Source organism: Intestinirhabdus alba (genome assembly GCF_009711095.1).
GTDB lineage: Bacteria > Pseudomonadota > Gammaproteobacteria > Enterobacterales > Enterobacteriaceae > Intestinirhabdus > Intestinirhabdus alba.
Genome location: NZ_WMJZ01000014.1, coordinates 1 through 114,398 on the forward strand (window position 1 = coordinate 1; position 114,398 = coordinate 114,398).

The 114,398-nt window shown below is 57.9% G+C and carries 106 protein-coding genes, 1 other RNA gene, 5 pseudogenes and 1 other annotated feature (1 of these 113 running past the window's edge); of the genes and pseudogenes, 58 read left to right on the forward strand and 54 right to left on the reverse strand.

Annotated elements, in window-relative coordinates; genetic code table 11:
* Window positions 1–178: 178 nt before the first annotated feature.
* A complete protein-coding gene (locus tag GJV78_RS11250) occupies window positions 179–610 on the reverse strand; it encodes a type II toxin-antitoxin system HicB family antitoxin (protein ID WP_155108442.1) in 432 nt (143 codons plus the stop codon).
* Window positions 611–633: 23 nt separating this feature from the next.
* Window positions 634–816 carry a type II toxin-antitoxin system HicA family toxin gene (locus tag GJV78_RS11255; RefSeq protein WP_155108443.1) on the reverse strand — a complete coding sequence of 61 codons (183 nt, stop codon included), beginning with the start codon at window positions 814–816 and terminating at the stop codon, window positions 634–636.
* A gap of 216 nt (window positions 817–1,032) precedes the next feature.
* Here GJV78_RS11255 and GJV78_RS11260 point away from each other — a divergent pair, with 216 nt between their 5' ends.
* Window positions 1,033–1,776: a hypothetical protein gene (locus tag GJV78_RS11260; protein WP_155108444.1), complete on the forward strand. Its 744-nt coding sequence runs from the start codon at window positions 1,033–1,035 to the stop codon at window positions 1,774–1,776.
* On the opposite strand, the pseudogene GJV78_RS24135 reads toward GJV78_RS11260, so the two are convergent.
* Window positions 1,762–2,812: pseudogene (locus GJV78_RS24135) on the reverse strand (acyltransferase). The gene GJV78_RS11260 and the pseudogene GJV78_RS24135 overlap by 15 nt on opposite strands.
* Before the next feature lie 1,140 nt (window positions 2,813–3,952).
* Between GJV78_RS24135 and GJV78_RS11275 the strand changes: the two are divergent.
* Window positions 3,953–4,207 carry a putative hemolysin gene (locus GJV78_RS11275; protein WP_155108446.1) on the forward strand — a complete coding sequence of 85 codons (255 nt, stop codon included), beginning with the start codon at window positions 3,953–3,955 and terminating at the stop codon, window positions 4,205–4,207.
* Window positions 4,208–4,326: 119 nt separating this feature from the next.
* Here GJV78_RS11275 and GJV78_RS11280 read toward each other — a convergent pair whose 3' ends face one another.
* The 7 genes from GJV78_RS11280 to GJV78_RS11310 form a co-directional block, all read right to left on the reverse strand.
* Window positions 4,327–4,674, reverse strand: coding sequence for a DUF488 domain-containing protein (locus GJV78_RS11280; protein WP_155108447.1), 348 nt, complete (start codon window positions 4,672–4,674; stop codon window positions 4,327–4,329).
* Window positions 4,658–5,197: a DUF523 domain-containing protein gene (locus GJV78_RS11285; RefSeq protein ID WP_155108448.1), complete on the reverse strand. Its 540-nt coding sequence runs from the start codon at window positions 5,195–5,197 to the stop codon at window positions 4,658–4,660. Before GJV78_RS11285 ends, GJV78_RS11280 begins: the two co-directional genes overlap by 17 nt.
* Window positions 5,198–5,211: 14 nt before the next feature.
* Complete coding sequence (locus GJV78_RS11290) at window positions 5,212–5,658, reverse strand: DUF441 domain-containing protein (RefSeq protein WP_155108542.1); 447 nt, start codon at window positions 5,656–5,658, stop codon at window positions 5,212–5,214.
* Between the two features lie 186 nt (window positions 5,659–5,844).
* Entirely contained in the window at window positions 5,845–6,348 is a 504-nt protein-coding gene (locus GJV78_RS11295; RefSeq protein ID WP_155108449.1) for a YbaK/prolyl-tRNA synthetase associated domain-containing protein, read from the reverse strand.
* 141 nt (window positions 6,349–6,489) lie between these two features.
* Window positions 6,490–7,776: a YeaH/YhbH family protein gene (locus tag GJV78_RS11300; RefSeq protein WP_155108450.1), complete on the reverse strand. Its 1,287-nt coding sequence runs from the start codon at window positions 7,774–7,776 to the stop codon at window positions 6,490–6,492.
* A 97-nt stretch (window positions 7,777–7,873) separates the two neighbouring features.
* Window positions 7,874–9,808 carry a protein kinase YeaG gene (gene yeaG / locus GJV78_RS11305; protein ID WP_155108451.1) on the reverse strand — a complete coding sequence of 645 codons (1,935 nt, stop codon included), beginning with the start codon at window positions 9,806–9,808 and terminating at the stop codon, window positions 7,874–7,876.
* Between the two features lie 377 nt (window positions 9,809–10,185).
* Window positions 10,186–11,109, reverse strand: a complete 924-nt coding sequence (locus tag GJV78_RS11310) for a LysR family transcriptional regulator (RefSeq protein WP_155108452.1) — start codon at window positions 11,107–11,109, stop codon at window positions 10,186–10,188.
* A gap of 289 nt (window positions 11,110–11,398) precedes the next feature.
* Between GJV78_RS11310 and GJV78_RS11315 the strand changes: the two genes are divergently transcribed.
* From GJV78_RS11315 to GJV78_RS11325, 3 genes are all read left to right on the forward strand, one after another.
* A complete protein-coding gene (locus GJV78_RS11315) occupies window positions 11,399–12,850 on the forward strand; it encodes a radical SAM protein (protein ID WP_155108453.1) in 1,452 nt (483 codons plus the stop codon).
* 267 nt (window positions 12,851–13,117) lie between these two features.
* A complete protein-coding gene (locus GJV78_RS11320) occupies window positions 13,118–13,864 on the forward strand; it encodes a MipA/OmpV family protein (RefSeq protein WP_167519519.1) in 747 nt (248 codons plus the stop codon).
* Between the two features lie 363 nt (window positions 13,865–14,227).
* A complete protein-coding gene (locus GJV78_RS11325; protein WP_155108454.1) occupies window positions 14,228–15,082 on the forward strand; it encodes an aldo/keto reductase in 855 nt (284 codons plus the stop codon).
* 41 nt (window positions 15,083–15,123) lie between these two features.
* On the opposite strand, the gene GJV78_RS11330 is transcribed toward GJV78_RS11325, so the two are convergent.
* Window positions 15,124–16,008: a D-hexose-6-phosphate mutarotase gene (locus tag GJV78_RS11330; RefSeq protein ID WP_155108455.1), complete on the reverse strand. Its 885-nt coding sequence runs from the start codon at window positions 16,006–16,008 to the stop codon at window positions 15,124–15,126.
* 73 nt (window positions 16,009–16,081) lie between these two features.
* A complete protein-coding gene (gene gapA, locus GJV78_RS11335; RefSeq protein ID WP_155108456.1) occupies window positions 16,082–17,077 on the reverse strand; it encodes a glyceraldehyde-3-phosphate dehydrogenase in 996 nt (331 codons plus the stop codon).
* 340 nt (window positions 17,078–17,417) lie between these two features.
* Here gapA and msrB point away from each other — a divergent pair, with 340 nt between their 5' ends.
* The 10 genes from msrB (at window position 17,418) to GJV78_RS11385 (ending at window position 27,644) form a co-directional block, all read left to right on the forward strand.
* Complete coding sequence (gene msrB, locus GJV78_RS11340) at window positions 17,418–17,831, forward strand: peptide-methionine (R)-S-oxide reductase MsrB (protein WP_155108457.1); 414 nt, start codon at window positions 17,418–17,420, stop codon at window positions 17,829–17,831.
* A gap of 41 nt (window positions 17,832–17,872) precedes the next feature.
* Window positions 17,873–18,151 (forward strand): YeaC family protein, encoded by a 279-nt coding sequence (locus GJV78_RS11345; RefSeq protein WP_155108458.1) that lies wholly within the window; start codon window positions 17,873–17,875, stop codon window positions 18,149–18,151.
* Window positions 18,152–18,604: 453 nt separating this feature from the next.
* Window positions 18,605–19,681 (forward strand): zinc-binding dehydrogenase, encoded by a 1,077-nt coding sequence (locus GJV78_RS11350; protein ID WP_155108459.1) that lies wholly within the window; start codon window positions 18,605–18,607, stop codon window positions 19,679–19,681.
* Window positions 19,682–19,708: 27 nt separating this feature from the next.
* Window positions 19,709–21,088, forward strand: a complete 1,380-nt coding sequence (locus GJV78_RS11355; protein ID WP_155108460.1) for an MFS transporter — start codon at window positions 19,709–19,711, stop codon at window positions 21,086–21,088.
* A gap of 17 nt (window positions 21,089–21,105) precedes the next feature.
* Complete coding sequence (locus GJV78_RS11360; protein WP_155108461.1) at window positions 21,106–22,149, forward strand: NAD(P)-dependent alcohol dehydrogenase; 1,044 nt, start codon at window positions 21,106–21,108, stop codon at window positions 22,147–22,149.
* A gap of 11 nt (window positions 22,150–22,160) precedes the next feature.
* Window positions 22,161–22,997: a ketose-bisphosphate aldolase gene (locus tag GJV78_RS11365; RefSeq protein ID WP_155108462.1), complete on the forward strand. Its 837-nt coding sequence runs from the start codon at window positions 22,161–22,163 to the stop codon at window positions 22,995–22,997.
* A gap of 4 nt (window positions 22,998–23,001) precedes the next feature.
* The gene (locus tag GJV78_RS11370; protein ID WP_155108463.1) at window positions 23,002–23,949 is read left to right on the forward strand and encodes a carbohydrate kinase family protein; all 948 of its coding nucleotides are present in this window, start codon (window positions 23,002–23,004) and stop codon (window positions 23,947–23,949) included.
* A gap of 8 nt (window positions 23,950–23,957) precedes the next feature.
* Window positions 23,958–24,941, forward strand: a complete 984-nt coding sequence (gene ydjG, locus GJV78_RS11375) for an NADH-dependent methylglyoxal reductase (protein ID WP_155108464.1) — start codon at window positions 23,958–23,960, stop codon at window positions 24,939–24,941.
* A 131-nt stretch (window positions 24,942–25,072) separates the two neighbouring features.
* Window positions 25,073–25,831, forward strand: a complete 759-nt coding sequence (locus GJV78_RS11380) for a DeoR/GlpR family DNA-binding transcription regulator (protein WP_167519520.1) — start codon at window positions 25,073–25,075, stop codon at window positions 25,829–25,831.
* 457 nt (window positions 25,832–26,288) lie between these two features.
* A complete protein-coding gene (locus GJV78_RS11385; RefSeq protein WP_155108465.1) occupies window positions 26,289–27,644 on the forward strand; it encodes an MFS transporter in 1,356 nt (451 codons plus the stop codon).
* A gap of 10 nt (window positions 27,645–27,654) precedes the next feature.
* On the opposite strand, the pseudogene GJV78_RS23595 reads toward GJV78_RS11385, so the two are convergent.
* From GJV78_RS23595 to sppA, 6 genes and pseudogenes are all read right to left on the reverse strand, one after another.
* Window positions 27,655–27,886 (reverse strand): annotated as a pseudogene (locus GJV78_RS23595) (bifunctional nicotinamidase/pyrazinamidase); the annotation flags it as partial.
* A 63-nt stretch (window positions 27,887–27,949) separates the two neighbouring features.
* Window positions 27,950–28,342 carry a DUF943 family protein gene (locus tag GJV78_RS11390; RefSeq protein WP_167519521.1) on the reverse strand — a complete coding sequence of 131 codons (393 nt, stop codon included), beginning with the start codon at window positions 28,340–28,342 and terminating at the stop codon, window positions 27,950–27,952.
* A complete protein-coding gene (locus tag GJV78_RS23600; protein WP_330998802.1) occupies window positions 28,335–28,640 on the reverse strand; it encodes a DUF3289 family protein in 306 nt (101 codons plus the stop codon). The genes GJV78_RS11390 and GJV78_RS23600 overlap by 8 nt, the downstream gene beginning before the upstream one ends.
* On the reverse strand, window positions 28,595–29,587 hold the full coding sequence (locus GJV78_RS11395) for a PAAR domain-containing protein (protein WP_230979120.1): 993 nt from the start codon (window positions 29,585–29,587) through the stop codon (window positions 28,595–28,597). The genes GJV78_RS23600 and GJV78_RS11395 overlap by 46 nt, the downstream gene beginning before the upstream one ends.
* Before the next feature lie 102 nt (window positions 29,588–29,689).
* The gene (gene ansA, locus GJV78_RS11400) at window positions 29,690–30,706 is read right to left on the reverse strand and encodes an asparaginase (RefSeq protein WP_155108466.1); all 1,017 of its coding nucleotides are present in this window, start codon (window positions 30,704–30,706) and stop codon (window positions 29,690–29,692) included.
* Between the two features lie 300 nt (window positions 30,707–31,006).
* The gene (sppA, locus tag GJV78_RS11405) at window positions 31,007–32,863 is read right to left on the reverse strand and encodes a signal peptide peptidase SppA (protein WP_155108467.1); all 1,857 of its coding nucleotides are present in this window, start codon (window positions 32,861–32,863) and stop codon (window positions 31,007–31,009) included.
* A gap of 954 nt (window positions 32,864–33,817) precedes the next feature.
* Between sppA and GJV78_RS11410 the strand changes: the two genes are divergently transcribed.
* From GJV78_RS11410 to GJV78_RS11420, 3 genes are all read left to right on the forward strand, one after another.
* Window positions 33,818–34,369: an NAD(P)H nitroreductase gene (locus tag GJV78_RS11410; RefSeq protein ID WP_155108468.1), complete on the forward strand. Its 552-nt coding sequence runs from the start codon at window positions 33,818–33,820 to the stop codon at window positions 34,367–34,369.
* Window positions 34,370–34,534: 165 nt separating this feature from the next.
* On the forward strand, window positions 34,535–35,578 hold the full coding sequence (gene selD / locus GJV78_RS11415; protein ID WP_155108469.1) for a selenide, water dikinase SelD: 1,044 nt from the start codon (window positions 34,535–34,537) through the stop codon (window positions 35,576–35,578).
* A 4-nt stretch (window positions 35,579–35,582) separates the two neighbouring features.
* Window positions 35,583–37,544, forward strand: coding sequence for a DNA topoisomerase III (locus tag GJV78_RS11420; RefSeq protein WP_155108470.1), 1,962 nt, complete (start codon window positions 35,583–35,585; stop codon window positions 37,542–37,544).
* Window positions 37,545–37,555: 11 nt separating this feature from the next.
* On the opposite strand, the gene gdhA is transcribed toward GJV78_RS11420, so the two are convergent.
* Window positions 37,556–38,899, reverse strand: a complete 1,344-nt coding sequence (gene gdhA / locus GJV78_RS11425; protein WP_155108471.1) for an NADP-specific glutamate dehydrogenase — start codon at window positions 38,897–38,899, stop codon at window positions 37,556–37,558.
* A 477-nt stretch (window positions 38,900–39,376) separates the two neighbouring features.
* Between gdhA and GJV78_RS11430 the strand changes: the two genes are divergently transcribed.
* Window positions 39,377–39,649, forward strand: a complete 273-nt coding sequence (locus GJV78_RS11430; RefSeq protein ID WP_155108472.1) for a YnjH family protein — start codon at window positions 39,377–39,379, stop codon at window positions 39,647–39,649.
* Here the strand turns inward: GJV78_RS11430 and GJV78_RS11435 are convergent.
* Window positions 39,609–40,022, reverse strand: a complete 414-nt coding sequence (locus GJV78_RS11435; protein WP_155108473.1) for a pyrimidine (deoxy)nucleoside triphosphate diphosphatase — start codon at window positions 40,020–40,022, stop codon at window positions 39,609–39,611. The two genes, GJV78_RS11430 and GJV78_RS11435, sit on opposite strands and share 41 nt — an antisense overlap.
* A 77-nt stretch (window positions 40,023–40,099) precedes the next feature.
* Between GJV78_RS11435 and GJV78_RS11440 the strand changes: the two genes are divergently transcribed.
* Both GJV78_RS11440 and GJV78_RS11445 read left to right on the forward strand, forming a co-directional pair.
* Window positions 40,100–40,669: a carboxymuconolactone decarboxylase family protein gene (locus tag GJV78_RS11440; protein WP_155108474.1), complete on the forward strand. Its 570-nt coding sequence runs from the start codon at window positions 40,100–40,102 to the stop codon at window positions 40,667–40,669.
* A complete protein-coding gene (locus GJV78_RS11445) occupies window positions 40,662–41,285 on the forward strand; it encodes a CDP-alcohol phosphatidyltransferase family protein (protein ID WP_167519522.1) in 624 nt (207 codons plus the stop codon). The genes GJV78_RS11440 and GJV78_RS11445 overlap by 8 nt, the downstream gene beginning before the upstream one ends.
* Window positions 41,286–41,374: 89 nt before the next feature.
* On the opposite strand, the gene GJV78_RS11450 is transcribed toward GJV78_RS11445, so the two are convergent.
* The 6 genes from GJV78_RS11450 to xthA all read right to left on the reverse strand — a co-directional run bounded on the left by GJV78_RS11450 (window position 41,375) and on the right by xthA (window position 47,556).
* On the reverse strand, window positions 41,375–42,682 hold the full coding sequence (locus GJV78_RS11450; protein ID WP_155108475.1) for a sulfurtransferase: 1,308 nt from the start codon (window positions 42,680–42,682) through the stop codon (window positions 41,375–41,377).
* 65 nt (window positions 42,683–42,747) lie between these two features.
* Window positions 42,748–43,392, reverse strand: coding sequence for an ATP-binding cassette domain-containing protein (locus tag GJV78_RS11455; RefSeq protein WP_155108476.1), 645 nt, complete (start codon window positions 43,390–43,392; stop codon window positions 42,748–42,750).
* Complete coding sequence (locus GJV78_RS11460; RefSeq protein ID WP_155108477.1) at window positions 43,392–44,927, reverse strand: ABC transporter permease family protein; 1,536 nt, start codon at window positions 44,925–44,927, stop codon at window positions 43,392–43,394. The genes GJV78_RS11455 and GJV78_RS11460 overlap by 1 nt, the downstream gene beginning before the upstream one ends.
* Entirely contained in the window at window positions 44,900–46,063 is a 1,164-nt protein-coding gene (locus tag GJV78_RS11465) for an ABC transporter substrate-binding protein (RefSeq protein WP_155108478.1), read from the reverse strand. The genes GJV78_RS11460 and GJV78_RS11465 overlap by 28 nt, the downstream gene beginning before the upstream one ends.
* Complete coding sequence (locus tag GJV78_RS11470) at window positions 46,063–46,686, reverse strand: TVP38/TMEM64 family protein (RefSeq protein WP_155108547.1); 624 nt, start codon at window positions 46,684–46,686, stop codon at window positions 46,063–46,065. The genes GJV78_RS11465 and GJV78_RS11470 overlap by 1 nt, the downstream gene beginning before the upstream one ends.
* A 63-nt stretch (window positions 46,687–46,749) precedes the next feature.
* A complete protein-coding gene (xthA, locus tag GJV78_RS11475; RefSeq protein WP_155108479.1) occupies window positions 46,750–47,556 on the reverse strand; it encodes an exodeoxyribonuclease III in 807 nt (268 codons plus the stop codon).
* Between the two features lie 147 nt (window positions 47,557–47,703).
* On the opposite strand from xthA, the pseudogene GJV78_RS22980 reads away from it, so the two are divergent.
* Both GJV78_RS22980 and spy read left to right on the forward strand, forming a co-directional pair.
* A pseudogene (locus GJV78_RS22980) lies at window positions 47,704–47,866 on the forward strand (aminotransferase class III-fold pyridoxal phosphate-dependent enzyme); the annotation flags it as partial.
* Window positions 47,867–48,278: 412 nt separating this feature from the next.
* The gene (gene spy, locus GJV78_RS11485) at window positions 48,279–48,764 is read left to right on the forward strand and encodes an ATP-independent periplasmic protein-refolding chaperone Spy (protein ID WP_155108480.1); all 486 of its coding nucleotides are present in this window, start codon (window positions 48,279–48,281) and stop codon (window positions 48,762–48,764) included.
* A 146-nt stretch (window positions 48,765–48,910) separates the two neighbouring features.
* On the opposite strand, the gene cho is transcribed toward spy, so the two are convergent.
* Both cho and nadE read right to left on the reverse strand, forming a co-directional pair.
* On the reverse strand, window positions 48,911–49,783 hold the full coding sequence (cho, locus tag GJV78_RS11490; protein ID WP_167519524.1) for an excinuclease Cho: 873 nt from the start codon (window positions 49,781–49,783) through the stop codon (window positions 48,911–48,913).
* A gap of 100 nt (window positions 49,784–49,883) precedes the next feature.
* Window positions 49,884–50,711 (reverse strand): ammonia-dependent NAD(+) synthetase, encoded by an 828-nt coding sequence (gene nadE / locus GJV78_RS11495; protein WP_155108482.1) that lies wholly within the window; start codon window positions 50,709–50,711, stop codon window positions 49,884–49,886.
* Window positions 50,712–50,740: 29 nt separating this feature from the next.
* Between nadE and GJV78_RS11500 the strand changes: the two genes are divergently transcribed.
* The 5 genes from GJV78_RS11500 to GJV78_RS11520 all read left to right on the forward strand — a co-directional run bounded on the left by GJV78_RS11500 (window position 50,741) and on the right by GJV78_RS11520 (window position 55,181).
* Window positions 50,741–50,905, forward strand: coding sequence for a hypothetical protein (locus GJV78_RS11500; protein WP_155108483.1), 165 nt, complete (start codon window positions 50,741–50,743; stop codon window positions 50,903–50,905).
* A gap of 26 nt (window positions 50,906–50,931) precedes the next feature.
* Window positions 50,932–51,273 carry an osmotically-inducible lipoprotein OsmE gene (osmE, locus tag GJV78_RS11505; RefSeq protein ID WP_155108484.1) on the forward strand — a complete coding sequence of 114 codons (342 nt, stop codon included), beginning with the start codon at window positions 50,932–50,934 and terminating at the stop codon, window positions 51,271–51,273.
* Window positions 51,274–52,051: 778 nt separating this feature from the next.
* The gene (locus GJV78_RS11510) at window positions 52,052–53,407 is read left to right on the forward strand and encodes an MFS transporter (protein WP_155108485.1); all 1,356 of its coding nucleotides are present in this window, start codon (window positions 52,052–52,054) and stop codon (window positions 53,405–53,407) included.
* A 93-nt stretch (window positions 53,408–53,500) separates the two neighbouring features.
* Entirely contained in the window at window positions 53,501–54,340 is an 840-nt protein-coding gene (locus tag GJV78_RS11515; protein ID WP_155108486.1) for a sugar phosphate isomerase/epimerase family protein, read from the forward strand.
* Entirely contained in the window at window positions 54,330–55,181 is an 852-nt protein-coding gene (locus tag GJV78_RS11520; protein WP_155108487.1) for a phosphogluconate dehydrogenase C-terminal domain-containing protein, read from the forward strand. The genes GJV78_RS11515 and GJV78_RS11520 overlap by 11 nt, the downstream gene beginning before the upstream one ends.
* Window positions 55,182–55,228: 47 nt before the next feature.
* On the opposite strand, the gene katE is transcribed toward GJV78_RS11520, so the two are convergent.
* The gene (gene katE, locus GJV78_RS11525) at window positions 55,229–57,481 is read right to left on the reverse strand and encodes a catalase HPII (protein ID WP_155108488.1); all 2,253 of its coding nucleotides are present in this window, start codon (window positions 57,479–57,481) and stop codon (window positions 55,229–55,231) included.
* 203 nt (window positions 57,482–57,684) lie between these two features.
* Here katE and cedA point away from each other — a divergent pair, with 203 nt between their 5' ends.
* A complete protein-coding gene (gene cedA, locus GJV78_RS11530; RefSeq protein WP_269140474.1) occupies window positions 57,685–57,939 on the forward strand; it encodes a cell division activator CedA in 255 nt (84 codons plus the stop codon).
* A gap of 240 nt (window positions 57,940–58,179) precedes the next feature.
* On the opposite strand, the gene tcyP is transcribed toward cedA, so the two are convergent.
* The 4 genes and pseudogenes from tcyP to hxpB all read right to left on the reverse strand — a co-directional run bounded on the left by tcyP (window position 58,180) and on the right by hxpB (window position 61,704).
* On the reverse strand, window positions 58,180–59,571 hold the full coding sequence (gene tcyP, locus GJV78_RS11535; protein ID WP_155108490.1) for a cystine/sulfocysteine:cation symporter: 1,392 nt from the start codon (window positions 59,569–59,571) through the stop codon (window positions 58,180–58,182).
* Window positions 59,572–59,728: 157 nt separating this feature from the next.
* The gene (locus GJV78_RS11540) at window positions 59,729–60,316 is read right to left on the reverse strand and encodes a metal-dependent hydrolase (RefSeq protein WP_155108491.1); all 588 of its coding nucleotides are present in this window, start codon (window positions 60,314–60,316) and stop codon (window positions 59,729–59,731) included.
* A gap of 94 nt (window positions 60,317–60,410) precedes the next feature.
* Window positions 60,411–60,778 (reverse strand): annotated as a pseudogene (locus tag GJV78_RS23605) (SDR family oxidoreductase); the annotation flags it as partial.
* Between the two features lie 257 nt (window positions 60,779–61,035).
* Window positions 61,036–61,704 (reverse strand): hexitol phosphatase HxpB, encoded by a 669-nt coding sequence (gene hxpB, locus GJV78_RS11550; RefSeq protein ID WP_155108492.1) that lies wholly within the window; start codon window positions 61,702–61,704, stop codon window positions 61,036–61,038.
* Between the two features lie 448 nt (window positions 61,705–62,152).
* Here hxpB and GJV78_RS11555 point away from each other — a divergent pair, with 448 nt between their 5' ends.
* Complete coding sequence (locus GJV78_RS11555; protein ID WP_155108493.1) at window positions 62,153–62,689, forward strand: YniB family protein; 537 nt, start codon at window positions 62,153–62,155, stop codon at window positions 62,687–62,689.
* A 40-nt stretch (window positions 62,690–62,729) separates the two neighbouring features.
* Here GJV78_RS11555 and GJV78_RS11560 read toward each other — a convergent pair whose 3' ends face one another.
* The gene (locus GJV78_RS11560; protein WP_155108494.1) at window positions 62,730–63,590 is read right to left on the reverse strand and encodes a fructosamine kinase family protein; all 861 of its coding nucleotides are present in this window, start codon (window positions 63,588–63,590) and stop codon (window positions 62,730–62,732) included.
* Between the two features lie 197 nt (window positions 63,591–63,787).
* Window positions 63,788–64,738, reverse strand: a complete 951-nt coding sequence (gene pfkB, locus GJV78_RS11565; protein ID WP_155108495.1) for a 6-phosphofructokinase II — start codon at window positions 64,736–64,738, stop codon at window positions 63,788–63,790.
* A gap of 286 nt (window positions 64,739–65,024) precedes the next feature.
* Here pfkB and GJV78_RS11570 point away from each other — a divergent pair, with 286 nt between their 5' ends.
* Together GJV78_RS11570 and GJV78_RS11575 are read left to right on the forward strand one after the other, a co-directional pair.
* Window positions 65,025–65,783: a DUF481 domain-containing protein gene (locus GJV78_RS11570; RefSeq protein WP_155108496.1), complete on the forward strand. Its 759-nt coding sequence runs from the start codon at window positions 65,025–65,027 to the stop codon at window positions 65,781–65,783.
* A 264-nt stretch (window positions 65,784–66,047) separates the two neighbouring features.
* The gene (locus GJV78_RS11575) at window positions 66,048–66,281 is read left to right on the forward strand and encodes a hypothetical protein (RefSeq protein WP_155108497.1); all 234 of its coding nucleotides are present in this window, start codon (window positions 66,048–66,050) and stop codon (window positions 66,279–66,281) included.
* A 416-nt stretch (window positions 66,282–66,697) separates the two neighbouring features.
* On the opposite strand, the gene GJV78_RS11580 is transcribed toward GJV78_RS11575, so the two are convergent.
* Together GJV78_RS11580 and GJV78_RS11585 are read right to left on the reverse strand one after the other, a co-directional pair.
* A complete protein-coding gene (locus tag GJV78_RS11580) occupies window positions 66,698–67,618 on the reverse strand; it encodes a glycosyltransferase family 2 protein (RefSeq protein ID WP_155108498.1) in 921 nt (306 codons plus the stop codon).
* Window positions 67,615–67,977: a GtrA family protein gene (locus tag GJV78_RS11585; protein WP_155108499.1), complete on the reverse strand. Its 363-nt coding sequence runs from the start codon at window positions 67,975–67,977 to the stop codon at window positions 67,615–67,617. Before GJV78_RS11585 ends, GJV78_RS11580 begins: the two co-directional genes overlap by 4 nt.
* Window positions 67,978–68,348: 371 nt before the next feature.
* On the opposite strand from GJV78_RS11585, the gene thrS reads away from it, so the two are divergent.
* The 14 genes from thrS to selO all read left to right on the forward strand — a co-directional run bounded on the left by thrS (window position 68,349) and on the right by selO (window position 81,782).
* Window positions 68,349–70,277, forward strand: coding sequence for a threonine--tRNA ligase (gene thrS / locus GJV78_RS11590; protein WP_155108500.1), 1,929 nt, complete (start codon window positions 68,349–68,351; stop codon window positions 70,275–70,277).
* 3 nt (window positions 70,278–70,280) lie between these two features.
* Window positions 70,281–70,823: a translation initiation factor IF-3 gene (gene infC / locus GJV78_RS11595; protein WP_167519525.1), complete on the forward strand. Its 543-nt coding sequence runs from the start codon at window positions 70,281–70,283 to the stop codon at window positions 70,821–70,823.
* Between the two features lie 91 nt (window positions 70,824–70,914).
* Entirely contained in the window at window positions 70,915–71,112 is a 198-nt protein-coding gene (rpmI, locus tag GJV78_RS11600; RefSeq protein WP_001124225.1) for a 50S ribosomal protein L35, read from the forward strand.
* A gap of 114 nt (window positions 71,113–71,226) precedes the next feature.
* Entirely contained in the window at window positions 71,227–71,583 is a 357-nt protein-coding gene (rplT, locus tag GJV78_RS11605) for a 50S ribosomal protein L20 (protein WP_000124850.1), read from the forward strand.
* Between the two features lie 118 nt (window positions 71,584–71,701).
* Window positions 71,702–71,826, forward strand: a sequence feature (Phe leader region).
* Window positions 71,707–71,751 carry a pheST operon leader peptide PheM gene (gene pheM, locus GJV78_RS11610; protein WP_001386830.1) on the forward strand — a complete coding sequence of 15 codons (45 nt, stop codon included), beginning with the start codon at window positions 71,707–71,709 and terminating at the stop codon, window positions 71,749–71,751. It overlaps the preceding feature by 45 nt.
* 345 nt (window positions 71,827–72,171) lie before the next feature.
* Window positions 72,172–73,155 carry a phenylalanine--tRNA ligase subunit alpha gene (pheS, locus tag GJV78_RS11615; RefSeq protein WP_155108501.1) on the forward strand — a complete coding sequence of 328 codons (984 nt, stop codon included), beginning with the start codon at window positions 72,172–72,174 and terminating at the stop codon, window positions 73,153–73,155.
* 15 nt (window positions 73,156–73,170) lie between these two features.
* Entirely contained in the window at window positions 73,171–75,558 is a 2,388-nt protein-coding gene (gene pheT, locus GJV78_RS11620) for a phenylalanine--tRNA ligase subunit beta (protein ID WP_155108502.1), read from the forward strand.
* Window positions 75,559–75,562: 4 nt separating this feature from the next.
* The gene (gene ihfA, locus GJV78_RS11625; RefSeq protein ID WP_001229266.1) at window positions 75,563–75,862 is read left to right on the forward strand and encodes an integration host factor subunit alpha; all 300 of its coding nucleotides are present in this window, start codon (window positions 75,563–75,565) and stop codon (window positions 75,860–75,862) included.
* A 374-nt stretch (window positions 75,863–76,236) separates the two neighbouring features.
* Window positions 76,237–77,217, forward strand: coding sequence for a vitamin B12 ABC transporter permease BtuC (gene btuC / locus GJV78_RS11630; RefSeq protein ID WP_155108503.1), 981 nt, complete (start codon window positions 76,237–76,239; stop codon window positions 77,215–77,217).
* 99 nt (window positions 77,218–77,316) lie between these two features.
* Entirely contained in the window at window positions 77,317–77,871 is a 555-nt protein-coding gene (locus GJV78_RS11635; RefSeq protein WP_155108504.1) for a glutathione peroxidase, read from the forward strand.
* A complete protein-coding gene (gene btuD / locus GJV78_RS11640) occupies window positions 77,868–78,617 on the forward strand; it encodes a vitamin B12 ABC transporter ATP-binding protein BtuD (protein WP_155108505.1) in 750 nt (249 codons plus the stop codon). Before GJV78_RS11635 ends, btuD begins: the two co-directional genes overlap by 4 nt.
* Window positions 78,618–78,689: 72 nt before the next feature.
* Window positions 78,690–79,154, forward strand: coding sequence for an NlpC/P60 family protein (locus GJV78_RS11645; RefSeq protein ID WP_155108506.1), 465 nt, complete (start codon window positions 78,690–78,692; stop codon window positions 79,152–79,154).
* 303 nt (window positions 79,155–79,457) lie between these two features.
* Entirely contained in the window at window positions 79,458–80,171 is a 714-nt protein-coding gene (locus GJV78_RS11650; RefSeq protein ID WP_155108507.1) for an EAL domain-containing protein, read from the forward strand.
* Window positions 80,172–80,336: 165 nt separating this feature from the next.
* A complete protein-coding gene (gene selO, locus GJV78_RS11655) occupies window positions 80,337–81,782 on the forward strand; it encodes a protein adenylyltransferase SelO (RefSeq protein ID WP_155108508.1) in 1,446 nt (481 codons plus the stop codon).
* Window positions 81,783–81,815: 33 nt separating this feature from the next.
* Here the strand turns inward: selO and hemP are convergent.
* From hemP to ppsR, 3 genes and pseudogenes are all read right to left on the reverse strand, one after another.
* A pseudogene (gene hemP, locus GJV78_RS11660) lies at window positions 81,816–81,944 on the reverse strand (hemin uptake protein HemP); the annotation flags it as partial.
* Window positions 81,945–82,004: 60 nt separating this feature from the next.
* Window positions 82,005–83,051: a 3-deoxy-7-phosphoheptulonate synthase gene (locus GJV78_RS11665; protein ID WP_155108509.1), complete on the reverse strand. Its 1,047-nt coding sequence runs from the start codon at window positions 83,049–83,051 to the stop codon at window positions 82,005–82,007.
* A gap of 228 nt (window positions 83,052–83,279) precedes the next feature.
* Window positions 83,280–84,116: a posphoenolpyruvate synthetase regulatory kinase/phosphorylase PpsR gene (gene ppsR / locus GJV78_RS11670; RefSeq protein ID WP_155108510.1), complete on the reverse strand. Its 837-nt coding sequence runs from the start codon at window positions 84,114–84,116 to the stop codon at window positions 83,280–83,282.
* A 575-nt stretch (window positions 84,117–84,691) separates the two neighbouring features.
* On the opposite strand from ppsR, the gene ppsA reads away from it, so the two are divergent.
* The gene (gene ppsA / locus GJV78_RS11675; protein ID WP_155108511.1) at window positions 84,692–87,070 is read left to right on the forward strand and encodes a phosphoenolpyruvate synthase; all 2,379 of its coding nucleotides are present in this window, start codon (window positions 84,692–84,694) and stop codon (window positions 87,068–87,070) included.
* A gap of 90 nt (window positions 87,071–87,160) precedes the next feature.
* Here ppsA and fadK read toward each other — a convergent pair whose 3' ends face one another.
* The 5 genes from fadK to GJV78_RS11700 all read right to left on the reverse strand — a co-directional run bounded on the left by fadK (window position 87,161) and on the right by GJV78_RS11700 (window position 92,269).
* Window positions 87,161–88,798 carry a medium-chain fatty-acid--CoA ligase gene (gene fadK, locus GJV78_RS11680; RefSeq protein ID WP_155108512.1) on the reverse strand — a complete coding sequence of 546 codons (1,638 nt, stop codon included), beginning with the start codon at window positions 88,796–88,798 and terminating at the stop codon, window positions 87,161–87,163.
* A gap of 112 nt (window positions 88,799–88,910) precedes the next feature.
* Complete coding sequence (locus GJV78_RS11685; protein ID WP_155108513.1) at window positions 88,911–89,204, reverse strand: ferredoxin family protein; 294 nt, start codon at window positions 89,202–89,204, stop codon at window positions 88,911–88,913.
* Entirely contained in the window at window positions 89,201–90,490 is a 1,290-nt protein-coding gene (locus GJV78_RS11690; protein ID WP_155108514.1) for an FAD-dependent oxidoreductase, read from the reverse strand. Before GJV78_RS11690 ends, GJV78_RS11685 begins: the two co-directional genes overlap by 4 nt.
* Before the next feature lie 47 nt (window positions 90,491–90,537).
* Window positions 90,538–91,485 (reverse strand): electron transfer flavoprotein subunit alpha, encoded by a 948-nt coding sequence (locus GJV78_RS11695; RefSeq protein ID WP_155108515.1) that lies wholly within the window; start codon window positions 91,483–91,485, stop codon window positions 90,538–90,540.
* Between the two features lie 19 nt (window positions 91,486–91,504).
* The gene (locus GJV78_RS11700) at window positions 91,505–92,269 is read right to left on the reverse strand and encodes an electron transfer flavoprotein (RefSeq protein WP_155108516.1); all 765 of its coding nucleotides are present in this window, start codon (window positions 92,267–92,269) and stop codon (window positions 91,505–91,507) included.
* 336 nt (window positions 92,270–92,605) lie between these two features.
* Here GJV78_RS11700 and GJV78_RS11705 point away from each other — a divergent pair, with 336 nt between their 5' ends.
* The gene (locus tag GJV78_RS11705; protein ID WP_155108517.1) at window positions 92,606–93,496 is read left to right on the forward strand and encodes an AraC family transcriptional regulator; all 891 of its coding nucleotides are present in this window, start codon (window positions 92,606–92,608) and stop codon (window positions 93,494–93,496) included.
* Between the two features lie 54 nt (window positions 93,497–93,550).
* Here GJV78_RS11705 and GJV78_RS11710 read toward each other — a convergent pair whose 3' ends face one another.
* From GJV78_RS11710 to ydiK, 9 genes are all read right to left on the reverse strand, one after another.
* Window positions 93,551–94,702: an acyl-CoA dehydrogenase gene (locus tag GJV78_RS11710; protein WP_155108518.1), complete on the reverse strand. Its 1,152-nt coding sequence runs from the start codon at window positions 94,700–94,702 to the stop codon at window positions 93,551–93,553.
* Window positions 94,703–94,714: 12 nt separating this feature from the next.
* A complete protein-coding gene (locus tag GJV78_RS11715) occupies window positions 94,715–96,310 on the reverse strand; it encodes an acyl CoA:acetate/3-ketoacid CoA transferase (RefSeq protein WP_155108519.1) in 1,596 nt (531 codons plus the stop codon).
* A gap of 304 nt (window positions 96,311–96,614) precedes the next feature.
* A complete protein-coding gene (gene aroD / locus GJV78_RS11720; protein WP_155108520.1) occupies window positions 96,615–97,373 on the reverse strand; it encodes a type I 3-dehydroquinate dehydratase in 759 nt (252 codons plus the stop codon).
* A gap of 34 nt (window positions 97,374–97,407) precedes the next feature.
* Window positions 97,408–98,274 (reverse strand): quinate/shikimate dehydrogenase, encoded by an 867-nt coding sequence (gene ydiB, locus GJV78_RS11725; RefSeq protein WP_155108521.1) that lies wholly within the window; start codon window positions 98,272–98,274, stop codon window positions 97,408–97,410.
* 23 nt (window positions 98,275–98,297) lie between these two features.
* Entirely contained in the window at window positions 98,298–99,533 is a 1,236-nt protein-coding gene (locus GJV78_RS11730) for an MFS transporter (protein ID WP_155108522.1), read from the reverse strand.
* A gap of 239 nt (window positions 99,534–99,772) precedes the next feature.
* Entirely contained in the window at window positions 99,773–100,987 is a 1,215-nt protein-coding gene (locus GJV78_RS11735) for an MFS transporter (protein ID WP_155108523.1), read from the reverse strand.
* A 133-nt stretch (window positions 100,988–101,120) separates the two neighbouring features.
* Window positions 101,121–101,477: a YdiL family protein gene (locus tag GJV78_RS11740; RefSeq protein WP_155108524.1), complete on the reverse strand. Its 357-nt coding sequence runs from the start codon at window positions 101,475–101,477 to the stop codon at window positions 101,121–101,123.
* 280 nt (window positions 101,478–101,757) lie between these two features.
* Window positions 101,758–101,865, reverse strand: an RNA gene (gene rprA / locus GJV78_RS11745) — antisense sRNA RprA.
* Window positions 101,866–102,183: 318 nt separating this feature from the next.
* The gene (ydiK, locus tag GJV78_RS11750) at window positions 102,184–103,296 is read right to left on the reverse strand and encodes an AI-2E family transporter YdiK (protein WP_155108525.1); all 1,113 of its coding nucleotides are present in this window, start codon (window positions 103,294–103,296) and stop codon (window positions 102,184–102,186) included.
* A gap of 159 nt (window positions 103,297–103,455) precedes the next feature.
* Between ydiK and ydiJ the strand changes: the two genes are divergently transcribed.
* From ydiJ to ldtE, 10 genes are all read left to right on the forward strand, one after another.
* On the forward strand, window positions 103,456–106,512 hold the full coding sequence (gene ydiJ, locus GJV78_RS11755) for a D-2-hydroxyglutarate dehydrogenase YdiJ (RefSeq protein ID WP_155108526.1): 3,057 nt from the start codon (window positions 103,456–103,458) through the stop codon (window positions 106,510–106,512).
* The gene (gene menI / locus GJV78_RS11760; protein ID WP_155108527.1) at window positions 106,509–106,919 is read left to right on the forward strand and encodes a 1,4-dihydroxy-2-naphthoyl-CoA hydrolase; all 411 of its coding nucleotides are present in this window, start codon (window positions 106,509–106,511) and stop codon (window positions 106,917–106,919) included. The genes ydiJ and menI overlap by 4 nt, the downstream gene beginning before the upstream one ends.
* A gap of 372 nt (window positions 106,920–107,291) precedes the next feature.
* Complete coding sequence (locus GJV78_RS11765) at window positions 107,292–107,480, forward strand: YdiH family protein (protein ID WP_155108528.1); 189 nt, start codon at window positions 107,292–107,294, stop codon at window positions 107,478–107,480.
* 569 nt (window positions 107,481–108,049) lie between these two features.
* Entirely contained in the window at window positions 108,050–108,418 is a 369-nt protein-coding gene (sufA, locus tag GJV78_RS11770) for a Fe-S cluster assembly scaffold SufA (RefSeq protein ID WP_155108529.1), read from the forward strand.
* A gap of 8 nt (window positions 108,419–108,426) precedes the next feature.
* Complete coding sequence (sufB, locus tag GJV78_RS11775) at window positions 108,427–109,914, forward strand: Fe-S cluster assembly protein SufB (RefSeq protein ID WP_155108530.1); 1,488 nt, start codon at window positions 108,427–108,429, stop codon at window positions 109,912–109,914.
* A 9-nt stretch (window positions 109,915–109,923) separates the two neighbouring features.
* Window positions 109,924–110,670 carry a Fe-S cluster assembly ATPase SufC gene (sufC, locus tag GJV78_RS11780; protein ID WP_155108531.1) on the forward strand — a complete coding sequence of 249 codons (747 nt, stop codon included), beginning with the start codon at window positions 109,924–109,926 and terminating at the stop codon, window positions 110,668–110,670.
* Window positions 110,645–111,916 (forward strand): Fe-S cluster assembly protein SufD, encoded by a 1,272-nt coding sequence (gene sufD, locus GJV78_RS11785; RefSeq protein ID WP_155108532.1) that lies wholly within the window; start codon window positions 110,645–110,647, stop codon window positions 111,914–111,916. The genes sufC and sufD overlap by 26 nt, the downstream gene beginning before the upstream one ends.
* Entirely contained in the window at window positions 111,913–113,133 is a 1,221-nt protein-coding gene (sufS, locus tag GJV78_RS11790; RefSeq protein WP_155108533.1) for a cysteine desulfurase SufS, read from the forward strand. The genes sufD and sufS overlap by 4 nt, the downstream gene beginning before the upstream one ends.
* A gap of 12 nt (window positions 113,134–113,145) precedes the next feature.
* Complete coding sequence (gene sufE / locus GJV78_RS11795) at window positions 113,146–113,562, forward strand: cysteine desulfuration protein SufE (protein ID WP_155108534.1); 417 nt, start codon at window positions 113,146–113,148, stop codon at window positions 113,560–113,562.
* A 64-nt stretch (window positions 113,563–113,626) separates the two neighbouring features.
* Window positions 113,627–114,398, forward strand: the 5' portion of a protein-coding gene (ldtE, locus tag GJV78_RS11800; protein WP_155108535.1) for a L,D-transpeptidase LdtE. It continues 194 nt past the right edge of the window; 772 of the gene's 966 nt are visible here — the first part of the coding sequence; the start codon lies at window positions 113,627–113,629; its stop codon lies off the right edge, out of view.

The following is a 114,398-nucleotide window of genomic DNA, read 5'->3' on the forward strand; positions in this document are numbered from 1 at the left end:
GCACCGTTCTTAACCACCTCGCCAGAGCCTACCGAAGTATGATGCTGGTTTATTAGCGCTGAGTTGGTGGGGATCCCTCAGCGCCCTTGCGGTTTTTTTTGTTATACGGCGATACGACAGGGGTATTCGCGAGTGCTCAGGCACAGTACCCCTGTCATATCGTCGATCTGTGTATGGCTTATTGCTTGAGTTCGTGACGTGCAGCTTCAGCGATGAAGTGGCTACGGTCACGGTAAGCGCCGCTTGATTTAACTGCATTATCGATGCGCTTAATCAGCGTATCAGGCAGAGAAACGTTGATACGTTGCGGCTTACCTTCGAATTCTGATAAATCAACATCGACCATAACCCAGCTGTCGAAGTCCTTATATTCAGGATTAACTGAGTAAACCAGATAGCCAGCATCCTTTATGTCTTCAACAGACACGTTGTTGTTTTGAACCAGATCCTCTACAACCATCAGGATTGCCTCTTTCACCATAGGTGCAATCTGGTCCTGGGTATCAGCAGCGGAGAAACATCCGTAATCGTAAGCCGAAAACGCAGGAACGATCATACCGTAGGCGGTGTTTTCATCTTTTGGCGTCTCGACGCCCACTGAGAAGAACATATCAACCTCCGAGAGGGCGGGGATTATATCCCCGCCATTTTTTTGATGGATTTGACAGTGCCGAGAGGTAAGTCCTTTTTGGGATGCGGAACCGGAAAAGTTTTTCCGGTTATCGGTGACCACCATATCTGATGGCTTCCTCCGTTATGCCTTTTGAGTTCACATCCGGCAGCAGTCAATTCCTTTATCAGGTCAGACGATTTCATTTTTCCTCCCAACCTGAGTTTTATTATACACACGAATACACACTACGCAATAAGTTTGTGTGTGGTCGTGTGTGTTCATCCCTTTAGTGCAAGCTTTCCCCGTTGCCGCTCATGGATTTTCGGTGGGGGGGGGTTATTCTGAATACGCGCCCGCCTATACACCAACGACACATCGCATGGCGGATAACAGGCGTAACGTTCACTACTGGGGCTACTTTGAACAACCCTAACGAAGTGTTATTCAAATTTGGTAATTATATGCCTGACTGGCCGCAAATGGTTTCTCAAACAACTAAAAATACAGTATCAATATTTGGAGTTGAATCTAAACTTTGCATGAATAATAGCATTGCTTTTGGAACTCTTAATAACATGGTAAATATTGGCGGCGTTGTTGTTGATGGCCGGGCAGAATCGTCATTATCAATTGTGACAAATAGAGTTATCAGTTTTGGAGTTGGTGGGGGGGCTGCGGACGTCATAAGCGGATCAGCCAGAAACTTATTGCTAGGGTTGATTAGCGATTTTGGTGTTGCTTTTGCTGGGAGGCCTGGCGGAACATTGAATCTTGACTTTGTTATAAATAATGTAACAGAAAGTAGCTCTTCAGAAAATGCAGTTGTAATTTTGGATAAAACAGACTCAAGTGTAATCATGAGCCTCAGCGTTAATGTCTCTACATTTCCAGTAATAAGAAGTTTCAGTTCAAATCTAACTGCCTCAATCAATATCTCTAATATGAATTTAACGTCTCCGGTAAGCGGACATAGGCCCATCATTTCAAAAGGCGGGAATATGACAGTGACTGCTATATCCATTACTGACACAACAACAATAACAGATCTGGCATATGTTGAGAATAGTACAGTGCTACTTCCTGCATTGATGATAACCCTCGTTACCTCAGTATCAAAAGGGAGCGGGGGTGTAGTAAAAGTTAACCAACTAATCGACTATTGATTTTTTGCTAACTGGCACTGCTTTAACTTTTGATGCGCCAGTTAGCATTGTTATTCTATTAATTATCATAGTATCTATTATGTAAGTTATTAGTAACGATATAATAAAGCCTAGGCATATCATCATTATGGAATTGTATACAATATTGCTTGTAATGAAGTAAATGTATATTATGTTGAGTATTGCCATGTGTATTAAATACACCCCGTAGGTATGAGAGGCAACTCGCGGTATTATATTATGCCATCCATTTAATTTAATATCAGTGCGTGCAAATAACAGAAAGATCGCAGTGGACAGTACAATCATGTTAATTCCACCATCAAAAGGCTTCAAAAATCCATATTCCGGATCTTTATAAATTGATATAATTGTTAAAATGTAGCCAAAAAGTATCAGTGACAGGGCCGTACACTTTCGCATTTTAAATCTCTTACGCCCGATGAATCCCCCAATAAAAAAAATAAAGATACCAGTTGTTTATATATGGAAGTTCAAAAGGCTGTACACTTAAAAAGCTTGAGTTATTATAGTACACATTGACTAAATACGACACCAGTATTGTAATAAAAGCAATATTTAACGTGCGATCACTACTGTCATTCATGATATATGAGAGTGCTGGGGTAAATATGTATATTCCAATTATTACATACACAAACCAGAAATGTACTGAAAGCGACCCATTCACTATTTTTAAAAAGTAGTCGCTGTATATATTTAAGCTGAATGTTGAGTCTCTATTCATTATGAGAAAGTGGAGGAAAGAGTAAATTAAGAATGGGATAATTATATTAACAATTCGCTTAAGATAGAATTTCTTAATTGACTTTATTTTTGAATTTAATAAATAATATCCACTTATTATAAAAAATATCGGCAAACCGGCCCTGAATATCGAGTGCAATAAAAGCCCTGCGTAATTATTGAAATCCATCAGGCCATGAGGATTAAAATTATAAGTTGCATGTATTCCAATAACAAAAACACATGCCAGTATCCGCAAAGCATCGATATTTAAATTTCTTTCATTCATAAAAGGCCACGCACATTATAAAATGTATACAGATTTAGAATGGGATTATAAGTTAAATCTATCAACACAACAAACTTTGCTGTCTGTGTAACCTCTGGAATGAGTTGCGTTAAGCCGCCTGCCAAATGGAAGAGGGCTTCATTTCCGTGTCTCGTTCGTCTTTCCGGTCAGTGCTTTAAGCCCATAAAGTCAGGATTCCGACCGTGCTAACGCATTACCCTCACCACTAAATTAAGTGGACCCCGCGGAGGTAAGGCATGAGGATGAGCAACCACTCTGAGCTGGGGGCAGGGCGGAAACCTTAACAGACGCAGGGGGAGAGCGTTGGCTTGCTGACGCTTGCGGCGTCCGAAATTTTTCCGAATTGACCCGCAAAAATGATATGTGTTTGATTTTTTAGGTTTTTATTGGGCTGCTTTTTGGGTTATTTTTTGATGAGATTTGCTGGTAAGTGATTGAAATTTATATGTATTTTCTTATGTGGGCGATAACAGGAATCGTATTCAATCTTTTTTTATTTATTTTTTAGATCAAAACGTTAATCTTTATCCGTCGAAATTCTCACAAATTTCCGTACTCAGACTTTTTCCTTATACCACAACTAAACAGGTGTTAACATTTTTTTTACGAAAAAACGCATTATCCAGGCCTCTTCATCGCGCTCATCGAGAGACGTTTTCAGATGTGTGGCCCGGTAGTTTCTGGGCGAACTCTTCGTCATAGGACTCATTGCATAAGCCCCCGGAGAGGCTACGGTTCACCTGAAACGGTGGCGGGTAATGCATTCTTCGTGATGGCTAACCCGCCGATTGGCGGATTTTACCGGCTGTCGCCGTTACCACCAGCCCAGCCAGGTTCCCAGCATCGCCACGATCGCTACGCCAATCATGAGAAGGGTTGTCTTTTTCACTATTACGCTCCGGAAGCGGCGCTGCCGCCGATAAAAATCAGGCCAGAAATATCATGGCCGTAAAGAAGAGGGCGCGGAAAGCTATAACGTCCTGCCTGCGCGCTGCGAAGCGGGGAAGAATAGCAGGGCTGACTGCAAGGCGAAAGAGGAGCGCGGCCGGGAAAGAAAAGTTGGTGGTGAAGCCGCTGACGGATTACCCTGTAGAAAGTTAACCGTGAAAGGAAGTTCCCATGAAAGTGAAGTTTATTGCGCTGTCCGGCGCACTGCTGCTGGCCGCCTGTTCATCAACGTCGCAACCTGACGCACCGAAGCCGCCGCAAATCGGCATGCCCAACCCGGCGTCGGTCTATTGCCAGCAAAAGGGCGGCACGCTGGTGCCGGTTCAGGGCCCGCAGGGCGTGCGTTCGGACTGCCGGCTTCCGGACGGCGAGGTGATTGAAGAGTGGGCGCTCTGGCACCGGGATCATCCGCGTCCGACAAAGTAAACGCGATCGGCGGGTAGTCTGGCAGGGCCTTTTACTCCGCTCTGCTGAAGTGAAAGCGGGCTCGGCGTCAGCCTGGCCTGGGTTTACAAGGATACCTGAAGCTGTTCGAAGCGCGGGGGTCACAGCCCGCGCAGCCACTCCGCCAGCACCAGCGCGTGGTTTTGCTCACGGTCTTTCGCCGCGTAGAGCAGCGTCAGACCCTCCCGACGGGCAATATCCGCCAGCCGCTCTCCCTCCTGCCGCTGCCGGGCCAGCTCCGCGCGGTACTCCTCGCCGAAATGGCAAAAATCAAGCGCCTCAGCGTGAAAGCTTTTGCGCAGATCGGTCGACGGAGCCAGAGTTTTGTTCCATTCGTCAAGCGCCAGATCGGCTTTTTTAACGCCGCGCGGCCACAGCCTGTCGACCAGAACGCGGTAGCCGTCGCCGCTTTCCGCCGGATCGTAAACCCGCTTACATTGAATTTTCATCTCTCTGCTCCATCCAGGCGGTTAGTTCAGCGATCTGCTGGTCGGCAAACACGGCAATACCGTGCTGACGCAGCAGCGCGGCGGCGACGCCGGCACCGCTGCGTCGTTGTCCGCTGAAGCTGCCGTTATAAATAAACCGGCTGCCGCAGGTGGGGCTGCCGTCGGTTAACAGCGCCGCGATACAGCCATTTTCCCGGGCGGCGCGCAGGGCAAGCCAGGCTCCGAGCTGATAGTGCGCCGTCACGTTCCGTCCGGTAATCTCAATGATTTGCCCTCGCGCCTGCAGCACCTTATCGCCGTCTGCGGCAACAATTTCCGCTGGCGGACGCGGCGTCGGCAGCCCGGCGGCCAGTTCGGGGCAGAAGATAACCAGGCGGCGCTCGCGCTGCCAGCGGGCAAGGGCGGTGGCGAGCTGCGCTTTTTCGCTGCCGTTATAGCGAACCTGATACCCCATCAGGCAGGCGCTGACCAGAATTTTATTTTGCCCGCGGTGCGGTGAAGCTGAATCGGTAACCCTTTCCATCGCCGTTCCCTGAATTATTGCTTGCCGACGATCAGCGAGACCAGCCCGGCGGCAATCAGCGGGCCGACCGGCACGCCGCGAAACAGCGCCACGCCCAGCACCGTTCCCACCAGCAGCCCGGCCACCAGCTGCGGCTGGCTGCCCATCAGCGTCACTCCGCGCCCGCCCAGCCAGGAGACAAATACCCCAACGGCGATCGCCACCAGCGATTTCCAGTTGGCGAAGGAGTGAAGCAGCGTGGAGGGCGGAAGGGTGCCGCTGGCGATCGGTGCCATGACGCCGATGGTCAGGATAATAATCCCGACGGTCAGCCCCTGTTTCTCAATCCACGGAAAGAAGGTGCTCAGCGGGGTAACCCGGACGATAATCAGCACCAGAATTGAAACGGCGACGGTGGTGTTATGACTGATAAAGCCCAGGGCTGCCAGCCCCAGCAGGATAAGCAGAGTCACATCAAACATCATGATTTCCTTGCCAAAGAAAAAATAAGCCCGCTTACTCTACGCTCAAACGCACGGGCGAGCAGGATTTTTTAACCAGAAAACTTTTTTTCAGGCGGGCGCATAACCGTCGTTTTACGCGCAGCGTGTGCGGTTATTCAATTGCCATCAGGATGCGGGTTCGGGGGAGCAGCCGCCGCCCGACCCTTAGCGCGGGCGGGCGAAGGCAATCAGCTCTGGCCGGGCGATGCGCAGATAGTCTTCGGTAGCCAGAACGATCGACTGTTCCAGCACGCCGGCGTTAAAGGCGATTTCATCAAAGCGGTCAAACAACTGCGGATCGGCCACCAGCTTCAGCTGCGGATGAAAGCTGAACGGTGGAATCGCGCCGAAGACGCAGCCGGTCAGGGAGTCCACCTCGACCGGGCTGGCCAGCGAGGCGCGCAGGCCGCCGAGACGGGTCGCCAGCAGCGAGAGATCGGCCTGCAGGTCGGCGGCGAGGATCGCCAGCACGTGCTGGTTAACGCCGTTGCCCTTCACTTTACACACCAGCGCCTTGGCACCCTGGCCCAGCGCCGTGCCGCGGATTGCCGATACCGCTTCGCATTTGCCGACCGCCTCATGGTCGATCGCACGGTAACGGGCACCTTCGCGGGTCAGCAGGGTGATTAAGCGCTGATGGGTGGTGTTTTCTGTTATTACATCGCTCATAAATGGACTCCTGAACTACGATAAAAAAGACCGCAAAAGAGTAGCACGAACGGCAGGAGGAACCGTAATACGCAAAGCGCGGCGCGGATGGCGCGGGGAAAGGTAAAAAACCGGCCGGAAGAGGCTCCGACCGGGGCGGGGCTACTTACCGTTGGCGGCTCCCTGCCTGTGGAACAGTTCGCGGAATACCGGATAAATATCTTCCCGATCGCGAATATGCTGCATGGCAAAATTCTCAAAGTTGTGCTGCAGATGTTCATATTCACGCCACAGGGTCTGGTGCGCCCGGCGGGTGATCTCGATATAGCTGTAATAGCGCACCACCGGCAGCAGCTTCTTCGCCAGGATCTCATGACACAGCGGCGAGTCGTCGGCCCAGTTGTCGCCGTCCGACGCCTGGGCGGCATAGATATTCCACTGCGCCGGGTTGTAGCGCGCTTTAACCACCTCGTCCATCAGCTTCAGGGCGCTGGAGACAATGGTGCCCCCGGTCTCCTGTGAATAGAAAAACTCCTGTTCGTCCACCTCTTTCGCCTGGGTGTGATGGCGAATATAGACCACCTCCACGTTCTTATAGGTCCGGCTCAGGAACAGATACAGCAGAATATAAAAACGTTTGGCCATATCTTTGGTGGGCTGATCCATCGAGCCGGAAACGTCCATCAGGCAGAACATCACCGCCTGGCTGGAGGGGTCCGGACGTTTTTCATAGTTCTTGTAGCGTAAATCAAAGGTGTCAATAAACGGCACGCGCTCGATTTTTGCCCGCAGCTCGGCGATCGCCCTGCGCAGGCGCTCCTCCTCCAGCAGCTGTGCCGGCTCGCTTCTGCTGATAAGATCCAGATTATCCTCCAGCGCCCGCAGCTCCCGCCGTTTACCGGCGGTCATCGCCGTGCGGCGCGCCAGCGAGTTTTGCAGCGAACGCACCACGCTGATGTTCGCCGGTACGCCGTTGGAGGTGTATCCCGCCCGGTGGGTTTTATACTCGGTCAGCTGGCGCTGCTGGTTCTGCTGCAGGTTAGGCAGGGCCAGATCTTCAAACAGCAGATCCAGGTATTCATCTTTGGAGATTTGAAAGACAAAGCCGTCTTCCCCTTCGCCGTCCTGGCTGGCCTCGCCCTGGCCGCTTCCCGAACCGCCTCCGCCGCCGCCCTGAGGGCGCTCAATGCGATCGTTCTGCACGAAGTGGTCGTTGCCCGGATGAACGCGATGGCGCAGCCCGCCGCGCCCCTGATGGAACATCGGTTCGCTGATATCCTCCACGGGAATGGAGACGGACTCGCCGCTCTCCACGTCGGTCACCGAGCGCCTGTTGATGGCTTCGGAAATCGACTGCTTAATTTGCGCTTTGTAACGACGCAGGAAGCGCTGGCGATTCACCATGCTTTTGTTTTTGCCGTTAAGACGCCGGTCAATAAACCAGGTCATATGCCCCCCGTACTGCCAACTGATCGCAGATGTCGCCGGCCGGATGCGACCGGCGGTTTAGGTATCGGCCCGGCGATCCGCCGCCGGGCAAGGGTGGTTAAGATGATTTACGTACGCGCAGATACCATTCGCACAGTAAACGCACCTGCTTACGGGTATAGCCTTTCTCCATCATCCGATCGACAAAGTCATCGTGCTTTTTCTGCTCATCGGTGGAGGTTTTGGCGTTAAACGAAATGACCGGCAGCAGCTCTTCGGTATTGGAGAACATTTTCTTCTCGATCACCGTGCGCAGCTTTTCGTAGCTGGTCCAGTTTGGATTGCGGCCGCTGTTGTTGGCCCGGGCGCGCAGCACGAAGTTGACGATCTCGTTGCGGAAATCCTTCGGATTGCTGATCCCCGCCGGTTTTTCGATCTTCTCCAGCTCGGCGTTAAGTGACTCGCGGTCAAACAGCTGGCCGGTGTCCGGGTCGCGATACTCCTGATCCTGGATCCAGAAGTCGGCATAGGTGACATAACGATCGAAAATGTTCTGTCCATATTCCGAATAGGATTCAAGATAGGCGGTCTGGATCTCTTTGCCGATAAACTCGGCGTATTTTGGGATCAGATAGCCCTTCAGGAATTCGAGATAGCGCTCCGTCTGCTCCTGGGGGAACTGCTCGCGCTCGATCTGCTGCTCCAGCACATAGAACAGATGCACCGGGTTGGCCGCCACCTCGGTATGGTCGAAGTTAAACACCCTGGAGAGAATTTTAAATGCGAAGCGCGTTGACAGCCCGTTCATTCCCTCGTCAACCCCGGCGTAATCGCGGTACTCCTGCCAGGACTTCGCCTTCGGGTCGGTATCCTTCAGGGTCTCGCCGTCGTAAACGCGCATTTTGGAGTAAATGCTTGAATTTTCAGGCTCCTTCAGCCGCGACAGAATAGAGAAGCGCGACAGCGTCTCCAGGGTGCCCGGCGCGCAGGGCGCGTGGGCCAGCTCGCTGTGGTTGAGCAGCTTCTCGTAAATTTTGATCTCCTCGGAGATGCGCAGGCAGTAGGGCACCTTCACGATGTAAACGCGGTCGAGGAAAGCTTCGTTGTTCTTGTTATTGCGGAAGGTCACCCACTCCGATTCGTTAGAGTGGGCGAGAATAATGCCGTTGAACGGCAGGGCGGAGATCCCCTCCGTGCCGTTGTAGTTGCCCTCCTGGGTGGCGGTCAGCAGAGGATGCAGCACCTTGATGGGGGCTTTAAACATCTCCACGAACTCCATAATCCCCTGGTTGGCGCGGCACAGCGCCCCGGAGTAGCCGTAGGCGTCCGGATCGTTCTGGGCGTGGTTTTCGAGCTTGCGGATATCCACCTTGCCGACCAGTGCGGAGATATCCTGGTTGTTCTCATCTCCCGGCTCCGTTTTGGCGATGGCGATCTGTTCCAGAATGGACGGCCAGACTTTAACCACCCGAAACTTGCTAATGTCGCCGCCGAACTCGTGCAGCCGCTTCGCCGCCCAGGGCGACATAATGGTGCCCAGATAGCGGCGCGGAATGCCGTACTCTTTTTCGAGGATCTGGGCATCCTCCTGCGGATTAAACAGGCACAGCGGATGGTCGTTGACCGGGCTGCGCTCGCCGTTGGCGCTGAGAATGTAGATCGGCACGCGCTGCATTAACGACTTCAGGCGCTCGGCCAGCGACGACTTACCGCCTCCCACCGGCCCCAGCAGATAGAGGATCTGCTTCTTCTCCTCCAGCCCCTGCGCCGCATGTTTCAGGTAGGAGACAATCTGTTCAATCGCCTCTTCCATGCCGTAAAACTCCTCAAAGGCCGGATAACGGGCGATGACCCGGTTCGAGAAGAGACGGGACAGCCGCGGCTCCTGGGCGGTATCGACCATGACCGGCTCACCGATAGCCATCAGCAGCCGCTCGGCCGCGTTGGCATAGGCGCTGCGATCTTGCCGACATGTGGTAAGAAATTCCTGCAGCGTGAACTCTTCGTCCTTGGCCGCTTCATAACGCTGGCGATAGTGATCGAATATATTCATGGTATGCCGTCCTGTTGTAATCGGGGGAACATTTCAAAAGCGTGCGGCTTTTTCCACTTTTAGCGTCGCAAACCAACGGGATAAAACCCTGGACCGCTCTATTTGTTATGAGCGTGTATCCAGTTTTGATCAAGTTTTGCGAAGGGAAGCACCGAGGCCGTTGCCCGCGTATAACGGCGGTTTTTGGAGGATAATCCTGTTGAATTTTAAAGATTTGGGGTTTTGTTTAGATTGTCGACTTTTTATGCGGTAAAAATGCTGACATTTGCCCGTAAACGCGCTCAGTAAATATTTGCGGGCCGTGATTATGACCCCGGACGCTGCCGCTTCCGGAAAACGCCGTCGCGAAAAGCCGCGCCCGCCCGGTGCCGGCTGATTCAACGCTGCCACCAGGGCGGCGTGCCAAGCCGATCGACGTAAAAATCAATAAAAGAGCGAACCTTGCTGGCGACGATTTTTTTCCGCGGATAGACAAACCAGACGGCGGATTCGGCGCGGTGCAGGCTGAATTCCCGCTCCGGCAGCACCCGCTGCAGGCGCTGCGTTCGCAGGTCATCGGCAATGAGCCAGTCGGGGAGTATCGCTATTCCCGCCCCCTGCAGACAGGCCTCGTGAAGCGCATCTTCATCGTTACTGCTGATACGAAACGAGGCCGGATAGCGCTGCCACTCTTCGTCCGTTCCCGCAGTACGGGCATACCAGCCGTTGCCGTGCAGGCGGGAAAACATCAGGATATCGGGATTAGCCGCCGCGGGGTCACCCTTGAGGGTCTCCCGGTGCCGTTCTGCCCAGGCCGGCGTGGCGCAGGCATAGCGATATTGCGGGGCCAGCTGGCGGGCATGCATCGTCGAATCCGGCAGCGGTCCGATATGGATGCGCAGATCCTGCCGGGACTCAATTAAATCCACCTGCTCATCGCAAAAGGAGATGTCCAGGGAGATATCGGGATTCTGCTGCAGAAACGCTTCAACGAAGGGCATGATATGCCTGCGGCCAAAGGCGCGCGGCGCGCTGAGCCGCAGCAGGCCGGCGGGCCGTTTGTTCAGCGCCGAGGTGAGGCTGCGGGTCTCTTCCCACTGTGCCAGCAGCTGCGTCGCGCGGGAGTAAAACAGCTTTCCGGCTTCGGTCAGAGACAGCCCGCGGGTGCTGCGATTAAACAGCGCTACCCGTAAATCAGCCTCCAGCAGAGCGACATGGCGCGAGACCGTCGAGGTTTCAATATTCAGCTCTTTTGCCGCAGCGCTGAAGCTCTTCAGCTCCGCAGCGCTAACAAAGGTAGTAATAGCAGCGAAAAAATTCATAACGGGCGCGGTTTCCTGACGGTTTATAGGACATGACGGGACATCAACTGCCTGGCGGACTTCCTGCGGGGCAGGATTAATGCAAAACAGTTTTGCCGATTCGGATCTAACGCTAACGATATCCATAAGGATAGAGTGGTTATCGCATTATCAAGGGCGCCGGATGCGACGCTGTAGTTAACGGGGAATTTATCATACAAATGGTGCGCCGTGTTATTTCTCATCGGCTGACGCGCGGCGTTAACGGATGAGGCACCATCGTGTATGAGGACTACTTTTGGGTAATACTATGAAATTAAACGCGTTAACAAGAAAGGCATTACCGATAGCCTTAAACACCATTCTCAACCATGTTGACGAGGCGGGCCTGGAGAAAATATTTCGCTTAGGGGCGCGGGTAACGAAAGACAGCAAAAGCGAGCTGCTCCAGCTGGCGGATATGTGTAAACAACGCGATCCGATGGTCAGCGGCTGGATTGATATCCTGCGCAATCTGAACCCGACGGCCAGAAAGAAACTCATCTCCAACCTGATCTTTAACCATGTGGTTTCCGGCGCTGAGCTGCGGGATCGGGCAGGGGAAAAGTACGGCACCCATATTCCGTTTCTGGTTTTAATTTCCCCCACCTATGAATGCAACCTTGAGTGTAAGGGATGCTACTCTGCCCTGTACGGTAACCGCTACCACTACACCGAAGAGGAGATGTTTGACCTCATTCAGCAGTTTTATGACCTGGGCGTTCGCTTTTTCACCTTCACGGGCGGCGAACCCTTTGTTTACAAGCCGCTGATGAAGCTGTTCGAACATTTTGACGACTGCTACTTTATGGTTTTCACTAACGGTACGATGCTGACCGAAAGCCGGGTGAAAAAGCTGGCCGAGCTTGGCAATGTCGCGGTAACCATCTCGGTGGAAGGCTTTGAGGAGATGACCGACTGGCGTCGCGGCACCGGGACCTGGGAAAAAATTCTCGCCGCCTATGAACGGCTGAATCGTTTCGGTGTAATGCGCGGCACCTCGATCATGGCCACCGCGAAAAACCATGAGCAGATCTGCGGCAATGAGTTCTGGGACTTCTTAATTGACACGCTCGGCGTCAAATATGCCTGGGTCTTCCAGTACATGCCGATTGGCCGCGACGCGACGATGGCGCTGGTGCCCAACGCCAAACAGCGCTATGAGCGTTTCCACTTCCTTGAGGCTTTACGCAAGTCCGGCCGCCTGGGCTTCCTGGCGGACTTCTGGAACCACGGTTTCCTGGTCAACGGCTGTATGTCCGGCGGGGCGAACTATCTCCACATTAACGCCAAGGGCGGGGTCGAGCCTTGCGTATTCCAGCAATACGCCACCGACAACGTGCGTGAGAAACGGATCCTCGATATCCTCAAAAGTCCCTTCTTTGAAGGCTATAAGCGGCAGATCCCGTTTAATGATAATTTAATGCAGCCCTGTCCGATTATTGATAACCCGGCGAAGTTCCGCGAGCATATTACCGCGCATCATGCGCAGCCCCAGCACGATGGTTCCGACAGCTATTTCCGTTTTGCGGACGAGCTTGACGCACTGGCCCAGGAGTGGAAGAAATATGCCATTAAAATCTGGGATGAAGAGGGATATGGCAAAGAATACCATGCTGAACATAACCTCTACGTCGCGCCAGCGCCAGAGGTGAAAGAGAGCGTATGGCAGCCGCCGCAGGAAACTCCTGCCGCTAAGCCCGTCGCCGTAGAAAGCGAGTAACCCCCTGGGGATTGCCGGCAGCGCCGGCAATCCCGCCTCTCTCCGGGCAAATATGCCTTCCGCCGCACCTGTTTTTTCCTCTTCCCCCGACGGGGCGGGCCGCCGCCCGATTTTTACGGCAGTCGACGATAAAAACGCTCACCGCCGCCCGAACGCCTGCGTTAAGATTCAGGCCATTCCGACGGAATGATTAAGCAAAATTGTTGGGTAAAAGCCTGACGGCAGTTACACTTTTGTCGCCGAATATTGAATAAGGAATGATGGATTGTGACCAAACTCAAACTTCTGACCCTTGGCGTGCTGCTCGCAACGGCGGCTGGCGCTGCGCACGCTGACGGTGGCCTGACGCTGGGCGCGGGCGTTGGCGTGGTTGAGCGCCCTTATAAAGACTACGACGCTGACGTTTATCCGGTTCCGGTGATCGGCTATGAAGGGGATAACTTCTGGTTCCGCGGCCTGGGCGGCGGCTACTATTTGTGGAACGACACCGCCGATAAGCTGTCGGTCACCGCCTACTGGTCGCCGATGTACTTCAAGCCGGGCGACAGCGACGATCGCCAGCTGCGCCGTCTCGACAAGCGTAAGAGCACCATGATGGTCGGGCTTTCCTACGTGCATAATACGCAGTACGGCTTTCTGCGCACCGCCATTTCGGGGGATACGCTGGATAACAGTAACGGCATCGTCTGGGATCTGGCCTGGCTGTATCGTTACACCCACGGCGGCCTGACGGTAACGCCGGGCATCGGGGTGGAGTGGAACAGTGAAAACCAGAACGAATACTATTACGGCGTATCGCGAAAAGAGGCGGCGCGCAGCGGTCTGCGCGGCTACAGCCCTGACGACGGCTGGAACCCGTATCTGGAGCTGAGCGCCAGCTACAATTTCCTCGGCGACTGGAGCCTGTACGGCACGGCGCGCTACACCCGCCTGTCGGATGAAATTACCGATAGCCCGATGGTGGATAAGTCCTGGAGCGGCCTGATCTCGACCGGGATCACTTATAAGTTCTGATTGGGCATTTTATACCCGTCATACTTCAAGCTGCATGTGCGTTGGCTACGGGTTACTCGTCTCATCCATGAGACTCGCCCTGACGGGCCGCCGCTGCGCGGCGTTCAAATCTGCTCCCGACAGATTTGTCACTCACCCCGGTCACATAGTTTGCTATGCTCCCGAGGATGAGTGAGGGACATCCTTGTCCCTCACCGAAGGCGACCTGCGGTCGGGCAAATTCGTTCCTGACGAATTTGTCGCTTGCTTGCCGCCTTCATACAACTCGAATTATTTAGGGTATAACAACATAATCCGGGCATTAAAACAGGGCGCTGACGCCCTGTGTTGCATTACGGTGGCGGGATAGCACAGGAGGAGATAATGACAGAGAAACAGATTATATTTTCCGGGCAGGTGCCCCTTCCCGCCATCGGCCAGGGAACCTGGTATATGGGTGAAAGCGCCGACCGCCGCCGGGAGGAGGTCGCCGCGCTGCGGGCGGGCGTCGAGCGGGGACTGACGCTGATTGATACCGCCGAGATGTACGCCGACGGCGCGGCGGAGAAGGTGGTGGGGGAGGCGCTGAACGGCATACGCGACAAGGTCTTTCTGGTCTCCAAGGTGTATCCGTGGAACGCCGGAGGTGAAAAGGCTATCGCGGCCTGCGAAGGCAGCCTGCGTCGGCTAAACACCGACCGCCTGGACCTCTATCTGCTGCACTGGTCGGGCAGCTATGGGTATGAAGAAACTGTCGCGGCGATGGAAACGCTTATCACCCAGGGGAAAATTCGCCGCTGGGGCGTATCGAATCTCGATTACGATGATATGCAGGCGCTGTGGCAGGTGGCGGGCGGGCGTCAGTGCGCCACCAACCAGGTGCTCTATCACCTGGGCTCGCGCGGCATCGAGTACGATCTGCTGCCGTGGTGCCAGCAGCAGGGGATGCCGGTGATGGCCTACAGCCCGCTGGCTCAGGCAGGACGCCTGCGCGACGGCCTGCTGCATCACCCGACGATCAATGAGATTGCCCTCGGGCACCGGGCCACCGCCGCGCAGATTTTACTGGCGTGGGTGATTAGCCATCGGGGCGTCATGGCGATACCGAAGGCGGCGAGCGTGGAGCACGTCCGGCAGAACGCGGCGGCGCTGGACATCAGGCTTTCAGCGGAAGAGATAGCGAGGCTGGAGGCGGCGTATCCAGCGCCGCCAGGGAAAACGGCGCTGGATATGGTCTGAGCCGGTTCCCCTCTCAGCCGCGGCGGAAGAGGGGCGCTGGCTTAACGGCGGGCGACGCGAAGGGTCTGCGCCAGGCGGAACGGCTTCTCTTCGCTGCTCTTCTGCGGCGTGGTCGCCCAGGCCGACTCAACGCAGACAAAGGTTTTATAACCGTCGTCCGGCATATCGCTCATGCTTACCGACAGCGCCGGGCCGGGGTTCCAGGCCACCACGTTCAGGTGGTGGTGGTGAATCACGTCGATAGCGCGCTTCAGCGCCGCGTCGTGGATCACGCTGCAGGCTTCCGGATTCAGGTAGACGCGGTCAGTGCGGTCCGGGAAGGTCTGTACGCCGTCCGTCAGCGCATCTTCTTTAGCGTCATTCACTTTATCAATAAAGCGATCGCCAAGGCCGCTGACCTGAACGGCGGCAATGTCACCAACGTTAAAGTAGGTGTGCAGCGCGGAGGTGGTGGTGAATTCGCCGTGGGCTTCCAGCTCCATCTCGCAGGTTTTACCCACTTTGAAACGAGCCAGCAGGGTAAAGTCGTGCGGCCAGTAGCGGCGGGAGGCCTCGCTGCTCTGCAGTTCGAAGGTCAATATCGCGCCGTTCTCATCTTCGTTGTGCGCCTTCAGTGTCCAGGGCAGGTTGCGGGCAAAGCCGTGCGAGGGCAGGTCGGGCTGCGCCGCCGGGCCGAACCACGGCCAGCAGATAGGCACCCCGCCGCGCAGCGCCACGCCGGTTTTAAACGGGGTGTTATCGCTGAGCCACAGAACCTCCTCCTCGCCCGCGGGCTTCCAGGAGAGCAGGTGCGCGCCCTGCAGGGCAAACGAGGCTTTGACCTGCGGATGATCGACAACGATCACCTCCAGCTCGTCGAGGCGACGGCGGGAAAGTACCGGGGTGATTTGCTCAACGACCGGCAGGGCAAAAATTTTATTAATCATGATGCCATCCTTTAACTACGGATAAAAAAAGAGCGACCGGAGTCGCTCTTATCGCTGCCTGCTTCATCTCATCTTATTTGGAGATGTGGGCGATCAGATCCAGAACTTTGTTTGAGTAGCCGGTTTCGTTGTCGTACCAGGAGACCAGCTTAACGAAGTTGTCGTTCAGCGCGATGCCTGCTTTGGCATCGAATACGGAAGTGCACACTTCGCCGTTGAAGTCGGTGGAAACCACGTCATCTTCGGTGTAGCCAAGCACGCCCTTCATCTCGCCTTCGGAAGCGGCCTTGATGGCTTTCTTAATTTCTTCATAAGACGCCGCTTTTTCCAGACGAACGGTCAGGTCAACAACGGATACGTTCGGAGTCGGCACGCGGAACGCCATGCCGGTCAGCTTGCCGTTCAGCTCAGGCAGCACTTTACCTACGGCCTTAGCGGCACCGGTAGAGGACGGGATGATATTCTGGGATGCGCCGCGGCCGCCGCGCCAGTCTTTGTGAGACGGGCCGTCAACGGTTTTCTGGGTGGCGGTGGTTGCGTGAACGGTGGTCATCAGACCTTCAACGATACCGAAGTTATCGTTGATGACTTTAGCCAGCGGTGCCAGGCAGTTGGTGGTGCAGGAGGCGTTGGAAACGATGTCCTGGCCGGCATATTTGTCAAAGTTAGCGCCTTTAACAAACATCGGGGTGTTATCTTTGGACGGGCCGGTCAGCACGACTTTTTTCGCGCCAGCGGTGATGTGTTTACGGGCGGTTTCGTCGGTCAGGAAGATGCCGGTGGCTTCAGCAACCACGTCAACGCCCACTTCGTTCCACTTCAGGTTAGCCGGATCGCGCTCAGCGGTAACACGGATTTTTTTACCGTTAACGATCAGATGACCGTCTTTCACTTCAACGGTGCCGTCAAAACGACCGTGAGTGGAGTCATATTTCAGCATGTAAGCCATGTATTCAGCGTCTAACAGGTCGTTGATTGCAACGATTTCGATGTCAGAACGTTTCTGAGCAGCACGGAAAACAATGCGACCGATACGGCCAAAACCGTTGATACCTACTTTGATAGTCATATATTCCACCAGCTATTTGTTAGTGAATAAAAGGTTGCCTGTAAAATTACAAAAACCTTACGCAGCGTCAAGCGGAATCGTGTCAATCATTGCGACAAATCAATCCACTGTCTACGCTTTGTACGACTGACTCGCCTCACTTTTCCAGTTGGCAAGAAGCCACGTGGGGGCGTGCTGCGAATTTTAAAGGGCAACGGCGATAAAAATGCGATATTTGTCACGTTTAGCGCGCAGCCATTTCGCAAGAATCAAGTTTAGAACAAAAGTGTGCGCCGCAATGTTAATGTTTTGTTAGTATTGGTCACGCAATGTGAGTGTTTTAAAAGCGAGATGTAAGAAAATGGCAAAACAACCTGGCACTGATGAACTGAAGCATAGCCTCTCCGAAATGCAGTTTTACGTGACGCAGAATCACGGCACCGAGCCGCCGTTTACCGGGCGTCTGCTCCACAACAAACGGGAGGGCGTATATCACTGCCTGGTCTGCGATGCGCCGCTGTTTCATTCGGCCGCAAAATACGAATCCGGCTGCGGCTGGCCCAGCTTCTTTGAGCCGGTCAGCGAGGCGTCAATCCGCTACGTTAAGGACTTCTCGCACGGTATGGAGCGCATTGAGATCCTCTGCGGCAGCTGCGGTGCGCACCTGGGCCACGTCTTTCCGGATGGCCCACAGCCCACGGGCGAACGCTATTGCGTCAACTCCGCCTCGTTAAGCTTTACCGATGATGAAAATGGTCAACAAATCCGGGGTTGAAAAAACGATTCAGCCAATTATTCCACAGGAGCGGATAGAGTATGAATCTTGAGCAGATAATCGACAGCATGACGCCGGAGGTCTACCAGCGTCTCTCTACGGCCGTGGAGCTGGGTAAATGGCCGGACGGCGTGGCGCTGACGGCGGAGCAAAAAGAGAACAGCCTGCAGTTGATAATGCTGTGGCAGGCGCGGCATAACGTCGACGCCCAGCATATGACCATCGACACCCGGGGAGAGATGGTAATGAAAAGCAAGCAGCAGCTGAAGGCGGACTTCGGCATTAAGCCGGAGCCGATTGCCGTGTTAAAAGTGCAGTAAGGCCCGACGCCAGCCCGGCCACGGAGCGGCAGGCCGGGTAAGCACTGGCGCTTAACGCTGCCGGGTGCCTGACCACTCCGCCGTTGACGTCCCCCGCGCCCCGGAGACAGCCCCGCAGGGCTGTTTTACCCACCGTTCTGATCCTGGGGCGGTGCCCGCATAAATCGCTTTGTGTCTGGAACGCCCGTAAGTCCGATCCCCGGGGGCGCTTCGCGAATAATCCTCATGTCCTGCCCGTTTGCTACTCCTGCGTCCACTGCCCGCCAGCGCTCCCTCGTCACGAAGCGGCAATCGCTTTCTCCCTCTCCGGCGACACGCCGCCTTTCTTATTTGTGATCGATGTTGTGAAATACAGATAAAGTCTGCTTTTTAAAGATTTCTGTGTTGACCATAAAGATTTTATGGCCAAAGATGGCGCTCATTAAGACCAAACTCAACACAAAGGAAGACGCAATGAAAGCACTGGCAAGATTTGGTAAGGCCTTTGGTGGCTACAAAATGATCGACGTTCCGGAGCCGGTATGCGGCCCGGAAGACGTGATTATAGAAATTAAGGCGGCGGCTATCTGCGGCGCGGATATGAAGCATTACAACGTTGACAGCGGTTCCGATCAATTTAACTCCATTCGCGGCCATGAGTTCGCCGGGCGGATAGCCCGGGTCGGGGAGAAGGTGAAGGACTGGAAGGTGGGGCAGCGGGTGGTTTCCGACAACAGCGGACACGTATGCGGCGTCTGCCCGGCCTGTGAACAGGGCGATTTTCTGTGTTGTACAGAAAAAGTCAATCTCGGACTCGACAACAATACCTGGGGCGGTGGTTTTTCCCGGTACTGCCTGGTACCCGGCGAGATCCTCAGAATTCACCGCCATGCCCTGTGGGAGATACCGGAGGGCGTCGATTACGAAGAGGCCGCGGTGCTGGACCCGATCTGCAACGCCTATAAGTCTATCGCTCAGCAGTCCAGCTTCCTGCCCGGCCAGGACGTAGTGGTGTTTGGCACCGGTCCGCTGGGGCTGTTCTCGGTACAGATGGCGCGCATTATGGGGGCGGTAAACATCGTGATGGTGGGGCTGGACGAAGACGTCCCGGTTCGCTTCCCTGTCGCCAGAGAGCTGGGCGCGACGGCGGTGGTGAACGGCTCGACGGAGGACGTGGTGGCGCGCTGCCAGCAGATCTGCGGCCGGGATAATCTGGGGCTGGTGATCGAATGCTCCGGTGCCAATATCGCCCTTAAGCAGGCTATAGAAATGCTGCGCCCGAACGGCGAAGTGGTGCGCGTTGGCATGGGCTTTAAGCCTCTTGATTTCTCCATTAACGACATCACCGCGTGGAACAAAAGCATCATTGGCCATATGGCCTACGACTCCACCTCCTGGCGCAACGCCATACGCCTGCTTGCCAGCGGCGCAATCAAAGTGAAACCGATGATCACCCACCGGATCGGCCTTTCCCGGTGGCGAGAAGGCTTTGACGCCATGGTCGATAAGAGCGCCATTAAGGTGATCATGACCTACGACTTTGCTGAATAAAAACCTTCACTAAAGGGATGTTATCGTATGGAACAGATAGCAAAACCGCACTGCGGTGCCAGGCTTGACCGGCTGCCGGACTGTCGTTGGCACACCTCTCTATTTGCGATGGTCGCCTTTGGCCTGCTGGTCTGCTGGAGCAACGCCGTTGGTGGCCTGATCCTCGCCCAGCTAAAAGCGTTGGGCTGGACCGATAATTCCACCACCGCTACCTTTTCCGCCATTACCACGGCGGGGATGTTTCTCGGCGCGCTGGTCGGCGGCATTATCGGCGATAAAACCGGGCGTCGAAATGCCTTTCTGCTGTATGAAGCCATCCATATTGCCGCGATGGTGGCCGGGGCGTTTTCGCCAAATATGGATTTCCTGATCGCCTGCCGCTTTGTGATGGGCGTGGGGCTGGGGGCGCTGCTGGTCACGCTGTTCGCCGGCTTTACGGAGTATATGCCCGGCAGAAACCGCGGCACCTGGTCCAGCCGGGTCTCGTTTATCGGCAACTGGTCATATCCGCTCTGTTCCCTGATTGCGATGGGGCTGACGCCGCTTATCGCCATGGAGTGGAACTGGCGCGTGCAGCTGCTTATCCCGGCCGTACTGTCGCTGATTGCCACCGCGTTCGCCTGGCGCTGGTTTCCGGAATCTCCCCGCTGGCTGGAGGCGCGCGGGCGCTATCAGGAGGCGGAGCAGATTATGCGGGCGATTGAGGAGGGCGTTGTCCGGCAAACGGGGAAACCGCTGCCGCCGGTGGCGATGGGCAATGACGATAAGCCGCCGCGACCGGTGCCGTACTCGGCGCTGCTCACCGGCGTCCTGCTGAAGCGCGTTATCTTAGGCTCCTGCGTGCTGATTGCCATGAACGTGGTGCAGTACACCTTAATTAACTGGCTGCCCACCATCTTTATGACCCAGGGAATTAATCTGAAAGACTCTATCGTCTTAAATACCATGAGCATGTTTGGCGCGCCGTTCGGAATTTTTATCGCCATGCTGATCATGGATAAAATTCCACGCAAAACCATGGGCGTCGGGCTGTTAATACTGATTGCCGCCCTCGGCTATATTTATTCGCTGCAAACCAGCATGTTATTAATCACGCTTATTGGTTTCTTCCTGATCACCTTCGTTTATATGTACGTCTGCTATGCCTCAGCGGTATATGTGCCAGAAATCTGGCCGACAGAAGCAAAACTGCGCGGCTCCGGGCTGGCGAACGCCGTCGGGCGAATCAGCGGTATTGCCGCACCCTACGCGGTGGCGGTACTGCTCGACGGCTACGGCGTAACGGGCGTGTTTGCGCTGCTCGGCGGCGTGGCAATTCTTGTCGCCGTCGCCATCGCCACGATTGGTATAGAAACCAAAGGCGTCTCGGTTGAAAGTTTAGCGATTGACGTCGCGCCTCATAAATAATCAGAACGGGAATAACTATGAACAATTCAAAAGCGATATTAAAAACGCCGGGTACGATGAAAATTATTACGGCCGATGTCCCGGTGCCGAAAGATAATGAGGTTTTGCTGAAGGTGGAATATATCGGTATCTGTGGTTCAGACGTCCATGGTTTTGAATCCGGCCCCTTTATTCCGCCCAAAGATCCTAATCAGGAGATTGGCCTTGGCCACGAGTGCGCCGGTACGGTGGTGGCCGTCGGCCGCAGCGTGCGCAAATTCAGGCCGGGGGATCGCGTCGCTATCGAGCCGGGCGTCCCCTGTGGCCACTGCCGATACTGCCTGGAGGGCAAATATAACATCTGCCCGGACGTCGATTTTATGGCCACCCAGCCGAACTATCGCGGCGCTCTGACCCAATACCTGTGCCACCCGGAGAGCTTTACCTACCGGCTGCCGGACAACATGGACACCATGGAGGGCGCGCTGGTGGAGCCGGCGGCGGTGGGGATGCATGCCGCCATGCTGGCGCAGGTGAAGCCCGGCAAGAAGATCGTCATTCTGGGGGCGGGCTGCATCGGGCTGATGACCCTGCAGGCGTGCCGCTGCCTGGGCGCAACCGATATCACGGTGGTGGACGTGCTGGAAAAACGGCTGGAGATGGCGCAGCGGCTGGGGGCGATGACCGTCATCAACGGGGCGAAGGAGGATACCATCGCCCGCTGCCAGCAGCTGTCGGATGAGATGGGAGCCGACATCGTGTTTGAAACGGCCGGTTCCGCCATTACCGTCAGGCAGGCACCTTATCTGGTGATGCGCGGTGGAAAAATCATGATTGTCGGCACCGTACCCGGCGACTCGGCGATTAATTTCCTCAAAATTAACCGCGAGGTTTCCATCCAGACCGTCTTCCGCTACGCCAATCGCTATCCCGTCACCATTGAGGCCATCGCCTCAGGCCGCTTCGATGTGAAATCGATGGTTACGCATATTTATGACTATCAGGATGTACAGAGAGCATTCGATGAGTCGGTCAACAACAAGAGTGAAATCATTAAAGGTGTTATCAAAATTAACCACTAAGGGAGAGTAGTATGCTGGCAGATATCAGATATTGGGAAAACGACGCGACCCGTAAACATTATGCAATCGCCCACTTTAACGTCTGGAATGCGGAAATGCTGATGGGGGTTATTGACGCGGCGGAGGAGTCAAAGTCGCCGGTGATTATTTCATTCGGCACCGGCTTTGTGGGAAATACCTCATTTGAGGACTTCTCTCATATGATGGTCTCAATGGCGAAGCAGGCCTCCGTACCGGTGATTACCCACTGGGATCATGGGCGCAGCATGGAAATTATTCATAACGCCTGGACGCACGGCATGAATTCACTGATGCGCGACGCCTCCGCCTTCGATTTCGAAGAGAACATCCGCCTGACGAAAGAGGCGGTCGATTTCTTCCACCCGCTGGGCATTCCGATCGAGGCGGAGCTGGGGCACGTCGGCAATGAAACCGTCTATGAAGAGGCGCTGGCGGGCTATCACTACACCGATCCGAGCCAGGCGGCGGAGTTTGTCGAGCGTACCGGCTGCGACTCGCTGGCGGTGGCGATCGGCAATCAGCACGGCGTTTATACCTCTGAACCGCAGCTTAACTTTGAGGTGGTGGAGCGGGTGCGCAGCGCGGTATCGGTGCCGCTGGTGCTGCACGGTGCCTCCGGCATCAGCGATGCCGATATCAGGCAGGCTATTTCGCTCGGCATCGCGAAGATTAATATTCACACCGAGCTGTGCCAGGCGGCGATGGTGGCGGTACAGGAGAACCAGGCTCAGCCGTTCCTGCACTTAGAGCGCGAGGTTCGCCAGGCGGTAAAAGCGCGGGCGCTGGAGAAAATCAGACTGTTTGGTTCTGACGGCAAAGCGGAATGACAATATGGATGAAACAGAGGTTATCTGCCTGGGTACGGCGATAGTCGATATCCCCCTGCAGCCGGTGAGTAAAAATATTTTTGACGTTGATTCTTATCCGTTAGAGCGCATTGCGATGACAACGGGGGGCGACGCCATTAATGAAGCCACCATTATTTCGCGCCTCGGCCATCGCACGGCGTTAATGAGCCGGGTCGGCCAGGACGCGGCGGGACAATTTATTGTCGATCACTGCCGTAAAGAGAATATCGATATCCAGAGCCTGAAACAGGATGCTGATATCGATACCTCAATCAACGTCGGGCTGGTGACCGCTGACGGCGAGCGTACGTTCGTCACCAACCGCAACGGCAGCCTGTGGAAGCTGAATATTAACGACGTCGACATGAGCCGTTTTCCCCGGGCGAAGCTGCTATCGCTGGCGAGCATTTTTAACAGCCCGCTGCTGGACGGCCGCGCCCTGGTGGAGATCTTCCGCCATGCCAGAGCGCACCGCTTAACCATCTGCGCTGACATGATTAAGCCGCGGCTGAATGAGACGCTGGCGGATATCCGCGAAGCGCTGGGCTATGTGGATTATCTGTTCCCCAATTTTGACGAGGCGAAAACCCTCACCGGGAAGGCGACGCTGGATGAGATTGCCGACAGCTTTCTGGAGTGCGGGGTAAAAACGGTGGTCATTAAGACCGGGCGGCAAGGCTGCTTTATTAAAGGCGCTGGCGTCTCGATGACGGTGCCCGCCGTGCCGGGAATAACCGCCATTGATACCATCGGCGCGGGGGACAACTTTGCCTCGGGGTTTATCGCGGCGCTGCTTGAGGGAAAGGGCCTGCGCGACTGCGCGCTGTTTGCCAACGCCACCGCCGCCATATCGGTACTCAGCGTGGGGGCCACCACCGGCGTGAAAAACAGAAAGCTCGTAGAACAACTGCTGGATGAATACGAAGGATAACGCACCAGATGAAAATGATACCTTTAGGCAACACGGATATTACGCTCTCCCGGATGGGGCTGGGCACCTGGGCCATCGGCGGGGGGCCGGCCTGGAATGGCGATCTTGAGCTGCAGGTCTGCCTTGACACCATCGTCGAAGCGCACCGCTGCGGCATTAATCTGATTGATACCGCGCCGGGCTATAACTTCGGCAACAGCGAATCCATCGTAGGCCAGGCGCTGAAGCGGTTACCGCGAAACGAGGTTGTCGTGGAGACTAAGTGCGGCATCGTCTGGGAGCGGAAGGGCAGCCTGTTCAATAAGGTGGGCGATCGTCAGCTGTATAAGAACCTGACGCCCGAATCCATCCGTGAAGAGGTGGACGCCAGCCTGAAGCGGCTGGATATCGACTGCATTGATATCTACATGACCCACTGGCAGTCCGTCGAGCCGTTCTTTACGCCGATAGCCGAAACCATGGGCGTGCTTAACGAGCTGAAGAAGGAGGGCAAAATCCGCGCCATCGGGGCGGCCAACGTCGACACCGGCCATATTCAGGAGTATCTGAAGCACGGCGATCTGCATATTATTCAGGCCAAATACAGCATCCTGGACCGGGCGCTGGAAACGGAGCTGCTGCCGCTTTGCCGCGAGCACAACATCGTGGTGCAGGTCTTCTCGCCCCTGGAGCAGGGGCTGCTCACCGGCACCATAACCCGCGACTACGTGCCGGGCGGCGCGCAGGCCAATAAGCGCTGGTTCCAGCGGCAGAACATGCTGCGGGTCATTGAGATGCTGGAGCAGTGGCGGCCGCTGTGCGAGAAGTACGCCTGTTCCATCCCGACGCTGGCGCTGGCGTGGATCTTAAAGCAGAGCGATCTGATTTCGATCCTCAGCGGCGCGACCGCGCCGGAGCAGGTGCGGGAAAACGTGCAGGCGCTGGCTATTCCTCTGAGCGATGAGGATGCCTTAGCGATGCGGCGGATGGCGGAAGCGTTAGAGAACGAATAATGAAATGGCACCTCTGTTTCTCTGTGAAAGGCAGAATAAATCTGTGATTCATGCAGGATTTTTGTAAATAAACAGGCGCTGTGGCATACTTTGGCCACATTATAACGTTGAAGGAAACAGAGGTGTAAATCGTGGCGGCAAAAGACAGAATTCAGGCAATCAGGCAAATGGTGGCCAGCGACAAGAAAGTAACGGTTGCTAATCTGAGCGCCATTTTTCAGGTGACGGAAGAGACTATTCGTCGCGATCTTGAAAAGCTGGAAGATGAAGGTTTTCTGACGCGCACCTACGGCGGAGCGGTACTCAATAATATAACCCTATCTGACAACATTCATTTTTATAAGCGCGCCAGATCTTTTTATGAAGAGAAGCAGAGCATTGCCCGGAAGGCTCTGCCGCTGATAAAAAATAAAACCACCATGTCGACGGATTCCAGCAGTACGGTCATGGAACTGTTAAAGCTTTTAAAAGATCGCAGCGACCTGACGCTGTTGACTAATTCAGCGGAGGCCATTCATGAGCTGTCACAATCGGAGATTAAGGTGGTGTCGACCGGCGGCGAATTAAATAAAAATACGCTTTCGCTGCAGGGGCGCATTACCCAGGAAATTGTCGGTCGCTATCACGTAGATATTATGGTGATGAGCTGTAAAGGGCTGGACCGGGAGACCGGAGCGCTGGATTCAAATGAAGCGGAGGCGGAGATTAAAAAAACGATGATTGGGCAGGCGACGGAGGTGGCACTGCTGGTCGATCACTCGAAATTTGATCGTAAGGCATTTGTCCAGCTGGTTGATTTCAGTCACATTAATTACATTATTACCAATAAAGCGCCCGACCTTAAATGGATAACCTTCTGTAAGGAAAATAATATTCAGCTCGTTTATTAATCTGGGCTTTTATTAATCTGCGGAGGGGTAATGCTATCTTACTTCCGGTTTTTAGCCCCGGATGCGGCGGCAATAAAATTATCCGGCGCATCCCTACTGGCTATCGCGTGGCCGCGTATGGCGCAATTTTCAGCAGTCGCCGCGGCGTAGCGTCAAACCGTCAACGGCTACGCCGCGTAAAAAAAACAGGCGTTAAAAGGGATTAGGGGGATGGCGGCAGGAACAGGCTGCTATCGCCGTAATTAATAAAAAATAATGATACCCGATTTTTTCAGGCGGCGCAGGCGTAGACATTATTCTGTCGTTGTCCTGCGCGCCGCGGCTATGTTTAGAAATGTGCGGCAGAGCGTAGGCCCGTAGCGGCTATACAGTAGTGCCGCCGCGATTTAAATCTGTCTGCGGATTATTTCAGACAGCCGGAATAAATAAGGGTACAGGCGATATTCGAGGCATCTGAATGGAAAACTATCAACAAATCGGTGCAAGATTAGAACGCTTGCCTTTATCGCGTTTTCATTATCGTATTTTCGGGATTATCAGCTTCAGCCTGCTGCTGACGGGATTTCTGAGCTATTCCGGTAATGTGGTGCTGGCGAAACTGGTCAGCAACGGCTGGTCAAATAATTTTCTTAATGCCGCCTTCACCTCCGCGCTGATGTTTGGCTATTTTATCGGCTCGCTTACCGGCGGATTTGTTGGCGATTATCTCGGCCGCCGCAAAGCATTTCGTATAAACCTGCTGATTGTGGGCCTCTCCGCCACCGCCGCCGCCTTTGTTCCCAATATGTACTGGCTTATCTTCTTTCGCTGCCTGATGGGGACGGGGATGGGGGCGTTGATTATGGTGGGCTACGCCTCGTTCACCGAGTTTATCCCGGCGGAGGTACGCGGCAAATGGTCCGCCCGCCTCTCGTTTGTTGGCAACTGGTCGCCAATGCTGTCGGCGGCGATCGGCGTGGTGGTGATCGCCCTGCTGAGCTGGCGAATGATGTTCCTGCTGGGCGGCGTGGGGATTCTCGTGGCCTGGTTGCTTTCCGGAAGATACTTTACCGAGTCGCCAAGGTGGCTGGCGGGAAAAGGCCGGCAGCGGACTGCCGAAGCGCATATGCACGCCATCGAGCATCAAATAGAGAAAGAGCACAACATCGTTCTGCCGACTCCACGGTGCGAACCCCGCGCCGGCGGGGAGGGGGAGAGCGGTGCCTTCCTGCTGCTGTTCCGGGGGCAGATGCTGCGCCGCACGCTGGTGGCCATTACCGTTCTGATCGCCATGAACATATCTCTTTACACCATCACCGTATGGATCCCGACGATATTTGTTAACTCCGGTATTGACGTCGGTAAATCCATTCTGATGACCGCGATTATGATGATTGGCGCGCCGGTGGGGATCTTTATCGCCACCCTGATTATTGACCGTTTTCCCCGCCGCCTGTTTGGTTCATCGCTGCTGATGGTTATCGCGCTGCTGGGCTATGTTTATTCGATTCAGACCGCCGAGTGGGCTATCCTCGGCTACGGCCTGGTAATGATCTTTTTTCTCTACATGTACGTCTGTTTTGCTTCGGCGGTGTACGTGCCGGAGCTGTGGCCAACGCATTTACGGCTGCGCGGATCGGGGTTTGTTAACGCGGTGGGGCGCATGGTCGCCGTCTTTACCCCTTACGGCGTGGCGCTGCTGCTGACGCGGTATGGCTCCGTTACCGTGTTTATGGTGCTGGGAGTGCTGCTGGTGCTGTGCGCGCTGATTCTGTATTTCTTTGGTATTGAAACGCGAAAGGTTTCGCTGGAGGCGATCTCCGGGCTGAGCTAAGGCGCGGGGCCTAACCCTGGAGCTCTTTCAGGTCGGCCAGCGTGCAGAGCGTTGCGCCCGCCGCCGCCATATCCATAAAACTGCGGGCGCTGTCCGCAGGCTAAAGATTTACATCGCGGCAGCCGTCAAGGGCGGTTTTCTGACGCCGCCCGTTATCGATAAGGGCGCTGTAGCTATCCATCTGCGGATTTTCCCCTCGCCGCCAGCGCCCTTTGCTTCAGCAAAGGATGCAGCGCCGCGCCAGCCCGCTAAGCTCAACTTTAGAGAAAAAACAGCTAAAGATGTGCTTTTTAAAACGGGCATGATTAGCGGTAAAACTGCCCTTCATTTTTACTCCATCCAATCCAGCGAAGCGGTTTTTTTTCAATACATCGGGCGGCAGCCGTCATATCATCGAAGCAAAGTAGATCCGAATCTTCATCCGTCCCTCTGTCGATACGATACCCGTCGCCAAAGTCCATAATGTTTACACTGTAATAGCCATCTTCAGATTTGTGAGGAACACCATATTTCGCCTTTATCATGTCTTTATTGGCTTCCCACCAGGCTATCTGGCGGCTTTTCAGGTACGGAAAATGTCTGACCAGAATAATATCGTTATCGTGGACGGCCACGATCTCAACCGGGGTCAGGGAGTGCCAGAGCAGATAACCACAGACCGTCGCCGCAATAGCGCCAGAGATGAGTCGCTTATTCACCCCGCCTCCCGGTAATTTCTACTGTTGCATTCATTTCGGTGATAAATGGCCGGTAACCGTATTCATTCCAGCGCTGAAGCGTGAACCACAGCCGGAAGATACGGAACTCCCGGTATAGCGGGTTCAGTACATCAGTATCATCAAGACCAAAGTGGTCCTGAACACGGTAATGCACCTTTGCCCGGAAGCTCTCCCCCGTCACCTCCAGCGACGCCAGCGTGATATGCGTCGCCCAGGTATCATGAACGGTAATCACCAGCCCGTTAGTCCGGTCGATCCAACGGTCAAATTTAGGCAGAACTGTTGTGTTAAGCTCCTTAAAATTACCCTTTTCATCGAGTAATCGCCCTTTTTACTCAGCGGGATAAAGCCATACTCATAATTGATTGCATCATGCAGAATACCTTTAATCTTCAGCAAAGAACTTTGCCTGGAGCGATCGTTCAGGATCTGCTCTTTCAGCGCCCTGTCCAGCAGCGGGCTGCTGTACGGCCTGCCGCTGTTGCCCTGCATGTGGTTAATCATCTCCGTAATGATGTCTTTATAGGGGCCGTGGAATGAATACACCTGCGCCAGCGACCGGAACTCATCAAACATCAGCCCCGCGCTTTCCTCTTTACTCACCTTTCTGGCAGGCTCCTCCGGCAGCATGGCCCGCTCATCCGGGGATAAAAGGGGCCAGGGGTTAAGCGGTGGCTTTTCCATCAGGGTGCGCGGATTAACCTTTGTTGATACCGTATTCACATCGATACGAAAACGCACTTTAAGCGTCCGGATATCCAGATCGCCGTGACGCATGTCCTTCGCCTGATAGTCATCCATCTGGTTCTTTGTCTGGTAAATCCGCACCGGGATCGGCATTGGCTCAATGCCTTTGTCCTTCGCCTCTCTTAGTTTCTGCTGCTTTGCGGTCTGCTCGCGTTCGGCGGCGCGTCCGGCATTAGCGTGACTGTCGTAGGTGTGCGTGAGAACGGAAGGTATAAAGCGGGCGCGGCACGGGCAGGAGCTGAAGCTGTCCAGTGATCCCGCCCACACTTTCGGGGCACCGCCTACGGTGTAGGTGTCCCCCATGCCGCCGCAGACGCGGAACTGTCCCTTATGCACGCCACAGCTTACCGGATCGCCCACCCTGACCTGCTGACGCGCCACGCCGCCAATGATATAAACGTCGTCGCTGGCACCAGAAAGAATGCGGCCTCCGCAGGTGGTTTTATCCAGATGATAGAGAAAGTATCCCTTTGCCATAATCCCTCATGAATTTGGTGGTTATATGAGCAACGCATCATATCTTATTGAAGATGCTGCAAACAATTCTGAGGCTGGTGGTGACCCGAAACTTCTTATTTCTCATTCATCCGGTGTCAGCTCGCCGCGCAGATTTTGCATCATCGCCAGGCGGATCGCTTCCGTATCCAGCCCCTGGCTCAGCAGATAGTGCAGCTTGGTCAGCGCGGCTTCAACGGTCATATCCGCGCCGCCAATCACCCCGGCCTGGGCCAGCGCGCTGCCGGTGGCATAGCCGCCCATATTCACTTTACCGGACATACACTGCGTCAGGTTGACCACCACGATCCCGCGGGCGCTGGCTTCGGCCAGCACCTCAAGAAACGCGCTGTTTTGCGGCGCGTTGCCCACGCCGTAGCAGCGCAGGATCAGCGCCTTCACCGGCTGGCGCAGAAAGTTGCGCACCACCCCGGCGGAAATGCCCGGATAGATCGTCACCACGCCGATGGGCTGCGGGGTGACGGGGTGAACCCTCAGCGCCCCCTCACTTCGCGGCGCAGGCGGCGTCGCGGAGCGGCGAATATGGATGCCCGCCTCCAGCAGCGGCGGCAGGTTTGGCGAGGCGAAAGCGTCAAAGCCGTCGGCGTGGGCCTTGGTGGTGCGGTTACCGCGATAGAGCCGGTTATTAAAAAACAGGGTCACCTCGTTGATCGGATAGTTGGCCGCCACGTACAGCGCGTTCAGCAGATTGGTCTGTCCGTCCGAGCGCAGCTCGGCCAGCGGTATTTGTGACCCTGTCACAATTACCGGCTTGCCGAGGTTCTCCAGCATGAAGGAGAGGGCGGAGGCAGTAAAGGCCATAGTGTCGGTGCCGTGGAGGATCACGAAGCCGTCGTAGCGATCGTAATGCGTCCGGATATCATCGGCGATATGCTGCCAGTCTGCCGGCGTCATATCGGAGGAGTCCATCAGCGGCTGGTATTCATGAATGGTGAAGTCCGGCATCTCCGGGCGATGAAACTCCGGCATCAGCGCCAGCTGGCGCTGCAGATGGCCGGAAACGGGAATATATCCCTGTTCTGAACGCTGCATCCCGATGGTGCCGCCGGTGTAGGCAACGTAGATCGATTTCTTCTGCATATTATTGATGTGGATAATGTTGAGGGCACAAGTATATACGTGGCATGGGGGATGTGCACCCGGATCGTAGCTCTACGGCAGAAGAGGCGGCGGTTAATCCTTCAGTTTGTAGGCCACCGCGGGCACAACGCGAACACTTTTATCGATAGTGTGCGGCGGATCGTCGCCATAGCGAAATAAGGAGGAATCCTTAAAATTGGCAAAGTAGTCTGGCGATTAACTGTTTAAATACAAGCTCATTAGGGATTCAGGACAAAAAAATGCCGCAGAGCGTGGCTGCTCTACGGCTGCAGGTTGCTTTTAGCGCACGTTCGCGCAGGTCAGACAGAAGGCATAGCGGTTTTGCGGATCGTTAAATGCCGCCAGCTTATCGCCCTCGGCCTTTACCGCCCCGGCGGCCGTCGCCAGCGGTGCCGGCAGCAGCGCCTGGAAGGCCTGGGGCAGGCTCGCCCGTACGGCGGTGGATATATTGTTCATCATCCGGTCGATAAGCAATGGTTCTTCCTCGTAATAGTCGATGTGCCACTTTTTCAGCTTCGCCAGTTCAGCAGCCTTTTCCACCGCGTCGTCGAAATCGCCGAGGCTGTCCACCAGGCCGTTGGCCTTTGCATCCTGACCGGTCCAGACGTGGCCCTGGGCGATGTTATCAATCCGCTCCGGCGTGGATTTCCGCGCGTCGGCCACGAGGGTAATAAAGCGCTTATAGCCGCTTTCGATACTGAGCTGCATCATTTGCCGGACTTCCGGCGGCAGCGCTTTGGTCATTGAGATGTCCGCCAGCGGGGAGGTAGCCACCCCGTCGGTATGCACGCCAATGGCGTCCAGGCTATTTTCAACGGTATTGATAATGCCAAAAATGCCGATGGAGCCGGTGAGGGTGCTCGGGTTCGCCACGATATAGTCTGCCGGGGTGGAGATCCAGTAACCGCCGGAGGCCGCCATGCCGCCCATCGATACCACGATCGGTTTACCGGCGGCCTTTGCCGCCGCCAGCTCGGCGCGGATGGTTTCCGAGGCGGTCACACTGCCGCCCGGACTGTTAACCCGCAGCACGATAGCCTTCACGTCCGGATCGAGCCGCGCGTCGCGGATTTGCGAGGCGGTCGTATCGCCACCGACGTTGCCCGGCGTCTCTTCGCCGTCCATGATGGCCCCGCTGGCGAAGATAACGGCAATGGTGCCGCCGGCGGTGGGCGGGCTTTTCAGCGAATAGTCGTAATAGCTGATGGCGCGGTAGTTGTTCTCCGCCGTGCTCCAGCCGAAGCGTTTGCTCAGCGCTTTTTCCACCTCCGCGCCGGAGGCCAGCTCGTCCACCAGCTTAGCCTTCAGCGCATATTGCGCGGTGTCGCCATCCGCTTTCCGCAGGCCCTCCAGCAGCCCCTGGGCACCGGGGAACACCTGCCGGGCGGGGATGTTTCGGTTTGCCGCCACGGTATTAAGGTAATTTTGCCACAGCACGCCGATCCAGCGGCCGTCCGCCTCGCGCGCCGCCGGTGACATATCGTCGCGAATAAACGGCTCGACGGCGGATTTATAGGTGCCGACGCGGAAAATATGGGTAGAAACCTTCAGCTTATCCAGCAGCGTCTTATAGTAGAGGCCGTTGGTGGCGAAGCCGTGAAGATCGACGACCCCCTGTGGCGAGAGCCAGATTTTATCGGCGAAGCTGGCCAGATAGTACTGGCCCTGGCTGTAGCTGTCGCCCACGGCGAACACCGGCTTCCCGCTGTCGCGAAACTCGCGCAGCGCCTTGCCGATATACTGCATCGACGGCTGATCGGCCCCGGCGAAATTTTTTAAATCCATCACGATGCCGGTAATATTGCGATCGTTCTTCGCCTGACGAATGGCGTTAACGATATCAAACAGCGAGTTCTCTTGCAGGCGATCGGCGCTGACGCCGAACAGCTGGCGGGTCACCGCGCTCAGCCGGCTGGCAGAGGAGGGTTTATCAACAATCACGCCGGAAATATCCAACAGCAGCGCGCCGCGGCTCACCTGCTCGCTGCTGTTATTGTTGTCGATCTGCAGCCAGATGCCGACGCCGATAAGCACTACAAAAATAAAGAACAGGTTGAGCACCAGCTCGCGGACGAAGTTAATTATTCGCCATGTCCATTTAAAAAATCCCGCAATAAATTGCCACAGGGTCTGCATGTATTCTCCCTACCTCATGTAAAAAAGACGCCGGATTAAGAGCCTGGCCATCAGGACTATTTCACTTGCCATTTTGGACCTGGGCAGTGCTCGCACAAAACGCATCGCGTTTTGAACGCCCTTCAGGGCGGCCCGAAGGGTGAGCATCGCGAATCATCCTCACGTACTGCGTGTACGCTCCGGTTTCTGTGCGCTGTCCGTGTCCAAACTGGCTGCGTCAATAACGCCTGATGAACCAGGCTCTAAGAGCCTGGCCCATGAGGGCTATTTTGCCTGCCATTTTTCGGCCGGGTCGTACCCGACAAAACGCGCGGGCGCGGTAAATATCCCTCAGGACAGCCCGTAGCGGCGAGCGTCGCGCGTCGATCTTCACACACTATCCTGTGTGATCCGTCTCTCTGCGCCGTCCGTATCCCTACTCTCTGCACCGGCTGCGTCTGAAGCGCCAGGCTCAGGGTGTTTATAAGATGGGTTATCGTAATGACCTGACGGGCGCTTGTCAGCAGGAATCATCCTTCGCGCTGTAACAAATTTCGCCTGGGCGTTAAGCGCCATCCCGGCGGGCATTTTACAATCATCCCTGAGAAGCGCCCGTATGCTCTGCGCCGTCAGTGCTCAAATTGTCCGCGCTAACCACGCCCGGTGGGATAGACTCTACGTTTGTGAATATACCCGTCATACTTCAAGCTGCATGTGCGTTGGCTTCCTTGCTCACCCCGGTCACTTACTACAGTAAGCTCCCGGGGATTAATGAGAGACATCCCTGTCTCTCACCAGAGGCAGCCTGCGGCTGTTCAAATTCGTTCCTGACGAATTTGTCACTGCGTCGCCGCGTGATTCGGCCTGAAGGCCTCACCCCTTCGGGGCCAGCCCCGGGGCTGTTCAAAACGCGCTGCGTTTTGTCCTGCAACTCGAATTATTTAGGGTTTAAAATTGAAAACAGGAGCTAAACAAATGGATGCACTTGAACTATTGCTTAACCGTCGTAGTACCTCCCGTCTGGTGGTGCCCGCGCCCGCAGGCGAACAGCTGCAAAATATCCTGCGTGCCGGAATGCGTGCGCCCGATCATAAGTCGCTGCGGCCGTGGCGCTTTTATGTGATTGAGGGCGAAGGGCGCGAGCGCTTCAGCGCCGTGCTGGAACAAGCGGCGGTCGCCGCCGGCGGTGACGGAAAGGCGGTGGATAAAGCGCGTGGGGCACCATTTCGCGCGCCGCTGATCGTCGCCGTGGTGGCGAAATGCGAAGAAAACCCTAAGGTGCCGATCCGCGAGCAGGTGCTCTCCGCCGGCTGCGCGGTGATGGCGATGCAGATGGCGGCGGTGGCCCAGGGATTTGGCGGCATCTGGCGCAGCGGCGCGTTGACCGAAAGCCCGCAGGTTCGCGAAGCGTTTGCCTGCCGCCCGCAGGATAGCCTTGTTGGTTTTCTCTATCTTGGCACTCCGCAGCTGAAGTCCTCCACCACCTTCGGGGTGGCGGACCCGACGCCCTTCGTCAGCTATTTTTAACCGACCGCCAGCCTGGTGAAGGCTGGCCAGCCGCGGGACATCCGCGTCCGAAAATGGCTGAAACTGATGGCATTGTGTGCAAAAACGACGGAATTCTGACACGCTCTCTTACTACATTGTCCAATGAGCGTTACCATAGCCCGATTGCAATGACAGGAGATGTCCATGAGCGAGCAAGCTATCCGTTTAACGCAATACAGCCACGGCGCTGGTTGCGGCTGTAAAATTTCCCCTAAAGTGCTGGAAACCATTCTCCACAGCGAGCAGGCGAAGTTTGTCGATCCCAATCTGCTGGTGGGCAATGAAACCCGTGACGACGCGGCGGTGTACGATCTGGGCAACGGCACCAGCGTCATCAGCACCACCGACTTCTTCATGCCGATCGTGGATAATCCGTTCGACTTTGGCCGCATCGCGGCGACCAACGCCATCAGCGATATCTTCGCGATGGGCGGCAAACCGATTATGGCGATCGCGATACTCGGCTGGCCGCTGGAGAAGCTGCCGCCGGAGATCGCCCGTGACGTCACCGAGGGCGGGCGTTTCGCCTGCCGACAGGCCGGCATTGCGCTGGCCGGTGGGCACTCCATCGACGCGCCGGAGCCGATCTTCGGCCTCGCGGTAACCGGCGTGGTGCCGACCGAGCGGGTGAAGAAGAACAGCACCGCCCATGCCGGCTGCAAACTGTTTCTCACCAAGCCGCTGGGCATCGGCGTACTGACCACCGCCGAGAAAAAGTCGCTGCTGAAGCCGGAGCACCAGGGGCTGGCGACAGAAGTGATGTGCCGGATGAACATCGCCGGGGCCGCGTTCGCCAACATCGCCGGGGTGAAGGCGATGACCGACGTTACCGGCTTTGGCCTGCTGGGCCACCTGAGCGAAATGTGTCAGGGGGCGGGCGTCCAGGCGCGGATCGACTATCAGAGCGTGCCGAAGCTGCCGGGGGTGGAAGAGTATATCCACCAGGGGGCGGTGCCGGGCGGCACCGGGCGTAACTTCGCCAGCTATGGCCACCTGATGGGCGAGATGCCGGACGTCGCGCGGAATCTGCTGTGCGATCCGCAAACCTCCGGCGGCCTGCTGCTGGCGGTGACCCCGGATGCGGAGGCGGAGGTCAAGGCCGCGGCGGCGGAGTATGGTATCGATCTCGCGGCCATCGGTGAGCTGGTTGAAGCCCGCGGCGGCCGCGCCATGGTTGAGATCCGCTGAGCCGATGCGGTTGTTTATTGCCGAAAAGCCGAGCCTCGCCCGCGCCATCGCCGATGTGCTGCCAAAGCCGCATCGCCGGGGCGATGGCTTTATCGAGTGCGGAAATGGCCAGGTGGTGACCTGGTGCATTGGTCACCTGCTGGAGCAGGCGCAGCCCGACGCCTATGACAGCCGCTACGCGCGCTGGAACCTGGCCGACCTGCCCATCGTGCCGGACAAGTGGCGGCTTCAGCCGCGGCCGTCGGTGACGAAGCAACTGAACGTCATCAAGCGCCTTTTGCACGAGGCCAGCGAAGTGGTCCACGCGGGCGACCCGGATCGCGAAGGCCAACTGCTGGTGGACGAGGTGCTGGACTATCTGCAGTTGGCCCCGGAAAAGCGCCAGCAGGTGCAGCGCTGTCTGATTAACGACCTCAACCCCCAGGCGGTGGAGCGGGCCATCGCGCGTCTGCGCTCGAACAGCGAATTTGTGCCGCTGTGCGTTTCGGCGCTGGCCAGGGCGCGCGCCGACTGGCTGTACGGCATCAATATGACCCGCGCTTACACTATCCTCGGGCGCAACGCCGGCTATCAGGGCGTACTGTCGGTTGGCCGGGTGCAGACGCCGGTGCTGGGGCTGGTGGTGCGCCGCGACGAGGAGATTGAAAATTTCGTCCCAAAGGATTTTTTTGAGGTAAGAGCGCACATCGTCACGCCCGCGGAGGAGCGCTTTATCGCTATCTGGCAGCCGAGCGAAGCGTGCGAGCCGTACCAGGACGAAGAGGGCCGCCTGCTGCACCGCCCGCTGGCGGAACATGTGGTAAACCGGATTGGCGGTCAGCCGGCGTGGGTGACCGGCTATAACGACAGGCGGGAAACGGAGTCCGCGCCGCTGCCGTTCTCCCTTTCTACGCTGCAGATCGAGGCGGCGAAGCGCTTTGGCCTCAGCGCGCAAAACGTGCTTGATATCTGCCAGAAGCTGTATGAAACCCACAAACTTATCACCTATCCGCGCTCCGACTGCCGCTACCTGCCGGAGGAGCATTTCGCCGGGCGTCACGCGGTGATCAACGCCATTGGCGTTCACGCCCCGGCGCTGCTGCCGCAGCCGGTGGTTAATCCCGATACCCGCAACCGCTGCTGGGACGATAAAAAGGTCGACGCCCACCACGCCATTATTCCCACCGCCCGCAGCACGTCGATTAGCCTGACCGACAACGAAGCGAAGGTCTACGGCCTGATCGCCCGCCAGTATTTGATGCAGTTCTGCCCCGACGCGGTGTTCCGCAAATGCGTGATTGAACTGGAGATCGCCAAAGGCAAATTTGTCGCCAAAGCGCGCTTTCTCGCGGAGGCGGGCTGGCGCACGCTGCTGGGCAATAAAGAGCGGGATGAAGAGAACGACGGCACGCCGCTGCCGGTGGTGACAAAGGGCGATGAGCTATTGTGCGAGAAGGGCGAGGTGGTGGAGCGGCAGACCCAGCCGCCGCGCCATTTTACCGATGCCACGCTGCTGTCGGCGATGACCGGCATCGCGCGCTTTGTGCAGGACAAAGATCTGAAAAAGATCCTCCGCGCCACCGACGGGCTGGGCACCGAGGCGACGCGCGCCGGGATCATCGAACTGCTGTTTAAGCGCGGCTTCCTGAACAAAAAAGGGCGCTATATTCACGCCACCGACGCCGGGAAGGCGCTTATTCACTCGCTGCCGGAGATGGCCGCCCGGCCGGACATGACCGCCCACTGGGAGTCGGTGCTGACGCAAATCAGCGAAAAGCAGTGTCGCTATCAGGATTTTATGCAGCCGCTGGTCGATACCCTGCGCCAGCTTATCGACCAGGCGAGGAGTACGCCGGTGCGCAGCTTTCGCGGCATCGTTGCGCCGGGGAGCGGTGACAAAAAGAGAGCGCCGACGCGCAGGCGCGCGGCGAAAAAAAGCCCGCCTTCAGGTGAGGCGGGCGAGGGGGCCGCTGTCCGGCCCGATTAGCCGGCCGGGCGTTAAATGACGCCCTGGCCGAACATGGCGTCGGCAACCTTCACGAAGCCCGCAATGTTCGCCCCGCGCACGTAGTTGATCTGCTTCTCTTCGCCGCCGTACTCAACGCAGGCCTGGTGAATGTCCAGCATGATGTGGTGCAGGCGGGCGTCGACTTTCTCAGCCTTCCAGCTCAGGCGCGCGGCGTTCTGCGCCATCTCCAGCCCGGAGGTTGCCACGCCGCCGGCGTTGGCCGCCTTGCCCGGCGCAAACAGGACGCCCGCTTCGAGGAACAGGTCGGTGGCCTCAATGGTGGTCGGCATGTTTGCCCCTTCCGCAACCGCCTTCACGCCGTTGGCGATCAGCTGGCGGGCACCGTCAACGTCAAGCTCGTTCTGGGTGGCGCAGGGCAGGGCGATATCGACCGGCACCGACCACGGCTGCTTACCTTCCAGATAAGTTAAACCGAATTCGCGGGCGTAGTCCGCCACGCGGCCGTCGCGGCTGGCCTTGATTTCGCACAGGCGCGCCAGCTTCTCCCGCGTAAAGCCGCTTTCATCGACTACCGTGCCGCAGGAATCAGAGGCGGTGACCACCCGCGCGCCAAACTCCATCGCCTTTTCAATAGCGAACTGCGCGACGTTGCCGGAGCCGGAAACCGCCACGCGCATCCCTTCGAAGCCCAGACCGTGGCGCTTGAGCATCGCTTCGGTAAAGTAGACCAGGCCGTAGCCGGTGGCTTCCGGGCGGATCAGGCTGCCGCCGAAGGAGAGGCCTTTCCCGGTGAAGACGCAGGCGCTGTTGTTGGACAGCTTGCGCATCATCCCGGCCATAAAGCCCACCTCGCGGCCGCCCACGCCGATATCCCCGGCGGGCACGTCGGTATCCGGGCCTAAGTGACGGTACAGCTCGGTCATCAGCGCCTGGCAGAAGCGCATCACTTCGCCTTCGCTTTTGCCTTTCGGATCGAAATCGCTGCCGCCTTTACCGCCGCCCATCGGCAGGGTGGTAAGGGCGTTTTTAAAGGTTTGTTCGAAGCCGAGGAATTTGAGAATGGAGAGGTTTACCGAGGGATGGAAGCGCATTCCGCCCTTATAGGGGCCAATCGCCGAGCTGAACTGCACCCGCCATGCGCGGTTGACCTGAACCTGATTGCGGTCGTCCAGCCAGACCACGCGGAACTGGATCACGCGCTCCGGCTCTACCAGGCGCTCCAGCAGCGACATCTGACGATAGCGTGGATTCTGTTCCAGAAAGGGCCACAGGGTGGTCATGACTTCGCGAACGGCCTGGGCGAACTCGGTCTGATGCGGGTCGCGTTTTTGCACGTGGCTAAGAAACGACTCCAGAGAATGTGTCTGATCCATAGATATAAAAGCCTCTTATGTATAGATATGGTTATGCCCGTCATATTTCAGGTTGCCTGCGCGCTGGCTTCTGGTTGCTCGTCTCATCCATGCATGGGACCGGGACGCCGCGGCGTTCCACTCTGCACCGGGCAGAGTTGTCTCACCCCGGTCACTCACTCCAGCAAGCTTCCGGGGATTAATAAGAGATATCCTGTCTCTCACCAGAGGCAGCCGACGGCGGTTCAAAACGCCCTGCGCTTTGTCCTGCCACCCGAACTATTTAGGGAATATATTTATGATATTTGTATGTTTATGCTGTTGCAGTTTTCGACTATACCATCAGCAATGTGACGATAAGCAAGAAAAAAATGTTTGCCCTAAGGAAATTAATAATCCTCCGGCGGTCATAATTAAAAGCGATGGCTGCCGGCGTTAAAGTTTTGTCTTCCGGCTACCGTTATGGTAGAGACAGACCTGTAAATGTAAGGAATAACTATGCGTCAGCTACTTCTCATCGCGGCAGCGGTCATCTCATTCAGCGCCCAGGCCGATCGGCGCTATGGTCCGGATGTGGAGGTCAACGTACCGCCGGAGGCGTTTCATACCGGCGGCCAGCGCGCCCGGCCCTGCGCGCGCTGCTGTCTCTATCAGGATCAAAACTATTCGGAAGGGGCGGTGATCAAGGTGGAAGGGGTGCTGCTGCAGTGCCAGCGCGATGCGCAGAGCCTCAGCACGAATCCGCTGCTCTGGCGTCGCGTAAAGCCATAAAAGCCTCCAGCAGCGGGACGTCGGCCGGGGCCAGCGGATAACGCCGCGCCGCCTCCGGCCGCAGCCAGACCAGCGCCTGGTGCTCGCGGGCGGTCAGCGCGCCGCTCCAGTCCGCAACGTGCCAGGCGTGCAGATGAATAAGGCGTCCGGAAACGTTCCGCCGGTGGCTGGCGATATAACGCCCCACCCGGGCCTGAATGCCTAACTCTTCGTGCAGCTCGCGCTTTAGCGCCTGCGGCTGGCTCTCGCCTGGCTCTACCTTTCCGCCGGCAAACTCCCACAGACCGGGCTGATCCCCCTGCATCGACCGCTGCGCCAGCAGGATCTTGCCGTCGCATTCAATAATTGCAGCTACTACGTCGATAGATTTCATTATATTCATCAATATTTAACGGCAGAAAAAGCCATACTATCGCTATCTTTATCCAATCTGAAGCTCAGGAGCCGCCGTTGAACAAGCCTCAATCGTGGGTAAGCCCGCTGATGCGCCTTCCCGCCGTGCTAAAACCCCTTACCGCCGCCCAGAAAAAACACTACGGCGAGGTGCTTAACCCGACGCGCTGGTGGGGGCGGATGCCGTTTCTGTTCTGGCTGGTGGCGCTGTTTGTCGGCTTTCTGGAGCGTCGACGCGCGCGGCTGACGCCGGTTCTGCGCGCGCTGCTGATGACGCGGGTGTCACAGGTGTGCCACTGCGCGTTCTGCGTGGACGCCAACAGCCTGCGGCTGGCGGAGCGCTGCGGGGCGATGGAGAAGGTGCTGGCGGTGGCGACATGGCACACCTCCACCCTGTTCAGCGAAGAGGAGCGGGCGGCGCTGGCCTACGCCGATGCGGTGACCGCGACGCCGCCCCGGGTTGACGCGGCGCTGAAGGCGCAGATGAAACAGCACTTCAGCGATGAAGCGATTAGCGAAATGACCGCGCTGCTGGCTTTCCAGAATCTCTCGGCGCGCTTCAACGCCGCGCTGGAGATCCCCTCTCAGGGGCTGTGCGATGGCCTGAAAGGAGCGCCGCGTGCTTGATCGTCATCTGCATCCCCACCTTAAGCCGCTGCTGCACCGCTGGGCGGGCGCGCTGGATAAGCCAGCGCTGACGCCGGACGGCCTGACCCTGACCGGCTTTGCCATCGGCGCGCTGGCGCTGCCGCTGCTGGCGCTGGGCTGGTATCCGGCGGCGCTGGTCGCCATCGTGCTCAACCGCCTGTGCGACGGGCTGGACGGCGCGCTGGCGCGGCGGCGGGGGTTAACCGACGCGGGCGGCTTTCTGGACATCGCCCTCGACTTTCTCTTCTACGCGCTGGTGCCGTTCGGCTTTATTCTCGCCGCCCCCCAGCAGAACGCACTGGCGGGCGGCTGGCTGCTGTTTGCCTTTATCGGCACCGGCAGCAGCTTCCTGGCCTTTGCCGCGCTGGCGGCGAAGCATCAGATTGCCAATCCCGGCTATGCGCATAAGTCGTTTTACTACCTGGGTGGGCTGACGGAGGGGACGGAGACGATCCTGCTGTTCGTGCTGTGCTGCCTGTTTCCGCAGCACTTTTCCCTGCTGGCGTGGATCTTTGGCGCGCTGTGCTGGATGACGACCCTGACGCGGATCTGGAGCGGTTATCTGACGCTGAAGGCGGTGCAGCCCCGCGCCTGAGGCGGACGCCGGACCTCTGCCGATATCCACCCGCTCTCCGGCGGGGCGGCAGAGGCGCTTTTTACCTGCCTGCCGGCAGAGCCGTCTGCTTACAGGCTGCTCTCCGGACCGCGCTCGCCGCTGACCACCGGATTGTTGCTGTCGCTGCTCCACTCGTACCAGCCGCCGTCGTAGACGGAGATGTTCGGCCAGCCCATTGCCCTGGCGTACATAAAGGTTTCTGAGGCCCGCCAGCCGGTGCCGCAGTAGAAGGAGACCTGCTGATCCGCGCGGATGTTCCACGTTTTCCACATCGCGGTGATATCATCCGCGCTGCGCATGGTGCCGTCGGGGTTATGGAAATCTTCCATATGGGTGGAATCGCTGCCCGCATGTCCCCAGCGCGCGCCGGCGATCTCGCCTTTGGGCTTAATGTAGCTGTAGCCGCTGGTAGTACCGATAAACTCCGGCCATGAGCGAATGCTGACCAGCGAAGCGTCCTGCCGGTGCAGCAGGGCGCGCGCCTGTTCGATGTTCAGCATCAGCTGCGGCCGGGCCGGGATGGTGACGCCGAAGTCAGGCTCCGGCTGCACCTTTGCCGGTGTGCCGCGCTCAACCGGCAGCTTCGCATCGGACCAGCTCCGCCAGCCGCCGTCCAGCAGGCGCACGTCCTTTACGCCGGCGTACAGCATAATCTGCGCCACGCGCGCCGCCGCGTAAACGTCGCGCCCGTAGAGGATAACCGTGGTGTCATGGCGAATGCCGTGCTTCTCCAGCATCACCTTCAGCTGGGCATCGGAAACTTTATTCCACAGCGGTTCGCTCTCCACCTCGTTGGTATCGATATAATCAGCACCCGGAATATGACTGAGCAGATAGAGCTTCGGCGCGCCCCAGCCCGCCTCCAGAACCCGCCATTTTCCGGCCGGCGCGGCGGTAACGTGGCGACCTTGCTGCAGGTTATGCAGCCAGCGCGGATAAACCAGCTGCTCGAAGTGCGGCAGCCTTTGCAGGCGCGTCGGCTCCTGCAGCGCGTCGCTCAGGGTGGTGAGCTGAGTGAGGCCCGCCCTGCGCAGGCGCGCCTCTACGGCCTGAACCTCGCGCTCGCTGCCGTACAGCGCCACGGGTGTCCCGGCGTTAAGCTGATGCTGTTTAACCCAGTCGGCGATCTGCTTATCGTTCATGTCGTCGAGCCAGCTGGCGGAGAGGTTCAGCGCGGCGGGTTCATGGCCGGAGGGGCCGTTCAGGGTTTGCGGCCAGCCGTTGTAGAAGGCGCTGGGCCGCGTGTCGATAGCGGTGCCATGCGCCTGCTGCAGCTGCTGGAAGTTAAGCGCCTGGATCGTATCGGCGGCCCGGGAGGATGCGCAGGCCAGCCCGAAAGCCAGCGCCAGCGCAGTCAGTTGAGAAACACGTTTCATCGAAAAGCCCGACATAAAAATAGAAGGGCGTCATTCTGACCTGTATAGCCAGGGAAAACGTTGCGTTAACGCAGTTTGTCGGCATATTCCGCCATCTGCAGCACCCGGCCGCCCGGCGGCGCATCCCGGACGTCGTGGGTGACCTGCACCACCGGGATGCCCCGGCCGCGCGTTTCGTTAAACACCCACTGACGAAAGCTTTCGCGCAGCGCGGCGTCCAGCTTGCTGAAGGGTTCATCCAGCAGCAGCGCCCGGGGCTGAGCCAGCAGGGCGCGCAGCAGGGCTACCCGCGCCCGCTGGCCGCCGGAGAGCGTCGCCGGATCGCGGGAAGCGTACCCCTCCAGCCCCGCCTGCGCCAGGGCGGTTTCCACCGCCCTTTGCCGGGCGACGCCGCGCAGGGCGGCGGGCAGCGCCAGCAGCAGATTCTGCCCGACGCTGAAGTGGTCAAACAGCAGCGCGTCCTGAAACAAAATGCCGATGCGCCGCGCCGCGGTGGGCAGGAGGTCCACGCGGCGATCGTTCAGCCACAGCTCGCCGTCGGCATACAGCGGCGCTGCGAGCGCTCCGACCATCCAGCCAAGCAGAGAGGATTTCCCGCAGCCGGAGGGGCCCATCAGGGTCAGGATCTCGCCCTCCCCGACCTGAAAATTAATCTGCGTCAGCAGCGCGGTTGCGCCCAGGCGCAGGGAGAGATGATGAACTGAAAGCATCAGCGGAGTCCTTGTCGTACGCGCCCAATCCAGCCGGAAAGCAGCGCCGCCAGAGCGAAAACCAGCAGCGGCAGCAGCAGCTGCCACAGCGCCTGCGCCGCCAGTATGCCGCTGTCGCCGCCGCTGCTCAGGGCCACCGCCTCGGTGGTGAGCGTCGGATAGCGGCCCGCCCCCAGCCACAGCGTCGGCATATATTGCGCGATGCTGACCGAAAAGCCCGCCGCTGCCGCCAGCAGCGTCGGGCGGATCAGCAGCGGACACTTGACGCAGCAGAAAATTTTACCACGCGACCAGCCGAGGGTTCGGGCGACCAGAATCAACCGCGGGTCGATGCGCCGCCAGGCGGGCTGAAGTACAAACAGCGTCCACGGCAGCACCCACAGCAGATGCCCCCACAGGACGGCGAAATAGCGACCGTCCACGCCGAGGCGCAGGGCCAGCAGATATTGCCCGGCCACCAGCGGCAGGGCGGGCAGAAAAAGGGGCAGCCACGCCCAGCGCGCCCCGCGCTGCGGCCCCCATTCCAGCCATAAAAAGAGGATAGCCAGCGCCAGCCCGGTAGCGGCCAGCCCCAGCAGCAGGCTGTTGTACAGCGCTTCGGGATCCAGCGCGGAGCTATCGGCCATCAGCGCCAGCAGCACTCCACAGAGCGCGCCGGAAAGCGGTAGCGCGATGGCAAAAGCGTTGCCGGGGGCGGCGACGTTATGGCGTCCGCGCAGGCCGTTGTCCGCAGGCAGCCCGCGCCGCCAGCCGCGCCAGAGCAGGTAGCCCGTCAGCGCAAAGGCGGCGAGTAGTAAAACCAGCAGCAGGCTCGCCAACGCGCCTTTGGTCTGCTGCATCTCGTCGCCCTGGCTCAGCCACTGCCAGCCCAGCACCGCCAGGGTTGGCGGATTGCCCGGCCCGAGGATCTGCGCCACGTCTACCGCCGACAGCGACCAGGCGACGCTGGCCAGCATTACCGCGCCCAGCGCCGGCGCAACGGCGGGCAGCAGCAGCCGGTTCAGACACTGCGGGCGGCTGTAGCCCAGGGACTGCAGCACGATAACCTGCTGCGTCAGCCGCTTTTCACTCAGCAGCGCCGATAACACCCACAGCAGAAACGCGCTCTCTTTGATTGCCATAACCACGCCGAGACCGATGCCGTAGCGATCCGCCGGAGGGGAAAGGAGAGGGAGCGCGCGCCAGAGCTGGCCTCCTTCGGCAAACAGCAGCAGGGCGACGGTGGCGAACGCCACGTGCGGGACGGCCAGCAGCCACGGCAACTGCGTTGTCAGCCGTCGCCAGCCCGCTCCTGGCCAGAGGGCCAGCACCACCGCGAGGGCGATGGTCAGGGCACCCGCCGCCGCGAGACCGGTGGAGACCAGCGTCGCCAGCAGAGCCTGCGGCAGCTGTGGATCGGTGAACAGCGCCCGCCAGCGATCCGCCGCCAGGGCGGGAACAATCAGCGAAGCGGCGGCCGGGATCAGCGGCGCGTAGATCGCCGCCATCAGAAGCCAGGCCAGCAGCGTCAGCGGGTGCCGTAGCGACGCAGCCATTCCTGCTCCAGCGCGTTAACCCACGCGGCGTGCGGCTCCGGAAGCGTTGGCGGCATCCCCTGGGGCATATGCGCCAGCAGCGCTTCCCTCCAGGGGGCGGGAAGCCTCTGCGGGTCGAGAACCGACGGATCGCCCCAGTACGCCGGATCGGCCTTGCGCAGCTGGGCCTGCGGAGAGAGCAGAAAATTGGCCACCACTTTCGCCCCGGCGCTGGCCCGGGCGTTTGCCGGAATCGTCACGAAGTGCACGTTGCCGAGGGTTCCGCCGCTGAAGCCGAAGCTGTAGGTGGATGGCGGCAGCTCGCCGCGGGCCGCTTTCTGCCGGGCGTGGGCCGGGTTAAAGGTCAGCGACAGGCGCAGCGTTCCGGCCTTGAGCAGGGCGTCCATGCGCGCGGGCGTCGGCGGGAAATCTTTCCCCTCGCGCCACAGCGAAGGGTGCAGGGCGTCGAGGTAGCGCCACAGCGGCGCGGTGACCGCACCGAAGGTTTTGTCGTCCGGCGCGGTTTTTAACGCCTGCGGGGCGTCGGTCAGGGCGATCAGCAGCTGTTCAAGAAAGGCGGTGCCGGTAAAATCCGGGGGCCGGGGATAGGTGACGGAGCCGGGATGCGCCCTGGCGAAGGCCAGCAGCGCCTGCGGGCTTTGCGGCGGCTGCGGCGCGCTCTCGCGGGTGGCGATAAAGGTCAGCTGCGCGCCGCCCCACGGCGACTCCGCCCCCTCCGTCGGCACGGAGAAATCTTCACGTACCGGCTTTTGCGTATCGACATAGCGCCAGTTGGGCAGCGCCTCCGCCCAGCCGGTCTGCAGCAGCCCCGCCTCCTTCAGCGTGCGGAAGTTTTCGCCGTTGACCCACAGCAGATCGATTGAACCGCCCGTCCGGCGTCCGGCGGCGGCTTCGGTCTGGATACGCTTCACGGCGTCGGCGGCGTCCGCCAGGCGTACGATCTTCAGGTCGATGGCGTAATGGGTTTTCATTTCGCCGCGGACCCAGGCGAGGTACTGGTTTACCGCGGCGTCGCCGCCCCAGGCGTTGAACCAGACGGTCTGCCCCCTGGCCTCGTTCCTGATTGTCTGCCAGTCGTCGGCGGCCTGCGCCTGGGCGGACAACAGCAGGGCGATGAGAAGTAGTATTCGGCGCATTATGACTCCTGAGAAAAACGTTTTACCAGCCAGCGGGAGAGCAGCGGCAGCAGGCCCAGCAGGGCAAAGGCCGCCAGCATCGCCGGCGAAATAATATCGCGGACGGAGGAGAGCTGGCCGAGCTGGCGTCCGGCGTTGAGATAGATCACCGTCGCCGGCAGCATCCCCGCCTGGCTGACCCACCAGTAGCGGCGTACGCCGATGGCGGTGAGTCCGGCCAGCAGGTTGACCAGCACGAACGGCAGCATTGGCATCAGGCGCAGGGCAAACAGATAAAAAGCGCCGTCGCGCGCCAGACCCGCGTCCAGCGTCGCCATCTGGCGGGAAAAGCGCCGGGCGATCCCCTCGCGCAGCAGATAGCGGCTGGTCAGCATGGCGAGCGTGGCACCCAGCGTAGAGGCAAACGAAACCAGCAGGGTTCCCTGCCACAGGCCGAAGAGGGCACCGCCGAGCAGCGTCAGCAGCGCCGCGCCGGGAATCGACAGCGCCGCTACCGCGGTATAGATCAGAAAATAGGTCCCGGCGCTGAGCAGCGGTGCCCGCTGCTGCCAGCCCATAAGCAGCCCGTGGTAGCGCTGCAGGCTTTCAAGGGTGAGCTGGCCGGGAGGGATGGCCCAGGCCATCGCCACGGCAAACAGCAGCACAAGCGCCAGTAACAGACGTTTTTTCGTTAGCACCTGCGTGTATTACACCCGAAACGTGGCCCACACCGGCGCATGGTCGGAGGGCTTCTCCATGCCGCGGATCTCATAGTCAATGCCGGTCGCCTCGCAGCGCTCCGCCAGCGGCCGGCTGGCCAGCAGCAGGTCGATGCGCAGACCGCGGTTGTCGTCAAAGCCCCTGGAGCGGTAATCAAACCACGAGAAGCGATCGTCAGTTTCCGGATGGGCCTGGCGGAAGGTGTCCACCAGGCCCCAGTCCAGCAGGCGGGCCATCCACTCGCGCTCCTCCGGCAGGAAGGAGCACTTGCCGGAGCGCAGCCAGCGCCTGCGGCTCTCTTCACCAATACCGATATCCCGGTCCCCTGGGCTGATATTCATATCGCCCATGATCAGCACCGGGTTTTGCTGCGCCAGCTCCTGTTCAAGATAGTTCTGCAGATTCTGATAAAACTGCGCCTTGGCCGGAAACTTCAGCGGGTGGTCGCGGCTTTCGCCCTGTGGAAAATAGCCGTTGATCACGGTGATATTGCCCAGCGGCGAGGGGATCTCGGCCATAATAATTCGCCGCTGGGCCTCTTCGCCGTCGTCCGGGAAGCCGCGGCGCACGGCGATCGGCGTGGCTTTGGTCAGCAGCGCCACCCCGTAATGTCCCTTCTGGCCGTGGTAAAAAACGTTATAGCCGAGCTTCGCCACCTCTTCGAGGGGGAACATATCATCGTGAACCTTTGTCTCCTGCAGACCAATCACATCCGGCTGATGCTTGTCGACGATGGCGGCAAGCTGATGGGGTCTGGCGCGCAGGCCGTTGATATTAAAAGAGACAAATTTCATAGGGGCTGCCATTTTGCAAGGTAAATAGTGCAGGGATGGTAGCAGAATTTACGCAGTCTGACTGCCACTTGTCGTCGGTTTCCGCCACCGGCTGCCGTTGAGGTCAGCGATGGGGTAAAAAATGCACCGTTGCGGTGCGGTTTGCGGTCGGATAGCGTCTTCTTCTGCAGCTCCGGTGCCGGGGCCAACGAGGCGGCGCTGTATATAGGTCCACCGCCGCTTCCGCAGCCAGAAAAGCGGTATCGTGGCCTTCAACAACGCCTTTCACGGCCGCACGCTGTTTACCCTCAGCGGCCAGCCCGTCTATGCCGGGCGGCGGCTTTTCCTGATGACCCTGGCCTGTGGCCATATAAATTCGCGCCTGCCGAAGGTGCTTCGGGGTTGCCGTAAAATGCTTTACTTGTTATCACGCAGGCCAGCTCGCTAAGAAATATTCCAGATAAATCCTGGTGAATGCTTTATTAATAAGCATCGGCCTGGTATAGTTCTCCTTAATTTCCTGAAAAATCACCCTGTTGTAATTTTTCGTTGCATCTGTGCGCAATTTTTACTTATTTTCTCCACAATTGCTGGAAAAGTGTTTTTTCCCCTTTCACTGTTTTACCGTTATTCTGAATCATTGACGTTAAAGCCGCTAAAGTTAATTCCGTCAACGCGGCAATACTGCTACAGAGCAGGTAAGTAGAAAGCCGTAAAAATAACTGAAAGGAAGGATAAAACCTATGCGTAAATTAACTGCACTGTTTGTTGCCTCTACCCTGGCCCTGGGCGCGACCGGCCTGGCACATGCGGCGGATACCGCCACCGCGGCACCGGCTGACGCGAAGCCGATGATGCACCATCAGGGCAAATTCGGTCCGCATCATGACATGATGTTTAAAGGCCTTAACCTGACCGACGCGCAAAAGCAGCAGATCCGCGACATTATGAAGGCGCAGCGCGACGACATGAAACGTCCGTCGGTTGAGGAGCGTCGCGCGATGCACGAACTTATCGCCAGCGACAGCTTTGATAAGGCCAAAGCGGAGGCGCAGATTGCGAAAATGGAAGAGCAGCACAGGGCCGGTATGCTGAAGCATATGGAAACCCAGAATAAGATCTACAATATTCTGACGCCGGAGCAGAAAAAGCAGTTTAACGCCAATTTTGAAAAGCATCTGACGGAGCGTCCGATGCACGCAGGTAAAATGCCCGTCGCCGCCGATTAAGCTAAGCGGGCGTATAGCCTGACCGTATGACAAAAGCCGGCGTTCGTCCCGAAGGCGCTAAGCCGGGGCGGATGCCGCTTAAAGCAGCATGGAAGACCGCCGGTCTTGCTTTCCCTGAATGCCAGGGAAGCAGAACCGGCGGTTTTTTATGCAACGCCGCCCTCCAGCTCAATAATTTCATGCTGGCCTGACATCAGAGGGCGGCAAAGAATTTTATAGCCGTCCTGGTCGAAACCGGCGGGAGTGCGCATCAGGGTTTTCGCCTCTGCCAGCGACGCGGTCGCGCCCAGCCATAGCCAGTTGTTGATGATATGATACTGGGTCAGCTCCGGGCGGCTCTCCTTCAGCGCAATGGCTCCCTGCCACGGCCAGCAGACCACCCGGACTCTTTCCAGCGACGTCAGCAGCCGTTGATGGTGCGCCTCGGGGCTTTCTTTACCGCAGCAGGCCCCGGCGCAGCGGTTCAGCGCCGAGCGAAAGCAGGCGCGGCCGCGGCTTAACGGCTCCAGTCCTAACAGCCCATAGCAGAGTTTCTGTTCGTCGGCGCAGCTCTGCAGCGCCTGCAGCGCGGCGCGGCGGTTGGCGAACAGGCCGAACAGGTTTGGGGCGCGGGAAAAATCGACCTCGCGGGCGTAAACCACCTCTACCGCGCCCTCGCGCAGCTGGAGGGCGCAGAGCTGGCGGTTGCGGCGCAGGCGCTTGTTGTACAGCGGCTGCTGCTCCTTAATCAGGCGCGCCTCCAGCAGTAGCGCGCCGATTTCACCGGCCGTACAGATCCAGGTGATGCGCCGGGCCTGTCGTAGCATCGCGGCTTCGTCTACGGTACGCAGATGCGAGAGCACCCGGCTACGGATATTGATGCTCTTGCCGATATACAGCGGCAGGGTGTCGCTGTCGCCGTGGAACAGATAGACCCCGGGCGCGGAGGGCAGGCCGACGAGACAGGGACGCAGATGCTCGGGATATTCATACAGGGCCGCGGTGAGTTCAGAACGGGGGGCGGACAGACGACGTACCACAATAGACTCCGGATGCTGGTTATTCATCCAGTATAGCAGCCCGTCTTTGATTAACAAAGAGGCGGCGCGGCCGGGAAACAGCGCGCCGCCCGGCTATGGGCTATTTCTTCCAGAAGTCGTCAAACACGGTGATGGGGGGGCGGCGCTTATGCTCGGTCTTCAGATACCAGCCTTCGATAATGTCGGTGATCTGCGGGGCCAGTGTTTTCCCTTCCAGATAATCATCAATGTTTTCATAGGTTACGCCCAGCGCCGCTTCATCCGGCAGGGCGGGGCGATCGTCTTCCAGGTCCGCCGTGGGGGCTTTCTTATACAGATGCTCCGGGCAGCCCAGCGCGGCGAGAAGCTGTTTGCCCTGGCGCTTATTAAGGCGGAAAAGCGGGTTAATATCGGTGCCGCCGTCGCCATATTTGGTATAGAAGCCGGTAACCGCCTCCGCCGCATGGTCGGTGCCGACCACCACGCCGCCGGTCATGCCGGCGATGCTGTACTGGGCCTTCATGCGCTCCCGGGCCTTTTCATTGCCGCGGACAAAGTCGCTCAGTTCAATGCCCGCCTCGCGCAGGGCCTGCTCGCTTGCCAGCACCGCTTCTTTGATATTCACGGTCAGCACGCGATCCGGCTGAATAAAGGCGATGGCGTCCTGGCAGTCCTGCTCGTCGGCCTGCACGCCGTAGGGCAAACGCACGGCGATAAACTGCAGGGCGTTGTTTCCGGTTTCATCGCGCAGCTCTGAAATCGCCATCTGGCAGAGTTTGCCCGCCAGGGTTGAGTCCTGCCCGCCGCTGATCCCCAGCACCAGCGTTTTCAGAAAGGGATGCGTTTTCAGATACGATTTCAGAAAATCCACGCTGCGGCGGATCTCCTCCTGCGCATTAATCTGCGGTTTTGCGCCAAGCGCCTTGATGATCTCTTGTTGCAGAGTCATTGAACCCCCATCCAGGTGTGAAAAGAATAATGCTGACTCTGTTAAAGCTAACCCTTCGTCGGGGAAACAACAAGGCTGTGGGCGGCAAGTGGCGTATTAAGCGCCAGCGCGCTGTCCGGGGAGATTCTTCTGAAACCCGGAAGGAAGAAACCGGCACCTTGAAAAATGGGCTGATGTATTCCAGGCTTACTTAACACGCTGATAAACAAGAGGACGGAAAATGAACAACAAAATAGCAGGATTACTAAGCGCAGCGGCGGTACTGACGATGCTGGCAGGGTGTACGGCTTACGATCGTACCAAAGATCATTTCGTTCAGCCGGTGGTTAAAGACGTCAAAAAAGGCATGAGTCGCGCCCAGGTGATGCAGATTGCGGGCAAACCCTCTTCTGAGGTGAGCATGATCCACGCGCGCGGGACCTGCCAGACCTACATTCTGGGTCAGCGTGATGGCAAAGTGGAAACCTATTTCGTCGCCCTGGATGATACCGGCCACGTAATGAACTCCGGCTATCAGACCTGTGCCGAATATGATACCGACCCGCAGGCACCGCGGCGTTAATTTCCGGCTGCGTCTGAATAAATCAGAGCGACCCGGATGAATACCGGCCACTTCAGGTGGCCGGTACTGTTTTTTTAGCCACCGGTACGTGCGGCGGCCTCCATTTTACGCGGCCGGAGTAAATATATCGTCCTTTATCCGACGGGCCTTCAGCGTTTTTGCGGACCGGGCGTTTTTTATTGGTAAAACAGGGTCGGTCCTGCCCCCGGATGAATTCTTCTTTGCCAGGCGTGGTTACGTCATCCTGTTTATCCCATCCGTTCAGCAATCACTTATTCATTTCACTATAAGCGCGCTTATTTACGTGATGCGCTGCCTTTTAAAACCGGCTGAAAAAATAACCAGCCGTCATGGCAATATTTATCGACCGGGGCTGACGGGGAACAATAAACCAAAAACCCGCCGTCCGGCGATGCCCATGTGGCGCAGGTCACGTCACGAGGAACCGCACGCCTTCGTTTAAATCAAAAAAATCCTCAATCATAAGTTCATCTATTTTTCATTTGAGCGCCTTGTGTGGCGTGCCATCATGCGTAAAAAGGCCGTTAAAAGCGGAGTGTAGCGGTTAAATGGCATTTTGAAGGCGATCACAAATCTTTTTATCGCTCTTTCCTGTTTAAACTTTTGATCTGCTAATGTTCATTTGATGCATAGTGATAAGAAGTAAAACAGCTCCGCCAATAAGGGCGTGACCTCCGCTCACCGCCGTTATTGAGGCAATGACCACTTTTATCCTCTGACCCCGCCGATAAACGGGCGATTGGAAAGGAGATACGCGATGACCTGTATTGAGCCACACGCACCGCCTGACGTTGAAAAGTCAGCCATCAGGAAGATCCTGCTGCGTCTTGTCCCCTTTGTTGCGCTGATGTTTTTCATTAATTTTCTCGACAGAACAACCATTTCGTTTGCCGCCCCCAACGGCATGATGGAGGATCTGGGGCTGCAGGTTGCTCAGTTTGGCCTTGCCTCCGGGATCTTCTTCGTTGGCTATATCCTGCTGGAGGTTCCCAGCAATCTGGCATTACACCGCTACGGTGCCCGCCGCTGGCTGGCGCGTATTATGGTCTCCTGGGGAATTGTTTCCCTGCTGTTTACCTGGGTGAGCAGCGTCGAAGGGCTGTATATCCTGCGGTTTTTGCTGGGCGTGACGGAGGCCGGCTTTTTTCCCGGGGCAATTTTCTTTTTAAGCGCCTGGGTTCCGGCGCGCCACCGCAGCAGAATCCTTGCGTCTTTCTATCTGGCCCAGCCGCTGACCGTGGTGTTTGGCGCGCCGCTGGCCTCCTGGTTTATTAACCAGCACGGCTGGTTCGGTCTCGAAGGCTGGCGCGTGATGTTCCTTGGCGTGTCGGTGCCGGCGATCCTGGTGGGAGTGATTGCCTGGTTCTATTTGATTGATAAACCGTCCGGGGCGAGCTGGCTCAATGACGCGGAAAAGCGCTGGCTGAACGGCGAGCTGGCGCGGGAGGAGGCGCAAAAATCCCATGCGGCCAACCGCAGCCTGCGGTTAGTCATGTGCAATGGCCGGGTCTGGATGCTGTGCCTGATCTATTTTGGCTTTATTTACGGGCTGTATGCGCTGGCGTTCTTCCTGCCCAACATTATCGGCGGATTCCAGAGCCAGTTTAACGTGACCTTCGGAGTTATGGAGAGGGGCTTTATTACCGGCGCGCCTTACCTGGCGGCGGCGCTGGTGATGTACTTCTGGTCGCGCGACGCTTCGCGGCGGGGCTGTAAAACCTGGCATATCGCCATTCCCGCCCTGATCGGAGCCGTCACGGTGCCTGTGGCGCTGTATATGGAGACGCCTTTTGCCACCATGGTTGTCATATCCCTCACCGCCAGCGCTATCTTTGCCGCACTGCCCAACTTCTGGACGCTGCCTACGCAATTTCTCTCCGGCGCGCCGGCCGCCGCCGCCGTGGCGTTGATCAATACCCTTGGCAACGTGGCGGGATTCTCCGCGGGCTACGTTACCGGTGTCTTACATGATGCCACGCAGGGCTACCTGATCCCCATGATGGTGGTCGGGGGATTCATGCTGCTGTCGGCGCTCCTGATGCTGGGACTGAGCCGTATTCCGCACGCCGGCGCAGCCGATGACGTGGCGATAAACCGGGCGGGAGCGCGCTGAGATGGCAGGATCTTTTATTCCTCCGGGCGGTGAGCGGTCCGCCCTTGATAAGTTCAATACGCCGTTTACCGGCGCAGAACAACAGGAGCCCGTATGAAAACTGGACTCAGTACCTACGCTTATTTCTGGCGAATGTCGGAAAAAGTCCCCAGGCCAATGAGCCTTTATGAGGCTATTGACGACAGCAGGCGGCTTGGCGCGACAGTATTTCAGATATGTGATTACCCACCTATTGCCGACCGATCTGCCGCCGAGCTTGCGCAGTTGGCCCGCTATGCGCAGCAGGCCGGCATCACGCTTGAGCTGGGCACCCGGAGCGTAACGCCTCAGCATCTGCAGCGCTATCTGGCCATCGCCTGCGAGCTGGAGTGCGCCTTGCTGCGCACGATGATCGCCGCCGGCACAGCGCCGGTTGACGCGCAGCGCGGCGTGGAGAGCGTGCTGCCGCGGTTTGAGCAACAGGGTGTGGCGCTGTGCCTGGAAACCTATGAACAGGTAGCAACGGATGACCTTATCACGCTGGTGCAGGCCGTTGACTCTTCCCGGCTGGGGATCTGTCTCGATCCGGCGAACTGCGTCGCCAGCCTTGAATCACCCGCAGAGGTGGTAGCCAAAACGGCTCCCTACGTTTTGAACTGGCACGTGAAGGATTTTGCCTTCTCTCGCCGTGACGGCTGGGTCGGCTTTACGCTGGCGGGCTGTCCGCTGGGGGAGGGGCTGCTGCGCTATGACGAAATCTGGCAGCGCCTTCAGCCGATTGAGCGCGGCATTAACCAGATTATTGAACACTGGCTGCCCTGGCAGGGCGACGGGGAAAGCACCTGCCGCGCTGAGGCTGCCTGGAGTGAACACAACATGCGCTATCTGCTTGATAAACAAAATACAACCACTGTTTCATCACCCAACCCTGGAGGGGCTAACTATGTCTGCTGAATTAAAAACGATTACCGTCATTGGTGCCGGCGGAAAAATGGGGATGCGCATCTCCGCCAACCTTCAGAAAAGCGCTTACCAGGTTTTTTATTGTGAAAACTCGCCGACGGCGCAGCAGCAGGTGGCGGAAAAGGGGCGTGAGCTTTCCGATGCGCGCTCTGTGATTCCACTGAGCGATGCGGTGATTCTGGCGGTGCCGGATATTGTGCTGGGCAAGGTATCAGAAACGGTGGTGCCGCAGATGAAGGCCGGCGCGGTGCTATTGACGCTGGACCCGGCCGCCGCCTGGGCCAACCTTATTGCCCGGCGCGACGACATCGAATACGCGGTGGCGCATCCCTGCCACCCTTCGGTATTCCTGCAGCGCTATACGAAGGAGGAGCATGAGGATGCCTTTGGCGGGATCGCCGCGGCACAGCACGTCGTGGCCTCCTGCGAGAACGAGGCGTACAAAGCGGCGTTAAGCGGCCTGATTGGCTGTATGTACGGGCCGGTGGAGCAGGTTCACTGGGTAACGATAAAGCAGCTTGCTTTCCTGGAGCCAACGCTGGTGGAGACCGTGGCCTGTATGCTCGGGGTATTTATGAAAGAGGCGCTGGATGAAACCGTTAAGCGCAGCGGCGTTCCGGAAGAAGCCGCAAAGGCGATGCTGTATGGCCATATTCAGATAGCGCTGGCGGTAGCCTTCCGCGCCACCAATCCCTTCTCTGACGCCTGTACCATCGCCATGGAGTATGGCCGGGAGAAGATCATTAAACCTGACTGGAAGGTGATTTTTGAAGAGCAGGAGCTGGACAAAATTATCGCCCGGATGCTGAAGATTGACAGCATCCGGCGGTGAGGACAGCCTGGCTGAAAAACTGGCGGCGCGCAGCGCGCCGCCGTGAGTTACGCCGCCACGAAGGGAACTCTGCCGGTGCGCGACCATACGCGATGGCGGGCCATCAGCGTCAGCAGCTCATCCATAAAGTCGCCGTCTGCGCTCTCCGCCTGCACCACGCCTTCTTCACCCTGGTCGGTGATATTCAGCGTCTGCGCGAAGCGTCGCGCCTTACCGGCCAGCGCCACGGGCTTCAGGTGCTTGTAAGCTTCCAGCAGGTAGTACCTGACGTCGCCGCTGTCTGCGATATCGTCGATGTTTCCGCACGGGACGACTACCGCGTCTACCGTCAGCGACGGCGAGCCGGCAAAGGTGCCGGCGACGGTCAGCGTCGAACCGTCATCGGCGGTCACCTCGCCCATTCGCGAATAGAGCAGCTTCGCGTGCACGCCTCTGGCCTTCAGCGCCTGCAGGATCGCCAGCAGATCGGCTGATTTGACCTGGTCGTTGAGCAGAATGGCGACCACCCGGCCTTTCACATCACCGTCGGGCTGGGCGTACAGGCTCAGGGTCGGATCGTTTTTCAGCCCGCAGACGTCGGGCGGCGGGGCGATCTGCATCTGTTCTGCGGTCAGGGTAATACCGAGATTCTTCGCAACGCCCTGCGCCAGTTCGATGTCGATGCGGGCCAGATGGTCGACCACTCTTTCCCGAATATAGCCGCGAACGACCTTGCTCAATTCAAAGCTGAAGGCGTCGATAATGTGCAGCTGTTCGACCGGGGTCTGGCTGAGCCAGAACAGGCGCGGCTGGGCGTAGTATTCACTGAAAGAGGGGCTGCGCTGGCGAATTTTCGTCCCCTCGACGCGCTCCTGATAAGATTCAAAGCCGCCGCGCTGCGGCCCCGGCGGCGTTTCGCGCGGCCAGTTATCGTTGATGGAGTTCGGCTCATAGTTGGCCGGATTGGTGTCGATCTCCATCCGGTGCATACCGTCGCGCTGGAAGTTATGATACGGGCAGGTCGGGCGGTTGATAGGGATCTCGTGGAAGTTTGGCCCGCCCAGGCGGCTGATCTGCGTATCGGTATAGGAGAACAATCGTCCCTGCAGCAGCGGATCGTTGGTAAAATCGATGCCGGGAACAATGTGTCCCGGATGGAACGCCGCCTGCTCATTTTCCGCAAAGAAGTTGTCAGGGTTGCGGTTTAATACCATTTTGCCGACGCGCTGTACCGGCACCAGCGCTTCCGGGATCAGCTTGGTGGGATCCAGCAGGTCGAAATCAAACTTAAATTCGTCCTCTTCCGCAATCAGCTGCAGCCCCAGCTCATATTCGGGATAGTCGCCCGCCTCAATGGCCTCCCACAGCTCCCGGCGGTGGAAGTCCGGATCGCGCCCGGTCAGCTTTTGCGCCTCATCCCATACCAGCGAGGCTTTGCCGGCCAGCGGCTTCCAGTGGAAACGTACGAACGTGGCCTTACCCTCGGCGTTAATCAGCCGGAAGGTGTGGATGCCGAAGCCTTCCATTGTGCGGTAGCTACGCGGGATCCCGCGATCCGACATCGCCCACATCACGTTATGCAGCGTCTCCGGCTGCAGGGAAACGTAGTCCCAGAAGGTATCGTGGGCGCTCTGTCCCTGCGGGATCGCCCAGTGCGGTTCTGGCTTCACCGCGTGAACAAAATCGGGGAATTTGTGCGCGTCCTGAATAAAAAAGATCGGCGTGTTGTTGCCCACGAGGTCAAAAATGCCCTCGTCGGTATAAAACTTGGTGGCGAAACCGCGAATATCGCGCACGGTGTCCGCCGAGCCGGCGTTGCCCTGCACCGTGGAGAAGCGGACAAAGACCGGGGTGATTTTCTGTGGGTCGCAGAGGAAGGCGGCTTTGGTGATATCGCTGAGATCCTGATAGGGCTGAAAGTAACCGTGGGCGGCGGAGCCGCGGGCGTGAACGATCCTCTCCGGGATCCGCTCGTGGTCGAAGTGGGTGATTTTCTCGCGCAGGATAAAATCTTCCAGCAGCGTCGGGCCGCGGCTACCGGCGCGGAGCGAATTCTGATCGTCAGCGATGCGCACGCCCTGGTTGGTGGTGAGGGCGCGATTTTCGCCGCCTTTCCGCACCGGCTCCAGCGAACTTAGTTTGTCATTATCGATCTCCGGTGCCTTCAGGCTGCCGGGTGCCGTCGGCTGCGCGCCCGGCGGCGTGGGTTCAGGCGCAGGACGATGCGAACCGTCATCGGGGGCCAGCGATCCGAGACCGGGACGCGCCTCACGGGCGTCAGTTATCGGCGGCTGGTGGGGATTTTTCTCATTATGCGACATTGAACTCGTCTCCTTTTTCCATTGCACAGAGGGCAGTTATTTTTGTCAAAAGCTCTGTAACTATAGATCACCGCTGGGATTTCGCCGGGCAGAGGCGAGACGGCAAAAAAGGCGATCGGGATGGAAAAAGGCACTGGCAGAGCAGGACGGAGCGCAGCAAAATCGGCTAAGATAGTTCTTTTCTGATTTTTAGTCTCTCCTGTATGAATTCAACAATGATGAAACCGCTTCGCCAACAAAATCGCCCGGTTATTAGCTATGTTCCGCGAGTGGAGCCTGCGCCGCCCGAACAGGCAATAAAAATGGACGCATTTCGTGACGTATGGATACTGCGCGGAAAATATGTCGCCTTTATCCTTGTGGGAGAATCATTTCAGCGCTCTCCCGCCTTTACGGTGCCGGAGTCGGCCCAGCGCTGGGCGAATCAGGTGCGCCAGGAAAAAGAGCTGGCTGAATAAGCGCGGGCCGCGGCAGGGGCAATAAAAAGCCACCGCGCTGCGGTGGCTCAGGTTGATGACAAAGAGGGAAAAAACGTGTTTTTCCCCTCTTTGTGGTGAGCAGCCGAAAATCAATGAATTGATTTTCCTTGTTTATTTTTGTGGTGATTATGGCCGAACGAGTTCGGCCTGGGGTTTGTCATCGGTCTCAAGCCATCGCGCTGCGGTGGCTGTGGAACTGGACTGTCAGACGGCGCTGAATCAGCGGTGCGCCAGCTCGGCATTTTCTTCGCTGTTCAGGATGGACTTATCGGTCTGCTTCAGCCACTGGCTGGTCAGGGTGCCCGCGGTCATGGAACCGCTGACGTTAAGGGCGGTACGGCCCATATCGATTAGCGGTTCAACGGAGATCAGCAGCGCCACCAGCGTGACCGGCAGGCCCATTGCCGGCAGCACGATCAGCGCCGCGAAGGTCGCGCCGCCGCCCACGCCCGCCACCCCTGCGGAGCTGACGGTGACAATGCCTACCAGCGTTGCGATCCACATCGGGTCCAGCGGGTTAATTCCCACCGTTGGCGCGACCATCACGGCCAGCATTGCCGGATAAAGCCCCGCGCAGCCGTTCTGGCCGATGGTGGCACCGAAGGAGGCGGCGAAGCTGGCGATGGATTCCGGCACCCCCAGTCGGCGGGTTTGCGCTTCAACGTTCAGCGGGATCGAGGCGGCGCTGGAGCGGCTGGTGAAGGCGAAGGTCAGTACCGGCCATACCTTGCGGAAATATTGCAGCGGGCTGACGCCGTTAACGCCAAGCAGGATGCCGTGGACGATAAACATCAGCAGCAGGCCAAGGTAGGAGGCGACCACGAAGCTGCCCAGCTTAATGATGTCCTGCAGGTTTGAACCGGCCACCACTTTCGTCATCAGCGCCAGCACCCCGTACGGCGTCAGCTGCATCACCAGACGCACCAGCTTCATCACCCAGCTCTGCAGGGTGTCGATGGCGCTCAGTACGCGCTCGCCTTTCGCCACGTCATCCTTCAGCAGCTTCAGCGCTGCGACACCGAGGAAGGCGGCGAAAATCACTACGCTGATGATTGAGGTCGGGTTAGCGCCGGTCAGATCGGCAAAGGGATTTTTCGGCACAAACGACAGCACCAGCTGTGGAACGCTGAGGTCGGCTACTTTACCCACATAGTTGCTTTCAATGGCGTTAAGCCGCGCGGTTTCGGCACCGCCCTGCACCAGGCCTTCCGCGGTCAACCCGAAAAGATTGGTGACCAGCACCCCGACCAGCGCGGCGATTAGGGTGGTAAATAGCAGGGTGCCGATGGTCAGAATACTGATTTTACCCAGCTGAGAGGCGTTATGCAGGCGGGCGACCGCGCTCAGGATTGAGGCGAAAACCAGCGGCATAACGATCATCTGCAGCAGCTGAACGTAGCCGTTGCCGACGATGTTGAACCACTGTACCGAGTCCTTCAGCACCGGGCTGTCAGAGCCATAAATCGTGTGCAGGGCAAGGCCAAAGACCACGCCCATCACCAGGCCGACCAGCACTTTCTTTGCCAGACTCCACTGTCTGTGCCGGGTCTGAGCCAGCACGAACAGCAAAATGACGAACGCCACGACGTTCGCGATAAGTGGAAAATTCATCCCCTTCCTCCTGATTTTATTATTTATAATGCTGAGTTATATCCGGGCCAACCCGGTATTCAGCAATCTTATTAGGGGAAGGTTAGCAGAAACTGTGAGCCGGCTCTTATACTCAAATGGAATTGTTTATTCCTGAAAAGCGATTTTCGTTTTTTTATTAGTCAATTTGGGTATGAATCAGGCGGCCGAACTGCAGCTGCAGGGTGGTGATCATCTGTGACGACCAGCGCACGGCGCTGTTATCCGGCAGGGTCTGCGGCATCCATACCGCCCAGGCGAAGAGGGCCAGGCATAAAAAGCGCTCCAGCTGGTTGCCCTTTTGCGGCACGAGGAGCGGCAGCCGAAACCGCCAGCGGCAGGGCCAGAGCAGGGGGACGCCCGCCGGGGTCAGCATATCCGCCGCGATGTGGCTCAGATAGCCCAGCACCATTCCCTGCAGCGCGTCCGCCGGAATAAACCAGCTGGCCGGAACCTTCAGATAGAAAGTGGTCAGCAGCGCGAAGACCGCCAGCAGGCTGTGGGTGAACCCGCGATGGCCGAAGGCGCGGGCTATCGGTTTGGAAACCCACTTCAGGCGCTGGCCCAGAAATGACTTAGGGTGATCGATATCGGGCAGCAGACAGGTCAGAATGGCCGAAGGAACGATATGCCACCAGTCACCCTGCGCAAGCACCGGCGTCAGCTCGGCGTTTTTGGCAAACACCGCGCAGGCAATGGAAAAAAGAAGGTGTCCTTCCGCCGTCATGATAAAACCCGATAGGCTGTGAATCCATACAGTATAGGATTTTTGCCAGGCTGGCGGAAGTGGTGACGTTGTAACTCTTTGTCAATATTGCGCGTTTAGCGCGCCAGCCGCCGTCAACGGCGATGGTATGGCCGTTGATATAGGCGGAGGCCGACGAGGCGAGAAAAGCCACCGTCCTCTGCAGATCCTCCGGCGTTACCCGGCGACCGGCATTTTCCCGCAGCTGCCGGGTGCTAGCGGTCGCCGTATAGCCCGGCGCGATAGTGTTAACTTTTGCGCCCATTCATCGGCCAGCAGGCGGGTCAGCCCGAATATGCCGCTCCTGGAGTCGGCATAAGAGGGGACGCGAATACCGCCCTGAAACGACAGCATCGAGGCGATATTGATAATTTTTCCGCCATCACCCAGGGCCAGAAACTGGCGCGCTACGGCCTGGGAGAGGAAGAACAGCAGCTTCTGATTAGGCTGTGTCCCTTAACCGTTCGTGAGCGTCGCTGGAGGTCATTCAGGTCCGGGGCAAGGCCGGTATCGCATCCGGTGACGATGGCGACCTTCCCCGCAAGATGAAATGCATCAAGAATCATACTTTTTCCGGTTTTTACTGAGCTGTTTGTACTGCCAGAAGGATAGATGAATCGGGAGCGGCCTTCCATAAAAGTAAAATGTAGTTTTATTTTTATGGAAAAGGGCGAAGGGTAGCGCAAGGCTGCCCGCTACGGCTAGCCCCGCAGATGGGCGACGGTCAGCTCGCTTAATGAGGCGAGCCTGACATCGGCCAGCGCATAACGCGGATCCTGCCGGTTTTCACGTGCCGGAACCACGATGGAGCGCATCCGCGCGGCTTTGGTCGCCACCATGCCGTTAACCGAGTCTTCCAGCGTTACGCAGGTTAACGGATCGACTCCCAGCTTTGCCGCGCAGTCAAGGTACACCTGCGGGTGCGGTTTGCTGTATGCCAGCTTCTCCGCCGAGGTGAGGGCGTCAAAGTGGCTGCGCAGATCGAACAGGGTCAGCACTTTTTCCAGCATCGGCAGCGGCGAGGCGGAGGCCAGGCCAACCCGCAGACCCTGGGTTTTGCACAGCGCCACCGCCTCGCGTACGCCTGCCAGCAGCGGTCGGGTCTCTTCAATCAGCGACATTGTCCGGGCCAGAATGCGGCGGGTGACCTCCTGTCGGTCCGGGCCGCTCCACGGCTGCCGGGCGTACCAGAGGTCGACGACCAGATCGATGCGCAGCCCCAGCGTGTCGGGAAGCTCGTGCCGACGGCTGGTATCGACGCCCGTGGCGGTCAGCACTTCCCGTTCGGCCTGCTCCCACAGCGGTTCAGAGTCAATCAGTAATCCGTCCATATCGAAAATTGCAGCAAGGATTTGACGCGGTGTTGCCATAACAGCCTCTTCTTAGCGGTCGTTGAAGCCCGTTATTAAGCATTTATACCCGTCATACTTCAAGTTGCATGTGTGTTGGCTTCGGGTTACTCGTTTCATCCATGAGACTCGCCCTGACGGGCCGCCGCTGTGCGGCGTTCAAATTTGCTCCGGGCAGATTTGTCGCTCGTTTGCCGCGTGATTCGGCCTGAGGGCCAACCCTGGGGCTGTTCAAAACGCGCCGCGTTTTGTCCTGCAACTCGAATTATTTAGAGTGTATCGCCGCGCTGTTTCAAGGCGCAGGCTGTGCAGCCCCCCCCCCGACAGCGCTGGAACGTCACGTCGAAACGCGCGCGTTTTTGGGTTTAGTCCGAAAAGCGGACCCGCGTATTGTTGTGAAAGAGTGGGCGAAAACGGTAATCAGCAGGTAGACTTAGCCAAAACAAGGCGTCTTTATCAAGGGGAGCTCATGACGTATCAACAGGCTGGACGCATAGCCATTTTAAAAAGGATTGCTGGTTGGGTGATTTTTATTCCTGCACTGATTTCCACGCTGATTTCAGCCCTGAAGTTTATGTATGCGCACAGCGAAAAGCAGGACGGCATTAATGCGGTTATGCTCGACTTCACCCATGTCATGATCGATATGATGCGGGTGAATACGCCTTTCCTGAACCTGTTCTGGCATCATTCACCGACCCCCGATTTTCAGAACGGCCTGAATATCCTGTTCTGGCTGATTTTTATTCTGATCTTTATCGGTCTGGCGATGCAGGATTCCGGTGCCAGAATGAGCCGTCAGGCGCGCTATTTGCGCGAAGGGGTGGAGGATCAGCTTATTCTGGAAAAAGCGAAGGGCAGCGACGGACTGACCCGCCAGCAGCTTGAGTCGCGCATTGTCGTGCCCCATCGGACTCTTTTCCTGCATATTTTCCCGCTCTATATTCTGCCGGTAATTATTATCGTGCTGGGATACTTATTCTTTTCGCTGTTAGGCTTTCTGTAAGCCTGCACCCGCCGACTCGCGCAGGTGCAGGACGGGTTGGTTATGCCGCCAGCACGTTGTCCATGGCCTTTTGCGCAATGACCAGGTGCTGACCGCCGAACAGCCTTGCCCGGTTAAGCAGCGTATAGAGCTGATAGAGAGGCTGCCGCTCGGGAAAATCAAGCGGCAGTGGAGAAACCGACTGATAGCCGTCATAGAGGTGCGGGGGCTGGTCGGCGTGCAGCGGCAGCATCGCCAGATCGCACTCCCGGTCGCCCCAGTAGCAGGCGGGATCGAAGATATAAGGCCCCTGCGGACCAAGCGCGCAGTTTGCCGACCACAGATCGCCGTGAAGCAGCGAAGGCTGGGGCTGATGCGAGGCGAGCCGCTGCTGTACCTGATCCACGATGGCGTCGATATCGCCAAAGGCGATCCCCTTTTCCGCCGCCAGCTCCAGCTGCCAGCCGATGCGCTGCTCCGCAAAAAAAGTCGACCAGCGACGCTGCCAGGCGTTCGGCTGCGGGGTGGTGGAAAGCGCGTTGTCAAAGTCGAGGCCGAACTGCGGCTGATCGCTCCACTGATGTAAACGGGCGAGCTGTTGCCCCAGCAGAAAGGCGTTATGGGCATCCAGCGGACGGGGAGGGAGATAGTCCAGCACCAGAAAGCTGTAGTCCCGATCCGCACCGACAGCCCGCACCGCAGGCACGGTGACCGTTTTGCTGCGGGAGAGCAGCTCCAGCTGATCGGCCTCTGCCGTGAAGCCGGGAAGGCGCTCTCGCTCATCGCATTTGACGAAAAAATCGCGTCCCGCGTAGCGTAAGTGCCATGCGGCATGGATCTCTCCGCCGGGCAGTTCATTACGCAGCTCGATTTCGCCTTCACCGATTTGCTCGTTTAAAAGACGACTAATAGCCTGCCACATGATGTTTCTCCCCATGTTGTCTGCCGGATCATAAGGTTAGCGCAGTTTTGCGGTTAAAAAACACGAAGTAACGCACACCGCGGGCGCGTGGTTGTCTGAAAGGCACGTATCCTTACTGCCTCTGCCTCTGCCTCTGCCGCGTGAAGCGTTAATGCCGGATTAGCCCCGCGTCAGAAGGCCCGAACCTCTCCGGAGCTTTAGCGCCTGACCGGTTCGGGGGGGCGGGAAAGATAGCGATAAATTTTTTGCGTTTCGCCAGCGGCGCACAGGCGGGTGCCCTTGTTTAGGGTGGCGGCGCTGCCGGCCGCTACGCCAAAGCGGACCATCTCCTCAAACGTAGCCTCCTGTGCCAGCTTCAGGGTCATTGCACCCACCATACTGTCACCAGCTCCGACCGTGCTCTGACTTTTTACCGGCGGCGGTACGACCTGGATACAGCCGTCTTTATCGACGCCCAGCGCCCCCTGGGCACCCAGAGAGACCACCACGCGACGGGTCTTGCCGCTGTCAATCAGCGACTGCGCCGCCTCGCGGACGTCGTCAGGCTGGAGCAGCTCGCGATTGACCAGCGCGCTCAGCTCTTTCTGGTTGGGCTTAACCAGCTCCATGCCGCCAACGGTCAGCGCCGTTGCCAGCGCCTCTCCTGAACTGTCGATAATGCAGCGAATGCCCCGCTGCCGGACCGCGGTAATAAGCCGCATGAGTTTGTCTACGGCAACGCCCGGCGGCAGGCTGCCGCTTATCACCAGCAGTGCGCCGGATTCGATTTCCAGCACCTTTTTTTCCAGCTGAAGAAATTCGTTGTCGCTCAGCGCGGCACCTGGCATAACAAAGCGATATTGTCCGCCGCTGGACTCAACGTGAACGTGGAGATTCTGTCGGGTCCAGTCCCTGGCTTCCACGGTGGCGACGGGTACATTTTCCGCGGCCAGCAGTGAGATAAGATGTTCGCCTGTTGCGCCGCCGGCCGGAAAAATCGCCGTTGCCGTGCCGCCGAGAAAGGTAATGGCACGGGCAACGTTAATGCCGCCGCCTCCGGGTTCAAAAACGGGGGAAGAGCAACGAAGCTTACCCTCAGGATAGATTTGCGGCGTGGTCGTGGCGCTATCAAGCGAAGGGGCCAGGGTTAAGGTATAAATGCAGGTCATCTTTTCCTCCTGTCGGCATAATTTCAGCCTGGCACCGAACGCAGAGAAAGGAAAGTGAATAACAGTATGATTCACCGGGTCTTTGTTTATTTTGCGTCAACAAAGGATATATAAAATTTTATCCTTTTAACCACGCGCTTATTCAAAAAATGAAACAGGAATTCATTGCTATGTTATTCGCCCCTTTTTATAATTCGCTCCCTTTCAGGGATCGCTTGTTATTGATCCTTAAGAAAGTTCCGGGACCGCAGCGGTCTCTTTTTTTTGTTGTACGGACTCTTTATAAATGAAGCTCTTAAAGACTATTCCCACGGCCGTCGTGCTGGTGGGAGGCGTGCTTGCGTCAACCTGTGTGGTCGCCGATGATTCTGTTTTTACCGTTATGGACGATCCTTCCACCGCAAAAAAATCTTTCGAAGGCGGCCTGAATGCAGGATATCTTGCGCAGTCGGGAAACACCCAAAGCACCTCGTTAACGGCGGACACGACGATGACCTGGTATGGGCAAACCACCGCCTGGTCGCTGTGGGGGAACGCCAGTAATACCTCCTCTGACAACCAGCGCGCTTCGGAAAAATATGCCGCAGGTGGACGTAGCCGCTACAACATGACCGACACTGATTATCTCTTCGGCCAGGGAAGTTGGCTGACGGATCGTTATAACGGCTATCACGCGCGCGACGTGCTGGCGGCAGGTTATGGACGGCAGTTAATGAACGGCCCCGTGCACAGCCTGCGCATTGAGTTTGGTCCGGGAGTCCGCTATGACGAGTACACCAACGACGAGACCGATACGCAGCCGCTGGGTTACGCTTCCGGCGCATGGGCGTGGCAGATGACCGACAATGCGAAATTTTCGCAGGGCGTGTCGATGCTGGGGGCTGAGGATGCCACCCTTAACTCTGAGACGGCGCTGAACGTGGCAATTAACGAGCACTTCGGGCTGAAGGTGGCTTACAACGTGACCTGGAACGCGGAGCCGCCCTCGACCGCGCCGGAGCATACCGATCGACGCACAACCCTCTCTTTAGGCTATAAAATGTAGTCAGCTGCCGGATCGCCGCTGCGGTCTGGCGCTTTTTTTTACTCTGCGTGCTATTATTTTTCAATCGCCGTTTTATTTTTATACAGGATGCTACGTTTCTCCTTATTCTCTTCATCATCTTTTTTCTTCGCTTCATACAATTTATTTGACACGAATCGTGAATTAATTTGTATGGGCAAAAGTGTGATCCAGATCTACACTGTGTAACACAGGCAATTAAACGCCATCGCACTAAAAAACAATTCAGCTAAGAGAAGAAAAGCCATGAAAAATACCAGGGCAGCCGCTACGGCAATCGTGCTTTCTGCACTTTCCTTCGGAGTTTTAGCTACCGAAACCGCCACCCATACTCCCGGCGATAGCAGCGGACAGACCGGCGTTACCCGCGCTTCTGACGTAGAAGCCGGTTCTAACATCGCTCCCGGTTCGCTCTCCACCGGGCAGAGTATGAATGATGCGTTTAATGTTCATAATCTGGTTGCCGGCGAATGGTCCTGAATAGTGCCAGTCGCCGTTACGTTTCATTATCTGATAAAAATCACCGCCGGATTTTTGTTAACCAGAAATATACGCCTGTGGGTACTTAACCGTAGCGCTATCTTATATATGCGGGTTAATTCGTTACGTTTCAGGTAATGTGTCTGTCTTCTGGATGTCTTTTTATACAAGCGTTCGGGCTGCGCTGAGGATCGTATTCCCCTTTATCTATCATTCGTTCCGAATTATTAATCGTCAGGCTCACCGGGCGTAATTGTCGCGGGCTGTACACCCGGTACATGAGCTTAGCCCGCGAGGCTTTCCCGGGGGCCGACTTTACGGGCGTTCAAAATGCGATGCGTTTTGTGCGGGTGCTGTCCAGGCCCTGAAGGGCAGGGCGAGGACCGGTTTACTATTAAGGCTGATTGTCCTTTTAATTACCGGCGCTTATCTTTAAGAAGATATTTAGGCCTCTTTTTGCTTTCAATATAGATACGTCCTATATACTCCCCCAATACGCCAATTCCGATAAGCTGAATACCGCCAAGAAAAAGTATGGAGACGAGCAGCGAGGGGTAGCCGCGCACCGGGTTGCCAAACGCCAGGGTGTCGAGAATCATCCATGCGCCGTACAGAAACGCCAGGCCGGCAACCAGCAGACCGATATAGGTCCACATGCGCAGCGGGAAGGTAGAAAAGCTGGTGATGCCCTCCAGGGCCAGATTCCATAGCTTCCAGCCGTTAAATTTAGAATCACCCGCCACTCGTTCAGCGCGGGTATATTCCACCACGTCCGTTCTGCCGCCGACCCAGCTTAATATGCCTTTCATAAACAGGTTTCGTTCAGGCATTTTTTTGATATTTTCAACGATTTCTCTCGACATCAGCCGGAAATCACCGACGTTTTCTTCAATCTTAGGGGTGCTGATTTTATTGTGCAGCGTGTAAAACCACTCTGCGGTTTTACGCTTCAACCGGCTGTCCGCTGAGCGATCCGCGCGTTTAGCCAGCACCATATCTGCGCCGGCCTGCCATTTTTCAATGAGCTGCGGAATGACGTCAACGGGGTCCTGCAGGTCAACGTCGATAGGAATGACGGCGTCGCCCGTGGCATGGTCCAGCCCGGCAAACAGCGCCGGCTCCTTGCCAAAGTTACGGGTAAAGGACAGAAGCATCACCAGCGGATCGGCTACGGCCAGCGCGTTGATAATAGACTCGGTGGCGTCTTTGCTGCCGTCGTTGATAAAAACTATCTCAATCTCATACTGCCTGAGCGCTTCAGACTCGCGAACCGTTTTATAGAAAATGGGCAGGGCGGCCTCTTCATTGAAGACCGGAACGACTAATGAGATTTTCATTTTGCATCCCTGAAGATAATAAACCTGGAGTAGATGAATCCGCACACCAGGCTGATCGCAGAAAAAACGATCGGCGTGACAAGGGGAGCCAGGCCCGAGTTGTCGGCGGCCCAACCCACGGCTACGCTCAGCGTCCCCATAAAGCCGACGTAGAACAGGTAACGCAGGGGGGTGGTTGAAGCCTTAAACGTGAACTTAGCGTTGGCAAAAAAACTGAATGAAACGGCAATCACAAAGCCAGTGAAATTTGCCAGCGCCTGGCGAGTGTGCAGGCCATAGACGCATACGGCAAACACCACCCAGTGAATGAGCGTGTTAACAACGCCAACGGACATATACTTAGCAAATAATTTTAACATTAAGAGACAACGTGAGTGCTGGGAAGAGGGCAGTTTAACACCGCTCAGGCTATTGATCGATAATGCCTGTCTGGATGCGGCGGTATTCTCAGAATAAGCCGTGGAGGCGGCGGGCCGTCGCCTTCACAAATGGAAGGAAACGTTTTGCGATATGGCGCAAAGTGAAACGGAAGGGTGCATCCACCCTTTTATTGGTGTTACCATCTCTGTACCAGATGAAGTGCGCCGCGAGCGGCCTTTCATTTGTGTGACAGATTGTGTACCAATTTAACAATTGTTGGTTAGATGGCCGCGCAATTTCTTGTAAAACAACAAACGCTATTTTGTATGTGATCTCGCGTATGGGTCACCACTGCAAATAAGGACATAACATGCCCGTTATTACTCTTCCTGATGGCAGCCAACGCCATTACGACCATGCTGTCAGCCCGATGGATGTTGCGCTGGACATTGGACCAGGACTGGCGAAGGCCACCATCGCCGGCCGTGTAAACGGTGAACTGACTGATGCTTCCGATTTGATCGAACAGGACGCGACGCTCTCCCTTATTACCGCGAAAGACGAAGAGGGGCTGGAGATCATCCGCCACTCCTGCGCGCATCTGTTGGGACATGCCATCAAGCAGCTCTGGCCGAACACTAAAATGGCGATTGGCCCGGTTATCGACAATGGTTTTTATTACGACGTCGATCTCGATCGCACGCTGACTCAGGAAGATATCGACGCGCTCGAAAAGCGAATGCATGAGCTCGCTGAGACAAATTACGACGTCATTAAGAAAAAAGTCAGCTGGCACGAAGCGCGTGAAACCTTCGTCAAGCGCGGCGAGACTTATAAAGTCACCATTCTTGACGAAAACATTTCCCATGATGACCGGCCCGGTCTGTATCATCATGAAGAGTACGTTGACATGTGTCGCGGTCCCCACGTGCCGAATATGCGCTTTTGCCATCACTTCAAGCTGATGAAAATTGCCGGAGCGTACTGGCGCGGCGACAGCAACAACAAAATGCTGCAGCGTATTTACGGTACGGCGTGGGCGGATAAGAAATCCCTCGCGGCCTACCTGAAGCGTCTGGAAGAGGCGGCAAAGCGCGACCATCGTAAAATCGGCAAGCAGCTTGACCTGTATCATATGCAGGAAGAAGCGCCGGGCATGGTGTTCTGGCATAACGACGGCTGGACTATTTTCCGCGAGCTGGAGGTTTTTGTACGCTCCAAGCTGAAGGAGTATCAGTATCAGGAAGTGAAGGGTCCGTTTATGATGGACCGGGTGCTGTGGGAAAAAACCGGCCACTGGGAAAACTATAAGGATGCCATGTTCACCACCTCTTCTGAGAACCGTGAATATTGCATCAAGCCGATGAACTGCCCGGGCCACGTTCAGATCTTTAACCAGGGGCTGAAGTCCTACCGCGATCTGCCGCTGCGAATGGCGGAGTTCGGCAGCTGCCACCGCAACGAGCCGTCGGGCGCGCTGCACGGCCTGATGCGCGTGCGCGGCTTCACCCAGGACGATGCGCATATCTTCTGTACCGAAGAGCAAATTCGTGATGAGGTTAACGCCTGCATCCGTATGGTCTACGATATGTACAGCACCTTTGGCTTCGAGAAAATCGTCGTCAAATTATCCACTCGCCCGGAAAAACGAATCGGCAGCGATGAAATGTGGGACCGTGCTGAGGCGGATCTGGCGGTTGCGCTGGAAGAAAACAACATCCCGTTTGAGTATCAGCTGGGTGAAGGTGCATTCTACGGTCCGAAAATTGAATTTACCCTGTATGACTGCCTCGATCGTGCATGGCAGTGCGGTACGGTACAGCTGGACTTCTCCCTGCCGTCTCGTTTAGGTGCCTCCTATGTGGGCGAAAACAACGAGCGCCAGGTGCCGGTAATGATTCACCGTGCGATTCTCGGATCAATGGAGCGCTTCATCGGCATCCTGACCGAAGAGTTCGCCGGTTTCTTCCCGACCTGGCTGGCACCGGTTCAGGTAGTGGTGATGAACATTACCGATTCGCAGTCTGAATACGTTAACGAATTGACGCAGAAACTACAAAATGCGGGCATTCGGGTAAAAGCAGACTTGAGAAATGAGAAGATTGGCTTTAAAATCCGCGAGCACACTTTACGTCGCGTCCCTTATATGCTGGTCTGTGGTGACAAAGAGGTGGAAGCAGGCAAAGTTGCCGTTCGCACCCGCCGTGGTAAAGACCTCGGTAGCATGGACGTAAATGAAGCGATCGAAAAGCTGCAACAAGAGATTCGCAGCCGCAGTCTTCAACAACTGGAGGAATAAGGTATTAAAGGCGGAAAACGAGTTCAAACGGCGCGTCCTAACCGTATCAATGGCGAAATTCGCGCCCAGGAAGTTCGCTTAACAGGTCTGGAAGGCGAGCAGCTTGGTATTGTGAGTCTGAGAGAAGCTCTGGAAAAAGCTGAAGAAGCCGGAGTAGACTTAGTCGAAATCAGCCCTAACGCCGAGCCGCCGGTTTGTCGTATAATGGACTACGGCAAATTCCTCTATGAAAAGAGTAAATCTTCTAAGGAACAGAAGAAAAAGCAAAAAGTTATCCAGGTTAAGGAAATTAAATTCCGTCCTGGCACCGATGAAGGCGACTATCAGGTAAAACTCCGCAGCCTGATTCGCTTTCTTGAAGAGGGCGATAAGGCCAAGATCACGCTGCGTTTCCGCGGTCGTGAGATGGCCCACCAGCAAATCGGTATGGAAGTGCTTAACCGCGTGAAAGACGATTTGCAAGAGCTGGCAGTGGTCGAATCCTTCCCGTCGAAGATCGAAGGCCGTCAGATGATCATGGTGCTTGCTCCTAAGAAGAAACAATAAGGCCATCAAGTAACGCTGCCGGTGGGTTTCGGCCCGCCGGTTTTGTTCGCCTTTGTTTCGTTTATTAACAATGCGAAGTGGAAGTTAAAAAATGCCAAAAATTAAGACCGTACGCGGTGCTGCTAAGCGCTTCAAAAAAACCGGTAAAGGTGGCTTTAAGCATAAGCACGCTAACCTGCGTCACATTCTGACTAAAAAAGCGACCAAACGTAAACGTCACCTGCGCCCGAAAGCCATGGTTTCTAAAGGCGATCTGGGTCTGGTTATCGCGTGCCTGCCGTACGCATAAGCCGTTAACGAATTTAACTTTTAACGCCCGTTCGTTTTCACCTTGCCGCCAGGCGGTCGCCGCCGCGAAGAGGGGAAAGCGCAGGGCAAATCAGAATAGATACAGGAGAGCAATATGGCTCGCGTAAAACGTGGTGTAATTGCACGCGCACGTCACAAGAAAATTTTGAAACAAGCCAAAGGCTACTACGGTGCGCGTTCTCGCGTCTACCGCGTTGCCTTCCAGGCCGTTATCAAAGCAGGTCAGTACGCTTATCGTGACCGCCGTCAGCGTAAGCGTCAGTTCCGTCAACTGTGGATTGCGCGTATCAACGCGGCAGCACGTCAGAACGGTATTTCTTACAGCAAATTCATCAACGGCCTGAAAAAAGCCTCTGTTGAAATCGACCGTAAGATCCTGGCTGATATCGCCGTATTCGACAAAGTTGCGTTTACCGCGCTGGTCGAAAAAGCGAAAGCAGCTCTGGCATAAGCCGGTAAAAAGAGGGAGCCTGGCTCCCTCTCTTTTATTGTCGTTTAATCATCAGGTTGACAATTCATTCATAACCCTTTTCAATAACGGTTAACCGGTTTTACCACACAAGGTAACGCAAGCATGAACGCTGCTATTTTCCGTTTCTTTTTTTACTTTAGCACCTGACTCCAGGGGGCAAGCGCGTGAGAAAAGAAACGGAAAACAGCGCCCTAAAGCCTCCCAAGCGGAGGCTTTTTTTTACTTGTCGTATAAGAGGCGTTGGCTGCGGTCATGTACCGTTTTCCAGCCATTTGAACGACATAGCGTAGGGTGTTGTACAGCACAATAAAAATTAAGAGGCTATCCCACCAGGCTGGTTTACGTGCTCTTTGAACCCAGGCAGCGCTCGCGCAAAACGCATCGCGTTTTGAACGTCCGTAAGGACGGCCCCTTCGGGGGGGAGCTTCGCAAGTCACCCTCACGTACTCGCTGTACGCTCCGGTTGCTGTGCGTTGTTCATGTTCAGACCGCCCGTCCAACGATACCTGATGGGATAGCTTCTAAGTCCAACGAACCGGTGTCTTCACCGACACAATGAGGAAAACCATGTCACATCTCGCAGAGCTGGTTGCCAGCGCGAAGGCGGCCATTAACCAGGCGTCAGATGTTGCCGCGTTAGATACTGTCCGCGTCGAATATTTGGGTAAGAAAGGGCATTTGACCCTGCAGATGACGACCCTGCGCGAACTGCCGCCGGAAGAACGCCCGGCGGCCGGCGCGGTCATCAACGAAGCGAAAGAGCAGGTGCAGCAGGCGCTGAACGCCCGTAAAGCCGATCTGGAAAACGCGGCGTTGAACGCGCGCCTGGCGGCGGAAACCCTCGATATTTCGCTCCCCGGCCGCCGCATTGAAAACGGCGGTCTGCATCCGGTAACCCGTACCATCGATCGTATCGAGAGCTTTTTTGGCGAGCTTGGCTTTACCGTGGCGACCGGTCCGGAAATTGAAGACGATTACCACAACTTCGACGCCCTGAATATTCCGGGCCATCACCCGGCCCGGGCGGATCATGACACCTTCTGGTTTGACGCCACCCGCCTGCTGCGCACCCAGACGTCGGGCGTGCAGATCCGTACCATGAAGGCCCAGCAGCCGCCGATCCGCATCATCGCGCCGGGTCGCGTCTATCGTAACGACTACGATCAGACCCACACCCCAATGTTCCACCAGATGGAAGGGCTGATCGTTGATACAAACATCAGCTTTACCAACCTGAAGGGCACGCTGCACGACTTTCTGCGCAACTTCTTTGAAGAAGATCTGCAGATTCGCTTCCGTCCTTCCTACTTCCCGTTTACAGAGCCTTCTGCGGAAGTGGACGTGATGGGGAAGAACGGTAAATGGCTGGAGGTGCTGGGCTGTGGGATGGTGCATCCAAACGTGCTGCGCAATGTTGGTATCGATCCGGAAATCTATTCCGGTTTCGCATTCGGGATGGGCATGGAGCGTCTGACCATGCTGCGCTATGGCGTGACCGACCTGCGCTCATTCTTCGAAAACGATCTGCGTTTCCTTAAACAGTTTAAATAAAGGCAGGAAAAAATAATGAAATTCAGTGAACTGTGGTTACGCGAGTGGGTGAACCCGGCTATCGATAGCGACGCGCTGTGCAATCAAATCACTATGGCCGGTCTGGAAGTGGACGGCATCGAGGCGGTGGCCGGTGAATTTAACGGCGTGGTCGTCGGTGAAGTTATGGAGTGCGCCCGGCACCCGAACGCCGACAAGCTGCGGGTGACAAAAGTGAACGTTGGTGGCGAGCGCCTGCTGGATATCGTCTGCGGCGCGCCGAACTGCCGTCAGGGGCTGAAGGTCGCCGTTGCGACCATCGGCGCGGTCCTGCCGGGTGATTTCAAAATTAAAGCGGCTAAGCTGCGCGGCGAGCCGTCGGAAGGAATGCTGTGCTCCTTCTCCGAGCTGGGCATTTCCGACGATCACAACGGGATTATTGAACTGCCTGCCGATGCGCCGGTGGGGACGGATATTCGCGACTACCTGCAGCTTAACGATAACACCATCGAAATCAGCGTCACGCCGAACCGCGCCGATTGCTTAGGGATTATCGGCATTGCCCGCGATGTGGCGGTATTGAATAAAGCGCCGCTGGTGGAGCCGGAGATTGTGCCGGTCACCGCGACCATCAACGATACTCTGCCCATTCAGGTTGAGGCCGTCGAGGCCTGTCCGCGCTATCTGGGCCGGGTGGTGAAGGGCATCGACGTGAGCGCACCGACGCCGCTGTGGATGAAAGAGAAGCTGCGCCGTTGCGGTATCCGCTCCATCGACGCGGTGGTGGACGTGACCAACTACGTGCTGCTTGAGCTGGGTCAGCCGATGCACGCTTTCGATAAAGATCGCATTGACGGCGGCATCAACGTGCGGATGGCGAAAGAGGGCGAAACGCTGGTGCTGCTGGACGGAACGGAAGCAAAACTGAACGCCGATACGCTGGTGATTGCTGACCATACCAAAGCGCTGGCGATGGGCGGCATCTTCGGCGGTGAGCACTCCGGCGTCAACGCTGAAACGCAAAATGTTCTGCTGGAGTGTGCGTTCTTCAGCCCGCTCGCCATCACCGGCCGCGCCCGCCGTCACGGCCTGCATACCGACGCCTCTCACCGCTATGAGCGCGGCGTCGATCCGGCCCTGCAGTACAAAGCGATGGAGCGCGCCACCCGGCTGCTGATCGATATTTGCGGCGGTGAGGCGGGCCCTATCGTCGACGTAACGAATAAATCGACGCTGCCGAAGCGCGCCACCATTACGCTACGCCGCAGCAAGCTGGATCGGCTGATCGGCCATCATATCGCCGACGAGCAGGTAAGCGACATCCTGCGTCGCCTGGGCTGTGACGTGACCGAAGGCCAGGATGAATGGCAGGCCGTCGCGCCAAGCTGGCGTTTCGACATGGAGATTGAAGAGGATCTGGTCGAAGAGGTGGCCCGCGTTTACGGCTATAACAACATTCCTGATGAACCCGTGCAGGCTGGCCTGATCATGGGCAGCCATCGTGAAGCCGACCTGTCCCTGAAGCGGGTAAAAACCCTGCTCAACGACAAAGGCTATCAGGAGGTGATTACCTACAGCTTTGTGGATCCCAAAGTGCAGCAGCTGCTCCATCCAGGCGCGGAGGCGCTGCTTCTGCCAAGCCCCATCTCCGTTGAGATGTCGGCGATGCGGCTGTCGCTATGGACCGGGCTGCTGTCGACGGTGGTTTACAACCAGAACCGTCAGCAGAGCCGCGTGCGCATTTTTGAAAGCGGCCTGCGCTTTGTTCCGGACAGCCAGGCCAGTCTGGGCATTCGCCAGGATGTGATGCTGGCCGGGGCTATCTGCGGCAGCCGTCATGATGAGCACTGGAACCTGGCAAAAGAGAGCGTTGATTTCTATGATTTGAAGGGCGATCTGGAATCGGTGCTTGAGTTGACCGGCAGGCTCGACGACGTGCGGTTCGTCGCACAGGCCAACCCCGCGCTGCATCCGGGGCAGTCGGCGGCGATTTACCTGCAGGATGAATGCATTGGCTTTATCGGGGTGGTTCACCCGGAGCTGGAGCGTAAGCTCGATCTGAACGGCCGCACGCTGGTCTTTGAGCTTGAGTGGAACAAGCTGGCAGAGCGCGCTGTGCCCCAGGCGCAGGAGGTGTCCCGCTTCCCGGCGAACCGTCGCGACATCGCCGTGGTGGTTGCTGAAAACGTCCCGGCAGCGGATATTTTAACCGTATGTAAGAAAGTTGGCGCAAATCAGATAGTTGGCGTAAACTTATTTGACGTGTACCGCGGTAAGGGTGTTGCGGAGGGTTATAAGAGCCTCGCTATCAGCCTGCTCCTTCAGGATACCAACCGTACACTCGAAGAAGAGGAGATTGCCGCTACCGTTGCCAAATGTGTAGAGGCATTAAAAGAGCGATTCCAGGCATCATTGAGGGATTGAACCTATGGCGCTTACAAAAGCTGAAATGTCAGAATATCTGTTTGATAAGCTTGGGCTTAGCAAGCGGGATGCCAAAGAACTGGTCGAGCTGTTTTTCGAAGAGATCCGTCGCGCTCTGGAAAACGGCGAGCAGGTGAAACTCTCTGGTTTTGGTAACTTCGATCTGCGTGATAAGAATCAACGTCCGGGACGTAACCCGAAAACGGGCGAGGATATTCCCATTACAGCACGGCGTGTGGTGACCTTCAGACCCGGGCAGAAGCTAAAAAGTCGGGTTGAAAACGCTTCGCCTAAAGAAGAGTGATCCGATCTATACCCTTCGTCATTTCGCGTTGTGTAAAGGTTGTGTGAAGGCGGTAAGCGAACGACAAATTCGTCAGCAACGAATTTGCTCAGCCGCAGACTACCTTTGCAGAGGGACAGCCATGTCCCTCACCGATCTTCATAGCATACGTGCTATATGCGTGACAAAACGGTCAGGGAGCGGTTTGCACGCTGCCAGGCCATCTCCCAAAAGGGCGAGGCTCAAGGATGAATCAGGGTGTCAGGCAGTTAACGCAAGTGTAATTTGAAGTATGACGGGTATAACTAAAAAGGCCGCTTCGCGGCCTTTTTCCTTTTCTGCGCCGCGCCGGCACCGTAAAATCAACGCCACCTTTTTTCAGCGAAACGGAAACTATGCTGACGTATGCCCGCCAACAACAGCGCCAAAACGTGCGCTGGCTCCTGAGCCTGTCGGTAATGCTGCTGCTGACCTTTCTTTTCAGCCTGTGCGTTGGCGATCGCTGGATCGGCCCTGCGGAGTGGTTTAGCCCGAGCGGCGAGCTGTTTGTCTGGCAAATTCGTCTGCCGCGCACCCTGGCCGTCCTGCTGGTGGGGGCGGCGCTGGCGCTCTCCGGCGCGGTGATGCAGGCGTTGTTTGAGAATCCGCTGGCCGAGCCGGGGCTGCTCGGGGTCTCCAACGGTGCCGGAGTAGGGCTGATTGCCGCCGTGCTGTTGGGGCGCGGTCAGCTCCCCGGCTGGGCGCTGGGGCTGTGCGCCATCGCCGGCGCGCTGACGATCACCCTGATCCTGCTGCGCTTTGCCCGCCAGCATCTGTCGAACAGCCGCCTGCTGCTGGCGGGGGTGGCGCTGGGGATTATCTGCAGCGCCATGATGACATGGGCAATCTATTTTTCTACCTCCTTCGATCTGCGCCAGCTGATGTACTGGATGATGGGAGGATTTGGCGGCGTGGACTGGAGCCAGGGCTGGCTGATGGCGGCGCTGATTCCGGTGCCAGTCTGGCTATGCTGTCAGTCCCGGGCAATGAACATGCTGGCGCTGGGAGAGACTTCGGCGCGACAGCTGGGGCTGCCTCTGTGGTTCTGGCGCAACCTGCTGGTCGTGGCGACCGGCTGGATGGTTGGCGTCAGCGTCGCCCTGGCCGGGGCGATTGGCTTTATTGGCCTGGTGATCCCACACATCCTGCGGCTGTGCGGCTTAACCGACCACCGGGTGCTGCTGCCAGGCTGCGCGCTGGCGGGGGCGATGGCGCTGCTGCTGGCCGACGTGATTGCCCGTCTGGCGCTGGCCTCGGCGGAGCTGCCCATCGGCGTCGTCACCGCCACGCTGGGTGCGCCCGTTTTCATCTGGCTGCTGGTGAAAGCCGGACGCTAGCCGGGCAAAGCCGGTCTATGATTAAACGCAGGCGGAAGAGGCGACGCCGCTGTTCGACGGCTGGCCGATATGTTAATGACCTACGACCCGGGAGACGCTATGCAAGATTCAGTGCTTAACACCGAAGTGACGACAATTGACGGCGATGTCATCACCCTTGAAAAATACGCCGGCAACGTGCTGCTGGTGGTGAACGTGGCCTCAAAATGCGGCCTGACCCCGCAGTATGAGCAACTGGAGAATATTCAGAAAGCCTGGGCGGATCGTGGATTTATCGTGCTGGGTTTTCCCTGTAACCAGTTTCTCGGCCAGGAGCCGGGCAGCGAGGCGGAGATCAAAACGTACTGCACAACGGAGTGGGGCGTGACGTTCCCGATGTTCAGCAAGACGGAGGTCAACGGCGAAGGGCGACATCCTCTGTACCGGAAGCTGATTGCCGCCGCGCCGACGGCGGTAGCGCCGGAGAAGAGCGGTTTTTATCAGCGTCTGGTCAGTAAAGGTCGCGCGCCGCTCTACCCGGACGATATCTTGTGGAATTTTGAAAAATTTTTGATCGGCAGAGACGGCAGAGTGATCCAGCGGTTTTCCCCGGATATGACGCCTGAAGATCCGATCGTTATGGAAAGCATAAAGCTCGCACTGGCTAAAGAATGATACCACTGATGCAGTTACAGGACGTTGCGGAGTTAACCCGGCTTGGCCCGCTGTCCGGCGAGGTTCGCGCCGGAGAAATGCTTCACCTCGTCGGCCCCAACGGTGCCGGTAAAAGTACGCTGCTGGCGCGCATGGCGGGGCTGACCGTCGGCCCCGGGCGGGTCGCGTTCGCCGGGACGCCGCTGGAGAAGTGGCCCGCCGCGAAACTGGCCCGGCATCGGGCATACCTGGCGCAGCAGCAGAACCCGCCCTTCGCCATGCCGGTATGGCACTTCCTGGCGCTGCACCAGGGCGACAAATCGCGCACCGGCTTGCTGAACGAGGTGGCGGAAGCGCTGGGGCTGGGCGACAAGCTTGGACGTAACGCCACACAGCTTTCCGGAGGTGAATGGCAGCGCGTGCGCCTGGCGGCGGTGATTTTGCAAATTACCCCGCAGGCTAACCCCCACGGTCAGCTGCTGCTGCTGGATGAGCCGATGAATAGCCTCGACGTGGCGCAGCAAAACGCGCTTGACGGCCTCCTGGCCGCCCTGTGCCGCCAGGGAATTGCCGTCGTGATGAGCAGCCACGATCTCAACCATACTCTGCGTCATGCGCAGCAGGCCTGGCTGTTAAAGCAGGGAACGCTGCTCGCCAGCGGCCCCTGTGAAGCGGTGCTGACGCCGCCCAACCTGGCGCGCGCCTACGGCCTGAACTTTCGTCGTCTTGATATAGAAGGGCACCGGATGCTCATTTCTACCGCTTAAGTGGCGTAACACAATGAGTATCCGCTAAAATTAGCGCCAAATTTTAAATATCAGAACAGAGGACCTCTCCGGATGCGCGTCTGGTTCCTTCTTTTTATCGCCCTGTTATTGGCAGGATGCAGCCACCATCGGGCACCGCCGCCCAACCCCCGGCTGGCGGACTCTGTCGCCGTTATCGCCGGTCTGAACGATCAGCTTCACGCCTGGCGGGGCACCCCGTACCGCTACGGCGGCCTGAGCCGAAGCGGCGTGGACTGTTCCGGCTTTGTACTCATCACCATGCGCGACCGCTTTGCGCTGCAGCTGCCCCGCGAAACGCGCCAGCAGGCGAAAATCGGCACGCAGATCGATAAAGATCAGCTGCTCCCCGGCGATCTGGTGTTTTTCAAAACCGGCTCGGGCCAGAACGGCCTGCACGTCGGGATCTACGATACGCACAGCCAGTTTATTCACGCCTCAACCAGCCGCGGCGTGATGCGATCGTCGCTGAACAACGTCTACTGGCGGAAAAATTTCTGGCAGGCGAGGCGGCTTTAGCGCAGAAAAGGCGGGGGATATCACCGGAAATATTTGTCGTCGTGGCACCGTCGGAAACGTCCGGCTTAAAACCGACTTACGGCACTGTAAGCTTCCGGTGACAGAGTCATATTCTGAAATATTGCCAAAATAAGAACAAAACTGGATAAGGGATTATAATCAGGATAAGCTAAAAAAAGAGTTCAGGTGCCCCGTGATTTAAAAGGACAAGATGAACGAACCACAAATAATATCAATTAAGACGGACACCTGCGTCCTGTATAACACTGTGCCGTATCATTCCCGGACGACAGGGCTGGCGAGATGAATATTTTACTAAATGATATTTATCATTCCGACCTCTGTTTTCTTCCGCTGCGCAGCGCGCAAAGAAAACTTATTGGTCTGGAAATTATTGCTAACTTTGTCAGCGCAGATGGCACCGTACGCATTCCTACGGAGCTGGTACTGCCCCGCCTTTCGCCGGCGGAGCAGTACCAGCTGTTTGAAGAAAAACTGGCGCAGCTCGAAAAGTGTCAGCACTTCTTTATTCAACATAAACTTATTGCCTGGATTTATTTATCACCACAGGTCGCCCAAATATTAATAAACGATGCCGCCAGCGTTTGCCGAATCAGAAGATTTCCATTTCTTGAACTGCTGATTAATGAAGATTATCCCGATCTAAATAAGGGAAAAGAGGAACCTGCGCTGGCGCTATTAGCCGCTCAGTTTCCGCTAATTCTGGCAAATTTTGGTGCCGGTGACAGTTCGACAAAAGCGATTTTCGACGGCCTTTTTAAACGTGTCGTACTGGACAAAAATTTCGTGCAGCGCCGTGCTGCCAGCCCATCCTTTGAACCGTTTATGCGGGCTATTCTGACGCAGGTTTCCCCCTGCTGTGAATCGGTGATGATTGCCGGTATTGATAGCGAGGCAATGCTGGCGCGGGTCAGCGGCTGTGGCTTTGCTGCAATGCAGGGCTGCCTCTGGCCGCCCGTTCCGCCAGGTCAGGTCACCGCACTGGTCCAGGAGTAACCGCGCGGTCTGCGGGTGTTTACGGTTTCAGAAAGCGTCTACACTGGGTTGGGGCACGCTGGCCCCTCATCGCGCCGCTTTGCGCGCATTCAGTCCCGGTAGCTCCTGCGGATTGCCCGCGGCGCGGGCAATCCGCAGGGCGCGCAGCCGACATCAGGAGACCTTATGATCCCGACCTTTACCACCCGCTGGCGCGATGAACTGCCGGACAGCTGGAGCGCCGTAATGCCTGACCCGCTGCAAAATACGCGGATCGTCTGGCATAACGAATCGCTGGCGCAGCGGCTTGATCTTCCACCAGCGCTGTTTAGCGTGGAAAAGGGGGCCGGGGTCTGGGGCGGGGAGGCGCTGCTTCCCGGCATGTCCCCGCTGGCGCAGGTCTACAGCGGGCATCAGTTTGGCGTCTGGGCCGGCCAGCTTGGCGACGGGCGCGGTCTTCTGCTGGGGGAACAGCTGCTTGCCGACGGCACCACCCTTGACTGGCATCTGAAGGGAGCCGGACTGACCCCTTATTCGCGAATGGGCGACGGCCGGGCGGTGCTGCGTTCGACGATTCGCGAAAGCCTGGCCTCTGAAGCAATGCATGGGCTGGGTATTCCGACAACCCGCGCGCTGGCAATGGTAACCAGCGACACGCCGGTCAGTCGCGAAACCACAGAGCCGGGGGCGATGCTGATGCGGCTGGCGCAAAGCCATATGCGCTTCGGCCATTTCGAACATTTCTATTATCGGGGCGAGCCGGATAAAGTGCGTCAGCTTGCAGACTTTGCCATCCGCCATTACTGGCCGCAGCTGCAGAACGAACGTGATAAATATCGCCTCTGGTTTCGGGAGGTCGTTGCGCGCACGGCCGCGCTGATCGCCAGCTGGCAGAGCGTCGGCTTTGCCCACGGCGTAATGAATACCGATAACATGTCGGTCGTCGGGCTTACCCTCGACTACGGCCCGTTTGGGTTTCTCGATGACTACCAGCCGGACTTTATTTGCAACCATTCCGACTATCAGGGGCGCTACAGCTTTACGAATCAGCCTGCGGTCGGGCTGTGGAATCTGCAGCGGCTGGCCCAGACCCTGTCGTCGCTTCTTACCGTCGACGAGCTTAACGACGCGCTGGACAGCTATCAGAGCGGGCTGCTGGCCTGCTATGGCCAGCGTATGCGACAGAAGCTGGGGCTTGGCCTGGCACAAAAGGACGATAACGCGCTGCTTAACGAGCTGTTCAGCCTGATGGCGCGTGAGGGCAGCGATTACACCCGCACTTTCCGTCTGCTGAGCCTGACGGAGCGGGAGAGCGTCGCCTCGCCGTTGCGCGATGAGTTTCTCGATCGCGCTGCCTTTGACGCCTGGTTTGCCCGCTATCGGGCGCGCCTGCGTCAGGAGGAGCAGACCGATGACGCGCAGCGGCGGCTGCAGATGCAGGGCGTTAATCCGGCGATAGTGCTGCGCAACTGGCTGGCGCAGCGGGCGATAAGCGCCGCAGAAAAAGGAGATATGGGTGAGCTACACCGGCTGCACGACGCGCTGCGCACGCCTTTTAGCGAGCGGGACGATGACTACGTCAGTCGTCCGCCGGAGTGGGGGAAACGGCTGGCGGTCAGCTGCTCCAGTTAACCGATTATCGCGTCGGTCAGGCTTCGGCATCGCTTATTTGATGAGCAGCAGCTTGCCGGCCTGGGTCTGGCGCAGCAGGTACTGATGACCGTGACGATCGATAATCACTTTGCCTTCATTACCGGGCAGCGCCTGGCTGTCGATACGACGTACGGAAGAGGGGGGCGCTTTTTTGCTGCTGAATCAGAGAGCGCCCATCCCCGTGGGAATGGGCGTCGGTTTTCAGAAGCGGCTGTCCACCGCAGCGGCGAGTTTGTCCAGCAGCAGCCCGGTGTCCTCCCAGCTCAGGCAGGGGTCGGTAACTGACTGGCCGTACGTCAGCGGCTGGCCGTCGGTGAGTTTCTGCGCCCCTTCGTGCAGAAAGCTTTCGGCCATGATGCCGACGATGGAGCCAGAGCCGCTGCGGATCTGTTGGCAAACGTCGTCGCACACCTCCAGCTGGCGGCGATGCTGTTTCTGGCAGTTGCCGTGGCTGAAGTCCACCACCAGATGTTCCGGTAGCGCAAATTCGCGCAGCGCGCCGCAGGCCGCGGCGATATCATCAGCCTGGTAGTTCGGGCTTTTGCCGCCGCGCATAATGATGTGGCCAAAAGGATTACCCCGGGTCTGATAGATAGTCATCCGGCCGCTCTTATCCGGTGAGATGAACGTATGGCTGGCCCTGGCGGCGCGGATCGCGTCAACGGCGATCCGCGTGTTTCCGTCGGTGCCGTTTTTAAAGCCCACCGGGCAGGAGAGCGCGGAGGCCATCTCGCGATGGATCTGGCTTTCGGTAGTGCGCGCGCCCACCGCCCCCCAGCTAATCAGGTCGGCAATAAACTGACCGGTCACCATATCGAGAAACTCAGTGGCGGTAGGCAGCCCCAGCGCGTTGATCCGCAGCAGCAGGTGGCGGGCCAGGGCAAGGCCGTGATTCACGCGGCAACTGCCGTTGAGATCCGGATCGGAAATCAGCCCTTTCCAGCCCACCACGGTGCGCGGCTTCTCAAAATAGGTGCGCATAACGATTTCCAGTCGCGACCGGTGCTTTTCACGCAGCGCCCGCAGGCGCGTGGCGTAGTCGATGGCGGCGTCGGGATCGTGAATTGAGCAGGGGCCGACTATCGCCAGCAGGCGGCGATCTTCACCGCGGAGTATGTTTTCAATTCGCCGGCGGGCGTCGGTGACATGGCGGGAAATAGAGGGCGTTACGGGATGGCGTAGCGCCAGTTCTGCGGGCGTAACCAGGCTGTCTATACGCGCGGTACGCAGTTCGTCGGTTCTGTTCATGACTCTTCTCAGAAATGTGTTACTTCAGCGGCAGGACTACCGGGAAGTGATGGAGATCACAATATCACACTTTATCGTCCGGTTGCCGAAGGCGGGCCACATTCGTTTTTAACAACGCTGTCGCCCGCTGCGGGGTGAGTACCTGCTGGCTTCTGCTGGCTCCGGGCAGGGTGTCTGGCCCTCACGGCAGAGCGGCATGATAGCAAAGAAATGAACTCATGAACTAGTTTATTGATACATTCTGCGGTTAAGCCCCATGATGTCGAGGATTTTAGTGGCAATCTCTTCAACGGAATAGTTGGTGCTGTTCAGCCAGGGGATCTGATTTTTCCGGTACAACGCTTCCACTTCCGCCACCTCCATCCGGCACTGGCGCAGGGAGGCATAGCGGCTGTTCTCCCGCCGCTCCTCGCGGATCGCCGCCAGCCGCTCGGGATCGATGGTCAGGCCAAACAGCTTATGCTGCAGCGGCTTGAGCGAGGCAGGAAGCGTCAGGTTGTCCATATCATCGGCGATAAACGGATAGTTGGCCGCCCGGATGCCAAACTGCATCGCCAGGTAGAGGCTGGTGGGGGTTTTGCCGCAGCGCGAGACCCCCAGCAGGATCACCTGCGCCCGATCGAGGTTGCGTAACGAAATGCCGTCGTCGTGGGCAAGGGTATAGTCGATGGCCGCGATGCGCGCGTCGTATTTATTAAGGTTGCCGGGATTCAGACCGTGGGTGCGGTGGGTAACAGGGGTCGGTTCGAGCTGTAGCTCCTGCTGCAGCGGGGCCACCAGCGCCTGCACGATGTCCTGGCAGAACCCTTCGCTTTGCAAAATGATGGCGCGGACCTCGGGCTGTACAATGGAGTAAAAGACCAGCGGGCGTATGCCGGTCTGCTGGAAGATAGCGTCGATCTGCTCTTTTACAGCGCGAGCGCGGTGCTCATTTTCCACGAACGGCAGCGTAAAGCTGCTTATCGTGACCGGAAACTGCGACATTACCGCGTGGCCTAAAACTTCAGCGGTAATGGCGGTGCCATCGGAAATATAAAATACGTGGCGATCGGCGGCATTATCCATTTTGGTGATCCTGTATGGCAGTTAATTCTCTGAAAGCATAAATTAAAATGGGTCGAAAGCGTATATTTTTACTCTATTTTTGTAAAATGAAACGCTATTTTTATTATTTATGAAAAAGGTATTCCATTTTTAATTGCGGCGCTTTATACCCTAAATAATTCGAGTTGCAGGACAAAACGCAGCGCGTTTTGAACAGCCCCCGACTGCCTCTGATGAGAGACAGGGATGTTTCTCATTAGTCCCCGGGAGTTTACTGGAGTAAGTGACCGGGGTGAGCGAGGGCAAATCAGCTTAGCTGATTTGAACGCCGCTGGCGGCGGCCCTTCAGGATGAGGCCCCAGGGACGAATAAAGCCAACGCATATGCAACCTGAAGTATGACGGGTATATACCGCTTTTTCTTGTGGAAACCCCGCGCCATCTGCGGGCTGGCGCAAAATAGCAAGCAATCTTAAAAAATAAAAAAATAAAGTTGCTTGAACGATTCACTGTTTTTTTTGAATGGTTAACTATGCCAGGATAAATAGGCAATCATGTGTTTCTGAACTCATTCATTTATCTAAAAAGGATTGTTCGATGTCCAACAATGGCTCGTCACCTCTGGTGCTTTGGTATAACCAACTCGGCATGAATGATGTAGACAGAGTTGGAGGCAAAAATGCCTCCCTGGGTGAAATGATTACTAACCTTTCCGGCTCGGGCGTATCCGTGCCGAACGGTTTTGCCACCACCGCCGATGCGTTTAATCAGTTCCTCGATCAGAGCGGCGTAAACCAGCGCATTTATGAACTGCTGGATAAAACGGATATTGACGATGTTTCGCAGCTGGCGAAGGCAGGCGCGCAGATCCGCCAGTGGATTATCGACACTCCTTTCCAGCCGGAGCTGGAAAACGCCATTCGCGACGCCTGGGCGCAGCTCTGTGCAGACGACGACCGGGCCTCCTTCGCCGTACGCTCTTCCGCCACGGCGGAAGATATGCCGGACGCCTCCTTTGCCGGGCAGCAGGAAACCTTCCTCAACGTGCAGGGCTTTGAGGCCGTGCTGGTGGCGGTGAAGCATGTTTTTGCCTCGCTGTTTAACGACCGCGCCATCTCCTATCGCGTGCATCAGGGCTACGATCACCGGGGCGTCGCGCTCTCAGCCGGCGTGCAGCGGATGGTGCGTTCCGACCTTGCCTCGTCGGGCGTAATGTTCTCCATTGATACCGAGTCCGGCTTCGACCAGGTGGTCTTTATCACCTCGGCGTGGGGGCTGGGCGAGATGGTGGTGCAGGGGGCGGTCAACCCGGACGAGTTCTACGTGCACAAGCCGACCCTCGCGGCCAATCGCCCGGCAATCGTGCGCCGCACCATGGGGTCGAAGAAGATCCGTATGGTCTATGCGTCGTCCCGGGAGCACGGCAAGCAGGTAAAAATTGAGGACGTTCCCCAGGCGAGCCGCGACCAGTTCTCGCTGAGTAACGAGGAGGTGCAGGCGCTGGCGAAGCAGGCGGTGCTGATTGAGCAACACTACGGGCGTCCGATGGATATCGAATGGGCGAAGGATGGCCATACCGGCGAGCTGTTTATCGTCCAGGCGCGTCCGGAAACCGTCCGCTCCCGCGGGCAGGTGATGGAGCGCTACACCCTGCACGCCCAGGGGCGGATCGTCGCAGAAGGGCGGGCGATCGGCCATCGTATCGGCGCGGGGGTAGTGAAGGTGATCCACGATATCGGCGAAATGAACCGCATTGAGCCGGGCGACGTGCTGGTAACTGACATGACCGACCCGGACTGGGAGCCGATCATGAAGAAAGCGGCGGCGATCGTCACCAACCGCGGCGGACGCACCTGCCATGCGGCGATCATCGCCCGCGAGCTGGGGATCCCGGCGGTGGTGGGCTGCGGCGATGCCACCGAGCGCATGAAGGACGGCGATAAGGTCACCGTCTCCTGCGCCGAAGGTGACACCGGCTACGTCTACGCCGACCTGCTCGACTTCAGCGTGAAAAGCTCCAGCGTTGACACTATGCCGGATCTGCCGCTGAAGGTGATGATGAACGTCGGTAACCCGGATCGCGCTTTTGACTTCGCCTGTCTGCCCAACGAGGGCGTCGGCCTGGCGCGGCTGGAGTTTATTATTAACCGCACGATCGGTGTTCACCCGCGCGCGCTGCTGGAGTTTGACGATCAGGACGCGGCGCTGCAGAACGAAATCCGCGAAATGATGAAGGGCTTCGATTCGCCGCGCGAATTCTACGTCGGACGCCTGACCGAAGGCATCGCCACCCTGGGCGCGGCCTTCTATCCGAAGCGGGTAATTGTCCGCCTGTCGGACTTCAAATCCAACGAGTATGCCAACCTGGTGGGCGGCGAACGCTATGAGCCGGATGAAGAGAACCCGATGCTCGGTTTCCGCGGTGCCGGGCGCTACGTCTCCGACAGCTTCCGCGACTGCTTCGCCCTGGAGTGCGAGGCGGTGAAGCGGGTGCGTAACGAGATGGGGCTGACCAACGTGGAGATCATGATCCCGTTCGTCCGCACCGTAGAGCAGGCGAAGGCGGTGGTTGAGGAGCTGGCGCGTCAGGGGCTGAAGCGCGGCGAGAACGGGCTGAAGATCATTATGATGTGTGAAATCCCCTCTAACGCCCTGCTGGCGGAGCAGTTCCTGGAGCACTTCGACGGCTTCTCCATCGGCTCGAACGACATGACCCAGCTGGCGCTGGGGCTGGATCGCGACTCTGGCGTGGTCTCCGAGCTGTTTGACGAGCGCAACGAGGCGGTAAAAGCGCTGCTGTCGATGGCGATCCGCGCGGCGAAGAAGCAGGGGAAATACGTTGGCATCTGCGGCCAGGGGCCGTCGGATCATGAGGACTTTGCCGCCTGGCTGATGGAGGAGGGGATCGACAGCCTGTCGCTGAACCCGGATACCGTGGTGCAGACCTGGCTGAGTCTCGCGGAGCTTAACAAGTAGCCCGTTCGCCCGGCGGCTCGCCGTCGCCGGGTGCGGATTTAATAGATGCGCCGGAGCGCGCGGCCTGGCCGCCGTCCGGCGTACTGCGTTTTACGCCGACTGCGACTGGCGCATCCGCCGGATAATATCCTGGCGTAGCAGGTACTTCTGAACCTTGCCGGAGGCCGTTCGCGGCAGCTTGTCCACGATCACCACGTGCTCCGGATATTTATACTTCGCCACCCGCCGACGGCTGAAAAAGTCCACGATCTCCTCCAGCGACAGCGGAGAACCCGGCTCCCTGGGCACCACGTAGGCGCAGGAGCGCTCGCCGAGGCGCTCGTCCGGCATCGCCACCACGCAGGCGTCGTGGATGCGGGGGTGCAGCAGCAGAATATCTTCCACTTCCCGGCTGCTGATATTCTCGCCGCCGCGCACGATAATGTCTTTCTTGCGCCCGGTTATCGTAATGTAGCCCGCCTCATCCATCCGGCAGATATCGCCGCTGTAGTACCAGCCGTCGGCGTCCAGCGCCCTGGCGGTCAGCTCCGGCTCGTCCAGATAGCCCACAAAGACGCCCGGCCCGCGCGAAGCCTCTTCGCCTTCGACTCCGGCCGGCAGCGGAGTACGCGCTTCGTCAACCACCCGAATCTCCACCCCTGCCGCCGCGTAGCCGTCGGTATTCATCATGCGCGAGGGCGGATCGTCAAGGTTTACCAGCGCATGGGGTGAACTCTCGGTGGAGCCGTAAATGCTGAGCAGCTTCACGCCCAGCCGCCGGCATTCGCGCGCGACCTTTTTGGGGATTGTCGTTCCGCCGCAGAGAAAAAAGCGCAGCGAGGAGAGATCGGTGGGCCGCCGGACCAGCGCCTCCAGCAGATCGTAGACAAACGGCGTCGCTCCGGACATCAGAGTGCAGCGCTGCTCCTCCAGCAGGTTGAGGCAGGCTTCCGGGGTAAAAATATCCAGCAGCACGCTGCGCGCGCCGATGAGAAACGGTGCGGTAACGCCGTGTAAAAAACCGGTGGCGTGTCCCAGCGGTGCCGGCATCAGAAAAACATCCTGCCAGCTGAGATTAAGCCGCGCGCAGTAGGCCCGCTCGCTGGCCAGAATATTATTGTGGGTCAGCATCACTCCTTTTGGCTTCCCCTCCGTGCCGGAGGTAAACAGCACCGCAGCCAGCGCATCGGCGTGTACCGCAGCGGCCCCGGTGAGCGGCGCGTGGTCGCGGAGCAGTTGGCTAAGCGCGAGAGTGGTGGTGGCGGGAGCCAGCTTGTCCACGCCGACGATCTGCCGCAGCTGCGGCAGCTGAGCCTGCAGCGGCAGGATCAGATCAACCGGCCGGGTCTGCTTAAACACGGTGGGCGCGAAAAAGATTTTGGCCTGGCACTTATTCAGTACCCAGACCAGCTCGGCCTCCCGCCAGGCGGGAAGCAGCGGGACGGATACGGCACCGATCTTCAGGCAGGCGAGATAGATGAGCGTAAACTCGCACCAGCCGGGAAGCTGAAACGCGACGCGGTCGCCGGGCTGAACCTTCTGCTCCTGCAGCCAGCTCGCCAGGCGGCCGGCTGCCCGATCCAGTCCGGCGTAGGTATAGCTGGCACCGTGGCCGTCGACCACCGCGATTTTATCCGGTACGGCCCGCACGCTCTGCTGCCAGTAGTCGCCCAGAGAGGCATCGCCCCAGAAACCCTGTTCCCGGTATGCTTTCCGGCGTTCGGGATTAATTGCTAATGTGACGCTCATGCGTTATTTCCTGGATGATATCGACGTGCTTTCCGGCGGACAGGGCCGCCAGGGGGGGCGCAGCCGGACGCAACGCGCGCTCCGGCTGCGAATTCTCCAGCGTTCCAGGCTATCAGCCGTAGCGGAAATCGACGCCAAAGGTGCCCGCCGGATATTCCCACTTTTCAAGAAGGGTATCGCCGCACAGCACCCGGCAGGTGCCGCACTCCAGGCAGCCGGCGGAGTCAAAATGGACGTTGCCCGCGTCGTCCAGCTTGTACAGCCCGGCGGGGCAGGCGTTTAGCAGCTTGCGCAGCTCATGGCGATCCGGGTTGTCCTTCAGCACGATGTGCGGGTGGCCTTCGTCGACATGGAATTTATTGACGCCCAGCTTGACGTCGACGTTTACGCGATTCTCCTGACTCATAGCGCCGTCGCTCCCTTGATGCCATCTTTCAGCAGGTTCACCAGGCCGACCTGCTTCGCGTGCGATAAGATTATTTGACGAACCGGCCGGTTTACGCCGCCGTCAACGGTGAACATATCGCGCATAATATCTGCCACCATGCGCGGATACTGGCTAAACAGGCGCGGGTTCTCCATGAGCGCCGGGACCTTGCGGAAGCGCCGCATGTCGCGCATCACGCAGCTCTGCTCCAGCGCGCTTTTATAGCCGGCCAGCGCGCGGGCGGTAAAATCCTGCTGCGCTTTGGCGGCAATGGCCGTTTTCGCCGCCGCTTCGGCAGAGGCGATGGCTAAATCCATCCCGCGCACCGTATAGCCGAGATTAAGACAGAGCCCGGCGGCATCGCCGACGATCATCACGCCGTCATCCAGCAGCGTCGGCACCATCGCCAGCCCGCCCTCCGGCACCATGTGCGCCGAATACTCCAGCAGTTTTCCCCCCTCGATCAGCGGGCGAATGGCCGGATGCTGTTTAAAATCCTCCAGCATCTGCGGCACGCTCTTCTTCGCGTGAGCCATATCGCCCAGCCCGCACACCAGGCCGAGGGAGACGGAATCGCGGTTGGTGTAAAGAAAGCCGCCGCCCATCAGGCCGTCAGAGGGGGAGCCGGCGAACAGCCAGGCCGCGCCTTCGTTGGCGGAGAGATTAAAGCGATCTTCGATCTGCGTCGGGGTGAGGCCGATCAGCTCCTTCACGCCGACGGCGTAGTGGTGCGGCGACGGGGCGGAAACCATTCCCAGCGAGCGGCCGAGCAGCGAGTTGACGCCGTCGGCCAGAATCACCACGTTGGCCTCCAGAATATCGTCCCCGGCCTGGACGCCGGTCACCTGACGGCCTTCGCGGATCAGCGCGTCGACGCGGACGCCGGGAATAAACTGCGCCCCGGCCTCTTCCGCCTGCTCCATCAGCCACGGATCCAGCCGGCTGCGCAGCACGGTATATGAAGTCTGCGCCGGGGCGTCCGGCTGTTCGCGGTGATAGTCGAGGGTCACGGCGCTCTCGCCGGTCATAAACGAGATTTTCTCGCGGGTGACCTTGCGCTCAACGGGGGCCTGGCGGGCAAAATCCGGCATGATGCGCTCAATGCTGTGCGCGTAAAGCCGGCCGCCGGTCATATTTTTACTGCCCGCGCTGTTTCCGCGCTCAATGACCAGCACCTCCAGCCCGGCTTTGGCCATCACGTACGCCGCTACCGTTCCCGCCACGCCCGCGCCGACCACAATGGCGTCAAATTTTTCATCCGACATGCTTTCTGCTCCCTACCCGCCGCAGCGGCGGCGGGATAAATAGACGTTTAGCGGGTTAACTGGTCAATCAGGGCCGGGACGACCTTATACATGTCGCCCACCAGGCCGAAGTCGGCGTAGCCGAAGATCGGCGCGTTTTTGTCTTTGTTGATGGCGACAATCACCTTCGCGCCGTTGCCGCCCACCATATGCTGGATCTGCCCGGAGATGCCCAGCGTCAGGTAAAGTTCGGACTTCAGCAGCACGCCGGAGACGCCGATATAGCGTTCGCGCTCCATCCAGTTTTCACCTTCGGCAATCGGTCGTGAACAGCCAACCTCCGCGTCCAGCGCCTCGGCCAGCGCGTGCACCATCTTCAGATCCTCCTGCGCCGCCAGGCCGCGACCAACGCCAATGACCCGCCGGGCCTTGCTGAGATCGACGCTGCTGCGCGATTTTTCGCGCCGCTCCTGACAGATGATCTCATGGTGCGGCGGGACCCAGGCCGCCTGCTCGACGGGGCAGGCGTGCGCCGGAGTGGCCTCCACCGGCTGCGTCACGCCGGGGGCAAGGGAGATGATGCTATACGGGCCGTGCAGCTTTTCCTCACCGAACGCCAGCCCGCCGTACATGCGGTGCGCGGCGTGCAGCGCGTCAGCGCCGACGTTGACCCGCGTGGCGTCGTTAACCAGCGGCGCATCCAGTTGTACGCTCAGGCGCGCGCCCAGCGCTTTACAGCGTCGGGTGGCGGCCAGCAGCAGCAGGGCGGGCTGCCCGGCGCTTCGTTCTTTGATTAACGCGGCGATAGTTTCCGCATAGTTTTCGCAGCACTGCAGCGCCGGGCGCTCCTGCAGTACGACGATGCCGTCGGCTCCCAGCGGCATAACGCGATCGGCCTGTTCAGCCCCGGCCACGATGGCGTAAACCCGCGCTCCCCACTGACGCGCGCCGGCCATAAGCTCGCCATAGCGATCGACGTTGTCGCTGAATACCCAGACGTTGGTTACCTGGCTCATGATATTTTCTCCGTAAGGGTTAGTTCAGGGCTTTTTTCAGATGTTCAGCCAGTTCCGCGATGGCTTCCGGCGAGTCGTTATCCAGGATGATGTGCTGACGCGCTTGCTGCGGCGGCACCCTGATCTCCACCAGCTCCGCAAGCGATGCCGACGGCTGCCAGTCAATATCGCTGGCCTGCCACGGATGAACGGGCTTTTTGCCCGCCCCGAGAATGGCCTTCATCGAGGGGATACGCGGGGCGTTGATGTCGGAGGTCACGCAGAGGACGGCGGGAAGCGCCAGCTCGATAACCTCGATCTCGTCTTCCAGCGAACGCTCAATCACAATACGGTCGCCCTGCCGCTCGATGCGGCTGACGGCGTTGAGCGTCGGCAGCTGCAGCATCTCGCCGACCAGCAGCCCCACCTGCTGGGCATAGAGATCGCCGGAGCCTTCGCCAAAGATCAGCAGATCAAAGGTCATCTTCCGCGCCGCGGCGGCCAGCGCCAGGGCGGTGTCTTTCGGCAGCGCGTGTTCGAGGCGGGCATCCTGCACCATATAGAGCGCGTCCGGTCCACGGGAGAGAACGTCTTTGCGCACCTTTGAGTTTTGCAGCAGCGAGCCGCCGGCGGTCAGCGCGGCAATTTCGTCATCACCCGTGGCCAGCTGCGCCGCGGCTTCCAGCGCATTGAGGTCAAACTGGCTAATCTTCGCCCCGGCATTGTCAAAACTGAGCGTATGTTCGGGGGTGATCACAATGTCCTGTTCTTCAGGCACCAGCTTAAAGCAGGCTATTATTTTCATGATATCTCCAGTGTGTCGCGTGCCGGAGGGGGTAAAACGGGCCATCCCCGGCATTGGCGAAAGGTATAATGAGGCTGGAGGTAGTGTGCGACAGCAGGGCCTTTTTTTTCGACAGGGCAATCTGTTTTCGTTACCAGGAATCTTGCAAAAAAAATGGGATCGACAGTGCAAAAGGCGTCTTCACGCGGTTATTTTGCGGTACATACCTTATTATCTTGCACATCGGGAAAATAATCTTGTTTTAACCCGGGAAAACGCGGTTGTATAACCGCCGTGTGCGCTTTATTTTATCCCCATTCAGCTATGCAGAATTTCTGTTTGCTTGTGGAGGTTGTCATGTATCAATGCTGTTTTGATAATGTCGCGGAAGCGCTATTTGAGCCTGGAAAAACGCCACGGATTTCCCGTTTTGTTATTAGCGACGATCCGAAGTGGGAGTCAGGGCATCACGTTCACGATAATGAAACCGAACTTATTTACGTTAAGAAAGGGGTCGCCAGATTTATTATTGACTCTTCGCTGTATATGGCGCACGCCGGCGATATCGTGGTGATTGAGCGCGGGCGGCTGCACGCGGTGGCGTCAGACGTGAACGCGCCGGCGACGACCTGGACCTGCGCGCTGTATGGCTTTCAGTTTCCGGGCTGGGAGGAGAATCAACTGCTGCAGCCGCACTCCTGTCCGGTCGTGGCGGTCGGGCAGGGGGAAGCGGTGATTAAAAGTATTTTTAACGAACTGGGGATGCTGCTGCCGCAGAGTAAAAATGGCCTTGCCTCGTCGGTTTGCGACGCTTTTGCCTGCGTATTGACCGTTCTGTTCCATGAAAACTTTAAAAATGCTTACCGTTCAGAGCAGGGGTTCATTAAAAAAGATATTCTGATAAAAGATATTTTGCTGTACCTGAACAATAACTACCGTGAAAAAATCACCCTTGAACAGCTGTCAAAAAAATTCCGCGCCAGCGTCAGCTATATTTGTCATGAATTCACCAGGGAGTATCATATTTCACCCATTAACTATGTGATCCAGCGGCGCATGACCGAAGCAAAATTTGCGTTGACCAATACCGACGCCTCGCTGGCGGAAATATCCTGGCGGGTAGGGTATGAAAATGTCGATCATTTTGCCAAGCTGTTTTTGCGCCACGTCGGCTGCCCCCCAGGCGACTACCGCCGCCAGTTTAAAATTCGCCTCGTCGGGCCGGAGAACCTGACCGCCGAGGTCTGACCGCGGCTTACCCGTCCCGCACGGCAGGACGGGTAAGGCGTTCCCGCCGCGCCGTTACCGGCTCTGGTAATCTTTCAGGATCTGTCGACCCGCCACGTAAATCATAATCTCATCGGTGCCGCCGCCGATGCGCTCGCAGCGGACGTCGCGCCAGAACCGCGAGACGCGGGCTTCGTCGGTATAGCCCAGCCCGCCCATGATCTGGATGGCGTCGTCAATTACCTCCATGGCGCTGCGCGCGCAGTGCAGTTTCGCCAGCGCGGCGCTGGTGCGCAGCGACTCCTGCCGATCCGCCTGCCAGGCCACCTTCAGCACCATGTTGCGCATGTTTTCGACTTTAATGGCCATCAGCGCCAGCTTCTCCTGGATCATCTGGTTATGACCAATGGGCTTGCCGAAGGCAATACGCTGGTTGGCGTAGCGCGCGGCGTCTTCAAAGGCGCATTCGGCAAAGCCGGTGCTGCGCGCGGCGTTGATCAGGCGCTCCATTTCGAAGTTGTACATCACGTTGAGGAAGCCCATGCCCTCTTCGCCAACCATGTCGCTCTCTTCTACCTCGACGTTATCGAGATAGACCTCGCAGGTGCTCAGCATGTGCCAGCCGATTTTGTGCAGCGGGTTGATGGTGATCCCCGGCTTGTTGGATTCCACCCACCACAGGGTAAAGGCTTTTTTCGGGTCCTTCGGCTGCGGATCGCGCGCCAGCACCAGCATATAAGGGTACTCTTTCGCCCCGGTGATAAAGGTTTTCTGCCCGTTCAGGTAGACCTTACCGTTTTTGCGGACGTAGCTGGTCGTCGCGCTGTTGTTGTCCGAACCGGCCCCCGGCTCCGTTAAGGCCAGCGCGTAGGCCGGATCGCCCGTCTCCAGCGTGCTCTCTGCGGTTTTCCGTAGCTGCTCCGGAGAGCCGAAGCGGCGCATGCTGTGGATACACTGTCCGTTAGTGATCAGGAAGGCCGGCGCGCCGCATTTTGACACCTCCATCAGCGCCAGCATCTGCGTCACGTAGTCCGCCGGAATACCGCCAAACTCCTCCGGTACGCCGAGCAGAGAGATGCCGTTTTCGGCAAGGGCGCGCATAAATTCTCGCGGATAGGTGCCGTTCTGGTCGCAGGTGCGGAAATACTCCTCGGGAAAGCTGCTGGAAATCAGTTCGCGAATGCTGGCCAGCAGCAGCTCCTGCTCTTCGGTTAAAGAAAAGTCCATCGTGGTGCTCCTTTAATGGGTTGCGTCGGGCAAAACAAAGCCCATGGCGGCGTCGATAAATAATCTTTCGTCCATCAGCTTCAGGTCGGGTGAAATAACCGGTAAGAAATCCATGTTGTCGAGAACGTCTTTTTGCAGATCCACGCCGGGGGCGATCTCGACTAAGTGCAGGCCGTCTTCTTTCAGGGTGAAGACCGCCCGTTCAGTGATGTAGCGCACGTCGAGGCCGCGTTCGAGGGCAATTTTGCCGTTGAAGGTAATTTCAGGCAGCTCGCGGATAAACTTCTTGACCCGGCCTTCCTGGCGGATGGTTAATTTTCCGTCGCCAACCTCGGTTTTCAGGCTGCCGGCGGTTAACGTGCCGCAGAAAACAATTTTTTTGGAGGTGGCGCTGATATCAATAAAGCCGCCGGTGCCCATAATTTTGCCGTTGAATTTATGCACCCCGACGTTGCCGTGGCTGTCCACTTCGGCAAAGCTCAGATAGCACACGTCGAGGCCGCCGCCGTGGTAAAAATCAAATTGCGAGGTCATATCCAGAATGGCGCGGGTGTTGACGTTGGCACCGAACGCCACGCCCTGGGAGGTGATCCCGCCAACCGGGCCGGTTTCCACCGTCAGCACAAAATCGTCGGCGCAACCCTCTTCGCGGGCCACCAGCCCGATGCCGTCGGCGATCCCGACCCCGACGTTGCCTACCGCGCCCTTGCGCATCTCAAACAGCGCGCGGCGGGCCACCAGCTTGCGCTGGGTCAGCGGCAGGGGAGGCTGAGCGCCATCGTCGAGGGTAAAGTCGCCGGAGATAAAGCGGTTCACCGGGGCACCGCCGTAGAGCTGCGTCTGGTCGGGATCGACCACCACGATATCCACCAGGTAGCCCGGTATGCGCACCGCCTTCGGATGCAGGGTCGCCTTTTTAACCCTCTTCTGCACCTGCATGATCACCAGACCGCCGTTGTTATGCACCGCCTGGGCGATCGCCAGCGCGTCCAGATACATCACTTCGTCTTCAAAGGTGGCATAGCCTTCGCTGTCGCAGGTGGTGGCGCGAATAAACGCCACGTCGGGAGCGATGGCCTTATAGTAGAGGTACTCTTTATTATCTATTTCAACCAGCTTAATCAGATCTTCTTTAGTTAGCGCGTTCAGCTTACCGCCCTGCTGGCGGGGATCGACAAAGGTGCCGATGCCGATGTCGCTCAGAATGCCGGGCTGGTGGGCGGCGGCGGCGCGCAGCGTCTGGGTCAAGACGCCCTGCGGGTAGTTGTAGGCGACAATTTTATTCTGCTCCGCCAGTTCGGAAATGCGCGGCGACTGCCCCCAGTGACCGCACAGCGCCCACTTCACCAGGCCCTCCTGGGCCAGCGGGCTGATGCCGCGTTCGGCGCGGTCGCCAAGCCCGGTGGGGCTGATAAGGGATAAATTACGCGGGGTTCCGGTTTGTTGATATCTTTCGGCCAGGGCGGTAATTAAGGCGGTGGCTTCGAGAATTCCGCCGCCGGCACCTAAAATACACAGGGTGGATTCATCCTTTATATAATTTATCGCGTCCGGTGCCGAAAGTACGGGCACGCGGCCATCAACACGGGGTGGCGTTTCGTATTTCATAGTTACTCCAGCAATTATCTGAATAAAAGCGCTGATTTATATATCCGTCATACTTCAGGTTGCCTGTGCGTTGGCGCTGTTCATTTCATTTTTTACCGCGGCGGGTTGGTTGGCGCGCCCGGTTATTTTCCGCCGCGCGCGTTCTGCCGCCAGACCGATGCGGTTCGAACCTCTCCGGCAATAAACGGATCGTGTTTTTATGCCGCGAGGACGTGCGCCGCCGCAGAATAGTCGGCGCTATTCAGCTCAACGGGATAATTTTTTATTTACGGCGGGGTGAAATACCCCACCTTATTTCTGCAAATTAAGCCTGATGTAATATCGTTAATACGCTGCGCAGATCGCCAACCGATATTTGCCCCGGAGCGGAGGCTTTTTTCACCGCGCCAAAGGTGGCAGCGGAACCGAAGGCCTCTCCCGCCAGCCGCGAAATAACCCCGGTTTGCGACATTGACATGGTAATAATCGGCCGATCGGCATACTGCTCGTGCATCTGCACCGTTGCCGCGAGCAGGGTCAGCACGTCGCTGCGGTTTTCAGGCATCAGGGCAATTTTGGGTATATCCGCTCCCAGAGACTGCATCTTGCGCAGGCGATTCACTATCTCCTCCGCCGGCGGCGTCTTATGGAAATCATGGTTCGACATCACCACCTTCACGTTATTACCGTGGGCGTGTTCGACGGCGGCGGCAATCAGCGCGTCGCCGGTCAACAGCTCCAGGTCAATCATATCGACCAGGCCGCTCTCTACCGCCGCGCGGTTGAGCGCCAGATAGTCCTCAGGCGAGAGGGCCTGCTCACCGCCTTCGTTTGCGCTGCGGAAGGTAAACAGCAGCGGCGTTTCCGGCATGGCGGCTCTGATGGCGCGGAGCGCCTCCAGCACCGCTTCGGCGGAGGTCGCTGCGCTAAAGTGATCGACGCGCCACTCGAGAATATCGAAGTCGGCGTCACGATAGGCCTGGGCTTCTGATTTTATGCCGGCGAGATCTTTTGCCATCAGTGAGACGATAATTTTGGGCGCGCCTTCGCCAATCACAAGATTTTTTACGGTTACGGTGTTCATGGTTTACCTTTTATGAATAACGAGTTCTGGCGCATCAGGCCGTGAAACCCATGACCTGTTTAACGTATTCCAGCGGGAACTCTTCGCCGGTCCACAGTTTGAACTGCTCAGCGCCCTGCCACAATAACATGCCGTAACCATCTACCGTTTTGCAACCTGCCTGCTGCGCCTGCTGCAGCAGCTTCGTCATGTGCGGGTTATAGACGCACTCGGTGACCAGCAGTCCGGGGTGCAGCAGGCTGATGTCGCTGACGAGGGACTCATTTTCCAGCGGCTTCATTCCTACCTTCGTGCCGTTGGTCAGAATATCCGCGCCGGCAAGGGCGTCGGCAAAGGCCTGGCCGTCGGCGATATCGGTAACGGTGACCCGGCAGTCGGTGTTCTCATTCACGCGCCTTGCGAACTCAAGCGCCTTGCTGAAAAACTCATCCTTCCGGTTAAAGAGCTTAATCTCTTTCATTCCCTCAACGGCGGCCTGGGCACCGATCGCCGTTGACGCGCCGCCGGCCCCCAGCAGCACCATGGTTTTGCCTTTGATATCGAAGCCCGTTTCCTTAATCGCGCGGATATGGCCGGTGCCATCGGTGTTATAGCCGCGCAGGTAGCCGTTGTCGTTAACGATGGTATTGATGGCACCAACCAGCTTTGCGGCGGGGGAGAGTTCGTCAACAAAGTCGCAGGCCAGCTGTTTGTTAGGCATTGATACGCCGGTGCCGCGCATTTTCAGCGCCTTCAGCCCCTCAATCGCCCCGGCGAAGGTGCTGTTGTCCACCTCAAAAGCCATATAGGTGTAGGGAAGACCGGCTTTTTCCAGCGCCTTGTTCTGCATTTCCGGCGACAGGCTGTGTCTGATGGGATAAGCCATCAGGCCGATCAGTTCGTATTTAGCGGTAACATCCATTGCGTGACTCCTTAAAGACGGATTTAGAGAAAATAACGTTCGCCCAGACGAATATCGTTTGGTGGAATAGTGAACACCCGGTAGTAGCGGATAAAGACGATAATGGCGGTGATAAACGCCAGCAGCGCAAAGACGAAATCGAGCAGGATGATGTACTGCAGGCCGATCGTGGAGAGATAGCCGGTGATGAGCGGGATGATGAAGTTGGCGACGCCGCCCATCATCATATAGATGCTGGTGACCTTAGCCTTACTCTGCGGAAAGAATTCCGACATCACCGATACGCCGAGCTGTAAGATGCCGCCGGCGGCGGAGAAGCCGATAACGAACGCCCCGAGGTTACACACCAGCGGCGACGGATAGAGGTAGATAACGGCGGCGGCAGCGGTCGCCAGCCCGGCGTTGAAAACGTTAGCCCAGACGGGGCGGACCCATTTTTTTAGCAGCGCCGCGAAGATAAAGACGCAAACCAGAGAGCCCATGCTGTACCAGGAGATGGTCTTCAGGGCTTCGGCTTCAGACATGCCGCCGAAGGCCACGGCGTATTTTGGCATCCAGACGACGATGACGTAGAAGGTTGAAAATGCGGCGACGCCGAACAGCACCGAAGCCGCGCCCTCCAGCCACGCCAGCGGCCTGCTGCTCATCTGCGGCAGATCTTTCGCGAGGCTGGCATCCACCAGCTGGCCGGGAAATTTGCTTTTGAGCAGCAGCAGGGTAATAAGGACGAACAGAGCGCCGGGAATAATAACCGCGTAGCCGTACCAGATGTGATTGAGCAGCATATAGCTGACGATCATCGGGTAGATCATCTGCCCGAAGGAGACCATCGCCTTGACCAGAATGACCGCCGAGCCGGAGGCCTTCGGGAAGCACTCCATCAGCGCCGGATAGCCGCCGGTGTCGAGGGCCGAGTTGGCGATGCCGACGCCGACGGCGAGGGCGAAGGCCACCATCAGGCTGGGGCTGGCGGGAATGCCAAAGAAAAACAGTATATACAGCGCCACGCCCAGCAGAATAATAGCCCGGCGGCCGAACTTATCCGACAGCACCCCGAAAAAGAGAATGCTGACCAGTCGCCCAAGGCCAATACCGGAAATTAAATAAGCGATTCCGGCATTGTCGGTGGAAAACTGTTGCGCCAGCGAAGTCATATTTTGCGCCAGGCTAATAACGCTGATGCCGTGGAGAAAATAACTGAGGTAGATACAAATAACGGCCAGAATAAATGGCGTGCGGACAGTCTTGTTTTTAGACATTTTCACAGTTCCATACTGGTAAAATCATTCTTTATTTGCCAGGGAGTATTTGGCAGCTGATAAATAATATACTGCGTGCGGTATTTACCCCCTACATAGCATAGCGCTTAAATGACCAGGTATATTGCATACTGAAGTGTGAATATCAGCGAGTTCAGCGCTGCCCTCGTTCATTTTTACCGTCTGGCCAAACTATATTGCAGCAGCGATGAAGAATATTGCATCCACGGCGGCAATAATTATTCGTTGATCCGCGGACTGCTTAACGCGCGTTTTATTTCCCGGCGGCTCCGGTAGCCGATAAACAGCGCCAGCAGAAAACCCGCGGCGGCGATAGCGGTATCAAACCACATAATATCGGCGATGCTTCTTTCCGACAGCCGGGCGGCGATCAGCGGAACGGTGAACGTGGCGATACTTCCCGCGCTGTAGTAGATACCGGTGGCTTTGCCTCTGGCATGGGGAAAACGCGCCGCCATCAGGGTTAGCCCAATCTGCACCACCCCGCCCGCCGAGGAGAAGCCGATCGTGAAGGCAAACGCCATCACCACCCAGATCTGCGGATGCAGGCAGACCGTCAGCAGCGCGATAAATGAAATAAAGGTATACAGTATCAGCAGCGTGGTGGCATGGACGGTCCTGCGTACCAGCAGGGCGGTGATCAGCACGCACAGCAGCGAGCCGCAGGTATAGATACTGAGCAGCTTAATGGAAAGCGTATAGGGCATACCGGCGACGAACTGGCCGTACTGCGCCAGCCACTGGCTGACCAGATAGAAGGTCGCCATTGAGAGGTAGCCGTACAGGGTGTAGCAGGCCAGGTCGATAAGCGAGCAGCGATGTTTGCCCGGCGCGGCGCGGTCTGCCGGAGCCGCTGTCCGCGCGATGCGTCCGGGGTGGGGCGGAAACGCGCAGCGCAGAAGAAACAGCCCGTTTAAGGTCATTACGGCGGCGGCGATAATAAAAGACCAGCCGAACCACTGGCCGCTCCAGACCAGCAGGCTGACGATCAGCGGCAGAATAAACTGTCCGGCGGAGACAAACGCCTTGATTAAAATATTGGCGGTGCCAGGTGAGGTGGGAAAAGCCTCCATCAGACTGGGATAAGTTCCGGCGTCGAGAAAGCTGTTGGCCATGCCGGCGAGAAAGCCGAAGGCGTAGGCCATCACCATATTATTCGTGTTAACGATACCGACGAAAAAGGCGAGGTAGCAGATTGTCCCGAGGATAATAAAAGGGCGGCGGCCAAAGCGATCCGATAACATGCCGGCGCACAGCAGAACGCTCAGGCGGCCAATACCCAGCGAGGATATCACTACCGACACGCCGGCGGCGTTAGTCTGCCACTGCTGTTCCAGGAAGGACATATTAAGGCTAATCAGAATAACGCCCATTCCGTGCACCAGGTAATTGAGATACAGCCCCACGGCGGTAGGGAGATAGTTTTTTTTCATCAATGTGTGCTCAGTGAACTGGCTCAAAAGGGTTCCCTGGAGCAGGCAAAAGCGCCCGCGCCATAAAATTGCACTGCGTTTTAAAGCAGGAGGTCAGACTATCTGCGCTGTCCGGAGCGCCATAAAAAGGCGCTTAGCACAGACGTTCAAGATCGTGGGCATAAAGTTCAGCAGCGGCGGACTGGTAAATTTTCCAGTCAAGAAAATTACCTTCACTATAGACGGCCTGGAAATCCGCGAAAGTAACGAAATAGCGCATCGTATTATTACCAATACGGTTATTAATTTTGTCGATAATGGCGTCAATGCGTTTTTTTCGCTGCTGGCGCATCGCGAGCAGCGCGTCGACGATAGCCGGTGGGATCGCCTGCTCTCCGCTTTCCCAACGCAGCCACTCCTCGGTGCGCGCCCCAGGCGCAATCCAGCGCACGCACTCGGTAACGGACAGGGCGAAAATATGGCGTAAGGCCTGTAGCTCATAGGCATTCATAGGTGACGATTTCACTGTAAAAGGCAATGTAGCATAAATAACATTATTCCCTGCTTTCCGGCTTGAAGAGAGTCACATTATCTCGTGCAATATTATTTGTTATCGTGGTGTGAATTAAGCCGGAAGGGCGAAAAAAGAAGGGTTAAACTATTTTTCGCTGTCATCAGTGCCGGAAGCAGGGGGCGCGATTTTAATTCTCGGGCGGGAAGTATTCAGCAGATAATAGCGGCCGGGCGAAGGTGTAATTTTCCGAAAAATGAACTGGAATGGCGTGTTCGGCATAAAAAAAAGCCCATCGTGGGAGATGGGCAAAGACTACACACAGCAATTCGTTGTTTCACTCAGGGGATTTCCATGTTTATAAATCAAGTCGTTGATCTATAACCGTGGGCTAATAATAGGCCGGGGCGTTTTTTACGTCGATCGGATTCCTCTCAATAGTTTAAAGAGGATATCATTTCCGTTTGCGAGGGGGCTGATGGTAAAGCGGTGGAATAATATTCAATATATATTTGCTGGCCTGCGGGGAGGGGCTGCGTATCGGGCTGGTGCGTTCTGCCGCTCGCATTGGCATTCGTCAAATGCTTTCTCTGACCCTCTTAATGCAAAGCAAATTTATCAACAGCAAAAATAATGATGCAGGAAAATACGCCGCCCTGTTCCCCGAACGGCTGCGGATACGGGCGGCGGAGCGCCCGTATCCCGGTCAGGCCTCTTCGCCCTTTGTTCTGGCAAGGGCTTCGGGGATTGCCACCGGTTCATTATCCGGGGCCGGAACCTCCTGCACCCATGCGGAGAAGAGACGCCAGGAGACGGCCAGCAGAACCGGGCCGATAAACAGGCCGATCATCCCAAAGGCGATCAGGCCGCCGATCACGCCGGAGAGAATCAGAATCAGCGGCAGATCGGCACCCATGCGGATCAGCATCGGGCGAATAACGTTATCCAGCATTCCCACCACGCAGCTCCAGACCAGCAGCACCGTGCCCGGCGTGGTATCACCGCTCCAGTAAAGCCAGATAATTGCCGGAACCAGCACCAGCAGCGGCCCCAGCTGCGCCAGACAACAGAGCAGCATCACCACCGTCAGCAGGGTGGCGTAGGGAACCCCGGTAACCGCCAGACCAATCCCGCCAAGGACCGCCTGAACCAGGGCGGTAACCACCACGCCCAGCGCTACCGCGCGAATTGCCTGCGCCGCCAGCAGCACCGCCGCATCGCCGCGCTGAGCGGCCAGTCGGCAGGCGAAGTGACGAATACCCAGCGCGACCTGCTCGCCGCGCCAGTAGAGCAGGGCGCTGAATAACAGCATCAGCGCACAGTGCATCATAAAACGGCCGATATGCGCCGCCTGGCCGACGAACCAGGTGGTGGTGGTGCCAATATAAGGGCGCAGCTTGGCCATGATCGCCGTGCCGCCCATGTCCAGCAGGTTATGCCAGCCGGCGTAAATTTTTGCCCCTACCAGCGGCACCCCGTTGAGCCAGTCGAGAGCCGGGAGGGTCATTTCACCGCCGGTCACGGCGTGGATCAGCGGGCCGCTGCCGTCGACGATGCTGTTGACCAGCAGCGCAATGGGGATCACGAAGAGCAGCACCAGCAGCAGCGTCATCACCAGTACCGCGAGGGAGCGGCGGCCCCACAGCAGCCTTTGCAAATAGAGGAGCACGGGCCAGGTGGCCACGACTACCGTTCCGGCCCAGGCAAAGCCCAGGATAAACGGCCGTACGATCCATAAACACGCCACAATCATGAGAGCTAAAAACAGCACCGATAGCAGAACCTGGGCTATGTCCCTGGGCTGACGAAAATTTTCCATAAATCATTTTTACCTTTAACTGTGCGTCAGGACGATGACGCGGTCTGAAGTCGCGTTTTACCGCCTGATTCTGCCTGCAAATCTGCCGGGCGCATACGAAAAAAATGTGATACAACACAAAAGTCCCACAACGCAGATCGCAGGATAAGAGTCATTATAATGATCCCACAAATTTCTCAGGCACCCGGCGTCGTTCAGCTGGTGCTGAATTTTTTGCAGGCGCTGGAGCAACAGGGTTTTACCGGCGATACGGCAACAAGCTATGCCGATCGTCTGACCATGGCGACGGATAACAGCATCTATCAGCTTCTGCCGGACGCCGTCGTCTTTCCACGCTCAACCGCCGACGTGGCGCTGCTCGCCCGGCTGGCGACCGAGCCGCGCTTTACTTCGCTTATCTTTACCCCCCGTGGCGGCGGCACCGGCACCAACGGCCAGGCGCTGAATCAGGGCATTATCGTCGATATGTCCCGCTATATGAGCCGCATCATTGAGATCAATCCGGAAGAGGGGTGGGTGCGGGTCGAGGCCGGGGTTATTAAGGATCAGCTTAACCAGTTCCTGAAGCCGTACGGCTATTTCTTTGCGCCGGAGCTGTCCACCAGCAACCGCGCCACCCTGGGCGGGATGATCAATACCGACGCCTCCGGCCAGGGATCGCTGGTCTACGGTAAAACCTCCGATCACGTGCTGGGGCTGCGCGCGGTGCTGCTGGGGGGAGACATTCTTGATACCCAGCCGCTGCCCGTTGCGCTGGCCGAGACGCTGGGGCAGAACGGCACCGCCGCTGGCCGTATCTATCGCACCGTGTATCAGCGCTGCCGCGAAAACCGCCCGCTGATCCTCGATAAATTTCCCCGGCTGAACCGCTTTCTCACCGGCTACGATCTGCGTCATGTGTTTAACGATGAGATGACGACCTTTGATTTAACCCGCATCCTGACCGGCTCAGAGGGCACCCTGGCTTTTATTACCGAAGCCCGGCTCAATATTACCCCGCTGCCGAAGGTGCGCCGGCTGGTGAACGTCAAATATGACTCCTTCGACTCCGCGCTGCGCAATGCGCCCTTTATGGTGGAAGCGCGGGCGCTGTCGGTGGAGACCGTGGATTCCCGGGTGCTTAACCTGGCGCGGGAGGATATCGTCTGGCATTCGGTCAGCGGCCTGATCGCCGACGTTCCGGGCAAAGAGATGCAGGGCCTTAACATCGTCGAGTTTGCCGGCGATGACGAAGCGCTAATCGACCAGCAGGTGAACGCGCTGTGTGAGCGTCTCGACGCGCTGATGGCGCGCGCGGAGGCGGGCGTTATCGGCTGGCAGTTGTGCAACGATCCGGCGGGCGTGGAGCGTATCTACGCCATGCGCAAAAAGGCGGTGGGGCTGCTCGGCAATGCCCCTGGCGCGGCGAAGCCCATTCCCTTCGCCGAGGACACCTGCGTGCCGCCGGAGCATCTGGCGGACTATATCGCCGAGTTCCGCGCGCTGCTCGACGGCCACGGTCTGAGCTATGGCATGTTTGGCCACGTTGACGCCGGCGTGCTGCACGTCCGTCCGGCGCTGGATATGTGCGATCCGCAGCAGGAAGTGCTGATGAAGCAGATCTCTGACGAGGTGGTGGCGCTGACCGCCCGCTACGGCGGGCTGCTGTGGGGAGAGCATGGTAAAGGGTTTCGCGCCGGGTACAGCCCGGCCTTCTTTGGCGAAGCGCTGTACGGCGAACTGCGCAAGGTGAAGGCCGCCTTCGATCCGCATAACCGCCTGAATCCGGGTAAGATCTGTCCGCCGGAGGGGGTGGATGCGCCGATGATGTCGGTGGACGCGGCCAAGCGCGGCAGCTGGGATCGGCAGATCCCGCTGGCGGTGCGCCAGCAGTGGCGCGGCGCGATGGAGTGCAACGGCAACGGGCTGTGCTTCAACTTTGACGCCCGCAGCCCGATGTGCCCGTCGATGAAAATCAGCCTCAACCGCATCCATTCGCCGAAGGGGCGCGCGACGCTGGTTCGTGAATGGCTGCGCCTGCTGGCCGACCGCGGCGTCGATCCGCTGAGGCTGGAAAAAGAGCTGCCGGAAAAGCGCGCCAGCCTGCGCACCCTGATCGCCCGCACGCGCAACAGCTGGCACGCAGACAGGGGCGAATATGATTTTTCGCACGAGGTGAAGGAGGCGATGTCCGGCTGTCTGGCGTGCAAGGCCTGCTCCACCCAGTGCCCGGTCAAGATTGATGTGCCGGAGTTTCGTTCGCGCTTCCTGCAGCTTTACCATACCCGCTACCTGCGGCCGCTGCGCGATCACCTGGTGGCGACGGTCGAAAGCTATGCTCCACTAATGGCGCGGGCACCGAAGACCTTCAACTTTTTTATTAATCAGCCGCTGGTGCGCCGGTTCGTTGAAAAGCGCATCGGGATGGTGGATCTGCCGCTGCTCTCGGTGCCGTCGCTACAGCAGCAGCTGATTGGTCATCGTTCGGCGAATATGACCCTTGAGCAGCTGGAGGCGCTGGGCGATGAGCAAAAAGCGCGTACGGTGCTGGTGGTGCAGGACCCGTTCACCAGCTACTACGACGCTCAGGTGGTCTCCGATTTCATCAGGCTGGTGGAGAAGCTGGGCTATCAGCCGGTGCTGCTGCCGTTTTCGCCTAACGGCAAGGCGCAGCATATTAAGGGCTTTCTGACCCGCTTTGCCGCTACGGCGAAGCGAACCTCCGAATTTCTTAACCGCGTCGCCCGCCTCGGTATGCCGATGGTAGGCGTCGATCCGGCGCTGGTGCTCTGCTATCGCGACGAGTACCGTCTGGCGCTGGGGGAGCAGCGCGGCGACTTCCACGTACAGCTGGTCAACGAATGGCTGGCGACGGCGCTGACGCCGCAGGCGACGGACGCGCCCGGCGGGGAGGCGTGGTACTTCTTCGGCCACTGCACCGAAGTTACCGCCCGGCCAGGCGCGCCCGCCCAGTGGGCGGAGATCTTTGCCCGCTTCGGTGCCCGGCTGGAAAACGTCAGCGTCGGCTGCTGCGGAATGGCGGGCACCTACGGCCATGAGGTCAGGAACCACGCCGGTTCGCTGGGGATCTACGCGCTCTCTTGGCAGCAGGCGATGCAGCGCCTGCCGCGCAACCGCTGCCTGGCGACGGGCTACTCCTGTCGAAGCCAGGTTAAACGCATTGAGGGGGCTGGCGTACGCCATCCGCTACAGGCACTGCTGGAGATTATCGGATGATCTGGAAACGTGAAGTCACGCTTGAGGCGCTGAACGCCATGGGAGCGGGCAATATGGTGGGGCTGCTTGATATCCGCTTCGAGCGCATCGGTGAAGATACGCTGGAGGCGTCAATGCCGGTGGACGGACGCACTAAGCAGCCGTTCGGGCTGCTGCACGGCGGCGCGTCCGTGGTGCTGGCCGAGAGCCTCGGGTCGGTTGCCGGGTATCTCTGCACCCAGGGGGAACAGAGGGTGGTTGGCATTGAGGTCAACGCCAACCACGTGCGATCCGCCAGAGAGGGGCGGGTGACGGGCGTCTGCAAAGCGCTGCACACCGGCTCCCGCCATCAGGTGTGGCAAATCGATATTTATGATCAACAGCGGCGGCTGTGCTGCTCATCGCGGCTGACCACCGCGGTTCTGTGACCCTGTCACCTGAATAAATGCGATCTCTATTGCTACTGGACAAAATCTGCGCGGAAAAAAGGCGTATATACCCTAAATAATTCGAGTTGCATGAAGGCGGCAAGCGAGCAACAAATTCGTCAGGAACGAATTTGCCCGACCGCAGGTCGCCTTCGGTGAGGGACAGGGATGTCCCTCATTCATCCCCGGGAGCATAGCGAACTATGTGACCGGGGTGAGTGACAAATCTGCCTGGAGCAGATTTGAACGCCGTGCAGCGGCGGCCCGTCAGGGCGAGTCTCATGGATGAGACGAGTAACCAGAAGCCAACGCATATGCAACCTGAAGTATGACGGGTATACTGGGCAGGTTTTGTACATAAGCGAGGACACCATGTCTACCCAACTCGATCCCACCCGGCTGGCCATTGAATTTCTGCGTCGTGATACGACCACACTCTCTCCCGCTCAGTATCTGAAGCGCCTTAAGCAATTAGAGCTGGAGTTTGCCGATCTGCTTACGCTCTCAGCCAGCGAACTGAAAGAAGAGATCTACTTTGCCTGGCGGCTGGGCGTGCATTGATAACTATACCCGTCATACTTCAGGTTGCATGTACGTTGGCTTTATTCGGCCCTGGGGCCTCACCCCTTCGGGGCCAGCCCGGGGGCTGTTCAAAACGCGCTGCGTTTTGTCCTGCAACTCGAATTATTTAGGGTATAAACGCTGACCGCCATAACCCCGACGCGAACGCCCTGCCGGGGTTTTTTAGTGTCCTTTGCGCCCTTGGTGCTCTCCTTTTGCTGAAATAGGCATTTTCTATGCTTATTTACCTCTCCGACCCTTTGCGGCGACAGTCGTCAGATAATCTTTTAATAATCAATTGATTACCAGATTTTCATCGCCGCTGTTAACCCTGTAGTAAGCGTCTATGCTTAGTAAACGCGGGCCAAAATGGCTGGCGGACTCAATGACCCTGCGCTTCCAGGGTTGAAGTGATAATAATTATCATTAGGCTGTGTCCCTTAACCGTTCGCGAATGGCCCCAGCCCTGTGGGACGCGCTTCTGGCCCGGCGTCGACGCCGCGCCCGGTTAGGGAACACAGCCTGGCATAATGCCATCCCTACGGTGGCCCGACAGAGAAGGTGAATCTATGGAATCACAGTCAGAAACGTTCAATCCGCAAGATTTCGCCTGGCGCGGCTTAACGCTGACCCCGGCGGCGGCGGCCCATATCCGTGAGCTGATGGCAAGACAGCCTGACATGGTGGGCGTGCGTCTTGGCGTGAAGCAGACCGGATGCGCCGGATTCGGCTACGTGCTCGATACCGTACGCCAGCCGCAGCCGGACGACCTGCTGTATGAAGCCGACGGCGCAAGGCTCTACGTGCCGCTGCAGGCGATGCCGTTTATCGACGGGACGGAGGTGGACTATGTGCGTGAAGGATTAAATCAGCTGTTTAAATTTAACAACCCGAAAGCGCGCAACGCATGCGGCTGCGGCGAAAGCTTTGGGGTATAGGCGGTACTATGTCTCGTAATACTGAAGCAACTGACGATGTCAACCGCTGGACCGGCGGCCCGCTGAACTATAAAGAGGGGTTCTTTACCCGGCTGCAAACCGACGAGCTGGCGAAAGGCATCAGCGAGGAGGTGGTGCGCGCCATCTCCGCGAAGCGCAACGAGCCGGAGTGGATGCTCGAGTTTCGCCTCAACGCCTGGCGCGCCTGGACGGAGATGGAGGAGCCCCACTGGCTGAAGGCCCATTACGATAAGCTGAACTATCAGGACTACAGCTATTACTCCGCGCCATCGTGTGGCCATTGCGACGATACCTGCGCCTCAGCCCCCGGCGCGGTGCAGCAGACCGGAGAAAGCGCTTTCCTGAGTCGGGAGGTCGAGGCGGCTTTCGACCAGCTCGGCGTGCCGGTGCACGAAGGTAAAGCGGTGGCGGTGGACGCCATCTTTGACTCCGTATCGGTCGCCACCACCTATCGCGCAAAACTGGCGGAGCAGGGCATTATCTTCTGCTCTTTCGGCGAGGCGATCCATAATCATCCTGAGCTGGTGAAAAGGTATCTCGGCAGCGTAGTGCCGGGCAACGACAACTTCTTCGCCGCCCTGAACGCCGCGGTGGCCTCCGACGGCACCTTTATCTACGTGCCGAAAGGGGTGCGCTGCCCGATGGAGCTTTCCACCTATTTTCGCATTAACGCGGAAAAAACCGGGCAGTTTGAGCGCACCATTCTGGTGGCCGACGAGGGCAGCTATGTCAGTTATATTGAGGGCTGTTCGGCACCGGTGCGCGACAGCTACCAGCTGCACGCGGCGGTGGTGGAGGTGATTATCCATAAGGATGCGGAGGTGAAATACTCCACCGTGCAGAACTGGTTTCCCGGCGACGACAACACCGGCGGGATCCTGAACTTTGTCACCAAGCGCGCCCTCTGTGAAGGCGAAAACAGCAAAATGTCCTGGACCCAGTCGGAGACCGGCTCGGCCATCACCTGGAAATACCCGAGCTGCATTCTGCGCGGCGATAACTCCATTGGTGAGTTCTATTCGGTGGCGTTAACCAGCGGGCATCAGCAGGCGGACACCGGCACCAGGATGATCCACATTGGCAAGAACACCCGCTCAACGATTATCTCGAAGGGGATCTCTGCCGGGCGCAGCCAGAACAGCTACCGCGGGCTGGTAAAGATCATGCCGACGGCGACCAACGCGCGCAACTTTACCCAGTGCGACTCGATGCTGATCGGCAGCGAGTGCGGGGCGCACACCTTCCCCTACGTGGAGTGCCGCAACAACAGCGCCCAGTTGGAGCACGAGGCCACCACCTCGCGCATCGGGGAAGATCAGCTGTTCTACTGCCTGCAGCGCGGCATCAGCGAAGAGGACGCTATCTCGATGATCGTCAACGGCTTCTGCAAAGACGTTTTCTCTGAGCTGCCGCTGGAGTTTGCCGTCGAGGCGCAAAAGCTGCTGGCGATTAGCCTTGAACACAGCGTCGGATAAGGAAACACCATGTTAAGTATTCACGATTTACAGGTCAGCGTGGAAGATAAAACAATTCTGCGCGGGCTGAACCTGACGGTGCGCCCCGGCGAGGTGCACGCCATTATGGGGCCGAACGGCTCCGGGAAAAGCACCCTTTCCGCCACCCTCGCGGGCCGCGAAGCGTATGCGGTCACCGGCGGTTCAGTCACCTTTAAGGGGAAGGATCTGCTGGCGCTGTCGCCGGAGGAGCGGGCGGGCGAAGGGATCTTTATGGCGTTTCAGTACCCGGTGGAGATCCCGGGCGTCAGCAATCAGTTTTTCCTGCAGACGGCGCTCAACGCCGTGCGCGCCTCGCGCGGCCTGCCGGCGCTGGATCGCTTCGACTTCCAGGACCTGATGGAAGAGAAGATCCGGCTGCTGAAGATGCCGGAAGACTTACTGACCCGTTCGGTCAACGTCGGCTTCTCCGGCGGCGAGAAAAAGCGCAACGACATCCTGCAAATGGCGGTGCTGGAGCCGGCGCTGTGCATCCTCGATGAGAGCGACTCCGGGCTGGATATCGACGCGCTGAAAATTGTCGCTGAAGGAGTTAATACCCTGCGCGACGGCAGCCGCTCGTTCATTATCGTTACCCACTATCAGCGCATCCTGGACTACATCAAACCCGACTACGTTCACGTTCTGTACCAGGGGCAAATCGTGAAGTCCGGCGATTTCACGCTGGTTAAACAGCTGGAGGAGCAGGGGTATGGCTGGCTTACCGAACGACAATAGCGCGCTGGAGCAATGGCATCGCCTGTTCGACGCCCAGGGCGGCGGGCGCTCGCCGCAGGCCCGGCAACACCTGCAGCAGGCGCTGCGCCTGGGGCTGCCGACGCGCAGGCATGAAAACTGGAAGTATACGCCGCTGGAAGGCTTAACCCGCAGCCGCTTCATCAGCCGCCGCGCCGGGATCGACGCCGCCCGGCGCGACGCCCTGGCCCTGACGCTCGACGCCGTGCGGCTGGTGTTTGTCGACGGGCAGTTTAGCCCGACGCTAAGCGACGACCCTGACGGCAGCGGTTTTACGGTGTCGTTCGCGGAGGAGCAGCCGCTGCCGGAAGCGCTGCAGCCGGAGGTGTTTTTGCACCTGACGGAAAGCCTGGCACCGGCCGCCACGCGCATTGCCGTAGGGCGTAACCAGCGTCCCGCCCGGCCGCTGCTGCTGCTGCACATTACCCAGGGAGGCGGGGCGGAGGATGAGCTGAACACCGCCCACTATCGCCACCACCTGACGCTGGCGGAGGGGGCGGAGGCGACGGTGATTGAGCATTTCGTCAGCCTCAGCGAAGCGCCGCACTTTACCGGCGCGCGGCTGACCGCCGACGTGGCGGCGAACGCCCATCTGCGCCATATCAAGCTGGCGTTTGAAAATGCGTTCAGCCACCACTTCGCCCATAACGATATCGTGCTGGCGGAGGACGCCAGCGCGCAAAGCCACAGCTTTTTGCTGGGCGCTGCGGTGCTGCGCCACAACACCAGCGCCCGGCTGAACGGGGAGAACGGCACCCTGCGTCTCAACAGCCTGGCGATGCCGGTGAAAAAAGAGGTGTGCGACAGCCGTACCTGGCTGGAGCACGCCAAAGGCTACTGCAACAGCCGACAGCTGCATAAAACCATCGTCAGCGACAGGGGGCGGGCGGTGTTTAACGGGCTGATCGGCGTCGCCCCTCACGCCGTGAAAACCGATGGACAGATGACCAATAACAACCTGCTGCTGGGCAGACTGGCGGAAGTGGACACCAAACCGCAGCTGGAGATCTATGCCGACGATGTGAAGTGCAGCCACGGGGCGACCACCGGGCGCATCGACGAGGAGCAGATGTTCTATCTGCGCTCGCGCGGTATCGGTGAGCGGGCGGCGCAGCAGATGATCCTCTACGCCTTCGCCGCCGGGCTGACGGAGGCGCTCGACGATGACCTTCTTAAACAGCAGGTGCTGGCGCGGATCGGTCAGCGTCTGCCGGGAGGTGCAGCATGACCTTTTCCGTTGCGCAGGTGCGCGCCGACTTTCCCATCCTGGCGCAGGAGGTGAACGGCCAGCCGCTGGTCTATCTGGACAGCGCGGCCAGCGCTCAGAAGCCGGCGCAGGTCATTGACGCCGAGGCGGCGTTCTACCGCCACGACTATGCGGCGGTGCATCGCGGCGTGCATACCCTGAGCGCCCGGGCCACCGAAAAAATGGAGAACGTCCGCAGGCTGGCGGCGCAGTTTATTAACGCCCGCTCCGCCGAAGAGCTGGTGTTCGTTCGCGGCACCACCGAGGGGATTAACCTGGTGGCCAACAGCTGGGGAACGAGCAACGTGCGGGCCGGTGACAACATCGTCATCAGCGAAATGGAGCACCATGCGAACATCGTACCCTGGCAGATGCTCTGCGCGCGGGTGGGGGCGGAGCTGCGGGCGATCCCGCTGAATCCGGACGGCACCCTGCGGCGCGAGGCGCTGGCGGGCCTGTTTGACGATAAAACCCGGCTGCTGGCCATCACCCAGGTCTCCAACGTGCTGGGCACGGAAAATCCGCTGGCGGAGCTGTGCGCCCTGGCGCACCGGCACGGCGCGAAGGTGCTGGTGGACGGCGCTCAGGCGGTGATGCATCGTCGGGTGGACGTGCAGGCGCTGGAGTGCGATTTTTACGCCTTCTCCGGACATAAGCTGTATGGACCGGGAGGCATCGGCGTGCTGTACGCGAAAGAGGCGCTGCTGGAGGAGATGCCGCCCTGGCAGGGCGGCGGCGCGATGATCGCCTCCGTTAGCCTGCGCGAGGGCACCCGCTGGGCGAAATCGCCCTGGCGCTTTGAGGCCGGAACGCCGAATACCGGCGGTATTATCGGGCTTGGCGCGGCGATTGAGTATGTGTCGGCGCTGGGGCTGGAGAAGATTGGCGCTTATGAACAGACGCTGATGCGCTATGCGCTACGGCGTCTGGCGGAGGTGCCGGATCTGACCCTCTACGGTCCGACGGAGCGCCTTGGGGTTATCGCCTTTAACCTCGGCAAACATCATGCCTACGACGTCGGCAGCTTTCTCGACGGCTACGGCATCGCCGTCCGCACCGGCCACCACTGCGCGATGCCGCTGATGGCGTATTACAACGTCCCGGCGATGTGTCGGGCCTCGCTGGCGCTGTATAACACCCATGAGGAGGTCGATCGACTGGTGGACGGCCTGCAGCGTATACATCGCTTACTGGGATAAGGAGAGGGAAGTATGGCCACGCTACCGGATAAAGAGAAGCTGCTGCGTAATTTTCAGCGCTGCGCCAGCCGGGAAGAGACGTATCTGTACATTATTGAGCTGGGACAGCGCCTGGAGCCTCTGAACGAGGAGGAGCGCACCCGGGAAAACCGTATCGAAGGCTGTCAGAGCCAGGTGTGGATCGTGATGCACCCGCAGCCGGACGGCGTTATCACGCTGCGGGGCGACAGCGATGCCGCCATCGTTAAAGGGCTGGTGGCGGTGGTGTTTATTCTCTACGACCGGATGACCGCCGGCGATATTACCAAATTCGACGTGCGGCCGTGGTTTGAAAAAATGGCCCTGACGCGCTATCTGACCCCCTCCCGTTCGCAGGGGCTGGAGGCGATGATTCGCGCCATCCGCGCTAAAGCTGCCGCCGTTAGCTAAACTTATGCAACCTTACTGGAATTCAGCTTTCTGGCCTGTCGCCAGCGGATACAGGAGTTTAGCCATGAAACGCGCGTCTTTGATCGCTCTTATGCTTATCGGCACCTTCAGCGCCGCGCCTGCGGCACAGGCGGTGGACTATCCGCTACCGCCCGCGGGCAGCCGTCTTGTCGGTCAAAATCAAGCCTGGACCGTCCAGGAGGGGGATAAAAACCTGCAGGCCATCGCCCGGCGCTTTGACACCGCCGCGATGCTGATTCTGGAGGCCAACAACACCATTGCCCCGGTGCCGAAGCCCGGCACGAGGATTATTATTCCGACCCAGCTTTTGCTGCCCGATGCCCCGCGCGAAGGCATTATTGTCAACCTGGCGGAGCTGCGCCTGTACTACTATCCGCCGGGCGAAAACAGCGTTCAGGTCTATCCGATCGGTATCGGTCAGGAGGGGCTGGAAACGCCGGTGATGGAGACCCGGATCGGGCAGAAAATCCCCAATCCGACCTGGACGCCGACGGCGGGCATTCGTCAGCGCTCGCTGGCGCGGGGCGTCACCCTGCCGGCGGTCGTCCCCGCCGGGCCAAACAACCCGCTGGGACGCTTTGCGCTGCGCCTGGCGTACGGCAATGGGGAATACCTTATCCACGGCACCAGCGCCCCGGACAGCGTCGGGCTGCGCGTCAGCTCCGGCTGTATCCGGATGAATGCGCCGGACATCAAAGCGCTGTTTGCGCAGGTCAGAACGGGCACCCCGGTGAAGATTATTAACGAGCCGGTGAAATACAGCGTGGAGCCGGACGGCACCCGCTACGTTGAGGTGCACAGGCCGCTCTCGGCGG

Coding starts and splice junctions, on each gene's coding strand:
- GJV78_RS11250 (WP_155108442.1), bottom strand. CDS start 610: ATGTTCTTCTCAGTGGGCGTCGAGACGCCAAAAGATGAAAACACCGCC.
- GJV78_RS11255 (WP_155108443.1), bottom strand. CDS start 816: ATGAAATCGTCTGACCTGATAAAGGAATTGACTGCTGCCGGATGTGAA.
- GJV78_RS11275 (WP_155108446.1), top strand. CDS start 3,953: ATGAAAGTGAAGTTTATTGCGCTGTCCGGCGCACTGCTGCTGGCCGCC.
- GJV78_RS11280 (WP_155108447.1), bottom strand. CDS start 4,674: ATGAAAATTCAATGTAAGCGGGTTTACGATCCGGCGGAAAGCGGCGAC.
- GJV78_RS11285 (WP_155108448.1), bottom strand. CDS start 5,197: ATGGAAAGGGTTACCGATTCAGCTTCACCGCACCGCGGGCAAAATAAA.
- GJV78_RS11290 (WP_155108542.1), bottom strand. CDS start 5,658: ATGTTTGATGTGACTCTGCTTATCCTGCTGGGGCTGGCAGCCCTGGGC.
- GJV78_RS11295 (WP_155108449.1), bottom strand. CDS start 6,348: ATGAGCGATGTAATAACAGAAAACACCACCCATCAGCGCTTAATCACC.
- GJV78_RS11300 (WP_155108450.1), bottom strand. CDS start 7,776: ATGACCTGGTTTATTGACCGGCGTCTTAACGGCAAAAACAAAAGCATG.
- yeaG (WP_155108451.1), bottom strand. CDS start 9,808: ATGAATATATTCGATCACTATCGCCAGCGTTATGAAGCGGCCAAGGAC.
- GJV78_RS11310 (WP_155108452.1), bottom strand. CDS start 11,109: ATGAATTTTTTCGCTGCTATTACTACCTTTGTTAGCGCTGCGGAGCTG.
- GJV78_RS11315 (WP_155108453.1), top strand. CDS start 11,399: ATGAAATTAAACGCGTTAACAAGAAAGGCATTACCGATAGCCTTAAAC.
- GJV78_RS11325 (WP_155108454.1), top strand. CDS start 14,228: ATGACAGAGAAACAGATTATATTTTCCGGGCAGGTGCCCCTTCCCGCC.
- GJV78_RS11330 (WP_155108455.1), bottom strand. CDS start 16,008: ATGATTAATAAAATTTTTGCCCTGCCGGTCGTTGAGCAAATCACCCCG.
- gapA (WP_155108456.1), bottom strand. CDS start 17,077: ATGACTATCAAAGTAGGTATCAACGGTTTTGGCCGTATCGGTCGCATT.
- msrB (WP_155108457.1), top strand. CDS start 17,418: ATGGCAAAACAACCTGGCACTGATGAACTGAAGCATAGCCTCTCCGAA.
- GJV78_RS11345 (WP_155108458.1), top strand. CDS start 17,873: ATGAATCTTGAGCAGATAATCGACAGCATGACGCCGGAGGTCTACCAG.
- GJV78_RS11350 (WP_155108459.1), top strand. CDS start 18,605: ATGAAAGCACTGGCAAGATTTGGTAAGGCCTTTGGTGGCTACAAAATG.
- GJV78_RS11355 (WP_155108460.1), top strand. CDS start 19,709: ATGGAACAGATAGCAAAACCGCACTGCGGTGCCAGGCTTGACCGGCTG.
- GJV78_RS11360 (WP_155108461.1), top strand. CDS start 21,106: ATGAACAATTCAAAAGCGATATTAAAAACGCCGGGTACGATGAAAATT.
- GJV78_RS11365 (WP_155108462.1), top strand. CDS start 22,161: ATGCTGGCAGATATCAGATATTGGGAAAACGACGCGACCCGTAAACAT.
- GJV78_RS11370 (WP_155108463.1), top strand. CDS start 23,002: ATGGATGAAACAGAGGTTATCTGCCTGGGTACGGCGATAGTCGATATC.
- ydjG (WP_155108464.1), top strand. CDS start 23,958: ATGAAAATGATACCTTTAGGCAACACGGATATTACGCTCTCCCGGATG.
- GJV78_RS11385 (WP_155108465.1), top strand. CDS start 26,289: ATGGAAAACTATCAACAAATCGGTGCAAGATTAGAACGCTTGCCTTTA.
- GJV78_RS11395 (WP_230979120.1), bottom strand. CDS start 29,587: ATGGCAAAGGGATACTTTCTCTATCATCTGGATAAAACCACCTGCGGA.
- ansA (WP_155108466.1), bottom strand. CDS start 30,706: ATGCAGAAGAAATCGATCTACGTTGCCTACACCGGCGGCACCATCGGG.
- sppA (WP_155108467.1), bottom strand. CDS start 32,863: ATGCAGACCCTGTGGCAATTTATTGCGGGATTTTTTAAATGGACATGG.
- GJV78_RS11410 (WP_155108468.1), top strand. CDS start 33,818: ATGGATGCACTTGAACTATTGCTTAACCGTCGTAGTACCTCCCGTCTG.
- selD (WP_155108469.1), top strand. CDS start 34,535: ATGAGCGAGCAAGCTATCCGTTTAACGCAATACAGCCACGGCGCTGGT.
- GJV78_RS11420 (WP_155108470.1), top strand. CDS start 35,583: ATGCGGTTGTTTATTGCCGAAAAGCCGAGCCTCGCCCGCGCCATCGCC.
- gdhA (WP_155108471.1), bottom strand. CDS start 38,899: ATGGATCAGACACATTCTCTGGAGTCGTTTCTTAGCCACGTGCAAAAA.
- GJV78_RS11430 (WP_155108472.1), top strand. CDS start 39,377: ATGCGTCAGCTACTTCTCATCGCGGCAGCGGTCATCTCATTCAGCGCC.
- GJV78_RS11435 (WP_155108473.1), bottom strand. CDS start 40,022: ATGAAATCTATCGACGTAGTAGCTGCAATTATTGAATGCGACGGCAAG.
- GJV78_RS11450 (WP_155108475.1), bottom strand. CDS start 42,682: ATGAAACGTGTTTCTCAACTGACTGCGCTGGCGCTGGCTTTCGGGCTG.
- GJV78_RS11455 (WP_155108476.1), bottom strand. CDS start 43,392: ATGCTTTCAGTTCATCATCTCTCCCTGCGCCTGGGCGCAACCGCGCTG.
- GJV78_RS11460 (WP_155108477.1), bottom strand. CDS start 44,927: ATGGCTGCGTCGCTACGGCACCCGCTGACGCTGCTGGCCTGGCTTCTG.
- GJV78_RS11465 (WP_155108478.1), bottom strand. CDS start 46,063: ATGCGCCGAATACTACTTCTCATCGCCCTGCTGTTGTCCGCCCAGGCG.
- GJV78_RS11470 (WP_155108547.1), bottom strand. CDS start 46,686: ATGGCCTGGGCCATCCCTCCCGGCCAGCTCACCCTTGAAAGCCTGCAG.
- xthA (WP_155108479.1), bottom strand. CDS start 47,556: ATGAAATTTGTCTCTTTTAATATCAACGGCCTGCGCGCCAGACCCCAT.
- spy (WP_155108480.1), top strand. CDS start 48,279: ATGCGTAAATTAACTGCACTGTTTGTTGCCTCTACCCTGGCCCTGGGC.
- nadE (WP_155108482.1), bottom strand. CDS start 50,711: ATGACTCTGCAACAAGAGATCATCAAGGCGCTTGGCGCAAAACCGCAG.
- GJV78_RS11500 (WP_155108483.1), top strand. CDS start 50,741: ATGCTGACTCTGTTAAAGCTAACCCTTCGTCGGGGAAACAACAAGGCT.
- osmE (WP_155108484.1), top strand. CDS start 50,932: ATGAACAACAAAATAGCAGGATTACTAAGCGCAGCGGCGGTACTGACG.
- GJV78_RS11510 (WP_155108485.1), top strand. CDS start 52,052: ATGACCTGTATTGAGCCACACGCACCGCCTGACGTTGAAAAGTCAGCC.
- GJV78_RS11515 (WP_155108486.1), top strand. CDS start 53,501: ATGAAAACTGGACTCAGTACCTACGCTTATTTCTGGCGAATGTCGGAA.
- GJV78_RS11520 (WP_155108487.1), top strand. CDS start 54,330: ATGTCTGCTGAATTAAAAACGATTACCGTCATTGGTGCCGGCGGAAAA.
- katE (WP_155108488.1), bottom strand. CDS start 57,481: ATGTCGCATAATGAGAAAAATCCCCACCAGCCGCCGATAACTGACGCC.
- cedA (WP_269140474.1), top strand. CDS start 57,685: ATGAATTCAACAATGATGAAACCGCTTCGCCAACAAAATCGCCCGGTT.
- tcyP (WP_155108490.1), bottom strand. CDS start 59,571: ATGAATTTTCCACTTATCGCGAACGTCGTGGCGTTCGTCATTTTGCTG.
- GJV78_RS11540 (WP_155108491.1), bottom strand. CDS start 60,316: ATGACGGCGGAAGGACACCTTCTTTTTTCCATTGCCTGCGCGGTGTTT.
- hxpB (WP_155108492.1), bottom strand. CDS start 61,704: ATGGCAACACCGCGTCAAATCCTTGCTGCAATTTTCGATATGGACGGA.
- GJV78_RS11555 (WP_155108493.1), top strand. CDS start 62,153: ATGACGTATCAACAGGCTGGACGCATAGCCATTTTAAAAAGGATTGCT.
- GJV78_RS11560 (WP_155108494.1), bottom strand. CDS start 63,590: ATGTGGCAGGCTATTAGTCGTCTTTTAAACGAGCAAATCGGTGAAGGC.
- pfkB (WP_155108495.1), bottom strand. CDS start 64,738: ATGACCTGCATTTATACCTTAACCCTGGCCCCTTCGCTTGATAGCGCC.
- GJV78_RS11570 (WP_155108496.1), top strand. CDS start 65,025: ATGAAGCTCTTAAAGACTATTCCCACGGCCGTCGTGCTGGTGGGAGGC.
- GJV78_RS11575 (WP_155108497.1), top strand. CDS start 66,048: ATGAAAAATACCAGGGCAGCCGCTACGGCAATCGTGCTTTCTGCACTT.
- GJV78_RS11580 (WP_155108498.1), bottom strand. CDS start 67,618: ATGAAAATCTCATTAGTCGTTCCGGTCTTCAATGAAGAGGCCGCCCTG.
- GJV78_RS11585 (WP_155108499.1), bottom strand. CDS start 67,977: ATGTTAAAATTATTTGCTAAGTATATGTCCGTTGGCGTTGTTAACACG.
- thrS (WP_155108500.1), top strand. CDS start 68,349: ATGCCCGTTATTACTCTTCCTGATGGCAGCCAACGCCATTACGACCAT.
- rpmI (WP_001124225.1), top strand. CDS start 70,915: ATGCCAAAAATTAAGACCGTACGCGGTGCTGCTAAGCGCTTCAAAAAA.
- rplT (WP_000124850.1), top strand. CDS start 71,227: ATGGCTCGCGTAAAACGTGGTGTAATTGCACGCGCACGTCACAAGAAA.
- pheS (WP_155108501.1), top strand. CDS start 72,172: ATGTCACATCTCGCAGAGCTGGTTGCCAGCGCGAAGGCGGCCATTAAC.
- pheT (WP_155108502.1), top strand. CDS start 73,171: ATGAAATTCAGTGAACTGTGGTTACGCGAGTGGGTGAACCCGGCTATC.
- ihfA (WP_001229266.1), top strand. CDS start 75,563: ATGGCGCTTACAAAAGCTGAAATGTCAGAATATCTGTTTGATAAGCTT.
- btuC (WP_155108503.1), top strand. CDS start 76,237: ATGCTGACGTATGCCCGCCAACAACAGCGCCAAAACGTGCGCTGGCTC.
- GJV78_RS11635 (WP_155108504.1), top strand. CDS start 77,317: ATGCAAGATTCAGTGCTTAACACCGAAGTGACGACAATTGACGGCGAT.
- btuD (WP_155108505.1), top strand. CDS start 77,868: ATGATACCACTGATGCAGTTACAGGACGTTGCGGAGTTAACCCGGCTT.
- GJV78_RS11645 (WP_155108506.1), top strand. CDS start 78,690: ATGCGCGTCTGGTTCCTTCTTTTTATCGCCCTGTTATTGGCAGGATGC.
- GJV78_RS11650 (WP_155108507.1), top strand. CDS start 79,458: ATGAATATTTTACTAAATGATATTTATCATTCCGACCTCTGTTTTCTT.
- selO (WP_155108508.1), top strand. CDS start 80,337: ATGATCCCGACCTTTACCACCCGCTGGCGCGATGAACTGCCGGACAGC.
- GJV78_RS11665 (WP_155108509.1), bottom strand. CDS start 83,051: ATGAACAGAACCGACGAACTGCGTACCGCGCGTATAGACAGCCTGGTT.
- ppsR (WP_155108510.1), bottom strand. CDS start 84,116: ATGGATAATGCCGCCGATCGCCACGTATTTTATATTTCCGATGGCACC.
- ppsA (WP_155108511.1), top strand. CDS start 84,692: ATGTCCAACAATGGCTCGTCACCTCTGGTGCTTTGGTATAACCAACTC.
- fadK (WP_155108512.1), bottom strand. CDS start 88,798: ATGAGCGTCACATTAGCAATTAATCCCGAACGCCGGAAAGCATACCGG.
- GJV78_RS11685 (WP_155108513.1), bottom strand. CDS start 89,204: ATGAGTCAGGAGAATCGCGTAAACGTCGACGTCAAGCTGGGCGTCAAT.
- GJV78_RS11690 (WP_155108514.1), bottom strand. CDS start 90,490: ATGTCGGATGAAAAATTTGACGCCATTGTGGTCGGCGCGGGCGTGGCG.
- GJV78_RS11695 (WP_155108515.1), bottom strand. CDS start 91,485: ATGAGCCAGGTAACCAACGTCTGGGTATTCAGCGACAACGTCGATCGC.
- GJV78_RS11700 (WP_155108516.1), bottom strand. CDS start 92,269: ATGAAAATAATAGCCTGCTTTAAGCTGGTGCCTGAAGAACAGGACATT.
- GJV78_RS11705 (WP_155108517.1), top strand. CDS start 92,606: ATGTATCAATGCTGTTTTGATAATGTCGCGGAAGCGCTATTTGAGCCT.
- GJV78_RS11710 (WP_155108518.1), bottom strand. CDS start 94,702: ATGGACTTTTCTTTAACCGAAGAGCAGGAGCTGCTGCTGGCCAGCATT.
- GJV78_RS11715 (WP_155108519.1), bottom strand. CDS start 96,310: ATGAAATACGAAACGCCACCCCGTGTTGATGGCCGCGTGCCCGTACTT.
- aroD (WP_155108520.1), bottom strand. CDS start 97,373: ATGAACACCGTAACCGTAAAAAATCTTGTGATTGGCGAAGGCGCGCCC.
- ydiB (WP_155108521.1), bottom strand. CDS start 98,274: ATGGATGTTACCGCTAAATACGAACTGATCGGCCTGATGGCTTATCCC.
- GJV78_RS11730 (WP_155108522.1), bottom strand. CDS start 99,533: ATGTCTAAAAACAAGACTGTCCGCACGCCATTTATTCTGGCCGTTATT.
- GJV78_RS11735 (WP_155108523.1), bottom strand. CDS start 100,987: ATGAAAAAAAACTATCTCCCTACCGCCGTGGGGCTGTATCTCAATTAC.
- GJV78_RS11740 (WP_155108524.1), bottom strand. CDS start 101,477: ATGAATGCCTATGAGCTACAGGCCTTACGCCATATTTTCGCCCTGTCC.
- ydiK (WP_155108525.1), bottom strand. CDS start 103,296: ATGGAAAATTTTCGTCAGCCCAGGGACATAGCCCAGGTTCTGCTATCG.
- ydiJ (WP_155108526.1), top strand. CDS start 103,456: ATGATCCCACAAATTTCTCAGGCACCCGGCGTCGTTCAGCTGGTGCTG.
- menI (WP_155108527.1), top strand. CDS start 106,509: ATGATCTGGAAACGTGAAGTCACGCTTGAGGCGCTGAACGCCATGGGA.
- GJV78_RS11765 (WP_155108528.1), top strand. CDS start 107,292: ATGTCTACCCAACTCGATCCCACCCGGCTGGCCATTGAATTTCTGCGT.
- sufA (WP_155108529.1), top strand. CDS start 108,050: ATGGAATCACAGTCAGAAACGTTCAATCCGCAAGATTTCGCCTGGCGC.
- sufB (WP_155108530.1), top strand. CDS start 108,427: ATGTCTCGTAATACTGAAGCAACTGACGATGTCAACCGCTGGACCGGC.
- sufC (WP_155108531.1), top strand. CDS start 109,924: ATGTTAAGTATTCACGATTTACAGGTCAGCGTGGAAGATAAAACAATT.
- sufD (WP_155108532.1), top strand. CDS start 110,645: ATGGCTGGCTTACCGAACGACAATAGCGCGCTGGAGCAATGGCATCGC.
- sufS (WP_155108533.1), top strand. CDS start 111,913: ATGACCTTTTCCGTTGCGCAGGTGCGCGCCGACTTTCCCATCCTGGCG.
- sufE (WP_155108534.1), top strand. CDS start 113,146: ATGGCCACGCTACCGGATAAAGAGAAGCTGCTGCGTAATTTTCAGCGC.